The sequence below is a fragment of the Amycolatopsis sp. NBRC 101858 genome (genome assembly GCF_030269325.1).
GTDB lineage: Bacteria > Actinomycetota > Actinomycetes > Mycobacteriales > Pseudonocardiaceae > Amycolatopsis > Amycolatopsis ponsaeliensis.
Genome location: NZ_BSTD01000001.1, coordinates 2,096,013 through 2,207,153, shown reverse-complemented (window position 1 = coordinate 2,207,153; position 111,141 = coordinate 2,096,013). Strand labels below are relative to the sequence as shown.

The window sequence follows — 111,141 nt, the reverse complement described above, 5'->3', positions numbered from 1 at the left end:
TGCGCGCGCTGCGCGTCGGGCACGGCCAGCGTCAGTGACGCGGTCGCCTGCAGCAGGCAGACGGTGCCGAGGCCGCCGGAGATGATGAAGAGCACGATCGACGCGATCGGCCCGGGGTTGAGGAAGCAGAGCACGAGCGGGACGGCGCAGAGCCCCGAGAGCGGGCCGATCAGCTTCGGCCGCAGCCGGGCGGGCACCCAGCGCGTGTAGGCGAACGTCGCGATGACGCTGCCGATCGGGTCGGCCGCGAGCAGCAGGCCGATCGCCGAGGGGCCACCGCCCGACGCCGCCACATACGGCGCGGCGATGCCCTCGTAGACCGGCAGGAGCCCCATCAGCCAGGTGAACAGCACCAGGGTGCGCAGCGGCGAGCTCGCGAACGCCGTCCGGCTGCCACCGCCGAGCGTCGCGAAGAAGGACTTGCGCTGTTCGCCGCTCGCCGCGGCCGGCCGGGCACGGACGCCGAAGCGGATGAACAGGGCGGAGAGCACGAAGGTGGCGGCGTCGATGGCCAGGGCCACGTGCGGGTCGAGGGCGATCAGCAGCGCACCGCCGCCGGCGAACCCGAGCAGCTGCGCGCTCTGCACGGTCATGCTCCGGATGCCCATCCCCACGACGAACCGGTCGCCTTCGAGCACCTGCGGCAGCAGCGCGAGCTGGGACGCCTTGAACGGCGGGTTGACCAGGGACACCCCGCCGACCAGCACGCACATCAGCCAGAACGGCATGCCGGGCAGGGCGACGAACAGGATCAGGGCGGCGCGCATCAGGTCGACGAGCACCATCACGGTGCGACGGGGGAAGCGGTCGGCGAAGCCGGTCAGGAAGACGCCGCCCAGCAGCGAAGGGGCGTAGGTCAGCGCGTAGGTGAGGCCGGTGAGCGTGGCCGAGTTGGTCCCGGTGAACACCAGGATGGACAGCGCGACTCTGGCCAGCTGGTCGCCGGCGATCGACAGCAGTTCACCGAACCACAGCGCGCGGAACTCGGCGATTCCGAACACCTCGCGGAACGTGACGCGATCCCGCGGAGCTGCCATGCGCTTTCTCCCGACCTCTTGTGCAGACCGTGCCCTTCGCATGACCCCTGGTGACGAAAACGGCTATCGGTCATGAGGCAGTCACGGTACGTGAGTTACCTCAGCCAGTGTCCCGTGACTGTTGGTAAATCTCTAGGTTCTTTCGCCGGTATCCAAGGTGTCACGGAGCTTTCCTGAACGGGTCAGACGATAGCCCGCAGTGTCTGGCCGGTCGCCCAGGAGTCACCAATGGATCATTCCGTACCCGATGGCCGAAGGGCCAGAGGCAAAAGTAGCCACCTCGCGTTCGCGAGGTGGCTACTTGAGGAGCGGGGATTCAGCCGTCGACGGCCAGGGCGTCCTCCGCGGGGGCCCGCGTCACGCCGGACGCGCGCTCGGCGTCCCGCTTGGCCACCTCTTCCCGGACGATCGGGATGACGTACCGGCCGAAGTCGATCGTGTCGCCGAGCATGTCGTAGCCCCGCGCCGACAGGATCTCGACACCGAGGTCGTAGTAGTCCAGCAGAGCCTGCGCGACCGTCTCCGGCGTGCCCACCAGCGCGTTCGAGTTGCCCGCGCCGCCCGTCGCGGCCGCCGTCGGGGTCCACAGGGCGCGGTCGAAGCGTTCGCCCTGCGCGGCGACGGACAGCAGCCGCTGGGAGCCCGTGTTCTCCGGCTCGGTGAGCTTGTGCCGGCGGGTCAGGGGCTGGCCACCCTTCGTGCGGTCCTTGATCGCGCCGACCGTCGCGTGGGCCTTCTCCCAGGCCAGCTCCTCGGTCGGCGCGATGATCGGCCGGAACGCGACCTGGATCCGCGGCACATCCGTGCGGCGGGCCGCCAGGGCCGCCGCCTTCACGGACTCGATCTGCTCCGCCGTCTGGGCCAGCGGCTCGCCCCAGAGGCAGTAGATGTCCGCTTCGGCGCCGCCGGCGGCGTACGCGGCGGGCGACGAGCCGCCGAAGGAGACGCCCGGCCGCGGCTTCTGCACGGGCTTGACGTCACTGACGTAGTCCTTGAAGCGGTAGTACTCGCCGTCGAAGTCGAACGGCTCATCCGACGTCCAGGCCTGCTTGATGATCTGGATCGCTTCGCGCGTGCGCCCGTAGCGCTCGTCCTTCGTGAGGTAGTCGCCTTCGCGCTGCTGCTCGTGGTCGTTGCCGCCGGTGATGAAGTGCACGGTCAGGCGGCCGTCGGAGATCTGGTCGAGCGTCGCGAACGTCTTCGCCGCGAAAGTCGGGTACGAGACGTTCGGGCGGTGCGCGAGCAGGATCTGCAGCTTCTCGAGCTTCGTGGCGACGTACGCGGCCACCTGCGCGGGGTCGGGCGAACCGGAACCGTAGGCGAACAGCACCCGGTCCCAGCCGAAGTCCTCGTGCGCGCGGGCCAGGCGCAGCGTGTACTCCTTGTCGAACACCCCGCCCGAGCGGGCGTGCGTCTCCGACCCGTCGTGCGTGCCTCCGATGCCCAGGAACTCCACCGGCATTCCGTCCACCTTCTCTCGTGTCGGTACTCCCAGGGCTACGCCTGGCATGAGGAAGGCGGCAACGAAGTCCGCAGGGTGGAACTCAGGCCCGGTACCGCTCGATCACCTCGATCGACGCGCGGACCTGCTCGAAGGTGGGCGGGGCCGCCCGGTTGAACACGACGGTCAGGGACCGGCGCGGGACGACCACGAACTCGACGTCGACCCCGGCCGCCTCCGACGCGGCCTCGACGACGTCCCGCCAGTGCTTCGGGTCGATCCCGCCGGGGTCGGCCCACTCGTGCGCGAAGATCGCCCAGTTGCCTCTGAGCAGGGTGCCGACCACGTCCTGCGCGGTGTGAACGCGGTGCGGCGCACTGATCTCGTCAGTCACTTCTTCGCGGTTGCGGTGCTGGCAAGGCCCGGGCGCCTGGGTGGACAAGGGACAAATCCGCTCCTCTCGCCGGCGTGCCCCGGGGATTCGGCGCCACGCACCGCAGTGTTTGGTTTTATTCCCCGAATTCCGGAGTATGGGAAGGACGCCCTGGTCGGGAGCCCCGGCGTAGCTTCGGCTGCATGGCCGAGCGCGCGCCGTTCACCCTCGCCGTCGTGGGCGCCGGACCCCGGGGGGTCGGCGTCCTCGAGCGGCTCGGCGCGAACTCCGGGCTGCTGCGCGGCCGCCGGCTCGAGGTGCACCTGATCGACCCGTTCCCGCCGGGGCCCGGCCGGGTGTGGCGCTACGACCAGTCGCCGCTGCTGCGGATGAACTCCATGCCCGAGGACGTCACGATGTTCACCGACGACTCGGTGAAGATGGCGGGCCCGGTGCGGCCGGGGCCGACGCTGCTGGAGTGGGCCCGAAAAGTCCGTGACGGCTCGCTCGACGCCGAGGTGCCCGCCGACGTCGTCGCCGAGCTGACCGCGCTCGACAGCTTCGACTTCCCGACCCGGCGGCTGCAGAGCGCCTACCTGACCTGGGTCTACCGCAAGATCCTCGGCGACCTTCCCGAGTGCATCGACGTCGTCGAGCACGCCGCTCGGGCCGTCGGGGCCGACGGTCACACCGTCAGCCTGTCCGACGGCACGACCGTCGCGGCGGACGCCGTCGTGTTCACCGTCGGGCACCTCGACGCGGAACCGGACGACCGGGAGCGCGAGCTCGTCACGTTCGCCGCGCGCCACGGGCTCGCCTACTACCCGGCCGGCTACACCGCCGACGTCGACTACTCCGGCATCGCGCCGGGCGAAACCGTGCTGGTGCGCGGGTTCGGGCTGGCGTTCGTCGACCTGATGCTGCTGCTGACCGAGGGGCGCGGCGGCCGGTTCGAAGAGCTGCCGTGCGGCGGCCTGCGCTACCACCCGAGCGGCGCCGAGCCGGTGCTGCACGTCGGCTCGCGGCGCGGGGTGCCCTACCACGCGAAGATCGGCTACCGGCTGCGCGGGAAACCGTTGCGGCTGCCCAGGTTCTTCGACGCCTACGCCATGGACGGCCTGCCGGGAGAAGCGCTCGACTTCCGCGCGGACGTCTGGCCGCTGATCGCGAAGGAGCTGGCCTGGGGCTACTACAGCGAGCTGTTCACCGGGCACCCGGACCGCGTGCGCCTGGACTTCGTCGTGTTCGCCGACGCCTTCGCCGACCTGCCCTGGGATTCGCCGGAGATGCGGGACCTCGTCGAGCGGGCGGTGCCCGCCGAAGCCGACCGCCTCGACCTCGACCGGCTCGACCGCCCGATGGCCGGCCGCGAGTTCGGCTCGGCGGAGGAGTTCGGCAAGGAGCTGCGGGAGTACATCGAAGCCGACCTCGCGCGCCGGGCGGACCAGGAGTTCAGCGCCGACCTGGGTGCGTTCATGGCGCTGCTCTCGGTGTACGGCCAGCTGCCGCTGCTCGTCCAAAAAGGACGGTTGGACGCGTCGTCGCAGGTGTCCGACATGGACGGCTGGTTCCACGGGTTCTTCTCGTACTACGCCAGCGGGCCGCCGCCGCGCCGGCTGGAGGAGCTGCTGGCCCTGCACCAGGCCGGCGTGGTTTCGTTCGCCGGCGCGGACATGCAGGTGACGGCGGACCGCGGCGAGTTCGCCGCGATCAGCGCCAGCTACCCGGGAACGGTGTCGGCGCGGACCCTGGTCGAAGCGCGGCTGCCGGGCCCGAGCGTCACCCGGGCGGCGGACGGCCTGCTCCGGCAGCTGCGCGACACGGGCGAGCTGGCCGAGGAGACGGTGGCGGACCCGGTGACCGGCGCATTGCTGCCGTCGGGCCGGATCCACACGCGCGTGTCGGACTCCCGTCTGCTCGACGGCACCGGCCGTCCGCACCCGCACCGCTTCGCCGTGGGCCCGCACACGAGCGCCCGCTCGGCGGCGGCGTTCACCCGGCCCCGCACGAACGCGTCGAGCTTCCGCCAGAACGACGCGGTGGCGCGGGAGATCCTGGCGCTGGTCAGCCCGCCCAGCTGACGACTTCCGCCAGTACCTGCGCCGGCGGGGCCATTTCCGCGATCTCGGCTGCGATGCCCCGGGCGATCTCGCCGGGTTTCGGATCGGCGAGCAGCTCGCGGGCCGCCGCCTCGATCGCCGGAATCCGGATCGCGTCGCCGACCAGGGACTTCGCCGCGCCCAGCGTCGAAAGCGTTTCCGCGTTGGCGAACTGGTCGGCGCCCTGCGGGAGGACCAGCTGCGGCAGCCCGGCCGCGAGCGACGCGAGCACCGTGCCCGTGCCGCCGTGGTGCACCACCAGGCCCGCGTGCTTCAGCACCTCCGCCTGGGGGACGAACCCCGCTGCCCGGACCCGGTCCGGCAGCGGACCGAGCAGCGCGGGATCGCCGGGGCCGAGCGCCACCAGCACGTCCGCGTCCAGGCGGGACAACGCGCGGATCGCGCCGCGCAGGACGTCCGTCGCGCCGAAGACCACCGTGCCCAGCGTCAGGTACACGAAGCCGTCTTCGGGCAGCGGTGGCAGCGGGACGTCGGGGTCGTACAGCGTTGGGCGCATCCGGAACACCGTCGGCACCGACGCGGTGCCCGGGTCGCGGAGGCTGTCCGGCCAGACGTCGACGCAGGCGTCGCCGAACAGCGCGTCCGAGGGGAGCGTGCCCCACAGCGGCCGCAGCCGTTCGGCGGCGACGGCCAGGAGCTCCGGCGGCATCGACCGCCCGATCACGACCGACACGGCGGGGATCCCCGCGCGGCGCGCCGCCACTCCGGCGCCGACGTCGCTCATCTCGTAGATGACCAGGTCCGGGCGTAGTTCGGGGAGCAACGGCGTCAGGTCGTCGAGCAACGACCGCGGCAGCAGCTCGGCGAACATCGTGATGCCGACGTCCAGGAAGCCGGCGTCCTCGCCGTGCCGCTTCTTGGCTTCGGCCTCCGCCTCGCCGATGCCGATCCCGGCGCGGTGGACCTCGAAGCCGAGGTCACGCACCTTGGGCACGAAGGCCTCGCCGGTGCCGAACACGACTTCGTGCCCGGCTTCGGCAGCCGCGTTCGCCAGCGGCAGCAAGGGAAACAGGTGACCGTACGCGGGGCGGCACGTGAAGAGGATCCGCACCGACCCGAGCGTACTCGTCAGCCGACCTCTTGCACCGAACGTCCGGGGATCGCGTCGAGAAGCTCCTTCGTGTACTCCGCCCGGGGTGCTTCCAGCACCTGCGCGGCCGGCCCCAGCTCCACCAACGCGCCTTCGCGCATCACGCCGACCTGGTCCGCCAGCTGCCGGACCACGGCCAGGTCGTGCGAGATGAACAGGTACGACAGCCCCAGCTCCGACTGCAGCTCCGCCAGCAGCCGCAGGATCTGAGCCTGCACCGAGACGTCCAGTGCCGACACCGGCTCGTCGCACACCACCAGGTCCGGCCGCAGCGCCAGCGCCCGCGCGATCGCCACCCGCTGGCGTTGCCCGCCCGACAGCTCCGCAGGCTTCCGGCGCGCCACCGACGAAGGCAGCGCCACCTGCTCCAGCAGCTCCGGGACCCGGGTGCGCGGCAGACCGAACGCCCGCAACGGCTCCGCGACGACGTCCTCGATCGAGAACTTCGGGTTCAGCGACGCGTACGGGTTCTGGTAGACGATCTGCATCCGCCGCCGCAGTCGTCGTAGCTCGGCGCCGGCCAACGCGGTGATGTCCTGGCCGTCGAACTCCACCGAACCCGCCGACGGCGTCTCCAGCCGGAGCACCATGCGGGCGGTCGTCGACTTGCCCGAGCCCGACTCGCCCACCAGGGCCAGCGTCTGGCCGCGCGGGATGGCGAACGAGATCCCGTCGACCGCGCGGATGCCGCCATCGAACGTCTTCGCGAGGTCTCGGACGGAAACCAGCGGCTCGGCGGCCGGCGCGGGCGGGCGCACGGTGCTCGTCATGCTCGGCGCCGCCGCCAGCAGCTGCTGGGTGTAGGGGTGCGTCGGCGCGCTGACGACCGAGGAACCCTCCTCGACCACCGAGCCCTGCGAGAGCACCACGATCCGCGCCGCGCGGTCGGCCGCGACGCCGAGGTCGTGCGTGATCAGCAGGATCGCCGTGCCCGACTCCCGCGCCAGCGACGTCAGGTGGTCGAGGATCCGGCGCTGCACGGTGACGTCCAGCGCCGACGTCGGCTCGTCCGCGATGATCAGCTTCGGCCGCCCGGCCAGCGCCGACGCGATCAGCACGCGCTGCCGGAGGCCGCCCGACAGCTGGTGCGGGTACTGCCTCGCGCGCAGCGCCGGGTCGGGGACACCCGCGCGTTCGAGCAGTTCGATCGCCTGCACGGACGCGGATCGCCGGTCCGCGAGCCCGTGGATCTTCAGCACCTCCGCGACCTGGTCGCCGATCCGGTGCACGGGGTTGAGCGACACCGCCGGGTCCTGCGGCACCAGCGCGATCTCGCGGCCGCGCACCCCGCGCCACTTCTTGTCCGACAGGGAAAGCAGGTCCCGGCCGTCGAAGGTGATCGAGCCGCCGTCGACGCGGCCGCCGCGGGGCAGCAGGCCGATCGCCGCGTGCGCCGTGGTCGACTTGCCCGAGCCCGACTCGCCCACGACGGCGACCACCTCGCCCGCGTCGACGTGCAGCCCGACGTCACGGACCGCCGGGACCTTCCGGTACGACACGGCCAGGTCCGAAATCCGCAGCAGGGTCATCGGTCTCCTCCGTCCAGCGCGCGGGACAGCCGGTTCGCGGCGAGGACCACCGCCGCGACCGTCAGCCCCGGGAACGTCGTCATCCACCAGGCCGTGGCGAGGAAGCTGCGCCCGCCCGCGACGAGCGAGCCCCACTCCGGCGTCGGCGGCGTCGCGCCGAAGCCGAGGAAGCTCAGCGCGGACACCTCGAGCACGGCCGTGCCGAGGGTGAGCGTCGCCAGCGCGAGCACCGGGCCCGCCGCGTTCGGCAGGACGTGCCGCAGCAGCACGCCGGACCAGCGCACGCCGGAGGCTCGCGCGGCTTCGACGAACACGCCGTTTCGCACGCGAAGCACCTCCGCGCGCATCACCCGCGCGAAGGACGCGAGGTTCGCGATGCCGACGGCGATCGCGACGTTCGTCGTGCCGAAGCCCAGCGCGGTGACCAGGGCCAGCGACAGCAGGATCGGCGGGATGGCCAGGAAGACGTCGACGATCCGCATGATCACGGTGTCCGCCCAGCCGCCGCGGAACCCGGCGAGCAGGCCCAGCGCCGACCCGGCGATCAAAGCCACGAGCACGGCGATCGCGGTCGCTCGCAGTGAGAGGGACGCGCCGTGGATCACGCGGGCGTAGACGTCACGGCCGGTCTCGTCGGTGCCGAACAGGTGGTGCAGCGAAGGGCCTTGGAGCCGTTCGACGGGGACGCCGGTGATCGGGTCGTACCCGGTCAGCAGGCCCGGCACGAAGGCCGCGAGCAGCACGAACGCCAGCACGGCGACGGCGATCACGAGCCCGGGGCGGCGCACCGCCGTGCGGGCCGGGGTGGCGAGGTCAACCACGGGCCACCTCCGCGGGGGTACGCGCGATCCGCGGATCGAGCAGCGGGTAGAGGAGGTCGACGATCAGGTTGAGCACCACGAACACCAGCGCGGCCAGCACGATCACCGCCTGCACCACCGGCACGTCCTGCGCGGTGACGGCGGCCGCGGTGATCCGGCCGACGCCGTCGCGCGAGAACACCGTCTCGGTGATCACCGAACCCGCGACGAGGTTGCCCGCCACCACCCCGGCGACGGTCAGCGTCGGCACGGCGGCGTTGCGCAGGAGGTGTCCGAAGTGGACTCGCCAGCGGCTCGCCCCCTTGGCCGCCGCGATCTCCGCATACGGCTCTTCCTGCTGCGTGGCGAGGCTCTTGGCCAGCACCTGCCCGATGATCGCGCCGGTCGGCAGCGCGAGGGTGATCGCGGGCAGGACGATCGTCTCGAAGCCCTGCGTGCCCAGCGCCGGCAGCAGCCGCAGCCGGAACGAGAAGAACTGGATCAGCAGCAGCCCCACCCAGAACGGCGGCAGCGAGATCGCCAGCGACGGCAACGACAACAGCGCCTGCCGCAGCCAGCGGAACCGCGTGAACGTGCCGAGGAACGCCGAGCCGCCGCCGAACAGCACCGCGAACACCAGCGCCAGCCCGGTCACCGCGAGCGTCGGCGGCAACGCTGTGACGACCATGTGCGTCGCGTCGTCGCCGGTCGCGACGCTGCGGCCGAAGTCGCCGTGCAGCGCCGAGACCAGCCGTTTCCCGTACTGGACCGGCAGGGGTGAGTCGAGCCCGTACTCCGCGCGGGCAGCGGCGAGCTGCTCGGGCGTCGCCGACGAACCCGCCTCCCCGCTGGCGAGCTTCGCCGAAACGGCGTCGCCCGGCAGCAGGTAGAGGATCAGGAACGACAGCGTGAACGCCGCCCACAGCACGAACACCGCCTGCCCGACGCGGCGGAGCAGGTACCGCCTCACGAGAGCCACGCGTCGAACAGCTGCAGCCGCGACGACGCCTCGAAGTCGACGGCGTGCGCCTGCGAGCTGAGCGCGACGACCTGGGTCAGCTCGAACACCGGGACCGCGTAGGCGTGGTCGACGATCAGCTTCTGCACCTCGTCGGCCGACGGCTTGCGCTTGGCGTTGTCCACAGTGGACGACTGGGCGTCGAGCGCGACGTCGAGCGGGTTGCCCGGCGCGAGCTTGCTGCGGTTGCCTGCCTTGGTGGAGAACTGGCCGCGCAGGATGTCCGGGTCGGCGCGGGTGACGTTGTACCAGAGGAAGTCGTAGTTCCCGGACAGCTGGATCTGCGTGGTCTCGGCCGTCGTGTGCTGCTCGATCCGCAGGTCGAAGCCGATCTTGCGGAGCTGTTGCTGGACCAGCTCCAGCACACTGCGGTTCTGGTTGAACACCGGCGAGAACACGACGGAGGCGCTCAGCTTCTGCCCGTTCTTGACGCGGATCCCGTCGGGACCGGGCACCCAGCCGTCGCCGTCGAGCAGCGCGGCCGCGCCCTTCCGGTCGTAGGCGAGCTGCTGCGAGAGGTCGTCGTAGAGCGGGGTCGCCGAGCCGAGGATGCTGGTGGCGGGCTTGTAGCTGGCCGTCAGCACGGTGTTCACGACCTCGGTGCGGTCGACGCCCTTGAGCACCGCCTGGCGCACCTTCTCGTCGGTGAGCACGCCGCGCGTGGTGTTGGCGTGCAGGTTGAACACGACGCCGGGGTTCGGGCGGATGTTCTCGCTGAAGCCGTTGCCCTTGAACTGCGGCTCGTCGACCGGCTGGATGTCGGTGGCCGCGTCGAGCTGGCCGGACGCGAGGCTGCCGGTGCGGACGCCGGGCTCCGGCACGATCTTGTAGTCGATCTTGTCGAGGTAGGCCTCGCCCTGGTGCTTGAACAGCGACGAGCCCCAGCCGTAGCCCTTGCGCTTGGCCAGGACGATCTCCTGGTTCTGCTTCAGGCTTTCGAAGACGAACGGCCCGGAGCCGATCAGGCCGGTGCCCTGGCAGCGTTGTTCCGGCGTCTTCTGGAACGCCGCCGGCGCGAGGACGCCGAGCGACATCGTCGAGCTGGCCTGCAGGAACTGGGCGCTGGGCGAGGAGAACTCGATCCGCACGGTCCGCGGGTCGACCACCGTCGACGTCTTGTACGCGGCGAGGTAGCCGTAGCCGAGCTGGGCCTTCGTGCCGAGGGCCTTGATGCCGTCGAAGCTCGTCTTCACCGCGGCGGCGTCGACCGGGCTGCCGTCGGAGAACGTCGCGCCGGCGCGCAGGTGGAAGGTGAACGCCGTCGAATCGGCGCTGACCTCCCACTTCTCGGCCAGCCACGGCTTGATCTCGCCGGTCTTCGGGTCCTGGTCGGTCAGCGAGTCGACCAGCTGGCGCGCGACGTTGATGGACGCGTTCGTCGCGGTCTGCTGCGGGTCGATGCAGTCGGGCGCGGACGAGATGCCCAGGCGCAACGTGCCGCCGGCCTTCGGCGGGCCCGCGTCGGCGGCCTGTTCGGTGCCGGCGGCGGAGCAGGAAGTCAGCAGGATGGGCAGGGCGAGCAGGGCCGCGGCGTTGCGGGCGCGGAAGAGTGGGGACACCGGACGGCCTCCAGCGGGGAGCGGTTGCGTCTTCGATGAGCGACGCTAACCACGCGCTGAAGGCCGTCCCACAGAGCGAACGGCGGTCCCATTCCCTGACACCGCAACGAATGCCCCTTGACTAACCGCCCGCGATCAGCAGCGGCCGAGCATGTCCGTCAAAGCCGACTTCTCCGCGGTGTTGATCGTCAGCTTGAACTTGTACTTCACCGCGACCCACATCTTCGCGTAGGTGCACCAGTAGCTCGTGAGCGGCGGCTTCCACTGGTCGGGCGACTTGTCGCCCTTCTCCTGGTTGACGTTGTCCGTCACGGCGATCAGCTGCGGGTCGGTGAGGTCGTTCGCGTACGCCTGGCGCTGCGCGGTCGTCCACCCGGACGCACCGGTGCGCCACGCGTCGGCCAGCGGCACGACGTGGTCGATGTCCACATCGGACGTCGCGGTCCAGGTCTCGCCGTCGTACGGGCTGAACCAGCTGCCGGACGTCGCCGCGCAGTCCGACCCGGTGACGACGTTCGTGCCGTCGCGCTTGAGCACCAGCTCGCGGGTGTTGCAGCTGTTGCCCTGGTCGATCCAGTGCGGGAACTTGTCGCGGCTGTAGCCGGTCTGCGAACCGTCGGCCTTGACGGTCAGCGCGGCCAGCTCGGTCTTCGCCGTCGAAGCCGATGGGATGCCCGGCGGCGTGGCGTCGGCGACGCTGACGAGCGTGGCGGAGAGCACGGCGGTGGCCGCGAGAACGGTCAAGGAATGACGAACAGCACGCCTGGTTGGCATCTTGCTGCCTCCGTGTCAGGTGTGGGGACAGCTAACCCTGATACACGGGAGTGGCAAGTGCAACACGTATAGGTGACATGTTGCTGCCCGTTGGTGAACGCTGCGTTGCCGTGCGTGCACTCGCGGATGAAAACCGCAGGTCAGGACGGGCTGCGCACCAGCCGGAGATCCTGGGTGTGCCGGTACCAGGTCCACTTGTTCACCGCGCGGTCGTGGACGACGTCGTCGCTGACGGGCCGCGTCGGGATGCAGCCGATCTGGAACGCGCGCGAGTAGAGCGTCGTCGGCCGCTTGAAGATCGTCCCCTTCACGACCCGGACGGCCAGGCCCGGCCCGCCCGGGTCCGGCGTCACCTCGATCGACGACGCCGGTCCGCGCAGCGCCACCTGCTCGTCGGCGTAGGCCACGCCGCGGACGAGCCGCAGCGCCCCGCGCCCGACGAGCACGCCGCCGACGTCGTCGCGGATCAGCGGCACCGGGTCGACCTCCCCGCGCAGGGCGAGCGCGAGGGCCTGCAGCGGCGTCTTCGGCAGGTTCCAGAGCTCGGCGACGGCGGAGTCCGGCGACGAAGGCACGAACCCGACCGACACGCCGGAGATCGCGTCCTTGCGGAGCAGCCGCACGACCACGGCCGCCAGGTCCGCGTCGGTGCCCGACACGACCAGGTGATCGTGTTCGCCCAGCAAGGGGTCGATTTCCGCCTTGCCGGGACGGCTGGGCACGCGGATCGACTCGACGTCGTCGACCTCTTCGAAGCCCGCCGCCTCGTCGCCACAGGCCACCACTAGTCCGCGCACCCGCAGGACCTCCGTTACAGTCATGCACCGGCATTTCGTCAGCGCCACCGGTGTCCGTCCGGGACACTAAACCTCACGTCCTCGAACACCTTGGAGTGTCACATGCCGGCCATCGTGCTCATCGGTGCCCAATGGGGAGACGAAGGCAAGGGCAAGGCCACCGATCTCATGGGTGACCGCGTCCAGTGGGTCGTCCGCTACCAGGGTGGCAACAACGCCGGTCACACGGTCGTCCTGCCGAACGGCGAGAACTTCGCCCTGCACCTCATCCCGTCCGGCATCCTCACCCCCGGCGTGACGAACGTCATCGGCAACGGCGTGGTCGTCGATCCGGGTGTGCTGCTGGAAGAGCTTTCCGGCCTCGAAGCGCGGGACGTCGACACGTCCAAGCTGCTGATCTCCGCCGACGCCCACTTGATCATGCCGTACCACGTGGCCATCGACAAAGTCACCGAGCGCTACCTCGGCAGCCGCAAGATCGGCACCACCGGCCGTGGCATCGGCCCGTGCTACCAGGACAAGATCGCCCGCGTCGGCGTCCGCGTGCAGGACCTGCTCGACGAGAAGATCTTCCGGCAGAAGGTCGAAGCCGCACTGGAGTTCAAGAACCAGGTGCTGGTGAAGGTCTACAACCGCAAGGCCCTCGACGCGAACGAGGTCGCCGACGAGGTGCTGGCCGCGGGCGAGAAGTTCGCGCACCGCATCGCCGACACGCGGCTGCAGCTCAACCAGGCCCTCGAGCGCGGCGAGATCGTGCTGCTCGAAGGCTCACAGGGCACCCTGCTCGACGTCGACCACGGCACGTACCCGTTCGTGACGTCGTCGAACCCGACGTCCGGCGGTGCCAGCGCGGGTTCGGGCATCGGCCCGGGCCGGATCACCACGGTGCTCGGCATCCTCAAGGCGTACACCACCCGCGTCGGCTCGGGCCCGTTCCCGACCGAGCTGCACGACGAGTCCGGCGAGTACCTGCGCAAGCAGGGTGGCGAGTTCGGCGTCACGACCGGCCGCTCGCGCCGCACCGGCTGGTTCGACGCGGTGATCGCGCGCTACGCGGTCCGCGTCAACGGCATCACCGACTACTTCCTCACCAAGCTGGACGTGCTGTCCGGGCTGGAGAAGGTGCCGGTGTGCGTGGGTTACGAGGTCGACGGCTTCCGCACGCAGGACATGCCGATGACGCAGACCGACGTGCACCACGCGATCCCGATCTACGAAGAGCACCCGGGCTGGTTCGAGGACATCTCGGCGTGCCGCACGTTCGAGGAGCTCCCGGCGAACGCGCGCGCGTACGTCGAGCGCCTGGAAGAGCTGTCGGGCGCCCGGATTTCGGCGATCGGCGTGGGCCCGGGCCGCGAGCAGACGATCGTGCGGCACGAGTTCGTCTAAGTCAGCTTGGTGCTGACCGGCGTCTCGTTGCGGAAGAGGTCGAGCACCGGGCAGTGCTCGTCGACCTCACGCTTGAGGTCTTCGTAGCGCTCCCGGCTCGCCGGCCCTTCGAGTTCGACGGACACGCGAACGTCCCCGAATCCGGGGCGGGTGTTGAAGGAGAAGCCGAAGAAGCCGTGCAGGTCGAGATCGCCGTCGACGGTGACCTTGACGGAGTCGAGCGGGATGCCGCGCTTCGCCGCCCAGAACTGGTAGGTGATGACCTGGCAGGACCCCAGGGCGGCGAGCGCGAACTCGACGGGGTTGGCGGCCTGGTCGGTCCCGCCGAGCGCGGGCGGCTCGTCGACGGTGAACTCGTGGTCCCGGACTTTGACGTGCACCTCGGTCTTGGTCCCGGGCTTGAGGGTGTGGGCCACGCTGAAGGAGACGGCGGCGTTGTGCGGGTCCGCGTCGACGGCCTTGCGGGTGCCTTCGATGACGTCGGTCAGCGACATGGGTGCTCCTCGGTGATCGGTATTTCGCCACAGGGTGGGCGAATCCGAAAGCGCTCGCTCGGGTTCTCAAGTCCTGGGAGCACCGGTGTCCGGCATGCGGAAGCGCTTGCGCGGGCGGGCGGCGCGGGGATCACGACCGCCGGGTCTCGCCCCTGCAGGCGGAAAGCTCGGCGACGGCTTCGGCCAGCCCGTGGTAGCCGTGGGTTTCCGCCAGGTGCCGGGCCGAACCGAGGTAGTGGTCGCCTTGCGCCGTCGATCCGGCGGCGTGGTGGATCCGGCCGATCGTGATCAGTGCTTCGCATTCGTCGAACCGCGTGCCGGTCCGGCGGGCGAGCCGGAGCGCGTGGTGGCCGCTGACGAGCGCGCGCTGGTGGTGGCCGGCGGCCAGGAGGCTCACCGCGAGTGCGGCGTGCCCCGCGATTTCGGCTCCGGGCACGCCGGTGCCGCGCGCGAACTCGAGCGCTGTTCCGGCGAGGCGGACGGCTCGCGCGGGATCGCCGGTACCCGCGTGGACGGTGCCGAGCACCGCGAGCGCGTACGCCTCGGTGCACCGGTCGCCGGATTTTCGCGCGTTCGTCGCAGCCTCTTCCGCGACAGGCAGCGCGGCGCCGTAGTCGCCTCCTCGCGCGTGAACGCGGGCGAGCAGGACGAGATCGTGCGGACTGTGCGATTCGGCGGCCCGCTCGGCGTGGGCCGTCGCCGCCTCGGCCAGCCGGCCGCGGTATTCGTGGAGGACGCCGAGACTCTGCCGGCGGAGCGCGCTACCCAGCGGATCGAGTGCGGCCGCCTCCGCGAAGAGGGCGTCGGCCCGGTCGAGATCACCGGCGTCCAGGTGGACGGTGGCCAGGTTGCCCAGCACGCCGGTCACACCGCGCCGGACCTGCGCCGTGCGGTAGAGCGCCAGCGCGGCTCGGAAGTGCGTGATGGCGGACGGGAACTCGTAGCGGAGCGCGTGAGTGGCCGCGAGGTTGTTGTGCGCGGCCGCCCGCACGTCCGGCAGGCCGAGGGCTTCGGCGGAGTCCAGGCCGATCCGGGCGAGCTCCGGCGCTTCCGCGAGCCAGGTGGTCATGCAGTGCCCGCGCAGGGCGTCGACGAGCTGCCAGGTCAGCCGGTGGTGCTTGCCCGCGTGGGCGTGGCGGATCGCGGCGACGAGGGTGGGGACTTCGTCGTTCAGCCAAGCCAGGGCGCTTTCCTCGCTGTCGAACGCGCTCCGCTGCGGCTCGGTCTCCGGCATGCGCAGGACGAACGGGTAAAGGATGTCGGCGGCCGCGGCGGTGCGGGCGAGGTAGTGGTCGAGCAGCGCGTGCGTCGCCGTGTCGCGTTCGTCCTCGAGGCAATCGGAGTGCGCGCGTTCGCCGGCGTAGCGGCGAAGCAGGTCGTGCAGCCGGTAACGCCCCGGCGCGTGCTCCTGGACGAGGTGCGCCAACGCCAGCCGCTCGAGCTGACGGGCCGCCGTCGAAGCCGGGGCGCCGGTCAGGGCGGCGACCGCCGGCACGGTCGTGTCCGGGCCGGGCACCAGGCCCAGCAACCGGAAGGTGCGGCGGGTCGCGGGGTCGAGCGCTTCGTAGGAGAGGTCGTAGGCGACGCGCAGCGCGCTGGTGTCGCCGTCGGTCGTCAAGCTGTCCAGCACCCCGTGGTCGCGCAGGTCGCTGAGGTGGTCGGCGACCCGGCGGCCGGTCCGGTGCCGGATCTGGGCGCCGGTGATGCGCAGCGCGAGGGGCAGCCGCGCGCACGTTTCGGCCAGCTCGGCGGTGGCGGCCGGTTCCCGGGCCGCGCGCTCGGGACCGATCGCGGCCCCGAGCACGGCCACCGCGTCGGCCGTGCCGAGGACGTCCAGCGCGAGGCGGTGCGCGCCATCGAGGGCGACCAGGCCGTCGAGCCGGTTGCGGCTGGTCACCACGACCATGCACCGCGGCGCGGCGGGCAGCAACGGGCGGACGTGCTCGGCATCGAGGGCGTCGTCGAGAACGCAGAGCACGGCCTTGGCCGCCAGCACGGACCGGAACAACGCGGCGGCTTCGTCGAGGTCGTCCGGGATCTCCCGCGCCGGGACGCCGAGAGCCCGCAGGAACCGCCCGAGAACCAGGCTGGGCCTCGCGGAGCGGTGGAGATCGGCGTAGAGCTGCCCGTCGGGGAACCGGTCGCGGACGCGGTGCGCCCACTGCACCGCCAGATCCGACTTGCCCACCCCCGCGGTGCCGACGACGACCGCGAGGCGTGAACCGTCGCCCGCGGGCAAGAGGTGGTCGAGAGCCTGCAGTTCGGCGTGACGTCCGTGAAACCCGGCCGCGGCCCGGGGAAGCTGCGCGGGACTCACGGACGAGGTGACGGGACCGGCCTGCCGCAGCACGGCCAGCTGGGCCGCACGCAGGTCGGCGCCCGGTTCGGCGCCCAGCTCGGTGGCCAGCCGGCTGCGGATCGTGTCGTAGGCGCCGAGCGCCGCCGCCTGTTGCCCCGCGCCGGCGAGCGCGAGCATCAGCAGGGCCCACAGCCGTTCGCGCAGCGGGTGGTCGACGACCAGCCGGTGCAGCTCGCCGGCCACCTCCGAGCACGCACCGAGGTCGAGGCGCGCGCGGCAGTGGTGTTCGACGACGCCGAGCCGGGCCTCGGTCAGCCGATGGGCCTCGCCGTCGAAGGCCGCGGTCGCGGGCAGGTTGGCCAGCGGCCGTCCCCGCCACAACGCCAAGGCTTTCCCCAGTATCTCCGCGGCGACCTTGCCGTCTCCGGCGAGCAGCGCCCGCCGGCCGGCCGCGGCGAGGCGTTCGAACCGCTCGAGATCGAGCTCGTCCGGCCGGACTTCGATCAGGTAGCCACCGGCCCGGGCGTGGATCCGCCGCGCGCCGGCGTCCAGCTCGGCCAGCTGCCGGCGCAGCTGGGCGACGTGGGTGCGCAGGTTCGCCATCGCCGAGGGCGGCGCCGCCTCACCCCAGATCACCTCCACCAGCCGGGCCGGCGGGACCACCACGCCGGGAGTCAGCAGCAGCGCGGCGAGGAGGGCCCGTTGCCGCTGCGAGGACAGCCGCAGGTGCCCGGTTCCCGACCGGACCTCGACCGGGCCGAGGAGCAGGAACTCCACGGCATCCCTCCCGGTGGTCGCGGTGTGCCCGGTCGATGTTCCCCGGATGTGCCGATCCTGTACAGCCACCTTGGCACGGTGGGCGCACTGGGGGTCCGAGCCGGCGCGCATGGAGGGGCGAGGGGGTCCACCGTGCGCGTCGGTTCGGGAGTTCCCAGGTCCTGGGAAGCCGGAAACCGGTGGCGCCGCTCGCTAGCTTGGGATCATGACCATCGGAGTCACGCTTCCGTCCGGCGACACCGAGTCCGCGCCGAACCTCGTCGACGAACTCATCGCCCAGACCCGCCAAGCCGCCGAGGCCGGTCTGAAGTCCGTCTGGTTCTCGCAGCTCCCGCTCAGCCAGGACGCCATCGCCGTCGCCGCGCTCGCCGGGCGGGAAGTGCCCGGGATCGAGGTCGGGACCTCCGTCGTGCCGACCTACCCACGGCACCCGCTGCTCGTCGCCAGTGCCGCGCAGACCGCGCAAGCCGCCACCGGCGGGCGCTTCACCCTCGGCATCGGGCTCGGCTCGAAGGGCTTCCTCGGTCCCGTCTACGGCGTCGAGTACCCGCCGCCGATCCGGCACCTGCGTGAGTACCTGACCGTCCTGAAACAGGTCTTCGCCGGGGAGGCCGTCGACTTCGAGGGTGAGACCATCACCGCGAAAACACCCGGACCGTCCACTGTGGGCGGAGACGTGCCGGTCATCGTCGCCGCGATGGGGCCGCAAGCCCTGCGCGTCACCGGGGAGCTCGCCGACGGCACCCTGCCCTTCCTCGCCGGGCCGCGAGCGCTTTCCGAGCTCATCGTGCCCGCCATCCCGGCCGGCAAGCGCGTCATTGCCGCCGTCCCGGCCATCGTCACCGACGAGCCGGACGCGGTGCGGGAAAAGGCCGTCGAGCAGATGTCCTTCTACGGTCAGATCCCGTCCTACCGGCGGATCCTCGACGTCGAAGGCGTCGAGCACGCCGCCGACCTCGCGATCATCGGCGACGAGAAGACCGTCCTGGCCGGGCTCCAGCGCTACTACGACGCCGGGGCGACCGACGTCCTCGTCTCGCAGACCGGCCTCCGATCCAGTGCCGAACGCCGGCGGACCTGGGAGGTCATCAGCTCAATCGGTTCGTGAGCGCCGCCGTCACCGACATCTCCTCGAGGTCCAGCTCGCGCAGCACCTTCTGCAGGATGTCGTCGTCGAGGCGCCCGGCGCGGTTCTCTTCGATCATCGCCTTGCGCTGGATGACCAGCAGCTCCTTCCGGGCCTTCGCGAACTGGGCCTGCGGGGTGCCGTGGCGGTCCTCACCCGACAGCTTGATCGTGGCTTCGGCGAACCGGTAGCGCGTCTCCACCAGCCGTTCGAGCCGCTCCTTGAGCCGTTGGACCTTTTCGGGCGGCAGGTCGAGGGACGCGAGCCGGTCGCGGCTGATCACGCGCAGCCGTTCGTACGCGGCCCGCTTCGCGACCTCACGGGCGGCCAGCTCTTCGGCCTCGTCGCGAGAAGCCTCCGAAGGGTCCTGCACCTTCAGCACCCGGATCAGCGGCGGCAACGTCAGGCCCTGGATCAGCACCGTGCCGATCGCCACCGCGAACGCGAACAACTGGATCTCCTCGCGTCCCGGGGTATCGGCGGGGACACCGGCCGCCGCGGCCAGCGTGACGACGCCGCGCATGCCGGTCCACGAGAGCACCGCCAGCGACCGCCACGACGGGGTCGCGCGCCCGCGGCCGAACAGCCGCAACGTCCGCGGCAGGAACGCGAAGACGAACACCGCCGGGATCCGCACCAGCATCGTCACCAGCAGCACGACCACCGCGACCAGCGTCAGCGTCCCGTTGTCGCGGGCCGCGTGCTGGGCGCCGTCGAGCACGAACGGCAGCTGCAGCCCCATCAGCGCGAACACCAGCGCCTCCAGCAGCACGTCGATGGACGCCCACACCGATCTGTCCTGCATCCGCGTCGCGGGGGACGCGTTGAGCGAGTGGTTCCCCAGGTACAGCCCGGCCGCGACGACGGCGAGCACCCCCGACCCGCTGAACTCCGCGCCGAACGGGTGCAGGTGCTCGGCGGTGACGTACGCGCCGAACGGCACGATGATCCCGAACGCCGACTCGAGCAGCGGGTCGTCGAGCAGGCGCCGGAGCAGCACGACCACCGCGCCGATCGCCAGGCCGACCGCGATGCCCAGCACGGTCGCCACCCCGAACACCGCGAACCCGTGCCCGGCCGAGCCCGCCGTGCCCGCGACCGCGGCGAGCGCGACCTTGTAGAGCGTCAGCGCGGCGGCGTCGTTGACCAGGCTTTCCCCGGTCAGCACGGTCATCAGCCGGCGCGGCAGCCCGAGCTTGCGCCCGATCGCCACCGCCGTCACCGCGTCCGGCGGCGCCACCACCGCGCCGAGGACCAGCGCCGACGCGAACGGTATGTCCGGCAGCAGCAGGTGCACGACGAAGGCGACGACCACCGCGGTCACCGCGACCAGCACGACGCCGAGCGCGACGATCGGCCGCAGGCTGTTCTTGAAGTGCGTCACCGAGCTCTCGAGCGACGTCGAGTAGAGCAGCGGCGGCAGTACGACCGTGAGGATCAGCTCCGGTTCCAGCTCCAGCCGCGGCACGCCGGGGATCAGCGCGACCCCGAGCGCGACGACCACCACCAGCAACGGCGCCGACAGGTTGTAGCGGCGGGCGAAAGCGGTCAGCGCGAGCGAACCGGCGAGCACGCCCATCAGCGTCAGGATCTCCACGGGCGTGATCTTTCCCCAGGTCGCGGCCCTGTGCTCGGCTTCCGGTGAGTGGAAGTGAGCTGGATTACGACAATCCTCCCATGCATACTTGTGCGCAATCCGCACACCTGTGCGGACAACGTGCACCGACGCACATCCGGAGGTTCTCCCATGTCCCCTGGCGCCCGTTCCTGGGTCGTGCCCCTGGCCTGGACCGCCGTTCTGCTCGACGGGTTCGACCTGGTCGTGCTCGGCTCCGTGCTGCCCGTGCTGCTGCGTGACCACGTCTGGGGCCTGACGCCCGCCGTGGCGTCGGTCGTCTCGACCGTGGGACTGGCCGGGATGATGCTGGGCGGGCTGGCGATCGGCACCATCACCGACGTCATCGGCCGCCGGAAGTCCCTGATCATCTCGGTGACGCTGTTCTCGCTCTGCACGCTGTTGTGCGCGTTCGCGCCTTCGACGTTCGTCTTCGGCCTGCTGCGGTTCGTCGCCGGGCTCGGCCTCGGCGGCTGCCTGCCGACGGCCATCACGCTGGTCACGGAGTACGCGCGCCACGGCAAGGCAGGCAGCGCGACCACGACCGTCATGACCGGCTACCACGTCGGGGCGGTGCTGACGGCGCTGCTGGGCATCGTGCTGATCGCGCCCCTGGGCTGGCGCGCGATGTTCGTCGCGGGGGCGCTCCCGGCCGTCGTGCTGATCCCGCTGATGCTGAAGTTCCTGCCGGAGTCCGAGACGTTCCAGCAGGTCCGCGCGACCGAGCGGTCGGCAGGGCACGCGGTGGCCGGCCTGTTCCGCGGCGGCCTGCTGCGCGCGACGATCGCGTTCTGGGTCACGTCGTTCATGGGCCTGCTGCTGGTGTACGGGCTCAACACGTGGCTGCCGGAGATCATGCGCCAGGCCGGCTACCCGCTCGGCGCGGCGCTGAGCCTGCTGCTGACGCTGAACGTCGGCGGCATCGTCGGCCTGCTGATCGCGGGCCGGGTCGCCGACCGCGTCGGCATCCGCCCGTCGGCGATCGTCTGGTTCATCGCCGGCGCGGTGTTCCTGGCGCTGCTGAGCGTGAAGCTGCCGGCGGTCGGGCTGTACGCGGCGGTGTTCCTGACCGGCTGCTTCGTCTTCAGCGCGCAGGTGCTGGTGTACGCCTACATCGGCCGCATCTACCCGGGCGCGATCCGCGCAACGGGCCTCGGCTGGTCAGCGGGCATCGGCCGGATAGGCGCAATCTCCGGCCCCCTCCTCGGCGGCGCGCTGCTGACGGCGGGAATCGCGTACCCGTGGGGCTTCTACGCGTTCGCGGCGGTCGGTGCCCTGGGCGCGACGGCGGTCACGGTGGTGCGTCCAGGCCGCGAGTCGCCGGCCGAGGCTCCCGCCCCGGCCGCGGAATCCCGCCCCGCGACCACCTGAATGCCATGAGGGGCACCTTCATGGACTCAAAGCCGTGAAGGTGCCCCTCATGGTCGGTCAGCCGAGTTCCTTCAGTTCCTTTTCGACCGCCGCGAGTTCGGCCTCGGAGCCCTGGACCTTGGGGCCCTTGAACCACTTGTGCGCCGAGAGCACCCACCACAGCCCCGCGCCGCCGAGGACCACCAGGAATGCGATCGGCGTGTAGTTGAAAGAGTCCACCGTCACCGGGGATGCCTGCGGGAGCATGAACAGCACGAAGATCAGGACGACCCACGTCGTCGCGATGATGCCGACCGGCTTGCCCCAGCGGCCGAGGTGCCACGGTCCGCGCTCGAAGCTGTCGCCCAGGCGGACGCGCAGGAACACCGGGATCACGTACGCCACGTACAGGCCGACGACGGCGATGGACGTGACCGCGCTGTACGCCGTGTAGCTCCACAGGTACGGCAGCGCCAGGACCAGCGCGCCGCCCGCGCCGAGCCAGACGGCGTTGGTCGGCGTCTGCGTGCGCTTGTTGATTTTGTGCCAGAACTTCGACCCCGGGATCGCGCCGTCACGGGCGAACGCGTAGATCATCCGCGAGTTCGCCGTCACCGAGGCCATGCCGCAGAACAGCTGTGCGCCGATGCAGATCAGCAGCAGGAACTTGCCGGTGACCGCGCCCGTCGCGTCGATGAAGATCTGCGCGGGCGGGACGCCGGTGCTGGAACCGACCGCGCCGTCGTAGTCCTGGATCGCGAACGTCAGGCCGATCAGCAGGATCCAGCCCGCGACGAGCGAGACGACGATCGACATGACGATGCCGCGCGGGCCCGCCGTCGCCGCGCTCTTGGTCTCCTCCGTCATGTGTGCCGACGCGTCGTAGCCGGTCAGCGTGTACTGCGCGACCAGCAACCCGATCGCGAAGACGTAGAACGCCGAACCCCAGCCCGTCTGGTTCACGAAGCTGCCGAAGACGAACGACGCGTCCTGGTGCTTGGCCGGCACGAAGATCAGCACGCCGACGATCACCAGCACGCCGATGAGGTGCCACCACACGCTGACGTTGTTGAGGATGGCCACGATCCGGACGCCGAAGGTGTTCAGCAGGCCGTGCACCACGAGGATGATCGCGAGCAGCAGGATCGTGTGCCCCGGCGTCGCCGAGAAGCCCCACTGCAGGTCGAGGAACGCGTTGAGGAACAGCGCCGCGCCGAAGTCGATGCCCGCGGTGACGGCGATCTGCCCGATGAGGTTGAACCAGCCGGTGAACCACGACCACGCGGGGCCGTTCTTCCGCGCCAGCCGCGCCGCCCAGTAGTACAGCCCGCCCGCGGTCGGGTAGCTGGAGCAGACCTCGGCCATGCCGAGGCCGACCAGGATGACGAACACCCCGACCAGTGGCCAGCCCCAGATCATCGCGGCCGGCCCGCCCGTCTTCATGCCGAAGCCGTAGAGCGTCAGGCAGCCGGACAGGATGGAGATGATGGTGAACGAGACGGCGAAGTTCGAGAACCCCGACATCGTCCGCTTGAGCTCCTGCGCGTACCCCAGCTGGTGGAGGCGCGCGCTGTCTTCGTCGGCGTGGTCGGGAGTGGTCTGCTGGTCGGAAACGTCCATCGGGCACCTCTTGAAAGGTATGCGGCCAGACCATTGAATTCGCCGAAGGTAGCCCCGGTCCCGGAGGGTGTCAAGCCTTCGTCAAGAACTCGTCCAGCCGCCGCAGCAGGGGCCCGCCACCTCGGTGGTCGTTCGAGATCAGCGTCGCGGTGACGCCCGATGACGGCTCGTGCGTGCTCCGGAACGCGACGCCGAAGTCGCCGCCTTCGAGCCGCGCCAGACCGGGCCCGGGCAGCCAGAGCCCGAGGCCGTAGCGGTCCCCGCGCCGCATCCGGTCGACCCACCTCCGCGGCACGATCCGGCCGTCGAACAGAGCGGCCCAGAACTTCCGGAAGTCCGGTGCGGTGCTGTAGATCCCGCCGTCGCCGTGGCCCACCACCGGCAGGCTGAACACGTTGGTGCGGCCGTCTTCGAGGTAGCCGGTGGCCGTCCGGGCGGGCAGCGCGTCCGAACGGAGGAACGTCGTGCCGGTCATCCCGGCGGGCTCGGTGACCCGCGTCCGCACGAGGTCGGCGAAAGGTGTGCCCGCGACCCGTTCGGCGATCAAGCCGAGGACGACGAAGGCGCCGTTGTTGTAGTGGAAGCGTTCGCCCGGCGGGAACCGCTGCGCAAAGCCGTCGAGCGCGGCCAGGTAGTCCGCCGAGGTGACGAGCCACGGCGGGTGCTCGGGCGGGGCGTCGTCGTCGCAGTAGTCGCCGATGCCGGACGTGTGCGTGAGCAGGTGTTCGACGGTCACCCGGTCGTCGATCAGCGGCAGGTCGCCGCCGAGGACGTCACGCGCTCTCGTCGACAGTTCGAAGCGCCCTTCGGCGATGAGCCCGATGACGACCAGCGCCGTGAACCCCTTGGTACCGCTGGCGATCGCGAACCGCGTGTCGACGGTGTTTTCGATGCCGTGGGCGACGTGGGCGTACCCGTGGGCTTCGGCGAGCAGCGTCTCGTCGCCGCGGCTGACCAGCACGACACCGGAGAAGGGCGCTTCCATGGACTCAGCGTCCACGGAAGCGCCCTCCACGGCAAAGCGTTTACCGGCCCAGGAACGCGTGCAGCGACTCGAGCGCGGTGTCCGGCTGGTCGGCGAAGAAGCCGTCGACGCCGGCCTGGAGGAACGCGGCCTCCTCGGTGAAGACGTCGCCGTAGGCGTCCGGCTCGGCCGACGAGCGCAGGTTCGCCGGCAGGAACGGGTTCTCGTTCCGGAACGTGTACGGCTGCACCTTCAGGCCCGCTTTGTGCGCGTCCGCGACGATCGCGGTCGGCTTGGTCAGGTTCCCGGTGGCGTCCAGCGGGATGATCTGCGCCTTGTCCGGCCCGAGGTACTTCGCGTACTTCGCGACGTCCCTCAGCCCCTGCGGCGTGACGATGTCCTTGTACGTCCGCGGGTCTCCGCTCGCGACGAAGTCCGCCGGAGCACCCGAAGCCGACGTCAGCTGCAGCAGCGGCGTCCGGACCTGCCTGTGCAGCGCGATCAGGTTCGCCACCTCGAACGACTGGATGATCGCCGGCGCGTCCGGCCGGTCGAGGCCGTTGCGCTTCAGGATCGGCACGAGCTTCGGCTCGACCGGGTTGCCGATCGACTGGAAGAACGTCGAGTGCTTGACCTCGGGGTAGGTGCCGAGCGTCCGGTGCAGCTCCTTGCCGAGCCGCTTGGTCAGGTCGAGCACCTCCTGGAAGGAAGCGATCCGGTAGCGGCCGTTGTACAGCGTGTTGTGCGGCCGGTTCGCCGGGATCCGCTCGACCGCGCGCAGCGTCTTCAGCTCCGCCAGCGTGAAGTCCTGGGTGAACCAGCCGGTCGTCGAGACGCCGTCGATCACCAGGGTCTTCTTGCGGTTCGCGAACTCCGGGTGCTTCGCGACGTCGGTGGTGCCGCTGATCTCCGGCTCGTGCCGGGCGACGAGCTGGCCGTCCTTGGTCGGCACGAGGTCGACGTCGACGTAGCTGACGCCCATCCGGTAGGCGAGCTCGTACGAGGCGAGGGTGTGCTCCGGCCGGTACCCGGGCGCACCGCGGTGTCCGATGATCACGGGGTCATCGTGGCCCCGTCCGTGCGCGGCCGCATCGGCGGACCCCTCGCTTTCGAACGACACTGCGGACGCGCTCGCCGACCCGACGGCCAGTCCGGTGACGCTCAGCAACGCCAGTCCGGCGAGTGCCAGCACGCCGACACGTTTGCGCTTCATCTCGTGACCTCTTTTCACACAGGGTTGACCCTGACTACTCGCGCAACCCTCACCGCCGCAAGCGTCCGACGGACGTATCCGGGCGGGCACGGCGGTGAACGGAGCGTGGACTCCTCCACCCGAGGGACGGCGAAATGTCCGGCGTGAACCCGCCGGATACGCTGTGCGGCGTGCGCGTACTGGTAATCGGCTCCGGCGCCCGTGAGCATGCACTCGTCCTCGCGGCGTCCGGCGACCCCGCGGTCACCGCCCTGGCCTGCGCGCCCGGCAACGCCGGGACGGCCGCGATGGCCGAGCAGCTCGGCGTCGAGGCGGCGGACCCGGAAGCGGTCGCGTCGCTCGCGAAGAGCTGGCAGGCCGACCTCGTGGTGGTGGGGCCGGAGGTCCCGCTCGTCGCCGGGGTCGCCGACGCCGTCCGCAAGGCGGGCATCGCCTGCTTCGGCCCGTCGGCCGCGGCGGCCCGCATCGAAGGCTCGAAGGCGTTCGCGAAGGACGTCATGGCCGCGGCGAACGTGCCGACCGCGCGCAGCGAGGTGGTCGACAACCCGGCCCGCCTCGACGCCGCGCTCGCCCGCTTCGGCCCGACCTGGGTGGTCAAGGACGACGGCCTCGCCGCCGGCAAGGGCGTCGTCGTCACGACCGACTACGACGTCGCCCGCAAGCACGCCATCATGCTCCTCGACGGCGGCCATCCGGTCCTCCTGGAGTCCTTTTTGGACGGTCCGGAGGCGTCGCTGTTCTGCTTCGTCGACGGCCACACGGTCGTGCCGCTGCTGCCCGCGCAGGACTTCAAGCGCGTCGGCGACGACGACGCCGGCCCGAACACCGGCGGCATGGGCGCCTACGCGCCGCTGCCCTGGGCGCCCGACAACCTGGTCGAGGACCTGGTCGAGAGGGTTGTTCAACCGGTCGCCGACGAGCTGGTCGCCCGGGACGCGTCGTTCTCCGGCCTGCTGTACGCCGGGCTCGCGCTGACGTCCGACGGCCCGCAGGTCATCGAGTTCAACTGCCGCTTCGGCGACCCCGAGACGCAGGTCGTCCTGGCCCTGCTGCGCACCCCGATCGCCGGGCTGATGCACGCCACCGCCACCGGCAAGCTCGCCGAGCACCCGCCGCTGGAGTGGGCCGGCGGCGCCGCGGTGACCGTGGTGATCGCCGCCGACGGCTACCCGGGCAAGCCGCGCACCGGCGACGTCATCGGCGGTGCCGAGCTGGAAGGCGTGCTGCACGCGGGCACCCGCCGTCGCGACGACGGCGCCGTGGTCTCCTCCGGTGGCCGCGTGCTGTCGGTGGTCGGCACGGGCAAGACGCTCAAGTCGGCCCGCAAGCACGCGTACGAGACCGTCGAGAAGGTCCACCTCGCGGGCTCGCACCACCGCACGGACATCGCGCTCAAGGCGGCGAACGGCGAGGTCGGCGCCCCGACGGTCAAGCAGCGGGCCTGAGTTCGGCGGACCCGGGAACCGGCGGGCGGCGGACTTCGTCCAAACTCAGCCTGCTGTCACACCCGGGTTGGTAGCCTCGACGGGAGTCGGCCGGTCACTGTCCGTATGACGTCAGGGGAGAGCATGTCAGGACCCTCGTACGACCTCAGCTCGGCCGTCCCCGTGGCGCCGGCGGCCGCGGACGTCCTGGTCCACCCCGACAAGCTCCTGGACGTCGCCCGGATCGTCGAAGAGCAGGCCAACTCCCTCGAAGACCAGCTGCTGACCAAGCTCGGGCAGCTGCGGATCGACTCGCCGTCGGCCGACGTCATCAGCACGCAGTCGATCGACGCCTGGAACACCCTGATCGCCGACGGCGACCGCTCCTACGCGGGGCAGGTCCGCGAGTACGTCGCCGGCCTGAAGCGCCTGGTTTCGCAGCTGCGCGACGCCGCGAAGGACTACAAAGTCAGCGAAGAGGAAAAGGCGGCGGTGTTCGGTGACCGCGCCAAGCACGGTGCGTAACCGCGCGCTGGTCGTCACCGGAGGCGTGCTCGCGACGGCGGCGCTCGCCGGCTGCTCGGCGGGCACCGAAGGCACGCCCTACCCGGTCGAGACGGCCGCGACCGCGGCGTCGCAGAGCGCCAAGGCGGCCCAGCTGCCGCAGCGGCCGGCCGAGCTGACCCTGCAGGGCGTCAACCTGTGCGAGGTGTTCCCGCAGGTGCAGCTCGACGCCATGAAGATCACCAGCGCTCCCCGCGAAGCTCCGCCGGAGGACGGGCCGACGTGCGTGTTCGACGCCGACGGCGCCGAGCCGGTGCACGCCTACCACGTGCGCGCCGTCTCGGCGGACCTCGGCGAGTGGATCACCGGGGCCCGCAAGAAGAACAGCATGACCACCGAGCCGAAGACCATCGGCGGTTACCCGGCGCTGACGAACTACCGCGCGGCCGGCGACCCGGCCGACTGCGAGGCGCTCGTCGGCGTCGCGCGCGGCCAGACGCTGGCCGTCCAGACCTTCGCCATCACCCGCGGCAAGTTCACGCAGCCGCAGCTGTGCGACCTGTCGGTGCAAGCCGCCGACGTCGCGTTGCAGACCTTGAAAGCACGCAACTAGGGAGGGCGCGTGGAATTCTCCGAGCTCGCGGCCGGCATTCAGAACCACCGGTTCGACGGCTGGACCAACACCGCGATCGCCGACCAGATCACGCGGATGGTCAACGGTGACGGCACCGGCAGCATCGGCACGGCCGTCGACGCGCTGAAGGCCGTCGCGACCGCCCTCGCCCACACCGACCAGACGCTGCGCGCCCAGCTGCTCAAGCTCGGCGTCGAGTGGCAGAGCCAGGCCGGCGGTGCGGCCAGCCAGGTGCTCACCGAGCAGGCCGGGTTCTCCCAGGACGCGACGACGAAGGTCGCGCACGCCGCGGAAATGGTGTTCGAGCAGGGCGAGTCGTTCAACCGGACCAAGTACAAGCTGCCGGACGCCGAGACCGTCCGGAAGGGCGCGGGCGGCTACACGCTGAGCGACGGCCTGCTGCTCAGCCTGATCGGCTTCGAGACCGACCACGCCCGGCAGGTCGAGGCCGCGAACGACGCCAAGGCGCAGGCGACGCAGGCCCTGAACGAGTACGCGCAGGACAGCGGCGGCAACCTGCTCTCGACGCAGTCGCTGTCCGACCCCGAGTCGCTGAAGCTGGCCGCCCCGGGGGTGACGCCGGGCGTGCTGGACGTCGCGGGTGCCGCCGTCGCGGTGACGCCGGACGGCGGCGTGAAGCCGGCTTCGGACAAGGTCCGGTCGGTGCACGTCGACCCGCCGGTGGTGCAGCCCGTGTCGCACACGGTGCACGCCGACCCGCCGACCCCGGTCTACGGCGTCGCGGCGCAGCAGCAGCAGCCATCCCGGCCCGCCGCGCAGCCGCCGCGCCAGACCGGCGCGGGCTCCACGCCCGCGCAGCACACGACGCCTTCGTCGTCGACGACTCCGGCGGGTGTGAAGCCGCCGACGGCGACGCCCGGCCCCGGCTGGGTCAACGCGCCGGGCCGCGGCACGGCGTCCGGCGACGCTTCCCACTTCTCGCCGGGCCTGGCCGTCGGCGGTGGTGGCGAGCAGTTCGTGCCGCCGGGTGCGCCCGGCTCACTGCCACCCGGCTCGTCTCCGGCGACCGCGCCGATCAAGTCGCTCGGCGGCGGTGGCTCGTCCGGTGCCGGCGCGACCGGCGTCGAAGGTTCGCTCGGCAGTGGCAACCGCGGCCCCGACGGCCTGCTGGCGAAGGGCCGGACGGTCGGCGCGATGCCGCAGGCCCCGCTCCCGCCCGGGCAGTTCACGGCCGAACGCGGGTTCGTGGCGAAGCCCGGCGCGACCCCGGGCGACATCGGTGCGGGCGCGGCGGCGATCGGCGCGGGCGCGGCCGGTGGCGCGCTGAGCGGCGACAAGGAGCGCTTGCGGCGGGAGAAGGGCGAGGCGAAGGGCCCGGTCCGGCCGCTGCCGGTCGGCGAGCTGCCCGAGGAGGAGGCCGTCGCGCTGCGGAAGTCGGAGCAGATCAGCCCGAAGCAGCAGGCCGGCGAGTCGAAGTTCCTGTCCGAGGCGGCCCCGCAGGAGGACGACGCCGAGCACGTCCGCCGCTTCGGCGTCGACGACCAGGACCTGTTCGCCGACCAGCGGATGGTTTCCCCCGACGTGATCGGCGACCACGGCGGGGACGGGCGCTGACCGTGTCGCTGGTGCTGTCCGCGCGGGAGTTCGACGTGCTCTGGGAGTCGTTGGGCCTGCCGCGCAAGCACGTCGCGCTCGACGTGCCGAGTGAAGGAACGACCCGCACCGAGCGGCAGGAAGTGGTGGAGGCGGCCTGGGCGTCGCTGAGCGAGCGGCGCCTGGCCCGCAACGGCCGGGTGTCGGGCGAGGTGGCGGACCAGCTGCACCTGCTCGCCCGCCCCCAGTTCGGCATCGACGTGTGGGTGTGGGCCGAGCGCGAGATCCGCGGCCGCGCGGTGAGCGTCCGCAGCCAGGCGGTCCTGGCGGTGGTGGACCACGGCGAGGTCTGGCTGATCCCGGCGACGGAGGACGGCCTCCCGGAGGCGGCGGTCTCGGTGGCGGGCGACCTCGGACCGGGTATCGGCCAGACGGTGAGCATCCCGTATTCGGTGCTGCGCGAAGCCGACGCGTCGGCTCGCGGCGAGGCGAAGGCACTGGTCACGGCGTTGGAAGACCGGGGCGTCGAGCTGTTCCAAGCCCAGGAGCTGTCGGGGATGCTGCTGGGCCAGGAGGCCCGGGGCCAGTACGGCGCGGAGCGGGTGGGCCGCGACGGAGTGGTCCACCGGGCGGGCCGGGTGGTGGCTTTCTTCGACACGGACGCGGGGCGCTACCTGTTCCAGGTGGCCTCGGACCGCGACGGTCGCGAGTGGGCGACGATCACCCCGGCGGACAACGCCCTGCTGGCGACGCGGATCCGCGAACTGATGGCGGAGGCCTGATCCCCGCCGGGGGGAAGTTGGCGTGGATCCGTACCCGTGACCGCGCGGAAGTCATAAAGTAAGCGCGGGAACCGTCCTGGTCATGACGACGTCTGATCGGGCGGACGCAAGTTTGCGAAGGGGATGACGAACCGTGCCTGTCTACGACACCGACTCGATGGCCATCGCGGCCGGCCAGGTGGAGAAGCTGAAGGACGAGTTCGAAAAGTCCAAGCAGAAGGTCACCGGCATGGACCACGAGCACGAAAGCCCCTTCGGCGGGATGGACGACAAGGGCGACGCGCACAGCGCGGTCGGCAAGTTCAAGGACGGCGTGCACAGCCAGTTCGACGCCGCGGGCAAGCACATGGAGGCGCTGGGGTTCGCCATGCGCAAGGCCGCCGGCTTGATCGTCGAGACCGACCAGGTCGGGGCGAGCGACCTCAAGCTGCACGTCGACAAGTGAACTGAGCAGGGGGCACCAGAGTGGGCTTGAACGGGGTCGGCGCCGGAACGCCGGACAATTGGGACGCCTTCATGAAGAAGGTCGATCAGGTCGAAAAGGTCAATCTGCAGAAAATCACGGACGCGGCGACGCAGTTTCGTGAGGCGGGCAAGAACGCCGGTGACCACAATGCGTCGCTGAAGTCCTCGACGGACGCGCTCAACGGCGGGGTGTGGGCCGGTCCGGCGGCGGACCAGTTCTTCACCTACGTCCGCCAGGTGCGCGACGCCGGCACCAAGGTGCAGACGCACCTCGAGGACGTCGCGAAGGACCTCGACACCCTGCAGACCAACCTCGCGGAGATCAAGCGCAAGGTCTCGGACAAGCAGAACTCCGCCGAGACCGAGGTCAACACCCGCAACACCAAGGCGGCGACCGACATCAAGGTCGCGTTGGACTCCGCGAAGAAGGCGATGGACGAGGGCAAGCCCGGTCCGAGCCCGTCCGCCGCGGAGATCCTCGAGCAGGCGAAGAAGGACATCCACACCATCACCGCCGGCTACGACGGCGACGTGACCGGGCTGCAGACCCAGGCCGACACCGCGATCAAGGCCTCGCAGACGCTGATGTCGCAGCAGATCGAGGGCGGCTACGACCAGGTCCCCCTGCCGAGCAGCACCCCCGCGGCGCCGAAGAGCACCGGCGGCATCCACAGCAACGGCTCCTCCCACCACGGCGGTGGCGGAGGAGGCGGTGGCGGTGGTGGTGGAGGCGGCGGCCTCGGCCCCAGCGGCGGCCCCCCGTCCTCGCCGCCCCCGGGCAACGTCCAGCAGTGGATCCAGGAAGCCATCAAGGCCCTCCAGGCCGCCGGCGTGCCCGTCACGGACGCCGACATCCCCAACATCTGGGCGATCATCCAGCACGAGTCGGGCGGGAATCCCAACGCCATCAACAACTGGGACTCCAACGCCGCTGCCGGGCACCCGTCCAAGGGGCTCATGCAGTGCATCGACTCGACGTTCAACGCCCACAAGCTGCCCGGGCACGACAACATCTACAACCCGGTCGACAACATCATCGCGGGCGTCCGGTACTCCTACGACCGCTACGGCGGCCTCGGCAACGTGCCGGGCATCAAGGCCATGGCCCACGGTGGTGCCTACCAGGGTTACTAGAACTAGCCTGGCCGCATGGCCGACCTCGAGGCGGGTCCCGCGCTGCGGGCCGGTGTGCCGCCCTTCCACGTCATGGACGTCCTCTCCGCGGCCGGGGCCCGGCAGCGCAGCCACGGCGATCTCGTGTCGCTCGCCGCCGGGCAGCCGTCCGCTCCCGCGCCCCAGCCCGTTCTCGAAGCCGCGGAAAAGGCCCTCCGGGCCGGCCCGCTCGGCTACACCGAACAGCTCGGCATCCCCGAGCTGCGGGACGCCGTCGCCGGGCACTACCAGCGCAAGTACCGGCTCGACGTCAGCGCGCAGGACGTCGTCCTGACCACCGGGTCGTCCGGGGGCTTCCTGCTCGCCTTCCTCAGCGCCTTCGACCCCGGTGCCAAGGTCGCGATGGCGCGGCCGGGCTACCCCGCCTACCGCAACCTGCTGTCGGTCCTCGGCTGCGAGGTCGTCGAGTTCGCCACCACCGCCGAGACGAACTTCCAGCCCACCGTCGCCCTGCTCGACGAGCTCGGCCCGATCGACGGCCTGATCGTCGCCAGCCCCAGCAACCCGACCGGGACCGTCCTGCCGCCCGGGGAGCTCGCCGCCATCACCGGCTGGTGCTCGTCGCACGGCGTGCAGCTGATCAGCGACGAGATCTACCACGGCATCTCCTACGGCGCCGAGCTCGACTGCGCGTGGCAGTTCGGCCGCGAGCCGCTCGTGCTCGGCAGCTTCTCGAAGTACTTCGCGATGACCGGCTGGCGGCTCGGCTGGATGCTGGTGCCGCAGCGCCTCCACCGCGCGGTCGACGTCCTGACCGGCAACTTCACCATCTGCCCGCCCGCGGTCTCGCAGTACGCGGCGCTGGCCGCTTTCACGCCCGAGGCGTACGCGGAGGCGGACGCGCACGTCGAGCACTACCGCGCCAACCGCGACCGGCTCTTCACCGGCCTCAAGGGCATCGGCCTCGACCGGCTCGCGCCCGCCGACGGCGCCTTCTACGCGTACGCCGACGTCAGCGCGTACACCGAGGACAGCCTGAGCTGGTGCCAGCGGCTGCTGGCCGACACGGGCCTCGCCATCACCCCCGGCGTCGACTTCGACCCGGTCGACGGCGGCAAGTACGTGCGGTTCTCCTTCGCCGGCAGCGCGGACGACATCGACGAAGGCGTCCGACGGCTGGGGGCCTGGCTCGGCCAGGGGGAACCCTGATTCATCCCTGAACGTTGGCTCTACGAGGGGAGTTTCCCCGGCGGAGGTGTCAGAGTGGAGACATCGGGCCGGAGGGGCCACGGGAGCAATCGGAGGAAGCCATGTTCTGGAAGATCGTCGGCGGCCTGATCGTCGCCTGGGTGGCGTTCATGGTGCTGGGCGCCGTGATCGGCTTCGTGTTCAAGGCCGTCCTGTGGATCGCCATCATCGGTGGCATCGCCTTCCTCGGCGCCGCCGGCTACCGCGCGATCAGCGGCGGCAAGAAGGACCCGAGGCGCATCAACCGCTACTGAGCAAACCCGAAGACCGCGTCACGTCGCCGAGTTCCACCGGCGCCGGGCGCGGTTTTCTGTTGTTCACGAGGATGCCTCTTTGATCGATTCCCGGTCCGGAGAACATGACATTTCGACGTCATAGCGACGTGCAGATGCACGTGTTCTTGCACGTGCATGACAAGCTCGGTACGCTGAGTAGTGAGTTCGAAGACGGTCCCCGATGATCTTTGACAACAGGAGATTCCCACGATCGAGGGGTCCGGAACATCGGTTCCGAACCCCTCGGTCGACGTGAAAACAGGCGTTTACCGCGCCTGTTCCCGGCGAAGACGTCGGTCTCGCGACCTCCGCCGGCCACCGGCGCGCAAGTGTCGGCATGGTCGGTCACTCCTCATAAGATGATCACCTGCCGAGTCTGCGTGTCGGTCTTGATCAGCAGCTCGGCTCCTTCCTCTTTGGTGGCCCGGTAAAGCACTTCGCCGTAACCGATCAACCGGCGAACGGCTTCGGTGAGCGTGACGCCTTCGCGGTCGATGACCCGCTGGAGGGCGTCGACCGTTTCGGGGTTGACCGCGACGTTGATCCGTTTCGGCGCGGTCCCCTTCGTGTGGGCCACTTCCGAACGTTCTCGAGGCGGGGCGGCGGGCTCGATGGTCGTGTCCGGGGGTGTGGTCCTGGCGGCCATGCTCTCTCCTTTGGCAGGTCGTCGCCCCCCGTCCGGCAAACGACCGGTGCGTGGCTTCGGTCGCCCGCCAAGTGTGAAGGGCGTGTCGCGTGCGTGGCAAGTGTGTGGTTAGTCGGTGCGGTGACGCTACCTGTTACGTGCGTGATCGCTGACTGGTTCAGTGCTTCCGAGCGGCATCGGCCGGACAGCCAAAACCGCACGTCACAGGGCATGTCCAGCCAACTTACTAGTGGGTTTCACGTGGTGACCACGTACATCCACTCAACCACTTTTCACTCGAAAGGGCCACAACTTGCGGTGACGTGTTCACATAAGCACACGCTTACGGGTGTGCGCTGACGTGCGTATGTGAGAAATCTGCGCAATGAAGACATGTTTGGAACACGTGCAACGTGTCTGCAAACCACGTATTCGACACGAGTCCGGTAAAGTTCCCGGAGTGGTGAGCTTGCTCACTCCCCCTGACTTGCTCCCGAAAGATCGAGTTCCGACCCCGTCGCGCGAGACAAGGAGTCTGCACATGCCCGCCCCCGACCGTCCCCCGACCGCGATGAAGCTGACCAATCCGCCGGCGGCTGCCTACCCCGACCCCGGCGAGTACTTCGAACCCACCGCTCGCGGCGTCGAAGGAGCCGAAGAGATCTCCACCGAGCCGTTGTACGCCGAGTACGAGGTATGACCGGCGAATCCGCCGCGACGGCGGAAAGCGGGCCCGGAAGACCCGGCGACCAGGCGAAGGGCGACGAGTGGATCGACCCCAAGGAACCGCCGGAACCCGGTGAGGCGCAGTGGGAGGACCTCGAGCACCCGTCGCCCGGCGAGACCGAGCCGACGCACCGGCGCCCCGGTCAGGCGCCGTTGCTGCGGGAGCGGCTCACCTTCCGCGAGACCCAGGAGGCCGCGGAACGGCAGCACCGGGCGGAGATGCAGTCCAGTCAGGCGGAACACGCCGCACAGCTGCAGCTCCAGCAGACCCGGCACGCGGCGGGCATGCAGCAGAAAGTGCTGCTCGGCGTGGGGTTCATCCTGCTGGCCGTCTTCGGGACCATCTTCGCCGCGGTGTGGAACCACGCGGTGGCGCCGGACTTCGCCTTGGAGATGAGCAGGATGATCATCCCGGCGCTGCTCGGTTCGGCGAGCACCATCGTCGGCGCGCTCTTCATCGTCGGCGGCCGGAGGCAGCGGTGAGCCGCGTGGCTCAGTCCAGCCAGGCCTGAGCCGCGTCGGCGCCGTTCCACACCTCGGCCTTGAGGCCGACCGCCCGTGCACCCTCCACATTGGACGGACGGTCGTCGAAGAACAGGCAGTCGGCAGGCTCGGCGCCGAGCTCGTCGAGCAGGAGGCGGAAGATCTTCGCGTCCGGCTTGACGCACCGGACGTCGCCCGAGAAGAGCGTCACGCGGAAGTGGCGAGCCCACTCCTGCGCGCGAACCCACTCGCCGAACACCACCGGAGCGTTCGACAGCAGCGCCAGTGCCGCGCCGGCCTCGGAAAGCGTCTCGAACAGCGCCTGCGAGGACGGTTCGAGGTGGCTCCAGCCTTCGACGTCGATCTGCGTCAGCTCGTCCGACAGCTCTTCGCCGACGGACACGCCCAGCGCCTTGCCGACCGTCTGCCAGTACTCGAGCGGAGTGCTCCCGGCGTCGTAGGGAATCCGGTAGTCCCAGTACGCCTTCTCGAACTCCGGCAGCGGCGCGCCCATCGCCGCGGCCATCGCCGGGCGAGCCGCGCTCGGCTTGCTCAGCACGTCGCCGTAGTCGAACACGATCCAGTTCACGGTGTCCCCAGTGCTCATCGGGCGCCGGTCTTGATCCGGCGCAAGGCTTCTTCGATTTCGGCCGCGCTCAGGTCCCGGTGCGTGACGAACCGGACCTTGCCCGCCATCGGCACCGCCCGGATCCCGAGCGAGTCCAGCCAGGCCAGCGCGGTCGGGATGTCGGGCACCTCGGCGAGCACGATGTTGGTGTCCGGCACGTTCGTCGCCCAGCCGTGCTCGGTCAGGCCTTCGGCCAGGCGCCGGGCGTTCTCGTGCGACTCCGCCAGCTCGGGGACGCGGTCCAGCGCGACCAGGCAGGCCGCGGCCAGGACGCCGCCCTGCCGGACGCCGCCGCCGAGCATCTGCCGCATCCGGCGTGCCCGCTCGACGAACGCGACGCTGCCCGCGACGACCGAGCCGACCGGCGCGCCGAGGCCCTTGCTGAAGCAGGCCGACACGCTGTCGACGCCGACGGTCAGCGCGGCGGGCGGCACCTCCAGCGCGACCGCGGCCTGCCAGAGCCGGGCGCCGTCGAGGTGCACGGTCAGGCCGGCTTCCTTCGCGACGGACAGCAGCTGGGCGTGCTCGTCCGGCGGGGTCACCGCGCCGCCGGCGGCGTTGTGCGTGTTCTCGAGGCAGAGGAGCGATGTCCGTAATGTGAAGTACGGCCCGGGTTGTCCGATCGCGGCCGCGAGGGCGTCAGGCGAAGGACGGCCCGGGCCGCCGTCGTGCTCCAGGATGTCCGGCATCCCGCCGGCCAGCCACGCCGCCGAGCCGAGCTCGTTGGACAGCACGTGGGCGCCGCGCGTGGCCAGGAACCGGTCGCCGCGCTGCAGGTGGAGGCTCAGCGCGACGAGGTTCGCCATGGTCCCGCTCGGCACCCACAGGGCGGCCGGCATGCCCAGGACGTGCGCGGCGCGTTCCTCCAGCGCCTGCACCGTCGGGTCGCGCTCGAGGACGTTGTCGCCGACCTCCGCGGACGCCATCGCCGCGCGCATCGTGTCATCCGGACGGGTGACGGTGTCGGAACGGAAGTCCAGCGGCGGCAGCGTGAAGGTCACGGAGTGATCACATCACACCCACCGGACGGGGATCAATGAACCCCGGAGTGGTCGAACCCACTCGGTCCATGCAACCGTGGACGCCCCTGATTCCGTCCTACCCACCGACGACAACAGAGCGGAGCACGACTGCGCGTGGACCAGCGCGACGAGGAGGAGTTCGCGGAGTACTTCGCCGCCAGGCGGGACGCCGTGCGCCGGACCGCGTACATGCTCTGCGGCGACTGGCACCGGGCGGACGACCTCGCGCAGACGGCGTTCGTCGCGCTGCACCGGAGGTGGAAGAAGATCAGGGATCGCGCGGCGACCGACGCGTACGTCCGCACGACGCTCGTCCGGGCGTCGATCGACGAATCGCGGCGTCCGTGGCGGCGTGAATGGCAGACCGAGACGCTGCCCGAGCCGGCCGACGACTCGCCGGGCCTCGACGACCTCGTCGCGACCAGGGAAGACCTGCTCGCGGCGCTGAAGGAAGTGCCGCCCAAACAGCGGGCGGTGCTGGTCATGCGGTTCTTCGAAGGGCTCGACGTGACCAGTGCGGCGGCGGCGCTGGGCTGCAGCGAAGGCAACGTGAAGAGCCAGACCGCACGCGGGCTGGCGAACCTCAAGCAGGTGCTCGAACGGGAGGTGGAGACCAATGGATGAGCAGGAGCTGCGCTCGTTGTTCTCCGCCGCGCCCGGCGAAGCGCCATCGCCGACGTTCTCGCAGGACGACGTCGTCCGCGAATCCCGCCGCCAGACCGTGCGGCGCCGCAACCGGATCACCGCCGGGGTGAGCGCCGCGGCGCTGGTGGTCGTCGGGTTCGGTGCGTACGGAGTGCTGTCCGGGGGTACCCCCGAGGCACTGACGTCCGCGGACAACGGCGCCGTGGCGTCGCAATCCGGGCCGGGATCGGGGCAACCCGGTCTGAGCCCGGCACGTCCTGAAGTCGGTGGGGAGTCACCGAACTTCTCGTCCGAACCACCTCGGCAGGGAGGTGACCAGGGCGGGAAGACCGGCCAGCTGGCCGAAGGCGCCTCCGGGTGCGAACAGGTGGACGGGGAGCTCGCCATTGCCCTCGCTGGCGAGCTCCCCGGCCACGTCGCCGGTACCCCGGCTGTCCCGGGCGGCGCCTGTTCGACGGGCTCGCGCTCCGCCGGGTTCCCGGTTCCGGGCGGCGAGGTGTCCGCGGCGGTGTACCCGAAGGGCATTCCCGTGGTCTTCAAGTCCCAGCCGGCCGGCACCGTCACGGCCCAGGTGGCCACGGCGTCCGGTGGATCGTTGGTGCTGGTCAGCGTGCCTTCGTCCGGGGCGACGGCACCGTACGCGGGCCAGGTGCAGGCGTTCGCGCACGATCTCGCGCCCCGCTTCTGAGCCCGGGTCCGCCCGGTTGGCAGAATGACCGGTCATGACCGCAGCGACCACCCCGAAAGGGGAACGACGGCGCGCCGCGCTCGTCGAGGCCGCCGCGAAACTGCTCGTCGAGGGCGGGTTCGACGCCGTCCGGCACCGGGCCGTCGCCGAGCGGGCCGGGCTGCCGCTCGCCTCGACGACGTACTACTTCGACTCGCTGGAAGACCTGGTCACGGCGGCCGTCGAGCACCACGGGCATGCGGAGCTGGAGACGGGCCGCCGCCGGCTGGAGGAGCTGGCGACCCGCAACCGCGGCGTGCAGGCGACCGTCGACCTGGTGCTGGAGATGCTGCTGGGGCCGGAGACGGACGACGCGGAGGCGGACGCGGAAGCCGTGCTGCTGCGGTACGAGCGGCTGGTCGCGACCGGCCGCCGTCCGTACCTTCGGCCGCTGATGCGGACGCTGTCGGCCCAGCTCAACGAGCTGCTGACGGAGATCTTCGCCCGCTCGGGCACTCCGGTGAGCGAAGCCGACCTGGAACGGCTGGTGGCGCTGGTCGACGGCGCCGTCGTCAACGCCCTGATCGCGATCGACCCGGCCCCGCGCGCGGCCGCGTCCCGGATGCTGCAGAACGCACTCGACGGCACCTGAGTCGTTACTGTCGTGCAGGTGGATCTGAACCTGCTGACCGCCTTGGACGCGCTGCTGGAGGAGAACTCCGTGCAGGCGGCCGCCGACCGGCTGCACCTCACGCCACCCGCGATGAGCCGCACGCTCGCGCGGATCCGGGCGACGACCGGGGACGACATCCTGGTGCGCACCGGCCGCACGATGACCCCGACCCCTCGCGCGCTGGCGATGCGCGACGAGGTGCGGACCCTGGTGTCCCGAGCGAACAGGGTGCTGGCCCCGGCCCGCACGGTGGACCCGGCGACGCTGCGGCGCACGTTCACCATCCAGGGCCACGACGCGCTGCTCGCGGCGCTGTTCCCGGCGTTGCTGCGCACGGCGTCGGCGGAGGCGCCCGGGATCGGCTTGCGGTTGCTGGCGGAGGCCCCGGTGGACACGCCCGACCTGGCCCGCGGGCACGTCGACCTGGAGGTCGGGGCGACGGTGCCGGGCTCGCCGGAGATCAGCCACGACGTGGTCGGCGAGGACCGGTTGGCCCTGGTGAGCCGTGCGGGCCGGGCGCTGGACCTGGAGGAGTTCGCGGCGGCCGAGCACGTGATCGTGTCCCGGCGCGGCCGGTTGCGCGACGCGGTGGACAAGGCGCTGGCCGAGCTGGGGATGCGCCGCCGGGTGGTGGCGGCGCTCCCGACGGCGGCGCTGGCGCTGCAGGCGATCGCCCACAGCGACGTGGTGGGGGTGATGCCGGTCCGGGCCACGGCCCAGGCACGCGCGGACACGGAGTTGGCGGCGACGGAACTGCCCCTGGACCTGCCGGGCGCGTCGGTGGTGTTGAGCTGGCACAGCCGGTACGACACGGACCCGGCACACGAATGGCTGCGCGGGCACTGCCGCACGGCGCTGGCCGAGGTGCTGGCGGGCCCGGCGCCCGGGGAGCTCGCTTAGCGGCGGCGGAATCCCGCCGCCGGCCGCGCCCGCTGCCAGCGGCGGGATTCCGCCGCCGGTCGGGCCCGCTGCCCGCTGCCTGCTGCTGGCTGTTCCCGCCGCTGGCCGGGCCCGCTGCCCGCTGCCTGCTGCTGGCTGCTGGCTGTTCCCGCCGCTGGCCGGGCCCGCTGCCCGCTGCTCCCGCCGCCGGTCGGGCCCGCTGCCAGCTGCTGGCCGCTCCCGCCGCCGGCTGCGCCCGCTGCCTGCTGCTGGCTGTTCCCGCCGCTGGCTGTTCCCGCCGCTGGCCGCTCCCGCCGCTGGCTGCTCCTGCCGGCCGCTTTTGCCGCCGGCCGCCCCCGGCGAGCGGGGGCGGCCTCGAGCGGGTCGGGGATCCCGACCGGGCGGCCCCGGGGTCGGCGGGCCCCGGTCCGTTACTTGGGCAGCGTCACCAGCACCTCTCCGCGCGGCCCGTCCTCCGCCGCGTCCAGCATCGCCGCCGCCACCGTCGCGTGGCTGACCATCGCCGGGAACAGCCGGGGCGGCACGTCGCCGATGGGCACCGAACGCCGCGTCGGGCTGACCGGGCCGGCCTTCATCGGGCCCACCTGGATCACCGTGCCGCCCATGCCGAGGATCGCCGCGTCCGCGCCGACCTTGTCCGGCAGCTCGGCCTTCATGAGCCGGTTCACCAGCGTCTGCGTCAGCCACCCGGCCGCCCCCGCCGACGGGCCCGTCCCGAACGCCCCTACCGACACCGCGCGCGCCGGCGCCGCGGCCACCACCGCGCGTGCTCCCGCGGTCAGCACGCCGGGCGGGTCACCCTTCCTGAGACCCAGTGCGTCGAGCACGATTTCGCTGCCCCGCAACGCTTCCGCGATCCCGGCGGCATCGTTCACGTCGGCCGCGACCGGGGTCAACCGGTCGGTGGGGGACAGCGCGGGGTTCCGGCTGATGGCCACCACCTCGTGCCCGCGCGCCAGCGCCTGCTGCACCAGCTCACTGCCCACCGCGCCCGAAGCGCCGAGCACCGCCACCCGGCTCATCGCAGCACCTCCAGCGCCGCGGCGTGCAGACCCGGGGCGGCGACCAGGACGTCCGGGGAGTTGACGTCCCACGAACCCCCCGCGAGGTCGGAGACGACCGCGCCCGCTTCGCCGGCCAGGAGGGTACCGAGTGCCGTGCCCGGCAGGTCGGGTTCGTACTGCCAGAACACGTCGTACTGCCCGGAAGCCACGCCCAGCAACGGGAACGTCGTCGGGATCGTGTTGCGCACCAGCAACGCCCGCGACGCCATCGCCGCGAACGCGCCCGCGAACCGTTCGTAGACAACGGAGTCGTTGCCGCCCTGGCTCGCCGTCACCGCCGCGGCCGCGAGGTCGGTCTTGGCCGAGACCCGCAGCGGCTGTCCATTGAGGAACGCGCCCTGCCCGCGTTCCGCCGTGTACGTCAGGTCTCCGATCGGCTGGCGGAAGACGGCGAGCTCGGGCAGGCCGTCCGAGATCAGCGTGATGATCACGCCCCACTCCGGCAGGCCGTGCACGTGGTTGACCGCGCCCTCGGTGCCGTCGACCACCCACCACCGCCCGGCCGGCACCTCCCGGCCGCTCTCGTCTTCGTCCCACCAGCCCACGCCGTCGACGCCGTCGAGCGCCTCGCGGACGATCTTCGTCGAAGTCGCTTCGAGGCCGGTGCCGAGCTCGTACATCGCCGTCCGGTCCGCCGGCCGGCTCGCCGGGTCGAACGACTCCAGCAGAGCCGAGCCGGCCTTTTCCGCCGCCTGAACCATCGCTGCCAACAGGTTGTCGTTTGTCATGCACCCATTACGACACGGTTTGAGGCCTGACTCCAGTGCAATCTACTTAATCGACGAGTTACCGCTGTGCACTTGTCAGGACTTGCGCTGCGCCTTGGCCAGGTCGTCGCGGGACTTGGTGACCAACGCCAGCATCGCCTGCTCCGCCGCCACGGGGTCGCCGGCCACGATCGCGTCGAACACCTTCCGGTGGCTCGGCACCGGGTCCTCCGCCGCCGATGCCCCGTGCACGAGCTTGTCGCGCTCGGCCAGCCCGATCGCGATGACGCGTTCCATCCGCATCAGGAAGTTGTTGTGGGTGGCGGTCATCAGCCGCCGGTGGAACGCGAGGTCGGCCTGGACGCTCGCCTCCGCGTCGCCCGCCGCGGCCATGTCGGCCAGCGCCTCCCGCAGCGAATCGAGGTCTTCCTCCGACGCGCGTTCGGCCGCGATCCGCGCCGCCGCGGGCTCGACGACCGTGCGGACCTCGGTGAGCTCGTCGAGCAGGCCCGGATCGTCGGCGGCCGCGGTCTGCCAGCGCATGACGTCGGTGTCGAGCATGTTCCACTTCTCGCGCGGCTGGACGAACGTGCCGCGCTTCTGCCGGGCGTCGATCATCCCCTTCGCCGCCAGCACTTTCAGCGCCTCGCGCAGCGCGGTCAGGCTGATGTCGAGCTCTTCGCGCAGCGCCGGCAGGTCCAGGACGGTGCCCTCGCCCCACTCGTCGGAGAGGATCCGGCTGGCCAGTGCCTCCACGGTCTGGCCGTGCAACCCGCGTGGCCGGTGTTCGGTCAATGGAGGGGCCCTCTCAGCTGGCAGGTCGTGATCGGAGTCATCCTACGCCGCCCGCTAAGTCGTCATAAATTATGAATACATCTTGACACCGGCGTCGCCCGGTTGCACTCTTTGGCAGCAGTCACGCCCGCGAGGGCGCCCAAGACAAAGGGGTCACGACATGACGAGTGCAGGCCTGTCCCGCCGTCGTTTCCTGCGCAACGCGAGCCTGGCCGGCCTCGGCGCGATCGGGTCGTCCGGCTTCCTCGCCGCCTGCGCCACCTCCGCGAACTCCGGCCCGGTCAAGCAGGCCGCCGGCGCGGTCACCGTCCAATCGAACCTGTCCTCGCCCGAGGCGAAGAAGGCCATCGAAGCGCTGGCCCAGGCGTTCGGCGCGAAGGGCGGCGCGACGGCGACGGTCAACACCGTCGCGTCGGAGACCTTCCGCACCCAGCTGCCCAGCTACCTCACCGCGGCCACGCCGCCGGACACGTACACGTGGTACCCGGGTTCGCTGCTGTCCGGCTACGCGCGCAAGGGCCTGCTGCTCGACGTCGGCGACGTCTGGCAGACCATGGGCGACTACAGCGCCGCGTTCCGCGCGCTCTCCGGCGACGGCGCCGGGCACCAGGTCTTCGTCCCGACGTCCTACTACTGGTGGGGCTTCTTCTACCGGAAGTCCAACTTTGCGAAGTGGGGCGTGCAGCCGCCGACGAACTGGAGCGAGTTCCTCGCGCTGTGCGAAACCTTGAAGGGCAAGGGGATCGCGCCGATCGGGCTCGGCGCGGGCGGCAACACGCCGTGGACCGCGTCCGCGTGGTTCGACTACCTGAACATCCGGATCAACGGCGCGCCGTTCCACCGCGAGCTGCTCGCGGGCAAGCAGCGCTTCGACGACCCGCGCGTCAAGAAGATCTTCGACCCGTGGCGCCAGGCCCTGCCGTACTTCGACCCGAACGGCACCGCGATCGCGTTCCAGGACGCGACGACCGTGCTGCTCCAGGGCCGCACCGGCATGGTCCTCACCGGCACGTTCTTCGCCGACGCCGCTCCGAAGGACGCGCTCGACGACCTCGACTTCTTCCAGTTCCCGATCCTCGACCCGGCCGTCCCGGTGGCCGAGGAAGGCCCGACCGACGGCTTCTTCGCCAGTGCGCGCACCCCGCACGTCGCCGAGGTCAAGGAGTGGTTCAAGTACGTCGCGACGGCCGAGGCGCAGGAGCTCTACATCAAGAACTCCTCCGGCACGGTCCTGCCGACGAACCCGAAGGCCAAGGACAACGGCACGCCGCTGGTCCAAAAGGGACGGAAGCTGCTCACCGACGCCAAGGAGATCACGCAGTTCTTCAACCGCGACTCCTCCGACGCGCTGCAGCCGACCGCCGACGCCGCGCTGATCCGGTTCATCCAGAAGCCGAACGAGCTCGACTCGATCCTGAGCGACTGGCAGACGGCCGCGCAGAAGGTCTGGCAGTCCTGAGATGGCGGTGCTGACCGCGAAACGGCCCGACACGGCGTTCCTGGCCGCGAAACGCCGTCGTCGCCGGATTTCGCCCGTGCTGCTGGCGTTCGTCCTGGTGCCCCTCGTCGTCGAGGGGTTCTGGGTGTTCTGGCCGGCGCTGCAGGGATTCTACCTGGCGCTGACGAACTGGGACGGCGTCTCGGCGCCCACGTTCGTCGGCCTGGGGAACTTCGCCGAGATGTTCTCCGACGACATCTTCAAGACGGCGGCGCTGGACACGGTGATCTGGCTCGTGCTCTTCGGCGGCCTCTCGGCCGTCGGGGGGCTCGCGCTGGCCACGCTGCTGCAGAAGGAACGGCGCGGTGTCGGGTTCTACCGGGCCGCGTTGTTCACACCGGTAGTGTTTTCGCTGGTCGCGACGTCGCTGATCTGGCAGGTGATCTACCAGCCGGACGGCGTCGTGAACCGGCTGCTCGGCGCGATCGGGCTCGTCAGCTGGCAGCACGCGTGGCTCGCGGACCCGAAGACCGCGCTGTACGCGGTGCTCATCCCGGCGTTGTGGCGGCAGCTCGGCTACGTCATGGTGCTGTACCTGGCCGGGCTCAAGGGCATCGACCCGGCGCTGTACGAAGCGGCCAAACTGGACGGTGCGACCGCGTGGCAGCAGTTCCGCAACGTGACGTGGCCGCAGCTGCGCAGCGTCAACTCCGTGGTCCTGTCGGTGATCATCATCGACTCGCTGCGGTCGTTCGACGTCATCTGGTCGATGACGAAGGGCGGGCCGTACCACTCGTCCGAGGTGCTGAGCACGTACATGTACGCGACGGCGTTCCAGTCGCTGCGGCTCGGCTACGCGTCCGCGCTGGCCGTGGTGATCTTCGTGCTGGCGTTCGGCGTGATCGTGACCTACCTCGTGCGCGCGTTCCGGGAGGACTCGTGAGGAGGACGCGCACGTTCGGGTTCCACCTGCTCGCGGGCGGGCTCTCGGTGCTGTGGCTGCTGCCGATCGCGCTGGTGCTGACGACGAGCGTCCGGACGTTCTCCGACATCGCGTCGAACGGCCTGGGCGCGCTGCCGGCGTCGTTCTCGCTCGACGGGTTCGGCCAGGCGTGGGGCGAGGGCGGCGGCGGGCACGCGATGCTCAACAGCCTGATCGTCACGATCCCGACCGTGCTGCTGGCCCTGCTGCTGAGTTCGGCGGCGGCGTTCGCGCTGAGCCGCTACCAGATACCGTTCCGCCGCACGATCATCCTGGTCATGCTGGCGGGAAACCTGCTGCCGCCGCAGATCCTGCTCGTGCCGGTCGCGAAGCTGGCCGAACTGCTGGGCATCTACGACACACTGACGGCGCTGATCGTCGTGCAGGTCGGGTTCGGGCTCGGGTTCTACACGTTCGTGCTGCAGGGGTTCATGCGGTCGATCCCGGACGAGATCCAGCAGGCGGCGCTGATCGACGGCGCCGGCGTCGCGCAGATCTTCTGGCGGATCATCCTGCCGATGACCCGCCCGGCGCTGGCCGCGCTCGGCGCGCTGGCGTTCACCTGGACGTTCAACGACCTGCTGTGGTCGATCACCGTGCTGCGCACCGGCACGGTGATGCCGGTGACGCCGGCGCTGCTCGGCCTGCAGGGGCAGTACGTGTCCAACTGGAACGTGATCGCGGCGGGCTCGGTCATCGCGGCCGTGCCGACGGTCGCGGTGTTCCTGCGGTTCCAGAAGCACTTCATTTCGGGGCTGGCGATCGGGGCGATCAAATGACGTGGACCGTGGCCATGAAGTCCACTTCGTACACGGTGGCGCTGGATCCGTCTTCCCGGTGGGCCGAACTCGTCGCGTGGGGGCCGTCCGGGATCGAGGACGGGCCGTCGGTGTTCACGAACGCGGGCTCGGTGCACTTCATCACCGATGCCGACGCGGCACCGGTGGAGTACGCCCCGCTGGGCCTGCGCCCGTTCTCCGGCGCGGACGTCTCGGTGCGCGGCGGTTCCTGGTGGCGCTTCGACTCCGCGTCCCACGACGGCGACCTGCGGTTGACCTTCGTGGATGAACTGGTCGGGCTGCGCGCGGTGCTGTGCTACCGGCCGGTGCCCGAGACCGACGTCCTGACCCGGTGGGTCGAGTTCACGAACACCGGTGCCGAGCCGCTGGAGTTCGACCGGCTCGGCTCGGCCGGGGTGTGCGTGCCCACCGTGTCCGGTGCCCAGCTGACGTACCTGACCGGGCAGTGGTCGCAGGAGTTCACCCGGCAGTCCGTTCCGCTGCCCGCCGGCGGGTTCCGGATGGAGAGCCGGTTCGGCGTCCCGGGGCACGCTCACGTCCCGTGGCTGGCGGTCCAGGACTCCTCGGGCGGCGCTGCTTTCGGCGTTTCCCTGGAATGGCCGGGTTCGTGGGAGATCTCCGCCGATGTGGAGCCTTCCGGGCTGACCCGCGTCCGGGCCGGGCGGCTGCCCTCGCCGGGACCGGTGCGGCTCGAGCCCGGAGCTTCGCTGGCGACTCCGGCTGTCGCGCTGGCGTCCAGTGTGGACGGACTGGCCGGGCTGGCGTCGGTGTGGCACGACTACGACCGGGTGCTGGCGGGCGCGCGGTGGCGACGCCCTCGCCCGGTGCTCTACAACTCCTGGGAGGCAACGGGTTTCGACGTCCGGAGCGAGCATCAGCTGGAGCTGGCGAAGCGCGCGGCCGACCTCGGCGTCGAGCTGTTCGTGGTGGACGACGGCTGGTTCACCGGCCGTGACGACGACACCGGCGGCCTCGGTGACTGGACGCCGGCGGAGGAGTCGTTCGGCGCGTTCGTCGATGCGGTGCGTGAGCTGGGGCTTGAGTTCGGCCTGTGGGTCGAGCCGGAGGCGGTCAGCCCGAAGTCGCAGCTCTACGCGTCGCACCCGGACTGGGTGTACCGCATCGACGGGCGCCCGCTCACGTTGATCCGCAACCAGCTCCTGCTGGACCTGGGGCTGCCCGAGGTCGTCGCGTTCGTCAAGTCCACTCTGGACTCACTGCTGACGGCGTACCCGATCTCGTACCTGAAGTGGGACATGAACCGGCCGCCGACGGAACGCGGCCGGCCGGGCGCACCGCTCGCGGACCTCGACGCCGAGCACGTGGCGGGCTACCTGTCGGTGCTGGACCACCTGCGTTCGGCGCACCCCCACGTGACGATCGAGGCGTGCGCGGGCGGCGGCGGCCGGACCGACCTGGCCACGGTGGCCCGCACGGACGTGGTGTGGCCGAGCGACAACACCGGGCCGCTGGACCGCCTGGCGATCCAGGACGGGTTCCTGCTGATGCACGCGCCGCACCTGATGAGCTCGTGGGTGACGGACTCCCCGGGCGTGTTCGACCCGCGGCCCCGGTCGCTGCGGTTCCGGTTCGTGACGGCGATGGCCGGGGTGCTGGGTATCGGCGCGAACCTGTCGCAGTGGACCGACGCCCAGCACGCCGAAGCGGCCTCGCTGGTGGCGCTGTACAAGCGGATCCGCTCGGTCATCCACCACGGAACGGCCCGGGTACTGGCCGGCCCATCCGCTCCCACGGCGGCAACGCAGTACACGTCCGAGGACGGCGACACGGTGGTCGTGCTGGCGTGGAGCACCGGCCCCCTGACGGGCGCCCCGCTGGTGCCGGGCCGCTCGTCACGGGTGCGGCTGCACGTGGATGCGTCCTATGTGGACGAGACGGGAGCCCGCTACTCGGGCGCGCACCTGAGGTACGCGGGCCTCCCGTTCGATTGGACGGCCGACCACGACGCCGACGTCGTGATCCTCCGCCGGTCAGGGCAGTGAGACCGGCAGCACGAAGGTCGGTGAGCCCGTCGGGTAGCTGCGCAGTTCCGCGTCGCCGGAGGCGGTCAGGGTGAACGCCGTGACCGCGTCCGCCGACTGGGCCGCCACGTAACACGTCCCGTCCACCAGGGCGAAGTGGCGCGGGTTCGCGCCGCACGGCTGGTCGGCCACCGCGGCCGCGTCGTCGAGGGCGAACTCCGTCACGCAGTCCGGGCCGCGGTTGGACACGTACATCCGTGAGCCGGCCAGCTCCAGGTGGGCCACCAGGTTGGGCGTCACCGAAGACAGCGTCGACGGTGTCACGGCCACCACCTCGAACGCGCCCGGGGACGGCTCGCGGACCGTCACCACCGTCCCGGCCAGTTCGCCGACCACGTACGCCAGGTCCGTGCCCGGCCGCCGGACCAGCTGGCGCGGGCCCGTGCCCGGCGGCAGCTCGGACACCGCGAGCAGTTCCAGGGAACCGCCGGAAGACAGCGTGTAGCTGCGGATCTCGTCCGTGCCCAGGTCGACCGCGCTCACGATGCCGTCGCCGGGAACGGCCATGTGGACGTGCGCGGCCTCTTGGCGATCCGCGTCAGGACCGCTGCCGGTGTGCTGGACCAAGGCCGTCCGGGAGCCCAGCCCGCCGTCGGCAGTCAGGGAGAACACCGCCAGGCTGCCGCCCGTGTAGTTGGCGCACAGCAGGAACCGGCCGTCCGGGGTCACCGCCAGGTGGCACGGGTGCGCGCCGCCCGTCTCGGCCGTGCCCAGCACGGACAACGCGCCGGCGTCCGAAAGCGCCAAGGCCGTCACGCCGCCGGCCGCGGTCTCGTTCGCCGCGTACAGCACCGGCAACGACGGGTGCTTCGCCAGCCACGACGGCGACTCCATCGGCAGCGAGGCGACTTCCGTCAGATCGCCGGTGGCGGACCGCGAGAACGTCGTGATCCCGGTGCCGTTCCCCGCGTCGCCGGTGTAGCACCCGACGAAGACCAGCTCAGCCATGCGCGCTCCTCAACAGCGTTTCGACCCGGGCGGAGATCTCCGCGACGGTGCCGCGGGTCAGCGCCGAGCCGACCCCGCACGCCACCGCGCCCGCCGCCAGCCAGCCTGGCACGTCCGCCGGTCCGATGCCGCCGGTGGGCACCAGCGGCGCCTGCGGGAGTGCCGCCCGGACGTCCTGCACCCAGGACGGGCTCAGCGCCGAGGCGGGGAAAACCTTGACGGCGTCGGCACCTTCTTCCAGCGCCCGCACGATTTCGGTCACCGAGCCGGCGCCGGGGAACGCCGCCGCGCCGTACCGGTGAGCGGTACGGATCACCGCCGCGTCCACCGACGGCGAGACCAGGAACCGCGCGCCCGCGCGGATCGCCAGTACCGCGGACGCCTCGTCGAGCACCGTGCCGGCGCCGATCGTCGCGTCCGGGTAAGCCGCGGACAGCCCCGAGATCGCGTCCAGCGCGCCCGGGTTCGTCAGCGGCAGCTCGATCGAGCGCAGCCCCGCTTCCAGGGCCGCGCGCGCCGCCGAAACCGCCGATTCCGCGTCGTGCGTGCGCACGATCCCGACGACGCCCTGACGCACCGCGTTCGCCGTGATCTCCCAGCGATAGGTCATCGGTCCACCTCCGTGCCGAGCAGTGCTTTCGTGAGTTCGCCCCGGTCGGGCAGGCCTTCCAGGTCGGTCCGCGTGCCGACGACCAGCGCCGCGCAGGCCGCGCCCGCCCGCAGCGCGTCCTCCGGCGACGCGCCCCGCAGCCACGCCGACAGGTACCCCGAGGTCAGCGCATCCCCGGCGCCGACCGGGTCGACGACCCGCGTGACCAGGCTCGGCTGCGACCACGAGCCGTCGGCCGTCACCGCTCGCGCGACCTTGTCCCGCTGCTTGACGACCACCGTCTGCGCCCGGCCCGCGAGCAGCGCGTCCGGCGTCTGCCCGAGCAGGTCGAGCTCGTCTTCTCCGGCGAAGACGAGGTCCGCCCTGGTCAGCAGCGGGCCGACGGTCTCGCGCCAGACGTCCGGTTTGGCGAGCTTCAGCCGGACGTTCGGGTCGAAGGACACCCAAGCGCCCGAAGCGCGGGCCAGCGCGAAGAGCGCTTCGACGGCTTCGCACGCGTCAGGCGACAGCATCGCCGTGATTCCGGAGACGTGTACGAGCCGAGCACCGTCGAGACCTGCGTCGCGCACGTACGCAGCTGACAAGCGCGAAGCTGCGGAGCCGCTTCGGTGGTACTCGACCGTCTCGGTGTCCCGGATCAGGAAGCCGGTGTACGCGTCCGGATCGGCTTCGACCTGCGAGACGTCGACGTCGTCCGCGCGCAGGGTGGCGAGCACGTGCGCGCCGGACGGGTCGTCGCCGACTCGGCTCAGCCAGCGGACGCGGTGGCCGAGCCGGGCCAGCCCGACGGAGACGTTGGTCTCCGCGCCGGCGACGGACGACGTGAAGGTGCGGGCGCGCCGCAGGGCGACGCCGGGCTCGGCGAGCAGCAGCCGCATCGCCTCGCCGAGAGTGACGACTTCGGTGTTCATCGCCGACAGCATAGCGCGTGAAATCTTAATTTAGGATTTATTCTTGACGGAGACCGAGACGCCCCGGCATGCTGCTCCACGGCTTCGCTCGACGCTGTTTCATCGGAGAAGGGTGTCCGGCAACATGCTCTTGAAGAGATCCTTAGCGGTCGTAGCAGCGGCAGCCGCCGCGCTCACCGCCATCGCGATCCCCGCACAGGCAACACCGGCCGTGGACCAAGGTGCTCCCGACTACTACGACAGCGGGGTCGCGAAGACCCCGTACATGGGCTGGAACACCTACTACGGCCTCGGCGCGCCCAGTGAGGCGTCGGTGAAGTCCGTCGCGGACTTCCTCGTCTCCAGCGGCCTGCGTGACGCCGGCTATCGCTACGTCTGGATCGACGGCGGCTGGACCGCCCCCGACCCGCGCGACGCCCAGGGCAACCTCCTCGCGGACAGCGCGAAGTTCCCCAGTGGACTGTCCACTTTGGTCAAGTACCTGCACGACCGCCACCTGCTGGCCGGCATCTACACCGACGCGGGCGCCTCCGACGGCAAGAACTGCGCGGCCGGCTCCGGCGGCCACTACGAGCAGGACACCAAGCGCTTCGCGAACTGGAAGTTCGACGCCGTGAAGGTCGACTTCCTCTGCGGCATCGCCCAGAACCTCAAGCCCGCGGACGCGTTCACGCAGTTCAGCAAGGCCCTCGCCAAGGCGGGCCGGCCGATGGTGCTCAACGTCTGCAACCCGGTCACCGACGAGTGGGGCACCCCGCACGGGCCCGACCAGGTCGCCGGCATCGCCTACAGCTACGGCCCGCTGGTCGCCGACTCCTGGCGCACCAGCACGGACATCGCGTTCGGCACGCCGTACGAGGGCATCTGGACCGACGTCCTGCGCAACATGGACGCCAACGCCGCGCACCCCGAGGCGAACGGGCCGGGCCACTACAACGACCCCGACTACCTGATCCCGATGCGCAAGACCGAGCAGGGCACTTACGAGCTGAACGAGGAGGAGTCGACCACCCAGTTCGTCATGTGGGCGGAGATGGCCTCCCCGCTGATCCTCGGCTCGGACCCGCGCACGCTGCCCGCGTCGATGATCAGCACGCTGAAGAACCCGGAGATCGTCGGCGTCAACCAGGACCGCCTCGGCATCCAGGGCGTCCGGATCGCGACGACCGGCAGCACCGACACCTACAGCAAGGTCCTCTCCCGCGACGGCGACCGCGCGGTTGTCCTGCTCAACCGCGGCGAGGCACCGACGCAGATGACGCTGAACTTCGCCGACGCCGGTCTCAAGGGGCGAGTGTCCATTCGCGACCTCCGCGCTCGCGCCGACCGAGGCAGCGCGAGCGGCTCGTACACGGTCACGGTCCCCGCGCACGGCACGGCGTTCCTGCGCCTGCACGGCACCGACCTCGTCCCGGGTGACGACCTCGGCGGCGACGCGTCGGCGAGCCCGGCGATCGTCCGCACCGGCGGCAAGACCGTGACGTTCTTCCGCGACCGCGACGGCTCCCTGCAGGTCAAGGGCCTCGACGGGCCGGGCCGGGTCGGTGGCAAGTTCCTCGGCCAGCCGGCCGCGGTGGCGACGTCCACCGGCATCGACGTCTACGTCCGCGGCCTCGACAACGCCCTCTACCAGCGCAGCTACTCGAAGCGCTGGGGCGACTGGAAGCGGCTCGGCGGAACGCTGACCGACTCGCCGTCCGTGACCACCGACGGGACGGTCTTCGTCCGCGGCGCCGACGGCCAGGTCTGGCAGCGGACCAGTGCCGGTCAGTGGTCCGGTCTCGGGGCGCCCGGCGGCAAGCCGATCTACGGCCGGCCCGGCGCGGCGACGGCCACGAGCGGCACGGTCGTCGCCGTCCGGACCGCCGACGACAGCGTCTGGGCCCGCACGAAGACGGGCGGCACCTGGTCGGACTGGACGTCGGTCGGTGGCACGGTCAGCAGCAGCCCGACGCTCGTCGCGGTCGGGGCGAAGGTCGCGCTCACCGCGTCCGCGAGCGACTACTCGCTGTGGGCCAACGACTGGTCCGGCTCCTGGGCAGGCTGGTTCAAACGGCCGGAGTACCCGAGCGGGAGCATCGTGGGAACCCTCGGCGCCGCGTCCGACGGCGCGTCGCTGTGGTTCGCCGCCCGCGGGCCGGACGACCATGTCCACGTAGCCAAGTTCTAGGAAGTGGAGTCGGCGATGTCTGCGCGCACGGCGGTGGTGACCGGAGCGGCGTCCGGGATCGGGGCGGCGACGGCCCGGAAGCTGCTCGACGACGGCTATCGCGTGCTGGGCGTGGACATCGCCGAACTCCCCGACGGGGTCGTTCCCATCCGGGGTTCGGTCAGCGACGAGGCGACCTGGGCGGACATCGGTGCGGTGGACGCCCTGGTCAGCAACGCCTACGTACCCAGCACCGGGGCGCTGCACGAGATCGGCCGCGGCGAGTGGGAACGCCAGCTCGACGTCAACCTGACCGGCACGTACCTAGCCCTGAAGGCCTGCCTGCCGTCGCTGCGGGCCCGGGGCGGCGCGGTCGTGCTGGTCTCGTCGGTGCACGCGCACTTCGGCCTGCCGGGCCACCCCGCGTACGCCGCGAGCAAGGGCGCGCTGGTCGCGCTGGCCCGGCAGCTCGCCGTCGAATACGCCCCTGACGTGCGGGTCAACTCCGTGCTGCCGGGGCCGGTGCTCACCCAGGCCTGGGACCGCATCTCGCCGGAGAACCGCGAACGCAGCGCCCGGGCGACCCCGGCGGGCCGGCTCGGTGACCCGGCGGAGGTGGCGAACGTGATCGCTTTCCTGCTCTCGGACGCGGCGTCGTTCGTCACCGGGGCCGAGCTGACCGTCGACGGCGGCTGGTCCGCCGCCAAGGATTCCGCGTAGATGGGGGACACGGGTGAAGATCACCGGGGTTGAAACGTTTCTGGTCGCGCCGCGCTGGCTGTTCCTCAAGGTCAGCACGGACGAGGGCATCAGCGGCTGGGGCGAGCCCGTGGTCGAGGGCCGCGCGGAGACCGTGCGCGCGGCCGTCCACGAAATGTCCGAGCTGCTGATCGGCCAGGACCCGCTGCGCATCGAGGACCACTGGCAGGTGCTGCGCCGCGGCGGGTTCTACCGCGGCGGCCCGGTGCTCTCCAGCGCGCTGGCCGGCTTCGACCACGCGCTCTGGGACATCGCCGGCAAGGTCCGCAACGCGCCGGTGCACGAGCTGCTCGGCGGCCCGGTCCGTGACCGCGTCCGGGTCTACAGCTGGGTCGGCGGCGATCGGCCGTCCGGTATCCGCGAGGCCGTGTCCGCGCAGGTCGAGGCCGGGTTCACGGCGGTGAAGATGAACGTCGCCGGCCCGCTGACCGCGATCGCGTCGCCCGCGGAGGCCGACGCCGCGGTGGCGCGCGCCTGGGAAGCGCGGGAGGTGCTCGGCCCGCACCGCGACCTCGCGATCGACTTCCACGGCCGCGTCTCGCCCGCGATGGCGCGGCGGCTGGTCAAGCTGCTCGAGGACGTCCAGCCGATGTTCGTCGAGGAACCGGTGCTGCCGGAGACCCAGGGCGACGCGCTGCGCTCGATCGTCGAGGCGTCCACGGTGCCGGTCGCGGTCGGCGAGCGGCTGTACTCGCGCTGGGAGTTCAAGCCGGTGCTCGACGCGGGTGTCGCTGTGGTGCAGCCCGACCCGTCGCACGCGGGCGGCATCTCCGAGCTGCGGCGGATCGGCGCGCTCGCCGAGATCTACGGCGCGTCGCTGGCGCCGCACTGCCCGCTCGGGCCGATCTCCCTGGCCGCGTCGCTGCAGGTCGCGTTCGCGACGCCGAACTTCCTGATCCAGGAACAGAGCGTCGGCATGCACTACCACGAGGGCCGCGAGCACGCGTACCTCACGGATCCGTCGATCTTCGCCTTCCAGGACGGTTACGCGGCCCGCCCGCTCGGGCCCGGCCTCGGCATCGAGGTCGACGAAGCGGCCGTCCGCCGCGCCGACGAGGCCGGGCACACCTGGCGTTCACCGGTGTGGCGCCACGACGACGGCGGTCTCGCCGAATGGTGACCTGGCTCGACCGCGGCGACCTGCGGCTCGGCCTGGTGCCCGAACTCGGCGGCCGGCTGCTGTCGGTGCGCCACCGCGGCGTCGAGTTGTTGTGGCGCAACACCGATCTGCTCGACGACTACCTGCGCGGCGAGTACGCACCGAACTCCGGGCAGATGGGCGACTGGGTCAACTACGGCGGCGACAAGACGTGGCCCGCGCCGCAGGGCTGGGAGGGTCCGGACCAGTGGCCCGGCCCGCCCGGCCCGGTCCTCGACTCCGGGCCGTACTCCGTGGCCACCGACGGGGACACGGTCACCATGACCAGCGCGCCGGACCCGCGCACCGGCCTGCGCTTCACGCGGGCGATAACCCTGCTCGACGACGGCTACCGGCTGGACCTGCGCGCGGAGAACGTCAGTTCGCGACCGGTGCGCTGGGCTCTGTGGAACGTCACGCAGCTCCCCGGCGGCGGCCCGGTCACCGCCGGGCTCCGGCGGCCCGAAGTGGTCGCGCTGGTGGCCGGGACCGGCACGCCGGAGTACACAGTGGACGGTGACCGGCTGGTCGTGCCGGCCCAGGACGTCGTCGGCAAGCTGGGCGTGCCGGGCACGGCGGGCTGGGTGACGTACGGCGCGCTGACGCTGTCGTTCGAGGTCGACCCGGCGGGCGAGTACCCGGACGAGGGCTCGCCGCTGGAGATCTGGCTGGAGCACCCGCTGCCCGCGCCGCTCGCGGAGCTGGGTGACCTCGACCCGCCGGCGCGGATCGTCGAGCTGGAAGTGCTCGGCCCGCTGACCACCTTGGCGCCCGGCGAAGTGACCGGCTTGTCGATTCGTGCCGAAGTCCGGGAAGATGACGTGTGACCTTCACCGCCCGAAGCCTGATCGCCGCGGTGTTCGCGCTGGCGATCACCGCCGCCGTCCCCGTCGCCGCCCACGCGCAGGAGGCGCCGGAGTGCCCGGCGAACCTCGACTGCCGGTTCGTGCCCGCCGCCTACGACTGGTCGAGCACCGACCACGGCAACCCGAACAACTACGGCAACTACGACCCGGCGAACCGGCCCGGGGACGGCCAGCAGATCCGGTACATCGTCATCCACGACACCGAAAGCCTGCCCGGCAGCGGCGTGAGCCCGTACGACCAGGCCATCGCCACGTTCCAGAAGCCGGCGAGCGGTTCGAGCGCGCACTACGTGATCCGTTCGTCCGACGGCCAGGTCACGCAGATGGTGCCGACCGAGGACGTCGCCTGGCACGCCGGCAACTGGACGATGAACGAGCACTCGATCGGCATCGAGCACGAGGGCATCGCGACGCAGGGCGGCACCTGGTACACCGAGCAGATGTACCGCGCCTCCGCGGACCTCGTGAAGTTCCTGGCGGCGAAGTACCACATCCCGCTCGACCGCGAGCACATCCTCGGCCACGAGGACGTCTCCCGCGAGCGCACCAGCAACTTCGCGGCCGCGCACTGGGACCCGGGCCCCTACTGGGACTGGGCCCACTACATGGACCTGCTCGGCGCGCCGATCAAGGCGACCGGCGGCCCGGCGAGCCAGGCCGTGACGATCAAGCCGGACTACGCGACCAACCAGCCCGAGCTCACCGACTGCACCAAGAGCCCCTGCACGCCGCTGCCGGCCCACGGCGCGAACTTCGTCTACCTGCACACCGCGCCGGACGCGGCGTCCCCGCTGATCACCGACTCCGTCGTGCACCCGGACGGTTCGGCGGGCACGACCGCGATCGACGACTGGAGCGACAAGGCCGTCGCCGGCCGCACCTACGCGCTCGCCGGGCAGCAGGGCGACTGGACGGCGATCTGGTACGGCGGGAAGCAGGCGTGGTTCGAGAACCCGGGCCACCGGGCGACCGTTCCGGCACGCGCCCAGCGGGTGACGGCGGCCACTTCGGTGCCGTTGTACGGGCGCGCGTTCCCCGAACAGTCCGAGTACCCGGCCGAGATCCCGTTCGACCCGATCTGGACGGTCGGCGCCATCCCGTGGACGCTGCCGGCCGGCCAGAGCTACGTCGTCACCGGCGAGTTCCGGGCGGAGAACTACTACGCGCGCTTCGACCCGGCGGACGTGCCGGCCAACCACACGCTGGTCACCGGCGGGACGAAGTACCTCCAGCTCTCCTACAACCACCGGGTGGTCTACGTGAAGGCGTCCGACGTGCAACCCTGCTGACCTGCGCAGGTATCGTGAGGGCGTGACGGACAAGCCCCGCATTCCGAACGTGCTCGCCGCCCGCTACGCCTCGGCGGAGCTGGTCTCGCTCTGGTCGCCGGAGCAGAAGGTCGTCCTGGAGCGGCAGCTCTGGCTCGCCGTCCTCAAGGCGCAGAAGGACCTCGGCGTCGAGGTGCCCGACGGCGTCGTCGAGGACTACGAGCGCGTGCTCGAAGACGTGCGGCTGGAATCGATCGCCGAGCGGGAGCGGGTCACCCGGCACGACGTCAAGGCGCGCATCGAGGAGTTCAGCGACCTCGCCGGCCAGGAGCACATCCACAAGGGCATGACCTCGCGCGACCTCACCGAGAACGTCGAGCAGCTGCAGCTGCTCCGCTCGCTGGAGCTCGTGCGCACCCGCGTCGCCGCCGTGCTGGCGCGGCTGGCCGCCCTCGCCGTCGAGCACGCCGACACCGTCATGGCCGGCCGCTCGCACAACGTCGCCGCGCAGGCCACCACCCTCGGCAAGCGGTTCGCCACCGCGGCCGACGAGCTGCTCGTCGCCTTCGAACGGCTCGACAACCTCATCGAGCGCTACCCGCTGCGCGGCATCAAGGGCCCGGTCGGCACCGCGCAGGACATGCTCGATCTGCTCGGCGACGAGTCCACTTTGGACCAGCTCGAAGACCGCGTCATGCAGCACCTCGGCTTTAACCAGAGATTCGTCAGCGTCGGCCAGGTGTACCCGCGCTCGCTCGACTTCGACGTGCTGTCCACTGTGGTCCAGCTCGCGGCGGCGCCGTCCAGCCTGGCCAAGACGGTCCGGCTGATGGCCGGGCACGAGCTGGTCACCGAGGGCTTCAAGCCCGGCCAGGTCGGCTCGTCCGCCATGCCGCACAAGATGAACACCCGCTCGTGCGAGCGCGTGAACGGCCTCGCGGTCGTGCTGCGCGGCTACCTCTCCATGATCGGCGAGCTGGCCGGCGACCAGTGGAACGAGGGCGACGTTTCCGACTCGGTCGTCCGCCGCGTCGCGCTGCCGGACGCCTTCTTCGCGCTCGACGGCCTGCTGGAGACCTTCCTCACGGTCCTTTCCGAGTTCGGCGCCTTCCCGGCGGTGATCGAGCGTGAGCTTGATCGCTACCTGCCGTTCCTCACCACCACGAAGGTGCTCATGGCCTCGGTCCGCGCGGGCGTCGGACGTGAGACGGCCCACGAGGCGATCAAGGAGCACTCCGTCGCCGTCGCGCTGGAGATGCGGGAAGGCCGCGCCGAAAACGACCTCCTCGACCGCTTCGCCGCCGACGAGCGCATCCCCCTCGACCGCGGTGAGCTGGACAAGCTGCTGGCCGACCGCATCTCGTTCACCGGTACGGCCGGCCGCCAGGTCGCGCAGGTGGCCGAGCGCGTGGCGCAGGTGCTCGAGCGGTTCCCCGCGGCCGCGGGCTATGCGCCGCAACCGATCCTGTGAGCTGACGCACCCGTCCACGGAGTGGAACGAATCCACACGAACGGGCGAAATCCCTAATCTCGATCGCTGACCACGGAGCGCTGCGAAGCGCTATTCCTCACCATGGAAGAAGCGATGAGATCCACGCTGTCCAGAATCGCCGCCGCCCTCACCGCGGGCGCGCTGACGTTGACCCTCGCCGCCTGCGGTGGTTCCGACGCGGGGTCGACCACCCTGCGCGTCGGGACCCTGAGCGACGCCCCGCCGTCGATCTACCTGGAGAACGGCCGGTTCACCGGTTACGACAACGAGTTGCTGCGCGACATCGCCCAGCGTGAGGGCTTCGAGGTCGAGTTCGTCGGCACCGAGTTCTCGAGCCTGCTGGCCGGCGTCGCGACCGGCAAGTTCGACATCGGCAGCTCGACGATCTCCAGCACCGAGGCGCGCAAGAAGACGGTCTCCTTCTCCAACGGCTACAACACCGGCTTCACCACGATCGTGACCGCGAAGGGCGCGAACCTCAAGGACCCGGCGGCGTTCGCGGGCAAGCGGCTCGGCGTCGTCCAGGGTTCGGTGCAGGACGAGTTCGCGGGCAAGACCGCCGGTGCCCAGGTCGTCCGCTTCCCGGACTACAACGCGGGTTTCGCGCAGCTGAAGAACGGCGCGCTCGACGGCTGGGTCGTGCCGCAGGACATCGGCCAGAAGTACCTGGACCAGAACCCCACGGTCCCGCTGGAGCTCGGCTACACGGTCGAGGACAAGGACACGCCGTCGGCCTTCGCCGTCGCCAAGAACAACCCCGACCTGCTGAAGAAGCTCAACGACGGGCTCGCCAAGGCGATCGCGGACGGTTCGGTCGCCCGCATCTACGGCCAGTTCTACAAGACGACGCCCCTGTCGAAGGAACTCCAGCAGGGCGGCCCGGGCCTGCCCGTCAAGAACGTGGGTGCGTGACATGAAGAAGCTGATCGTCACCGTGCTGGCCGCCGCCCTGACGCTCACCGCGTGCGGTGGTTCGGACAACGCCTCCTCGACGCTGCGCGTGGGCACGTTGAGCGACGCGCCGCCGAACATCTTCCTGAAGGACGGCAACTACACCGGCTTCGACAACGAGCTCCTCAAGGCTGTCGCGGCCAAACAGAACCTCAAGCTGGAGTTCGCCGCGACGGACTTCTCCGCGCTGCTGGGGCAGGTCGCGTCGGGCCGCTACGACATCGCCAGCTCGGCGATCGCGCAGACCGACGAGCGCAAGAAGACGGTCGACTTCTCGTCGGCGTACGACTTCGAGACCATGAGCATCCAGGCCAAGCAGGGCACGCCGGTCACCGACGAGCAGGGCCTGGCCGGCAAGCGTGTCGCCGTCATCCAGGCGACCGTCGGCGACCACTGGCTGACCGGCACGGTGCCCACCGCGCAGGCCGTGCGGTTCCCGGACTACGCCGCCGCGCTGACCGCGTTGAAGAGCGGCGCGGTCGACGCGTACATCCTCGACCAGAGCATCGCCGAGAAGAACGTCACCGACAACCCGGACGCCAAGCTCGTCGTCGTGAAGAGCTTCGTCACCGACGTGCCGCACGGCTTCGCGGTGAAGAAGGGCAACACCGAGCTGCTCGGGAAGATCAACGACGGGCTCAAGCAGGTGATCTCCGACGGGACCTGGCTTAAGCTGCACCAGCAGTTCCTGCCGACCGCTCCGGTGCCGGCCGGGTTCCAGGGTTAGGAGAAGCATGAAGAAGACACTGGTCACGGCGCTCACCGCGACCTTGCTGGCCGCGCTCACGGCGTGCGGCGGCTCGGACAGCGGCGGCGACAAGACCTTGCGGGTCGGCACGCTGAGCGACTCGAAGCCGAACGCCTACCAGGAGAACGGCAACTACACCGGGTTCGACAACGAGCTGCTGAAGGCCATCGCGGCCAAGGAAGGCCTGAAGCTCGAGTTCGCCGCGACGGAGTTCTCGGCCCTGCTCGGCCAGGTCGCCAACGGCACGTTCGACATCGGCAGCTCGGCGATCTCCCAGACCGACGCCCGCAAGAAGACGGTCGACTTCTCGGCGCCGTACAACTACCAGTCCCTCGGCATCGAGGCCAAGGAGACCGCCGGCATCACCGACGAGAACTCCCTGGCGGGCAAGCGGATCGGCGTCGTCCAGGGCACGGTCTCGGACACGTGGCTCGGCACGAACGCGCCGACCGCGCAGGCCGTCCGCTTCCCCAACGACGCGGCCGCCCTCAACGCCCTCAAGACCGGCGCGATCGACGGTGCGGTGTTCGACCAGGCCACGGCCGAGGACTACGCGAAGAACAACGCCGACGCGAAGCTCAAGGTGACCAAGGCGATCACCACGACCATCCCGCACGGGTTCGCGTTCAAGAAGGGCAACACCGACCTGATCGCCAAGGTCAACGACGGCCTCAAGAAGGTCATCGCGGACGGCACCTGGGTCAAGGTGCACGACCAGTTCGAGCCGACCGCGCCCGTGCCCGCCGAGTTCAAAGCGGGGCAGTAGTCCACAATGGACGATTTCGTCAACACGTTCCTGGACTGGGACTACATCTCCCAGGTCCTGCCGGACCTGCTGAAGACCGGCTTGCTGAACACGCTCATCCTGTCGGTGTCCTCGGCGCTGATCGGCACCGTGCTCGGCATGCTGCTGGCGGTGATGGGCCTGTCCACCAAGTGGTGGCTGCGCTTGCCCGCGCGGGTCTACACCGACATCTTCCGCGGGCTGCCGGCCATCCTGACGATCCTCCTGATCGGCCAGGGGCTCGGCACACTCGCGCGGGACGTCGTCGGCACGAACCCGTACCCGATGGGCATCCTGGCGCTGTCCCTGATCGCGGCGGCCTACATCGGCGAGATCTTCCGGTCCGGCATCCAGAGCGTCGACAAAGGACAGATGGAGGCCAGCCGCGCGCTCGGCATGAGCTACACGAAGTCGATGCTGCTGGTGATCATCCCGCAGGGCGTCCGGCGCGTGCTGCCGGCGCTGGTGAACCAGTTCATCGCGCTGGTCAAGGACTCCAGCCTCGTCTACGTGCTCGGCCTGCTTTCCGGGCAGCGCGAGCTGTTCCGGATCGGCCAGGACCTCGCGGCCAACACCGGCAACCTGTCGCCGCTGGTCGCCGCCGGGGTGTTCTTCCTGGTGATCACGGTGCCGCTGACGCACCTGGTGAACTACATCGACAAGAAGCTCCGGACGGGCCGCAAGGTGCGCACCGACGAGCCGGACGACGGTGACCCGGTGGAGATCGGTCCCGGAGGGAGGGTGAGCACGTGGTGACGACGGCGGTGCGCTCGTCCAGCGTGGAGCTGCGCGACATCCACGTCAGCTTCGGCACGCTCGAAGTCCTGCGCGGGGTCGACCTCAAGGTCGAGAGCGGTAAGACGACCTGCGTGATCGGGCCGTCCGGCTCCGGCAAGTCGACGCTCCTGCGGTGCGTGAATCGCCTGCAGGAGCCCGACTCCGGCGACCTCCTGCTCGACGGCGAGTCCGTGATCCGGTCGGACCCGGACGCGCTGCGCCAGCGCGTCGGCATGGTGTTCCAGCACTTCAACCTCTTCGGTCACCGGACGGTGCTGGACAACATCGTGCTGCCGCTGCGCAGCGTGAAGAAGCTGAGCAAGGAGGAAGCGGCGGCGATCGCCCGCGCCCGGCTGGCGGACGTCGGTCTCGCCGACAAGGCGCCGTACCGGCCGAGCGCACTCTCGGGTGGCCAGCAGCAGCGCGTCGCCATCGCCCGGGCCCTGGCGATGGACCCCGAGGTGATGCTCTTCGACGAGGCCACCAGCGCCCTCGACCCCGAACTGGTCAAGGGGGTGCTGAACCTCATGGCGGGCCTGGCTTCGCGGGGGCTGACCCTGATCGTCGTGACGCACGAGATGGGCTTCGCGCGCAGCGTCGCCGACGAGGTCGCGTTCATGGACGCGGGCAAGATCGTGGAGCAGGGGCCGCCGGCGCAGATCTTCGACGAGCCGCAGAGCCCCCGCCTGCAGCGATTCCTGTCTCAGGTGCTGTAAATCGGAGCGCGTCGTCGCCGTGCCCGCAGGTAGCCTGCGGGCATGGCGAGGATCGCGCGGCTGACGTACTACCCGGTGAAGGGCTGTGCCGGCACTTCGGTGCCGGCCGCCGAGGTCGGGCCGGCCGGACTGGCGCACGACCGGGTCTTCCAGGTCGTGGCGCCGGACGGCGACTTCCGCAGCCAGCGCCGTTACCCGGCGCTGGCCGCGGTCCGCCCGAAGGTCGACGGCGGCAAGCTCGAGCTCGCCGCACCGGGCATCGAAGACCTCGTCGTCGACATCCGGCACGACGGCCCGCGGCACCCGGGCTCGACGTTCTCCTGGCACGGCACCGGCGTCCACCAAGGCGAGGAAGCCGCGCAGTGGTTCTCGGAGCTGCTCGGCCTGCCGTCCGTCCTGATCGGCGTCGCCCCGGACCACGAGCGCGTCACCGGCGGCGAGACGCCCGGCACCGCCGCGTTCGCCGACGGGCACGCGCTGCTCGTCGCGTCCGAGTCCTCATTGGACGGTTTGAACGAGCGGATCGCTTCCCGCGGCGGCGAACCCGTGCCGATGGACCGCTTCCGCCCCAACATCGTCATCTCCGGCTGGATCGAGCCCCACACCGAGGACGAAGTCCGGGCGATGACCCTGGGCACCGCGAAGTTCGGCTACGCCAAGCAATGCGTGCGCTGCACGGTGCCGATGGTCGACCAGGAGACCGGCGAGAAGGCCGGCCCCGAGCCGATCCGCACGCTCGCGAGCTACCGCCGCCACCCGGACGGTGGCGTGACCTTCGGGATGAAGGCCGCTGTCCTGCGGCCCGGTCAGGTGACGGTTGGCGACGAGGTGATCGTGCACTCCTGGGCGGGCCCCAACCCCAGCACGGCCGCGGCCGAACCGCCGTTGACGGCGACGGCGAGCCGTCCCGCGGAGTCGGTGTAGAGCACGCTCGCGCCGGCAGGCACGTCGGCGAAGGTGCGCCCGATCTCGGTGACCACCGCGACCCGCTCGCTGTGCACGGAAACCGCGCCGGTCAACCCCGACAGCTCCAGGTCCGCCGGGGTCGCGGCGAGCTGGACGTTGCCGAAGTGGTCGACCGTCAGCACTTCCGACACCAGCTTCCCGGGGAACGCCGCCACGAACGGCTCCGGCAGCTCGACCAGGTCGGACACCGGGTCACCGAAGTCGGCCGGCGCGACACCCAGCGCCAGGTGCGCCGCCGCGGGCGCGAAGACGTCCCGGCCGTGGAACGTCGCCGACGTCACCGGCAGCCGCAGCGAAGGCTCGGCCAGCTCGTACGCGGCCCGGACCCCGCCGAGCGCGTGCGCGGCGGGCAGCAGGAGGCCGTTGTCCGGCCCGACCAGCAGCCCGTTCTCCACGACGACGACCACGCCGAGCCGGGCCGTGCCGACACCCGGGTCGACGACGGCGACGTGCACCGCCTCCGGCAGGAACGGCACCGTCTGGGCCAGCGCCATGGCCCCGTGCCGGACGTCCTGGGGCGGCACCTCGTGTGTGACGTCGAGCACCCGCACAGCGGGCGCCAGCCGCGCGATCACGCCGTGGCAGGCCGCCACGAAGCCGTCGCGCAGGCCGTAGTCGGTGGTCACCGAGATCCAGTCGTACGCCATGCCAGCATCATCCATGGTGGCGGAGGGTGCGCGTTAGGGTTCAGCGCGTGACACCCCTCCCCACCCCCGAGCGACTCGTCTCCGGCAAGGTCCGTGACCTGTATGCCATGGGCAGCGACCTGCTCATCGTCGCTTCCGACCGCATTTCCGCCTTCGAGCGCGTGTTCCCCACCGACGTCCCGGACAAGGGCCGGGTCCTCACCGCGATGAGCGTGTTCTGGTTCCGCGAGCTGGCCGACGTCCTCCCGAACCACCTGGTGGCCTGCGACGGCCCCGGCATCCCGGACGCCTTCCGTGGCCGGGCGCTGCTGGTCGAGCGCCTCGACATGCTGCCGGTGGAGGCGGTCGTCCGCGGCCACCTCACCGGCCGCGGGTACGCGGACTACCGCCGCTCCGGCGCGGTGTGCGGCATCGCGCTGCCCCCGGGCCTGGCCGAGTCGGCGCGGCTCCCGGAGCCGATCTTCACGCCGTCCACCAAGGCGCGCCCCGGCGAACCCGACGAGAACATCGACTTCGACACCTTCGCATCGATCCTCGGCCGCGCGCGTGCCGAAGAGGTCCGGGAGGCGTCGCTCGAGCTGTACCGCCGGGGCGCGACGCGCGCCGCCGAGCAGGGCCTGCTGCTGGCCGACACGAAGTTCGAGTTCGGCATCGGCAAGAACGGCGACCTGGTGCTCGCGGACGAGCTGCTGACCCCGGATTCCGCGCGCTACTGGCTCCCCGACGGCCACCGCCCCGGCCGCCCGCGGCCCTCGTTCGACAAGCAGCACGTCCGCGACTGGCTGGTCGGCCCGGCGTCCGGCTGGGACTGCGTGTCCGCGCTGCCGCCGTTGCCGCCTGAGGTGGTGACCGCCACGCGCGACCGGTACCTCGAAGCATGTCGCCTCATCACCGGCCGTTCCCTGGCAGACTGGCCGCGTGATCCTGCTGATCTGCGGCAGCCTGCGAGCAGGCTCCGGCAATGCGGCGGTGCTGGGGACCGTGGCGACGCTCACCGCGAGCAAGACGTACACCGGCCTCGGCGACCTGCCGCACTTCAACCCGGATGACGACCGCGAGCCGCTGCACCCGGAGGTCGCGGCGCTGCGGGCCGCGATCAAGGACGCGGACGCGATCCTGATCTGCACGCCGGAGTACGCGGGCGGCCTGCCGGGCTCGTTCAAGAACCTCCTGGACTGGACGGTCGGCGGCGGCGAGATCTACGGAAAGCCGGTGTCCTGGATCAACGCGTCTTCGGTGGCGGCGCCGACGGGCGGCCGCGACGCGCACGACTCGCTGCGCAAGGTCCTGACCTACGCGGGCGCAAAGATCGTCGACGAGGCGTGCGCGCGGATCCCGGTCTCCCGCGCGGACGTCGCCGACGGCCAGGTCGCCGACCCCGACCTGCGTGGCCGGATCGCGGTGGCGGTGCAGCGGCTGCGCGAAGGCGTCTGACCCTTCCGGCAACGGACGCTCGCCCGTCCTGCGCAGTTCACGGCGACGTCAGACGCGTGCGTCCCAATGGTGGCGTGGACGCTCGCTTGCTGGTTTCGCTGTCGGGAATCACCCCGCGCACGCTGCACCGGTGCGCCGACCTCGCGGCCGAGCTCGACCGCCGCCGCGTGCCGCTCTCGGTGCTGTACGCCGCCCGCACCGGCGATGGCCCGGTGACGGAGTGGGTGCGCACGCGCGCCCGAGCCGGCGATTCCGTGCTGCTGCACGGGTACGACCACACCGTCACGCCCACGCACCGCACGGTGTACCTGGGCAAGAAGGCGGAGTTCGCGACGCTGCCGGCGCATGAAGCGCGACTCCGGCTGATCGCCGCGAAGGCCGCCTTGGACACCGCGGGCCTGACGGTCGACGGCTTCGCGCCACCGCGCTGGATCGCCTCCCCGGGCACGCTGCAGGCCTTGGCGGAACACGGGTTCCGCCTGTGCGCCGACCTCGGCGCGGTCCGCGACCTCGTCACGGGCGAGGTGCGCCGGGCACGCGTGAGTGAGTTCACGAGCCAGTCGCACCGCACGGAAACGGTGCGCTGCTTCGCACTGGTGCTGGCGGCGGCGCGCGCGGCCCGCCGGGGCGGGCTGGTCCGGCTGGGGGTGGACGCCACGGACCTCACCCGCCCCGGCCTCCGCCAAGCCCTGCTCGACGCCGTCGACGTCGCCCTGGAGAACCGCGCGTTCGGCGCCACGTACGGCTCGCTCCGGACGGTCGCGGCCTGAGCGATGATCAGCCGCACCGCGCGGCGGGTGTCGTGGGTGCGGTCACGAGGTCACCGGGTGATCGCGATGGGCACGACGGGCCGCCCACGGTCGCTTCATTCTGGAGTTGTCAATGATCGCCCCTGACGGGGATCGGGCTCGCTACCGCCATCAGTGCGCCGGGTTCGGGTCGAGGAGCACTTCGAGCCGTCCGAAGGCCATGTCGACCGCCGGGGCGAGCGCGGGTGCGTCGGCCCCGGCGAGCCGGCTGCCCGCCTGGTAGCAGGCCACCGCGACCTGCGCCGCCAGCACCGCGACCTCCCGTGGTGTGCCGCGTTCCAGCAGGATCGCCTCGCCCAGCTCGGCGAACCGTTGCAGCTTCCGTGCGCTGCGGTCCTTGAGCTCCGGGTTCTCCTCGAGCAAACGCTGGTGCATTTCGTAGTGCGTGGCGTCCGCGGTGGCCTCCGCGCACACCTCCAGCACCAGGGCGCGGACCTGGTCCAGCGCCGCCGGCAGGGTGCGGGGTGCCTCGCCCGCCAATGCCCGCTGCCGCTCCGCCAAGTGGTCCAGCAGCTGCTGTTCGTCCGAAAACACCACCTCCTGCTTGTCTCCGAAGTACCGGAAAAACGTCGTACGCCCCACTTCCGCGCGCTCGGCGATGTCCGTGACGGTGACATCGGTGAAGCCGCGCTCCGCGAACAGTTCGAAGGCTGCCTCGACGATCTGTTCACGAGCTTGTTTCTGCTTGCGCTCCCGCAGCGAGGGGCGTTGTTCCATGAGCCAACAGTAGCGGAACCGGTATCAAGTCCGCTACGGTACCGAGTACCAGTTCGAATCGAGTACCTGATCGGGTGAAGGGGCGAGACCATGACCGAACCGACGAAGACACTGCTCATGACCGGGGCGAGCCGCGGGCTCGGCCGGGCCGCGGCGGAACGACTGCTGCGGGACCGGCCGGACCAGCTGCTGCTCGTCGTCGTGCGAGGGGAGGAGGCCGGGCGCCGGGTCGCGCGGGAGCTGGCCGCGCGCACGGGGAACGCGAACGTCCGGGCGGTGTCGTGCGACCTCGGCTCCCTGGCGGAGGTGCGCGTGGCGGCGGATGCCGTGCGGAAGCTGCTCGACGAGCGGGAGATTCCGCCGCTGACCGGGTTCCTGGCCAACGCGGGCGTCCAGATGGCCTCGGTCACGAAGACCACGGCGGACGGGTTCGAAGCCACGTTCGGGATCAACGTCCTGGCGAACTACCTGCTGATCCGCCTGCTCGCCGACCGGTTCGAGCCGGGCGCGCGCGTGGTGGTCACCGGCAGCGAGTCGCACTTCGGCGACTTCCGGCACAACCTGGGTCTCGTCCCGGCACCGCACTGGACAGGCCCGCGGAGTCTCGCCGAGCCGGGCAGCGGTCCCGATGCCGAAACCGTGACTGCGGGGCGCCGGGCTTATTCGACCAGCAAGCTCGGCGTGCAGTACCTGGTGCACGAGCTGGCGCGGCGGTTTCCCAAGATCGACTTCTACGCCTTCACCCCCGGACTGGTCCCCGGTACGGGCCTCGCCAGGGACGCGAGCGCGATCCAGCGCTTCGGCTTCCGGTTCCTGCTTCCGTTGCTGTGGGCGACACCCATCGCGTCGAGCCCGCAGACCGCGGGCGTCCGGCTGGCCGCGGCCATGACGGCCCCTCGGCCGGCCGAGTCCGGGGCCTACCTGGACCGCGGCCGGGTCGTGCCGTCGTCAGCGGAGTCCTACAACGAGGCGCGGGAGGAGGAGCTGTGGCGTGGCGCGGCGGAGCTGTGCGGCGTGCCGGTCGGCTGACCAGCACGCCGCGCGGTCTAGAACTTCGCGGGCTCGGCCCGGTCCAGCACCTTGACCTCGGTCCCCTCCGGCGCGAGGTTGCCGAACAGGCCGTAGTGCAGAGCCGGGTTGGCCAGCACAGCCTCGTGGATCGGCACGGCCACCCGCGGCGCGACGGCTCGCAGGTAGTCGACGGCCTCGCCGGCCTTGAGCCACGGCGCGCCCGTCGGCAGGCCCAGCACGTCGATCTTCTGCTCGGGCACGAAGAACGAGTCGCCCGGGTGGAAGAACGCGCCGTCGTCGAAGACGTAGCCGATGTTCGGGATCACCGGGATGTCCGCGTGGATGACGGCGTGCTCGCCGCCGACCGCCTTGATCGAGGTGTCCCCGACCGCGAACGCGTCACCCACATTGGCGATGTCGAACGGGAAGCCCAGCTTTTCGACCTCGGGAGCCGAACCGGGGTCGACGATGAGCTTCGCGTCCGGGTTGGCTTCGAGGATCTTCGGCAGCCGCTCGACGTCCAGGTGGTCGAAGTGCTGGTGCGTGACCAGCACGGCGGACAGCTCCCGCTCACCCTCGAACCCGGTGGAGAACGCGCCGGGGTCGATCAGGATCCGCTCGGAGCCGGTCTCCAGCAACAGGCAGGCGTGTCCGAAATGGACGATACGCATCGATGTTCTCCTTCGCAGGTGGTCGATTCCAGCCTAGTCCCGGTTCGTCAGCCGGTGCCGGATGTCGTCGAGGTCGCCGCGGCCGACCCCGGCGTCGAGGAGGTACCGCTCGGCGTCGAATCCCTCGAGGGTGTCCCGGATGGCGCCCGCGGTCGTCGTGCCCCGCTCCGCGAGGAGAGCCTCGATGACCTGTCCTTGGTCTTGCGCGCCCATCGCGGCGAACAGCGGTTTCACGGCCTCGGCGGACAGGTCGTAGTCCGCGGCGATCGCGCCGGGTTCGACGCCGGCGAGCGCCAGCAGCAGGAGCGCGACCAGCCCGGTCCGGTCCCGCCCGGAGCCGCAGTGGAACAGGACACCGCCGGGGGCGGACCGCGCGATCGCCTCGATGACGGCGGCGCAGCGTTCGGCCTTCCGTTCGAGGAAGACCCGGTAGTAGAGCGGGGTGCCGTTCAGCCGCTCACCGTTGACGTACCGCCAGAACTCGACGTCGTCGATGTCGTCGAGGGGAACCTCCAAGCGGTCGATGCCGGACGGCGTGGTCGTGTCGGCCGCGACGGCGAACTGCGCCGAACCCGCCAGTGCCGTCGGGCTGTCCGCCGTCAGCCGGATCTCGTCGGCGTTGCGCAGGTCGATGACGGTCCGGACACCGGACTCCCGTGCCTGGGCCCAGCCGGCGTCGGTCACGAACCGGAGGTCCGCGGCTCGGAAGAAGGCACCGTGGCGAGTCGGGCGACCCGTTCCGGTCGGCAGGCCACCGAGATCTCTGGTGTTGTAAAAGCCTTCCCAGTTCACTGCTCTGCTCATGCTTCACAGTCTGCCGGTGAGCAGCGCGTCGCCCAGCTCGGTCCGCCGGTACAGCACCCGGTGGCCGCGACGCTCCGACGTCAGCAAACCCGCGCCGCGCAACGCCGTGAGGTGCGCGGAAACCGTCGCCGGCGCCAAGTCGTGGCGCCGGGCCAGCTCGGTCGTCGCCGCGGGGCGGTCGATGGTCGTGAGCAGCAGCGCCCGCGTCCGGCCGAGCACCTCGACCAGCGGCTCCGGCGGTGCCGCGGAAGACGTCCAAAGCGAGGCGACGCCGCGAGCCGGGTAGAGCAGTGAGATCTGCCAGGGCGGCACCGTCACGACGCCGACGTTCGGCCACGCGAACACCGCCGGGATCAGCAGCAGCCCGCGTGAATCGATCTCCAGGCGCTCGCGGGCCCGGAGGTCGACCAGCACCGACGTGTCCGACAGCCGCACGCGCGGGTGCAGGCCGGCCAGCATCGACGCGAGCCCGCCGGAACCCAGCTGCCGCGTCCGGTGCGCAATGTCCGCCGCCAGCAGCTCGCGCAGGCGGGGCCACTCCGGTGCGAGCAGCGCGTCCCACACCGTCTCCAGCTGGTCGGCCAGCACGTCGCGCGCTGCCGCCGGATCGTCCGGCAGCAGCGAAAGGTCGGCGTCGACCATCCCCAGCTCCAGCGCGACCTGGTGCGGCGGCGTCGCGCGGACCGCCCGCAGCTGCGCCTCCGCCGTTGTCTCCGGGCCGTCTGGCGGCGGGCTCAGGAACTCCGTGACGTAGTGCCGCGCGCTCAAGACCGCCGCCAGTTCGGGCACGTCGGGAGCGTCGGCGAGCCACGGCAGGTGCGCCGGGTGCCGCCGGACGCCGAGCAGCGTCTGGACGGCACCCAGCACTTCCTCCAGCGGCGAGATGGCGAACCGGACGCGTTGCGCACCGGCCGCCGTCAGCACGAGCTCGATCATCGGTGATTCGTCCTCACCCGAATCAGTGTGCCCTGGGTGCGGCACGGACGAGCGTGTGAGCATGTCGTTGTTCACCCATCGCGCCTACTGGCGCTGGTCGGCGGGCGTCCAGTTCGCGCGGCTCCCGGCGACCATGGCGCCGCTCGCGTTCACTCTGCTGACCACCGCGACGACCGGTTCGTACCGGCTCGGCGGCGTGCTGATGTCGGTCTACGTCGCCGCCGAAATGGTCTGCGCGGTGCCGGTCGGGCGGCTGCTCGACCGCGTCGGCCCGGCCCGTGGCCTGCCGGTGCTGCTGCTCCTGACCGCGGCGGGGTTCGCGACGCTCGCGTTCGCCGCCGCGGCGGGTGCACCCGGTGCTGTCTTGCTCGCGGTCGTCCTGCTGCCCGGCATCACGGGCGGGGCGTTGTCCGGTGGGTTCCGGACGCTGCTCGCGGACACGGTCGACGACGGGCTGCTTCCCCGGGCGATTTCGGTCGACGCGATGGTCCTCGACGGCGTGCTCGTCGGTGGCCCGGCATTGGTCGCGCTGCTCGACATGGCCGGTTCGCTCGTGCCACTGGCCGCGATGGCCGCCGCCTGCGTGGCCGCGGCTCTGCTCGTACCGCGTCGCGCGGGTGAGCGCGAACGGGTGGAATCCGGGCCCGACGTCCCGCCCGTGGGGCTCGCCGCCTGCCTGCCGTGGCTGTGCTGCGCCTTCACCATCGGGCTGCTGACGTCGACGATCGAGGTCGCGCCGTTGCCGCTGGTCCAGCGCCTCGGCGCGCCCGAGACGGCCGCGCCGGTGGTGATCGCCGTACTGACCGGGGCGAGCATCGCGGGCAGCGCGCTCTATGTGTGGCGGGGCAAGATCGGCGATCCGCGGCTGTTCCTCGGCGGGTTCGTCGTCGGCGGGCTCGTGCTCTCCGCCGACTTGGGCTGGGCGGGCTTGCTCGCGTCCGTGGCCCTGGTCGGCGTGTGCGGTGGTCCGCTGGTGGCCACGACCTCGGTCAACCTGCAGCGTGTGCTGCCGAAGAACCGCAGTTCAGCGGGGTTCTCGTTGAGCTTCACGGTCCAGGCGGCCGGCTTCGGGCTGGGTTCGCTGGCCGTCGGCGTGCTGCCGTTGTGGCTCCCACCGTTGTTCGGTGTCTTTGCCGCGGCGATCGCGGGTGCAATGCTGGTGGCGAAGCCCGCGAGAGCTATTGGCACGATGTCAGTAACGTCGTAGCCTGGGCTGACCCGCTACCTCCAGGGAGACGCCGATGACTGCCGTCCAGCCGAAGCCGACGTCGGTCGGCGAAACCTTCGACTCGCTCAGCCCGGCGACCGACGAGGTGGTCGGAACTTATCCGATCCACACGGCGGAGGACGTGAAGGCAGCCGTGGCGCGAGCGCGCGTCGCTGCCGAGTGGTGGGCGGACCTGGGCTTCGCCGGGCGCGCGGAACGGCTGAAGAGCTGGAAGGGCGTGCTGACGCGCCGGCTCCCGCAGCTGTGCCAGGTGGTCCGCGACGAGACCGGCAAGCCGATCGCCGACGCGCAGCTCGAGAGCGTCCTGGCCATCGAACACATCGCGTGGGCGGGCAAGCACGCGAAGAAGATCCTCGGCAAGCAGAAGCGCTCGGCCGGGCTGCTGATGTCGAACCAGGCGGCGACCGTCGAGTACCAGCCGCTGGGCGTGGTCGGCGTGATCGGCCCGTGGAACTACCCGGTGTTCACGCCGCTCGGCTCCATCGCGTACGCGCTCGCGGCGGGCAACGCCGTGGTGTTCAAGCCGAGTGAGTACACGCCGGGCGTCGGGAAGTGGCTGGTCGACGCGTTCGCCGAGATCGTGCCGGAGCAGCCGGTGCTTCAGCTGATCACGGGCTTCGGCGAGACGGGCGCAGCGCTGGTCGGCGCGGGTGTCGACAAGATCGCGTTCACCGGCTCGACGGCGACCGGCAAGCGCATCATGGCCGCGGCGGCGGAGACGCTCACGCCGGTGGTCATCGAGGCGGGCGGCAAGGACCCGGTGCTGGTCGACGCGGACGCGGACCTCGACGCGGCGGCCGACGCGACGGTCTGGGGCGCGTTCTCCAACTCCGGCCAGACCTGCATCGGCGTCGAGCGCGTGTACGTCCACGAGAAGGTGCACGACGAGTTCGTCGCGAAGGTCGTCGAGAAGTCGAAGGACGTGCGGGCGGGCTCGGACGAGGCCGCGCAGTACGGCCCGGTGACGATGCCCTCGCAGCTGGGCGTGATCAAGCGCCACATCCAGGACGCGCTGGCCCGCGGCGGCAAGGCGGTCCTCGGCGGCGAGGACGCGGTCGGCGACCGGTACGCGCAGCCGACGGTGCTGGTCGACGTCCCGGAGGACTCCGAAGCGGTCACCGAGGAGACGTTCGGCCCGACGGTGACGATCGCGAAGGTCCGCGACATGGACGAAGCGGTCGAGAAGGCGAACAGCACGAAGTACGGGCTGGGGTCGACGGTCTTCTCGAAGTCCCGCGGCGTGGAGCTGGCCGAGAAGCTGCGCACGGGCATGACGGCGATCAACGCACCGCTGTCGTTCGCGGGCATCGCGTCGCTGCCGTTCGGCGGCGTGGGCGACTCGGGCTTCGGCCGCATCCACGGGCCGGAGGGGCTGCGCGAGTTCGCCCGCACGAAGGCGATCGCCCGTCAGCGCTTCACGGCGCCGTTGACGCTTACGTCGTTCACCCGCAAGGAATCGACGGACGCTCTGGTCGCCAAGCTGGTGACCATCCTCCACGGCAAGCGCTGAGCCGCTCCGGGGCTGTGGATAAGCCACTTCCACCGCCCCGGAACTGTCGGTAGCCCCCGGTAAACTGGATACCGGGGGCCGCGGCCCAAGCCCGTCAACGCCCCCGGATCAGATCGGCCGCCTTCTCCGCCACCATGATCGTCGGCGCGTTGGTGTTCCCGCGCGGTACCACCGGCATCACCGAAGCATCGACCACCCGCAGCCCCTCGACCCCGCGCACCCGCAGCTGAGGATCGACCACCGCCTGCTCGCCGGAACCCATCGAGCACGTTCCGACCGGGTGGTACAGCGTCTGCGTGTTCTCCCGGATGTGCTCGGCCAGCTCAGCGTCGGTCAGGTCGTGCCGCGTCGGCAGGAACGGCTTGTCCAGGAACCGCTTCAGCGGGCCGGCGCGACCGATCTCGATCAGCGCGCGCAGCCCGGCGACCATCTTGTCCATGTCCGACGACTCCGCGTAGTACGCCGGGTCGATTTCCGGCTTCCACGAAGGGTTCGCCGACTTCAGCCGCAGCCGGCCGCGGCTCGCGACGTCCACCAGCGTCGCTGCCGACGTGAAGCCCGGGACCGTCGGCTCACGCATCCCGTTGTCGTAGAACAACGTCGGCGCGACGTGGATCTGCATGTCCGGCGCCGGAAGCCCGTCGGTGGTCGGGAAGAACGCGCCCGCCTCGCCGATGTTCGACGTCAGCGGCCCGCGCTTGGTCAGCTGGTAGCGGACGAGCCCGCGTGGTGTGGCCGCGTCGACCAGGTCGGTCGTGCCGCGCGTGGACCAGATGATCCCGCACGCCGGGTGGTCGTGCAGGTTCTCGCCGACGCCGGGCAGCGCCGCGACGACGTCGATGCCGTGCTCGCGCAGGTGCTCAGCCGGGCCGACGCCGGAGACCATCAGCAGCTGCGGCGAGTTGACCGCCCCGCCGCTCAAGATGACCTCGGTCGACGCGCGCGCCGTCGTCTCGACGCCGTTGTCCAAATAGGACACGCCGACCGCGCGCGTGCCCTCGAAGACGATCCGGGTGGCCGGCGAAGTCGTCTTCACCGTGAGGTTCGGCCGGTCGAGCGCCGGGCGCAGGTACGCGTCGGCGGTGGACCAGCGGCGGCCCTTCTTGCAGGTGACCTGGTAGACGCCGGCGCCTTCCTGGCTCTCGCCGTTGAAGTCGTCGGTGCGCTTGAGGCCCCACGTGACGGCCGAGTCGACCCACGCGCTCGACAGCTCGTGGGTGAACCGGCGGTCCTCGACGTTCAGCGGGCCGTCGGTGCCGTGCAGCGGCCCGTCGAGGCGCTGGTTGCCCTCGGCGCGCTTGAAGTACGGGAGGACGTCGTCCCAGCCCCAGCCCTCGGCGCCGTGGGAATCGCGCCAGCCGTCGTAGTCGGCGCGGTTGCCGCGGATGTAGATCATCGCGTTGATCGACGAGCAGCCGCCGAGCATCTTGCCGCGCGGCCAGTACGCGGGCTTGCCGGTGTGCTTCTGCTCGACGGTCTCGTAGTTCCAGTCCCACCGGGTCTTGAACAGGTTCGGGAACGCGGCGGGGATGTGGATTTCGTCCGCGGTGTCCTCCGCGCCCGCTTCGAGCAGCAAGACCTGGGCCGACGGATCTTCGGTGAGCCGGTTCGCCAGCACGCACCCGGCGCTCCCGGCGCCGACGATCACGTAGTCGTAGGAGTCCACGGTGCCTCCACAGCTGTTGGCGCGATGTCAACGACTCATCATGGCGCAGGTCGGCGCCCACGGCCAGTCTAGGTGCCCGCCGCCTGCCGAACTGGGTGAACTATGCTCGCGGGGTACCCACGACCTGCGTGAATAAGGAGCAGCCTGCCGTGGCCCGAGTCGTCGTCGACGTCATGCCCAAGCCCGAAATCCTCGACCCGCAGGGACAGGCCGCGCTCGGCGCCGCCGGCCGTCTCGGCTTCACTGGGATCAAGGAGATCCGCCAGGGCAAGCACTTCGAGATCGAGGTCGACGACACCGTCGACGACGCGACGCTCGAGAAGATCGCCGAGGGCTTCCTCGCGAACCCGGTCATCGAGCAGTGGACGATCACGCGGGTGGACGCGTGAGCGCGCGCATCGGCGTCATCACGTTCCCGGGCACGCTCGACGACGGCGACGCGGCCCGCGCGGTCCGCTACGCCGACGCGGAAGCCGTGCCCCTGTGGCACGCGGACGAAAACCTCCACGACGTCGACGCGGTCGTCGTCCCGGGTGGCTTTTCGTACGGCGACTACCTGCGCGCGGGCGTGATCGCCCGGTTCGCGCCGGTGATGAACTCGGTGATCGACGCGGCGCGCGCGGGCATGCCGGTGCTCGGCATCTGCAACGGGTTCCAGATCCTGTGCGAGGCGGGGCTGCTGCCCGGCGCGATGATCCGCAACCAGGGCCTGCACTTCATCTGCCGCGACCAGTGGCTGCGGGTGGAGAACACCGACACCGCGTGGACGTCGCGGTACGAGCCCGGCGCCGAGATCCTCATCCCGATGAAGAACATCGACGGGTGCTACATGGCCGAGCAGTCCACTTTGGACTCACTCGAGGCCGAGGGGCGCGTGGTGTTCCGGTACGTCGGCGGGAACCCGAACGGGTCGCGCAACGACATCGCGGGGATCCGGTCGGAGAACGGGCGGGTTGTGGGCTTGATGCCGCACCCGGAGCACGCGATCGACGCTTTGACCGGGCCGTCGGACGACGGTTTGGTCATGTTCTACAGCGCGGTGGACGCGCTGATCAAGGCTTGAGTTTCCGCGGCCGGGAGGCTTGCGGGCTTCCCGGCCGCGCAGCTTTCGAGCCGACGCTCCAGGTACGCGAGCCGACCGCCTGGGTACGCGTGTCGACTGCTCAATCACGCGTGTCGGCGTCCTGAACACGGGGTTTGCGTCCCGCCGAAGTGCCTGGAATCCGCGGAGCCGACCGGCGCGGAACGCGAGGTTGCTGCGCGGGGGCGGCCCTCGGCCCCCGGTATCCAGTTTATCGGCGCCCACCGACAGTTCCGGGCCGGTGGACGCGGGTTGTCCACAGGTCCGGGCTCAGCTCTTGCTCTGGTCGTTCGAAAGCCACTTCTCCGGCCGGACCCGCACCAGCACCGACCGCTCCCCGAGTGCCGAGTCGACGTACGCCTTCGCCTGGTCCGCCGGCCAATAGCGGCCCGCGATCCGCAACGCCTGCTCGCGCGTCGGTGGCTCGTCGTTCGCCACCACCGGGCCCTCCACCGTCACGTACTTGTACGGCGGGTTCTCGTCCTGGGCCACCAAGCTCAACCGGCCGGCCGCGCGGATGGACCTGTCCTTCACCGTGTCGCGTTCCATCCAGATCAGCAGCTCGCCGCCCGGTGCGTAGTCGTACCAAACCGGGACCGCCAGCGGTGCCCGTCCGGCTCGCTCCACCGCCAGGATCCCGACGTGCGTTCCGCTCAAGAACGATTCGCGTTCGGCCGCCGTCATCGCGAAAGACATGTCACTCCCCAGGTAGAAGATCCCTCCACCCAGGAGCAACACTTCCCGAACTCCGGACATTCCGGACTACGAAGCCGCCGCCACCAGTCGTGCGTACGAGCCGCCGGCCGCGAGCAACGCCGAGTGCGGGCCCAGCTCCGTGATCCGGCCGCCCTCGACCACCGCGACCCGGTCGGCCGCCGCGGCCGTGTGCAGGCGGTGGGCGATCGCGATCACCGTGCGCCCTTCCAGCACGCTGTTCAGCGACCGCTCCAGGTCCCGCGCCGAACCCGTGTCCAGCAGGGACGTCGCCTCGTCGAGCACCAGCGTGTGCGGGTCGGCCAGCACCACGCGGGCCAGCGCCAGCTGCTGCGCGATCGCCGCCGGTACCGGGTGCTCGCCCGAGCCCAGCTTCGTGTCGAGCCCGGACGGCAGGGTCGCCACCCAGTCCGACGCGCCCGCCGAGGCCAGCGCCGCCAGCAGCTCGTCGTCCGTCCAGTCGCCGCCCGCCCGGCGGGCCGGGAGGGCCAGGTTCTGCCGGAGCGTCCCCGAGAACACGTGGTGCTCCTGGGTCAGCAGCAGGACCTCGCCGCGCAGGACGTCGTCGGCCAGGGACGACACGTCCTGGCCGCCGATCCGGACCGAGCCCGACGACGGCGCCGCGATGCCCGCCAGCAGCCGGCCGAGCGTCGACTTGCCCGCGCCGGACGGCCCGACGATCGCCAGCCGCTCGCCGCGCGGCACCCTCAGGTCGATGCCGTGCAGCACCTCGCGGTCGGCCGTGTAGGCGAACCGGACGCCGTGCACGTCGATGTCACGCCCGCGCGGCACGTCTGCCACCTTCGGTGACTCCTCGACGGACACCGCGTGGATGCCCAGGATCCGGCGCGCCGCGGCCGCCGCGACCTGCAGGTCCTCCAGCCAGAACAGCGCTTCGTTCAGTGGGGCCGACATCGCCTGCACGTACAGCAGCATCGTGGTGATCTCGCCGAGCCCGGCCCAGCCGCGCGTGTACGCGAGCAGCCCGAGCGGCAGCATGACCGCCAGCGGCAGCACGTAGCTGATCTCCAGCGACGGCAGCCACCGCAGCTGCAGGGCCCGCATCCGCCGTTCGCCGAGGATGCTGCGGTCCAGCGCGTCGTACGCCGCGCCGACCCGGTGCTCGGTCAGCCCGAGCGCCTCGACCGTGCGCGCACCCTCCGCCGTCTCGTGGACGCTGGTCGTCAGGTCCGCCCAGCGGTCGAGCATCCACTGCATCAGCGCCGGGATCCGCCGCTGGTACCAGACGTTCACGCACAGCAGCAGCGGCACCGCGACCAGCAGGCTCAGCGACAGCAACGGCGACGTCAGCACCATCGCGACGACCGTGAACACCACGGTCACCGCCGCGATCAGGATCTCCGGCGCCGCGAACCGCGCCGCGTGGTCGATCCGGCCGAGGTCGGTCGTGGCGCGGCTGAGCAGGTCGCCGGTGCCGGCCGCCTCGACCGTGCCGAGCGGCAGCTGCAGCGCCGTCCCGACGAACTCCTCGCGCGTCTCGGCCAGCACCAGCTCGCCGAACACCGCGCCGCGCAGCCGCGCGATCTTCCGCGCCACGGCCTGTAACGCCAGGATCCCGACGAACACCACGGCCAGCACGTCGACGTGACCCGTCGTCGTGCCGGCCGCGACGTCGTCGACCAGCGCGCCGAGCAGCTGCGGCCCGGCCAGCCCGATCAGGGTGGCCACGGCCAGCGAGCCCAGCAGCAGCCCGAACTCGCGTTTGTGCACCGCCGCCGTCTTCAGCGCCCAGCGCCGGACGTCCCGCCGGGACGCCGTGGGGAGCCGCTTCATACCGTCACCACCTTCGCCGTGAAGACCTCGTCTGCCACGTGTGTCCACAAGGGACTCTGGCTGAACACCACCGTCGTCTTGCCGCGGCGCAGGGCCGCGATGCGCTCGGTGATGCGTGCCTCCGTGTGCGCGTCGACCGCCGACGTCGGCTCGTCCAGCACGAGCACGTCGGCGTCGGTCGCCAGCGCGCGGGCCAGGTTCAGCCGCTGCCGCTGGCCGCCGGACACCTCGCGCCCGCGCTCGCCGATCACCTCGTCGACGCCCTCGGGCAGCGCCTCGACGATGTCGTCGGCGTCGGCCGCGTACAGCGCTTCGGTGATGCTCACGCCACTCGGCCGCGCCGGCGCCAGCTGCTCGCGCAGCACGCCCGAGAACCAGATGTCCTGGTTGTGCGCGTAGACGACCCGCCGCCGCAGCTCCGTGAGCGCGACGTGGTCCGCCCGGACGCCGCCGATCAGCACCTCTTCGCCCTCGGCCGGGTCGGCGAACCGCGCCAGCCGGTCGGCCACCGCTTCGCCGTCGGCGCCGAAGTCGACGACCGTCAGCCGCCCGGCCGCGACCCGCACGCCGGACTCGGTGTCGACCAGCTCCAGCGGCCCCGCGGGCAGCCGGACCGGCGTCGCCGGGTCCGCCAGCTTCGGGTGGATCCCCAGCAGCGCCACCACCTTCCGCGACGCCACCAGGCCCGACGTGATCGAGCCGACGGCCTCGGTCGCGGCGGTGACCGGCCAGATGAGGAACGCCGAAACGCCGTAGAACGCCACCAGCTGCCCGACGCCGATCTCCCCGGCCACGGCCAGCCGCGCGCCGAGCCAGGTGATCACCACGGTGACCAGGCCGGGCAGCGCGATCTCCGCCGCGGCCAGCCACGCCTCGGCCTGGCCGACCTCGATCCCGGCGCGGCGCACGCGCTGGCTCGTCTCGCGGAAGCGGGTGAAGAACCGCCGCTCGCCGCCGATGCCGCGCAGGATCCGCAGGCCCGACACGATGTCCGCGCCGAGCGCGTTGACGTCCCCGCGCTTCTCGCGCTGCTTGGCCTTGCGCTTCTGCAGGGGCGCCAGCAGCGGCCCGATGCCCAGCACCGCGACCGGCACGCCGACCAGCGCGACCACGCCGAGCAGCGGCGACGTCGAGATCAGCCAGACGGCGACCACGACGAACGCCAGCAGCGAGCCGAACGCCCGGCCGGTCATCTCGACGGTGTTGCCGATGTGGTTGATGTCGGTCGTGGAGATCGCGACGAGCTCGCCGGTGGTCGTCTTCTCGCGCAGCCCGGCGCCGACGCGGGTGGTGTGCGCCGACACGGCGCGCTGCGTCGAGCCCGCGCCGTGCAGCCAGAGGCCGTAGTTGAGGAAGTGCAGCCAGGTCCCGGTGAGCGTCTGCACCACGCCGAGCAGCGCGGCGGCCAGCGCCCAGCGCCAGACGGCGGCACCGTCGTGCGCGCTGACGGCGCCGATGCCCTGGCCGATCACCAGCGGCACCAGCGCACCCGGCAGCGCCCAGACGACACCGAGCGCGGCGGCGCCCAGCACCGTGCCGAGCCGGGCCCGGAACACGGCGAGCAGGAAGCGGCTCGCACTCGGCCGCGCGGGCAGCCGCAGCGGCGGGAAGGGATACGTGGCGGAAAGCACGACTCCCGACGGTAAGCCGCCGACCAGCGGAAGGCGACCGATTTTCCGGCGCGCGGTGGTCCCGGGCGGGCGGTGGTGTCGGCTGCCTCACACCCGCACGAGCGGTTCGCCGGGGCAACCGATTTTCGGTGGCCCGCCGTCCGGGGTGGCCGGGTGCGCCCCGTATCCTGGCGGCCGTGGCGAACCCTGACACGGACACCGTGACCAGCACCGTTGACACCACCGAGCGCGCCGGGGCGACCCCGGACCACACCCAGCCGTATCGCGAGCTCGGGCTCGCCGACGACGAGTACGCCCGCATCCGGGAAATCCTCGGCCGCCGGCCCACCGACGCCGAGCTGGCCATGTACTCGGTGATGTGGAGCGAGCACTGCTCCTACAAGTCGTCGAAGAAGCACCTGCGCTACTTCGGGGAGACCGCCACCGACGAGATGAAGGCCAAGATGCTGGCCGGCATCGGTGAGAACGCGGGCGTCGTCGACATCGGCGAGGGCTGGGCGGTCACCTTCAAGGTGGAGAGCCACAACCACCCGTCCTATGTGGAGCCGTACCAGGGCGCCGCGACCGGCGTCGGCGGCATCGTCCGCGACATCATGGCGATGGGCGCGCGGCCGCTCGCGGTCTCGGACGCGCTGCGCTTCGGCCCGGCCGACGCCCCCGACACCAAGCGCGTGCTGCCCGGCGTCGTCGCCGGTGTCGGCGGCTACGGCAACTGCCTCGGCCTGCCCAACGTCGGCGGCGAGCTCGTGTTCGACCCGTCCTACGCCGGCAACCCGCTGGTCAACGCGCTGTGCGTCGGCGCGATGCGCGTCGAGGACCTGCACCTGGCCTTCGCGTCCGGCACCGGCAACAAGATCATCCTGTTCGGCGCGCGCACCGGCCTCGACGGCATCGGCGGCGTCTCCGTCCTGGCGAGTGACACCTTTTCGGGTGACGAGTCGTCGGGTGGCCGCAAGAAGCTGCCGAGCGTCCAGGTCGGCGACCCGTTCACCGAGAAGGTGCTCATCGAGTGCTGCCTCGAGCTGTTCGAGCAGAAGCTGGTCGTCGGCATCCAGGACCTCGGCGGCGCCGGGCTCTCCTGCGCGACGTCCGAGCTGGCCGCGGCCGGCGACGGCGGCATGCACATCTACCTCGACCGCGTTCCGTTGCGCGCCACCGGGATGACGCCGGCGGAGGTGCTTTCGAGCGAGTCGCAGGAGCGCATGTGCGCCGTCGTCTCGCCGGAGAACGTCGAGGCGTTCATGGCGGTCTGCCGCAAGTGGGACGTCATCGCCACCGACATCGGTGAGGTCACCGACGGCGAGCACCTGGTGATCACCTGGAACGACGAGGTCGTCGTCGACGTCCCGGCGCACACGGTGGCGCACCAGGGACCGGTGTACGACCGGCCGATCGAGCGTCCGTCCACTCAGGACGCGCTGATCGCCGACACTTCCGACAAGTTGCCACGTCCGTCCACTTCGGACGAACTGCGCGCGGACGTGCTTCGTCTTATTTCTTCGCCCAACCAGGCTTCGAAGGAATGGGTGACGTCGCAGTACGACCGTTACGTGCGCGGTAACTCCGTGCTGTCGCAGCCGTCCGACTCGGGCATGATCCGGATCGACGAGTCGAGTGGCCGCGGCGTGTCGGTGGCGACGGACTGCAACAGCAAGTTCGTCTACCTCGACCCGTACCGCGGCGCGCAGCTCGCGCTGGCGGAGGCGTACCGCAACGTGGCGACGGGCGGCGCGACGCCGGTGGCGGTGTCGGACTGCCTGAACTTCGGCGCCCCGACCGACCCGGGCGTGATGTGGCAGTTCGAGCAGGCGGTGCACGGTCTCGCGGACGGCTGCGTCGAGCTCGGCATCCCGGTGACGGGCGGCAACGTGAGCTTCTTCAACCAGACGGGGTCGACGGCGATCCTGCCGACGCCGGTGATCGGCGTCCTCGGCGTGATCGACGACGTGACCCGCCGCATCCCGACGGGCATCGGCGCGGAGGCGGGCGAAACCCTGCTGCTGCTGGGCGAAACGCACGACGAGCTGGACGGTTCGGCGTGGGCCCGCGAGCTCCACAGCCACCTCGGCGGCGTGCCCCCGCGCGTGGATCTCGCCCGCGAGAAGCTGCTGGGCGAGATCCTGGTGGCGGGCTCCCGCGACGGCATGATCTCGGCGGCGCACGACCTGTCCGACGGCGGCCTGATCCAGACGCTGGTCGAGACGGTCCTCATCGGACAGTGCGGCGCGCGGGTGTTCCTCGACGACGGGCAGGACCCGTTCGTCCAGCTGTTCTCCGAGTCGGCGGGCCGGGTGCTGGTGGCGGTCCCGCGCACGGAGGAGCTGCGCTTCACGGAGATGTGCACGGCGCGCGGGTTGCCGTGGCGGAAGACGGGCGTGGTGGACCCGGATTCGGGAACGCTGGAGCTGCAGGGCATCACGGAGTTCACCCTGGACGAGCTGCGTGAGACCTGGGAGAAGACGCTCCCGGCCCTGTTCGGCTGAGCTGCGGGCGACGGCGGCACGGTCCCGGGACCGTGCCGCCGTCGCTTAGCCGCCGCCGACGTCCGAAGCGATCGCGAGCACCTCCGCCGCTCCCTCCGCGAGCAGCCGGCGGAAGTCGGCGTTCTCCTCGACCACCCACCGCGCACTCGCCAGCCGCAGCACCGCCAACCCGACGTCCGTCGCCAGCCGTGCCGTCTGCGGGTCGCACCCCCGGTCCGCCAGCGCCGACACCAGCGCTGCCGACAGGTTCGTCGCCTTGATCAGCTCGCGTTCCCGCAACGGCGGGTTCGCCGCGACCACCGCCGCCCGCTCGCGGAGGAACTCGCGTGGCCGGAACACCTCTGGTGCGCTCGCGAACGCCGCCAGCAGGGTCGGCAACGCGCCCGTCCCCGCGGGAACCGCGGCGATCTCGGCGGTGAACCGTGAGACCAGCTCGTCGTCGCCGAACAGGACCTCGCGCTTGTCGCTGAACCAGCGGTAGAACGACCTCTCCGTGAGATTCGCGCGCCGGGCGATCTGGGCGACCGTCGTGCGGTCGTAGCCCTGCTCGGTGAACAGGTCCAGCGCCGCCTGCTCGAGCCGGCCGCGTGCGTTGCCTTCCCAGCGAGCCATGCCCGCCAGCTTAGCGACAGCAGATGCTGTCGTCACTCTGGTAGCGTGAGTGACGACAGCATCTGTTGTCATCACTCCCCGAGGAGACTCCATGCGCACCCTCCGGTTCCACGAGTACGGCGCTCCGCTCGACGTCCTGACCCTCGAAGACACCGACTCGCCCACGCCCGGACCAGGCCAGATCCGGGTCGCCGTCCAGGCCTGCGGGCTCAACCCGGCCGACTGGGCCCTCTGTGACGGGCTCTTCGCCGGCGACCTGCCGCGCGGCGTCGGGCTCGAGGTGGCCGGCACGGTCGACGCCCTCGGCGACGGCGTCACCGGCGTCGAGATCGGGGACGATGTCCTCGGCCCGGCGCCCTTCACCGGCCCCACCGCCGGCGCGTCCGGCCAGGCGCTCCTCGACGTCTGGTTCGAGCGACCCCAAGGACTCGACGCGGTACGAGCCGCCGCCCTGCCGATGGCCGTCGAGACGGCTTACCGGGGCGTGGACACCCTCGGCGTGCACGCGGGCGCGACCGTCCTCGTCCACGGCGCGGGCACGACCGTCGGCTACGCCGCGACGCAGATCGCCGTCGGACGCGGGGCCCGCGTCATCGCCACCGCCGGGGAAACCCACGCCGATGCCCTGCGCGCGATCGGTGCCGAGGTCACCGGGTACGGCGACGGCATGGCCGAGCGCGTCCGGGAAATCGCGGGCGGCCCGGTGGACCTCGCCCTCGACGCCGCGCCGGTCAGCGGCGCGCTGCCGCGGCTCATAGCCACGGTCGAGACGCCGAAGCACGTACTGACCCTCAGCGACTTCGCCACGGCACGCGAGCTGGGCGTGCGGTTCAGCGGCCCGGGCGGGGAAGGCGTGGTACGCCCCGAAGTGATCGGCGAGTACGCGCAATCGGCCGCCGAAGGGCGCTTCTCCGTCCCGGTGGCCCGCACGTTCCCGCTCGAAGACTGGCGCGCGGCCGTCGAGCTGAGCCAGTCGGGGCGCGCCCGCGGCAAGCTCGTCCTGGTGCTCTAACCGGCTTCGGCGACGATCCGGGACTCGCCGTCGCGAAGCTCTTCTTGCTTCCACCCAGCCGGGAGCCGAACGTCCTTTTCGGACCGGACGCGCGTGTTGTACAGCGAAACCGAGTCCGGCAGCGACGCGAACCGCAAGTCGGTCTGGCCCTCGAAGCGTGTCCGCCGCAAGTCGATTTCACAGGTCACGGCCACGCCGGTGAACTCGGCGTCCTTCTCGAACTTCGCGTCCTTGAAGGTCGTCCTCCCGGCGAACGTCGTGTCCGTGAACTCGACGCCCTCGGCGAACGTCGTTCCGCTGAACCAGGCGTGACTTTCGAAAACCGCGCCACGGCACCGGAAGTAACCCAGCAGCCGGCCCGGACCGGTGCCCGCGGCGGTGAAGTACACCCGGCCCTTGAAACGGCAGCCGCTGAGGTTCGTGCTGCTGTACAAGGACGCGTACCGCAGCAGAAGACCGCCGACGAGCTTGCCCGAAAGGTCGAAATATTCGAGTGTCGCGCCGGTCAGGTCCAGGTCGTACGCCGGGCCTTCGGCGTCGCGGGCGGGGAGGAGGTCGGCGACCAGCCGCTGGGCCGTGAGCCGGACCGTCAGTTCGCGCTCCGACTCCGGATCGGCGTCGGCGTCTGCGGAGGGCCGCTGGAACGGCCGCCGCAAGTACGAACACAGCACGTCCAGCACGGTCTGGGTGTAGGCCGGCCGGCTGCGCGCCAGCCCCGCCAACGCGTGCATCGCCCCCACGCGCACCTGGTCGGCCGCGTGCCCGAGCAGCTCGACCGCCTTCGCGAACCGCTCGTCGGCCACCCGTTCGCGGTCCAGTTCGGCGCGCTGCGACTCGAGTTCGTGCCGCTGCCGCTCGATGTCCTGGCGGCGTTCCTCGACCCGGCGGCGCCGGTCGTTCAGCCACAGCGCGTACAGCGCCACGATCGCGCCGCCGGCGAGGCCGCCGGTCTTCAGCGCGTCACTGCGGCTGGTGGCGGGGTCGGACAGCAGCCAGCCGCCGACCCCCGCCAGCAGCACCACCGACGCGAGGAACGTCCACGCCAGCGGCGATCGCCACAGCTTCACCGGGTCAGGACACCAGCATCGTGCTGACGCAGAAGCCCTTGTCGTCGAAGTTCGTCGCGCTCAGCGTGCCCTTGACGTTCTTGCCCGCGGACGTCCCGGTGACCTGGCCCTCGACGAGGAACTCGTCGTCCGGCACGTCGCCGAGCGTCAGCTGCAGCGGCGGCTTGAGGAACGTCTTGAGCCACGAGTCGAGCAGGTCCTTGGAGTCCGAGCAGCCCAGCGCGAGCGCGCCGGGGGTGTCGCCCGCGTTCAGCTTGTCGATGAAACCCTGCAGCACGACCTTCGCGTCCGCGCCACCACCCGAGGACGGCGGCTTGCTGGTCGTCGTCGGGGTCTTCTTCGTGGTGGACTTCGGCGTCGAGGGCTTGGCCGACGTGCTCGACGACGGCGGGGCCGCGACGTTGTTGTCGTCCTTCGACAGGAAGAAGCCGGGCGCGACGAAACCGGTGATGCCCACGGCGGCGAGCAGGACGACCACGGCGCCGATGGTGATCCACAGCCCGGTCTTGCCCTGCTTCGGCGGCGCCGGCGGCCCGCCGAAGCCCTGGCCGTAGCCCCCGGACTGGTCCCAGCCCGACATCTGCCCGCCCTGGTTCGGGTCCCAGGCCTGCTGGCCGTACTGCTGCGCGTTCGGGTCCGCCCACGCCTGCTGCTGCTGGGCGTTCGGGTCACCCCACTGCGGCGGCTGGCTCGCCGGGAAGCCACCCGACGGGTAGCCCTGCTGCTGCTGGTTCGGGTCCCAGCCCTGCGGGTACTGCTGCGTCGGGTACGGCTGTTGCTGCTGCTGGTTGGGGTCCCACCCACCCTGCTGCGGGTACGGCTGCTGCTGGAAGCCACCGGAGTGGGGCTGCTGGCCGTACGGGTCGGGCTGGCCGGGCTGGCCCGGCTGAGGCGGGTAAGTCATCTTTCATGCCTTCCGGGCGCTGGGTGTTCGTGCGCTTCCGACGTCCGCAAGGCCCGTGTGGTTCCCCCAGGACGTGGTGAGCAGCATTCTGCAAGCTCGGACGGTACGGCATGAAACCGGCTCCCGGGTCGGACGACGCGAACTCGTCACGAACCGGGAGCCGGGGTGCGGGTCAGCCGGTGGCGAGGGCCTGGAGCCGGTCGTAGGCACCGTTGAAGGTGTCCTGGTCGAGCGGGCTCGAGGTGTACTGCCAAACGGTGTAGAAGCCCCAGTTGTAGGGCAGGGTGCCGACCGACGACGCGTACCGCGCGACCCACAGCGGGGCCGTGCTGGAGAAGTCACCGCTCACGCAGCTGCTCCACCAGCTCGTCGACGTGTAGATCACCGGGTAGCGGCCGGTCAGGGAGTGGTAGGTGTCGTGGAAGTCGAGGATCCACGACGTCATCCCGGCCTTGCTCAGCCCGTAGCAGGTCGCGCCGTACGGGTTGTACTCCATGTCCAGCGCCCCGGGCAGCGTCTTGCCGTCCTTCGACCAGCCGCCGCCGTGGGCGACGAAGTACCGCGCCTGCGCCGCGCCGCTCGCGGTGTTCGGGGTCGCGAAGTGGTAGGCGCCGCGGATGAAGCCCTGGTTGTAGGAGCCGTTGTACTGCTGGGCGAAGTACGGGTTCGTGTAGCTGGTGCTCTCCGTGGCCTTGGTCCAGACGAACCGCTTGCCCTGGTTCCACCAGTTCGCCCAGTCGACGTTGCCCTGGTAGCTCGCGACGTCCATGCCGGCCACGGTGGCCAGCACCTGGCCCGGGATGGCCTGGCCGGGCTGCGGCTGCTGCGCCGCCTTCTGCGTGTCCGGGGTCGACTTGTCACCTTCGACGCGCCGGATCTGCGACCCGAGTTCGTGGTTGTGCTGTGCGATGTCCGCGTTGATCGCGGCCACGGGGTCGACTTCGGGGGAGAAGGTCGTCGCCTGGGCGGTGCTGCCGAGCAGGAGCAGCGTGGCCGGGACGACCAGGGCGGCGATCAGCCGCCCTCTTCGGGAAGTGGACATCGTTGAATCCCTTCACAGATACCCTCGCTGAGGACGGCTTACTGCAGGTAGCCGCCCGTGCACGATTGTGCGGACGAGATGCCCGTTTGTCACTCAGTTCCGTGAAATTGGGTATACGCGTGGGTGATTTTCCCGGGAAGTCGATCTTCAATTGGTGACTGGTTAACACCTATTACTCGACCGGTGGGCCGTTCAGCCCAGCGCGAGGGCCAGCAACCGGTCGGCCGGGCCGTTGAACCAGTTCTGGTCGCCGGGCAGGGAACCGCGGTCGGCGAACTGCCAGATCGTGTGGATGCTCCAGCCGGCGGGCAGCTCGCCGATAAACGTGTTGTAGCGGGCGATCCACAACGGATTCCCGCCGAAACCACCGTTGTTCGCGGTGCAGCGCTTCCACCAGCTCGTCGACGTGTAGATCGTCGGGTAGCGGCCGGTGGCCGCGCGGTAGGTCTCGGAAAAGTCGCTGATCCAGCGGACCATCCCGGCGGCGTCCTTGCCGTAACAGGTTTCGCCGTACGGGTTGTACTCCGCGTCGAGCGCGCCGGGCAGGGTCCGGCCGTCGGCCGACCAGCCGCCGCCGTGGGCGAGGAAGTACCGCGCCTGCGACGCGCCGTCGGAGACGTCCGGCCGGGCGAAGTGGTAGGCGCCGCGGATCAGGCCGGCGGCGTAGGAACCGTTGTACTGCTGGGCGAACTGCGGGTTGACGAACCCGGTGCCCTCGGTCGCCTTGACGTAGACGAACTTCGCGCCCGTCCGCGCGGCGCCGGGCCAGTCGACCGGGCCCTGGTGGCCGCTGACGTCGTGCCCGAGCTGCTGGTCGTCGGTCGCGTACTGCACGCCGGGCGCGGCGTCGATGCCTTCGACCTTCGCGATCTGCGAACCGGCGAAGTGGTCTTCGGCGCCCGCGTAGATGTCGTCGGCCCGCGCCGGAGCCTGGCCGGCGACGAGCAGGACGGCGGCGGCAAAGGGAAGCAGTAGACGACGGTTCACCCTCATGCTCCCCACCGGTCTCGTGAGTCTTGTCCAGCCTCACGATGCACCCGAGTCGCCGATCCGGCGACTCGGGTGGTCACTCGATGGGGTTAAACCCGCAGGTCAGCGCGCTTCGTCGGCCAGCGCCTTGAGGAGATGCTCGGCCGGGACGACGGCCGTGATCAGGTCGTGCGGGTTGATCGCGACGGGGTGCCCGCCGAGCAGGCTGACGATGTCGCGGCCGACCACGGCGCGGGCGTGCGGCCACTCGCGTGGCACCAGTGCCTTGCGGGTGTAGGCCGGCACCATGACCCGGCCGTCGGTGTTGTGGAAGCCGATCACGGTGCGCTGCACCGGCGACATCGCGTAGACGAACAGCGTCGAGTCGAGGACGACCTTCGGCAGGTCCGAAGGCGGCCGGTGCTCGGTGCGGACGAGCTGCAGCAGCTGCTCGAGGTCGTTCGACGGCTCCGGGAAGCCGAGCGCCTTGGGCGAGGGCCGGTAGCGATCGTTGGGGTGGAAGTCGGCGACGACGTCGCCCGCGCCGTTCACCGGGTAGGCCCCGACGACCGCCCACGACGGCACCGGGCCGTTCGGGTCGAAGGCCTCGTCGATGACGTAGAGCCAGCTGTCCGGGTTGGCGCGGGCGTTCGCCCGCATCTCCGCGGTGATCTCGGGTGTGCCGTGCTTGCCGGAGCGCCTGGCCTGCTGGCCGCCGCGCCGCGCGGCCCGGTTGTGCTTGCTGTGCTTGCCGGGGCGATCGGGCCCGCTTCCGGTGGGCTGCTGCGAAACCATCCGATCCGCCTCGTCCCGCTGCGCCATCTCATCCCCACGTTCTCGGGTGTGCCTGAAAACTCTTGGTGCGCCACTCTACTGTTTGCCCATGGCCTCTTCGCGTTCGGTCGACCCCGGACAGTTACGTGCGGCGGTGCTGGCGATTTCCGCGTGGCTGCAAGGCGACGCACCCGATCCGGCGCGACCGGAGCTGGCCGCGGCGGTCCGGCTCAGCCTGCGCGCGCTCGCGGCCGACGCGCCGGGCCGCACGGTCGAGGTCCGCGTGCCGCCGTTCGCGGCGGTGCAGTGCGTGGACGGCCCGCGGCACACGCGCGGCACACCGCCGAACGTGATCGAGACCGACCCGCGCACGTGGCTGGAACTGGCCACCGGCCGGCTGGACTGGACCACGGCGGTGGCGGACGGCCGGGTGTCCGCGTCGGGCACCCGGGCCGACCTTTCCCACTGGCTCCCCATCGTCCGCCTGTGACGGACAGGGTGCCTACGGCTTGCGGCCGACGCCGCCGGAGATGGTCCGCTGCGCGACGTTGAGCTCCTTGAGGCGCGGGCCGTCCGGCCACCAGTCGGCGCACAGCGTCACGCCGGGGTCGACCATTTCGAGGCCGGGGAACAGCCCCTCGATCTCCTTCTGCGTCCGGAACGTGCCGGACCCCATCGGGCTGTGCAGGAAGAAGTCCTCCATGCGGCGCGCGGTCGCGGAGTCCTCGTTCTCCGGGTCGGAGAAGTGGCTGAGCCCGACGAAGGAGCCGGACGGCAGCGCGTCGACGTACTCCCGCATGATCTCGGCCGGCCGGTCGGGGTCGCCCTTGAAGTGGTGCAGGGTGCCCATCTGCAGCAGCACGAGCGGCTGCGTGAAGTCGATGTGCTCGCGGACGACCTCGTTCTGGAGGATCCGCTGCGGCTCGAAGATGTCCTCCGCGACGAAGTGCGTGTGCTCGTTCTCTTCCAGCAGCGCGCGGCCGTGGGCGAGGACGACGGGGTCGTTGTCGACGTAGACGACCCGGGTCTCCGGGTTGATCCGCTGGACGACCTGGTGGGTGTTCTCGGCGGTCGGGAGGCCGGAGCCGAGGTCGAGGAACTGCGTGATGCCGGTCTGGCTGGCGAGGAACCGGCAGGCCCGGATGAGGAAACCGCGGTTTTCGAACGCGAGGTCCTGCGCCTCCGGCGCGGCCTGCTGCACCTTGTGCAGGACCTCCCGGTCGATCTCGTAGTTGTCCTTCCCGAGCAGGAAGGCGTCGTACACGCGCGCGATGCTCGCTCGGGTCGGGTCGACCCCCACGGGAACTCGTTCGGTCCGGGTCGCGGCGTCGGGCATCTTGAACCTCGCAAGTTCTGTGTCGAAAGTCTCGTACTCTACGTAGAGTAGGCCGACGCGCGCATGGGGTAAACCGGGTCACCTCTTTGCGCAGGACGGGTTAACGTGTACTTTCGGTAGTCGGGCTAGAACCCCCTGGTGACGTGAGCGCGGAAGGTCCGGTAATGAACGCGGTGAACGCGTCCGCAGGAGAACAGAACATCGGCCCCACTGCGCGCCGCATGATCCTGGGCTCGCAGCTGAGGCGGCTCCGTGAAGAGGCCGGCATCACCCGCCAGCAGGCCGGGTACAACATCCGCGGGTCCGAGTCGAAGATCAGCCGCCTGGAACTGGGCCGGGTCGGCTTCAAGGAACGCGACGTCACCGACCTGCTGACGATGTACGGCGTCGAGGACTCGACCGAGCGCCAGACGTTCCTCGACATGGTCAAGCAGTCGAACGAGCCGGGCTGGTGGCGGCGCTTCGGCGACACGATGCCGAACTGGTTCACCGACCTCGTCGGCCTCGAAGAAGCCGCCGCGCGAATCCAGATCTGGGAGCCGCTGTACGTCTCGGGGCTGCTGCAGATCGAGGGGTACGCGCGAGCGATCTTCAGCCACGGCCGCCCGGAGATGGCCGACGAGCGCGTCGACCAGCTGGTCGCGCTGCGCATGCGGCGGCAGAAGATGTTCAGCAGGCCGGACGCGCCCCGGGTGTGGATGGTGCTCGACGAGTCCGTCCTGCACCGGCCGATCGGCGGGATGAAGGTGCTCAAGCAGCAGATCGAATACCTGCTGGAGATGAGCGCGCTGCCGCACGTGTCGGTGCAGATACTCCCGTTCTCCCGCAGTGGGCTGTCCGCCGAGCACGCGTTCTCGCTGCTGCGGTTCGGCGAACCGGAACTGCCGAACATCGCCTACGTCGAGTACCTGACCGGCGCGCACTACATCGAGAAGCGCGAAGAAATCGAGAAGTACAGCCGCTCGCTCGACATGCTGGCCGTCGACGCCGAGACGCCGGAGCGGAGCCGCGCCCTGCTGGCGAAGCGGCGCGCGGAGATCTGAGAACGTCCCTGGTGAACCGGCTCGCCGGCGCCGACGTGTGTCCGGTGAGTGGTCACCGTCGGTTTCCGCGGTCCGTCAGTGGCTCTCGACGATGCCCCGATGAGCGGTAACTACTCGTAGTTGTTAACCCATTAGGGGCCCTAAGGATCACCCGTTAGGTTAACCGTGACCTGGTGATCTCTTACCGTCCGAGAACTTTGCAAGAAATTCTGCACGTGCATTTACCGTTGCAGGCACACGTGCTAGCCTCCGATACGCGGGCAAATGCACATGCAGATGCGCTGCCCGGAAGCTTTTCCGCATCGAGAGGTGGGACCATGGCTGAGCGATTCGAGAACGGCATCCCGGCCGATCGGCTGTCCGGGGCCGCATGGCGCAAGGCAAGCTACAGCGGTTCGGTCGGCAACTGCGTCGAGGTCGCACCGCTGGCCACCGGCGAGATCGCGATGCGCAACTCGCGTTTCCCGACCGGCCCGGCGCTCGTCTACACGCGCGCGGAGATGGCGGCCTTCCTGGCCGGCGCCAAGGACGGCGAGTTCGACGATGTCCTCGGCTGAGGCCGTCGCCCCCGTCTTCGACATCGAAACCGGACTGCAGGAACTGGTGGCTCGCGGCTACCAGTTCGTCCACCCCGCCGACGAGCGCGGTGAAGTGCTCGCCGTCGTCGGCGTGCGAGTGCACGACGACGTGGTGGACGTGGTCCGGCTCAACGCCGAAGACGACGTCGAGGCGACCCGGATGCCCGGCACCGAAGAGAACATCTTCGAACCGGAGCGCTGGTTGTGGCGCCGCCGCGGTGAAGGCGCCCAGGTGCTCACGGAGATCCTCGCGCTGCCGGATGCTTGCTAGGCAGGAAGACTTCAGGCCCTGTCCGAAGTGGTCAGTACCACGTCGGGCGGGGCCTGACTCATGTCCGCACCGTCTACACTGAAACCGGCCTGACCACGTCTTCCCAGGAGCTCCTCGGTGGTTTCCGACCCGCAAGTCGTGTCCGACCAGCCCGAACCGGAACCCCGTGAGGAGTGTGGCGTCTTCGGCGTCTGGGCTCCCGGGGAAGAAGTCGCGAAGCTGACCTACTACGGCCTCTACGCCCTGCAGCACCGGGGCCAGGAGGCCGCCGGCATCTCCGTCTCCGATGGCTCGCAGATCGTGGTCTTCAAGGACCTCGGCCTGGTCAGCCAGGTGTTCGACGAGCAGATCCTGCAGTCGCTGCAGGGGCACATCGCCGTCGGGCACTGCCGGTACTCGACCACCGGCGCCACGATCTGGGAGAACGCCCAGCCGATCTTCCGCACCACGGAGACCGGCAGCGGCCTTTCCTTCGCGCACAACGGCAACCTCGTCAACACGGCGGAGCTGCGCGAGCGCACCATCGCCGCCGGGCTCAAGCCGCACGCGGGCCTGACCGGCTCGTCGAGCGACTCGGACCTGGTCTGCGGCCTGCTCGCGGCGAACGCCGCCGACAAGGGCATCGAAGCCGCCGCGATGGAGCTGCTGCCCACGCTCAAGGGCGCCTTCTGCCTGGTCTTCGCCGACGAGAACACGCTCTACGCGGCGCGTGACCCGCACGGCGTGCACCCGCTCGTGCTCGGCCGGCTCGAGCGCGGCTGGGTCGTCTCGAGCGAGACGGCGGGCCTCGACATCGTCGGCGCGTCCTTCGTCCGCGAGGTCGAGCCCGGCGAGCTCATCGCCATCGACGCCGAAGGCCTGCGCTCCTCCCGGTTCGCGAGCCCGGACCCCAAGGGCTGCGTCTTCGAGTACGTCTACCTCGCCCGCCCCGACACCACGATCGCCGGCCGCGGCGTGCACGCCACCCGCGTCGAGATCGGCCGCCGCCTGGCGCACGAGCAGCCGGTCGAGGCCGACCTGGTGATGCCGGTGCCGGAGTCCGGCACGCCGGCCGCCATCGGCTACGCCCAGGGCTCCGGCATCCCGTACGGCACCGGCCTGGTGAAGAACGCCTACGTCGGGCGCACGTTCATCCAGCCGTCGCAGACCATCCGCCAGCTGGGCATCCGGCTCAAGCTGAACCCGCTGCGCGACGTCATCCGCGGCAAGCGCCTGGTCGTGGTGGACGACTCCATCGTCCGCGGCAACACCCAGCGCGCCCTCGTCCGGATGCTGCGGGAGGCCGGCGCGCTCGAGGTGCACGTCCGGATCGCGTCGCCGCCCGTGCGCTGGCCGTGCTTCTACGGCATCGACTTCGCGTCGCGGGCCGAGCTCGTCGCGAACGGCGTCGACCTCGACGGCATCCGGCGCTCGATCGGGGCCGACTCGCTGGGCTACATTTCCCTGGACGGCCTGGTCGCGGCCACGGAGCAGCCGAAGTCGCGGCTGTGCACGGCGTGCTTCTCCGGCGAGTACCCGATCCCGCTGCCGGAGGACGCGCTGATCGGGAAGCACCTGCTCGAAAGCCTCGACTCGGTCAATGGCGCGGCAACCCCGGTCAGCTCCGCCGGGTACGGTGCCGAAGACGCCGTCCGGCGTCCCTAAGCAGTTCCTTCCAGTAGGGAGTCCTTCCACCGTGAGCGAGTCCACGAGCGCCACGTACGCAGCCGCCGGCGTCAGCATCGACGCCGGCGACCAGGCCGTCGAGCTGCTCAAACCGCACGCCGAGCGGGCCACGCGCCCCGAGGTGATGGGTGGCGTCGGCGGTTTCGCCGGGCTCTTCTCCCTGAAGCTCGACAAGTGGAAGGAGCCGGTGCTCGCGTCCTCGACCGACGGCGTCGGCACCAAGATCGCGGTCGCGCAGGCGCTGGACAAGCACGACACGGTCGGCATCGACCTGGTCGCCATGGTCGTCGACGACCTCGTCGTGACCGGCGCCGAGCCGCTGTTCCTGCAGGACTACATCGCCGTCGGCAAGGTGCACCCGGAGAAGATCGCCGCGCTGGTCGGCGGCATCGCCGAAGGCTGCGTCCAGGCCGGCTGCGCGCTGCTGGGCGGCGAGACCGCCGAGCACCCCGGCCTGATGGGCGAGCACGACTACGACATGTCGGCCACCGGCGTCGGCGTCGTCGAGGCGTCCCAGCTGCTTTCGCCGGAGAAGGTCCGCCCGGGCGACGTCGTGCTCGCGCTCGGCTCGTCGGGCCTGCACTCGAACGGCTATTCCCTGGCCCGGCACGTGCTGCTGGACATCGCGCGGATGCCGCTCGGCGGGCACGTCGAGGAGTTCGGCCGCACCCTCGGCGAGGAGCTGCTGGAGCCGACGCGGATCTACGCCAAGGACTGCCTCGCGCTCGCGGCCGAGACCGAGGTCCGGACGTTCGCGCACATCACCGGCGGTGGCCTGGAGGCGAACCTGGCGCGCGTCATGCCGCGTGGCCTGGTCGCCCGGCTCGAGCGCGGTACCTGGTCGCCGGCGCCGGTGTTCGCGCTGATCGGCCAGCGCGGCAAGGTCGAGCTGGCCGAGCTGGAGAAGACGTTCAACATGGGTGTCGGCATGGTCGCGATCGTCGGCGCCGAGGACGTCGACCGGGCGCTGGCCATGCTGACCGCGCGGCACCTGCCGGCGTGGGTGCTGGGCGACGTCCAGCCCGCCGAAGACGTCGACGGCCCGCGCGCCGTGCTTTCGGGCGACCACCCGCGGTTCTGAAACGCGGTTGATCGCGGCTGTCACACTGGTGTCATGGCAGCCGGAGACGTGGTGATCGGCTCCCGGTTCACGATCCCGGGAGCCGAGCTGAACGAACGCTTTTCGCGGTCGTCCGGCCCGGGCGGCCAGGGCGTCAACACCACGGATTCGCGGGTCGAGCTGTCCTTCGACGTCGCCGGTTCGCCGTCGATCCCGGACCACCTGCGGGACCGGGTGCTGGCCGGGCTCGGCGCCCGGCTGGTCGACGGCGTCCTGACGATCGCGGCGAGCGAACACCGCTCCCAGCTGCAGAACCGTGAAGCCGCGCGCGGACGCCTGGCGAACCTGCTGCTCGACGCGTCGGCCCCGCCGCCGGCCAAGCGGCGCCCCACGAAGCCGTCTCGCGGTTCGAAGGAGCGCCGCCTGGCGTCGAAGAAGCGCCGGAGCGACGTGAAGCGTGGCCGCTCCGGCCGCTTGAACGATTAGCTCATCGAGAGGTGCACGCACTCCCCGGCCGGCCGGTAGCCGACGCGGGCGTAGACGTTGCCGATCCCCAGGTCACCCGGGGTGAGGAACGCGGTGTGCGCGCCGGCCTCGTGGACTTCGCGAGTGAGGTGCGCGGTGAGCGCTGCGGCGATCCCGCGCCCCCGGTACGCCTCGAGCACGGCGATTCCGGCGACCTCGGTGGTGCCGTCGACGATGTCGAGCGCGACCCCGCCGCCGACGACCACGCCGTCGGCTTCCGCGAGGACGTGCCGTCCGGTGGTCTTCAGCCGGTCGACCTCGGCGTCGCCGATCTCCGGTGCCTCGCCGAACGCGATGTTCTGCGCGGCTCGCATGCGCCGGAAGTCTTCGTCGGACTCCGGTGCGCGCAGCCGGATTCCCACCGGAGCCGTCCGGTCGACCCGGTCGGCTGGCGTGCAGGTCATCAGCGGCACCCGCCGCTCGAGCCCGTACCCCGCGCCGACCAGGAGTTTCTCCAGGTCGGGGGCGGCGTCGGTGAAGTACTCCAGCCGCGGGAGCAGGCCCCGCCGCCGGTACGCCGCGGTCAGCGCGTCGATCTCGGCCGCCGACGGCCGCGCGCCGTCGTCCGGGATCGCGTAGTTGAGCATCGGATGCTGAGTGTCCGGTGAGTAGGTGGCCAGGAACGGCCCGATCCGCTCGGTCTCGCGGCCGCGAGGCGCCGTCGTGCGGACATACGTCTGGATGGCAGACATTGCTGGTGGAAGCCCTTTCGAGAGCACGTCAAGGAACCGCAGCTCAGTGCGGGTGGTTCGCTGGGCGTCGGGCCTAGCGGAGGCCGACGCCGGGGGCGGCGCCAGGCATAGGCGGTCATTCCTTGACTCGAAAGGGACTCTTACCCACCATTTTCGCATGGTGGGCAACCGGTTTACTGCCGGTCGGGGTGCGCGATGGCCGCGTACCGCGTGTCCCAGACCGAGCGCGGGACCCGCATCCGGAGCGTCGGGGCCTCGCAGACCGTCCGGCGTTGCGCCGGGATGACCACCGGCACCGGTGGTGGCGGGTCGAGGGCCCGCCAGCCGCGGCGGCTCAGTGCCGCGCCGAGCGTCGCGCCGGCCGTGTTCAGCAGGACGTCGTCGGTCGAGGTCACCCGGCCGGTGTGGATCAGATATTGCGTACCTTCCACCAGCACGGATGCGACCAGCGCGGCCAGCGCGATCCGCAGCAGGGTGCGCAGGCGGCGCATCCTCAAGGGCAGCAACGCGCCGAGCGGGCACAGCAGCAGGACGTTGCCGATCACCTGCCAGAGTGATCCGTCGTCGCCGAAGGCCGCGGTGATGTCGGCGCCGGGAACGAGGTCGAGCGTGCTCTCGCCGGACGTGCCGACGGGCATCGTGACCAGGCACAACACCAGGAATGCGACGAGGAACGCGGCGCTGTCGACGCCGGCTGTCGCGGTCGCGTACCGGGCGGGAAGTCTTCGGCGGCGACGCGCGGCGAGCAGTGGCCAGCCGAGCAGCGCGTACGGCAGTGCGATGGCCGAAACCGGAATCATCCCCCAGAAGGCGCGCAGCAGGGCTTCCATGCGCCTCCCTTCTCGAACCCCTCAAGAAACTTCGATGCGCGTTGGCCCTCCCAAGATCACCTTCGCATCACGAGATCTACTCGGCAGTCCGAGCGGACCGCACTATTCGGTGATCTTTCCGGTGGCGCGACGAAGGTTCCCGTGGTTCGGTCGGGAGGCGCACCGTCCACAGTGGAGCCTGTGGACAACCCTGTGGATGAATTCGGGGAGTTTGTGAGGAAGCCTTACTTCACAACGTAAACCCGCGATGCGAGCCTGTGTACTACTCGGCCAGCCGCCGGGCCTGCTCGAGGAGGTTCTGCAGGTGCAGACCACGGCGGACGTCGCAGGGGTGCGTCGTGGTGCCGCTGGCGATCATCGCCGCGAAGTCGTCCAGCAGCGCGGTGTAGGACTCCTGCGCCGAGCCCGGTTTGCGCCCGAGTGTCCGATAACCGTGCTGCCCCCAGACGGCGACCTCGACGACGGTCGGCTGCACCGGCAGCCGCAGCGACAGCGTCGCGGTGCTGACCACGCCGTTCTCGTGCGCCAGCATCAGGTGCCACAGGTCGCCCGGGCTCTGCCGGGCCGCCACGACCTCGGTGATCGGGCCGAGCGCGGCGTCCAGCATGTCGAGCGCGTGCGGGCCGATGTCGAACAGCGCGCCGCCGTCGTCCTGCCGCCACTCCGACGCCGCGTACTGGCCGCCGAGCAGGGCGCCGGACAGCCAGCGCGCGCCGCCCCCGGCCCAGCCGCCCGCCTGCGCGAGGCCGGCGAGCCACTCCTGGGTCTGCGCCGAATACCGCAAGGTCAGCACGACGAGCGCGGCGACGTCAGCGGCCGCGACAGCGTCGGCCAGCCGTCGCGCCCCGGCGAGGTCGGCGGCGATCGGCTTCTCGAGGATCAGGTGCTTCCCGGCTTCGGCCGCGCGCACGCCCAGTTCGGCCTGGATCGATGGCGGAACCGCCAGCGCGACCGCGTCGACCTGCTCGAACAGCTCCTCGACGCTGCTCGCAGTGGCCGCGCAGTGCGTGTCCGCAAGCGTTTGCGCGGCCTCGGGCCGCCGGGCCCAGACCGCGGTCAGCGCCGTGCCGGGGTGATCCGCCAGGCCGGGCGCGTGGATGGTCGTCGCCCAGGGGCCGGCGCCGATCAGGCCGACACGCAGCTGTCCGTCCGCGATGAGCTGTCCCACGGCCCGCAGTCTAGGTGTGTCGCTCGTCGCGCCGGAACCGCGTCCGCCGCTGGTTATGGTTCTTGCATGATCGCCGCGCGCTTCGCCCGTTTCTCCGCTGTCTGTGCCTTGCTGCTGGGCGCCTGCCTCGCCGGGGCCGCGCCCGCGTCGGCGACGGGGAGCGCGGGCTCCTGCGCCGAGGGCGGCGGGGTCACGGTGGTCGTCGACTTCGGCGACCTGGGCCCGCAGCCCCTGATCCGCTGCGCCTCCGGCGCGCCCGCGAACGGCATCGCGGCCCTGCAGGAGGCCGGCGTCGACGTCGCCGGTTCGCAGAAGTACGGCCTGGCCGTGGCCTGCCGGATCGACGGCAAGCCGGGTCCGGACGTCGAATCGTGCGCGGGGATGCCGTCGGCGACGGCGTACTGGAGCTACTGGCACGCCTCGGCGGGCGGCCAGTGGGAGTCGAGCCAGGAGGGTGCGCAGACGGCCAAGCCGATCGCGAACGGGTTCGAGGGCTGGGCGTTCGCGCGGCCCAAGTCGGCGAACGACCTGCCGACGCCGCCGAAGGTGGCTCCGGTGCGTCAGACCGCTTCGCCGGCTCCCGCTCCGGCGAGTGAAGGCAGTTCGTTCCCGTGGGGCCTGGTCATCGGCGCCGTCGTGATCGTGGTGGTCGCCGGCGCCGGGATCGTCGTCGCCCGTCGCCGGCGTGCGCAGTAGGGCGCTGCACCCCGGCGCCTGGTGGGTCTGGGCGCTCGCGCTGGCCGTCGCGGCGAGCCGGACGACGAACCCGCTGCTGCTCGGCCTGGTCATCGCCGTCGCGGGGTTCGTCGTCGCGAACTGCCGGAGTGACGCGCCGTGGGCGCTGGCGTTCCGGCTGTACGCGTACGTCGGCGCGCTGATCGTCGCGTCCCGCGTGCTGTTCCGGATCCTGGTCGGCGGCGAGGACGGCGGCCACGTGCTCCTCGCGCTGCCGCGGATCCCGCTGACCGCCGGGTTGTCGCTGCTCGGGCCGACGTCGGCCGAAGCGCTGCTCGGCGGGTTCTACGACGGCCTGCGCCTGGCGACGATGGTCGTCTGCGTCGGTGCGGCGAACGCCCTGGCGAACCCGAAACGCCTGCTCAAGGCGGTTCCCGGGGCATTGTACGAGGTGGGTACGGCGGTCACGGTCGCGCTGACGGTGGCGCCGCAGCTTGTCGAGAGCGTGCAGCGCGTGCGGCGGGCCCGGCGGCTGCGGGCGGGGCGGACTCGCGGGCTGCGGGCGGTGAAGGGCATCGTGGTGCCGGTGCTGGAGGACGCGATGGACCGGTCGCTGCGGCTCGCGGCCGCGATGGACTCCCGGGGCTACGGGCGCCGGGCGTACCTGAGCCCCGGGGTGCGGGTGCTGATCGCTTCCTGCGTCCTGTTCGGGCTGGTCGGCGTGTGCGTCGGCGTCTACGGGGTGCTCGACGGGACGTCGTCGTGGCTCGGTGTGCCGCTGCTGGCCGTGGGACTGGCGGTGGCCGTCGTGGGGTTCGTCGTCGGCGGACGGCGCGTGCGGCGGACGGCGTACCGGCCAGACCCGTGGCGGTGGCCGGAGACGGTGGTCGTGCTCGCCGGGATCGTGTCGTGCGTTTCGCTCTTCGTTTCCGCTCAGGTCGATCCGGCGAACCTGTACCCGTCGTTGAGCCCGTTGCGGTGGCCGGAGGTTTCCTTGGTCCACGTGGTGTCCCTGCTCGTCGCGGTGGTGCCCGCGTTCGTGGCGCCCGCTTCGAGGGAGGTGACGCGGTGATCGAGTTCTCGCGGGTCACGGTGACCTACCCGGACGCGGCGCGGCCGGTGCTTTCGGACGTCTCGCTGCTGGTCGAGGAGGGTGAGCTGTGCCTGGTCGCGGGGCCCACCGGGGCCGGCAAGTCGACTTTTCTCGGGGCGATCAACGGGCTCGTCCCGCACTTCACGGGCGGTCGCCTGGCCGGCCGGGTGCTGGTGGGCGGGCTGGACACCGCGGCTCATCCGCCGCGCGAGCTGGCTTCGGTCGTCGGGGTCGTCGGGCAGGACCCGCTGTCGGGGTTCGTGACCGACACCGTCGAGGAGGAGCTGGCGTACGCGATGGAGCAGCTCGCGGTGGCGCCGGACGTCATGCGCAAGCGCGTCGAGGAAACCCTTGACCTGCTGGGGATCGCGGAGCTGCGCAACCGTCCACTTCGGACTCTGTCGGGCGGGCAGCAGCAGCGCGTGGCGATCGGTTCGGTGCTGACGACGCACCCTTCGGTCGTGGTGCTCGACGAACCGACGTCGGCGCTGGACCCGACGGCGGCCGAGGACGTGCTGGCGGCGATCACCCGGCTGGTGCACGACCTCGGGACGACGGTGGTCGTCGCGGAGCACCGAATGGAGCGGGTGGCGCAGTACGCGGACCGGGTGCTGTACGTGCCGGGAGACGGTTCGGTGCGGTCCGGACCGCCGTCGGAGATCTTGGCGACGTCGTCGATCGCGCCGCCGATCGCCGAGCTCGGGCGGCTGGCGGGGTGGTCGCCGCTGCCGTTGTCGGTGCGGGACGCTCGCCGGGTCGCGGGGCCGCTGCGGACCCGGCTCTCACTCGTCGATCGAAAATTGTCGGTGGTGGGTTCTACTCTCTCGGTGACCGGTCGAGCACTGGACGTGAGAGAGGTGGTGGTCCGATACGGCGATGTCCTGGCGGTGCGCGGGGTGGACCTGCGCGTCGGGCAGGGGGAAGTGGTCGCGCTGATGGGACGCAACGGCTCCGGCAAGTCGTCGCTTCTCTGGGCGGTGCAGGGCAGCGGGCCGAGGTTGGCGGGGAAGGTCGACGTCGGCGGCGAGGATCCTGCGTCGCTCAAGCCACGAGTGGCCCGTCAGCGCGTCGGGCTGGTCCCGCAGACCCCGGCCGACCTGCTGTACCTCGATTCGGTGGACGCCGAGTGCGCACAGGCCGACACCGAATCGGAGGTCCAGGCAGGCACGGCCCGGGCCTTGCTGGACCGGCTCGCCCCCGGGATCGCCGGTGAAGCGCACCCCGGCGATCTCTCGGAAGGCCAGCGGCTGGCGCTGGTGCTGGCGATCCAGCTGGCATCGGCCCCACCGGTCGTGCTGCTCGACGAGCCCACCCGCGGCCTGGACTACCACGCGAAGAGGCGTTTCGCGGAGACCCTGCGAGAGCTGGCCTCGCAGGGCCACGCGGTGCTGCTGGCCACCCATGACGTCGAGTTCGTGGCCACGGTGGCCCACCGCGTGGTGGTCATGGCCGAGGGTGAGGTGGTCGCGGACGGCCCGACGAAGGAGGTGATCGTCGCGTCGCCGGCGTTCGCCCCGCAGGTGGCCAAGGTCCTGGCACCGGAGCAATGGCTGACGGTGGACGAGGTCGCGGAAGCGCTGGCATGAGGAGCGAGGCGGAGGGAGGGGGCGGGCGGGGGGCCGGGAGGCGCGAGCTGCGGCTCACCCCGGCGGCGGTGTGCGACCTGGCCGGCGTGGAGCTGTCTTGCGCGCCGGCCCGGCCTTGGGCTGCCGCGTGCGCGGCGCGCTCTCGGAGGTGCTGGCATGACTGACTTCCTCAACCCGCCACCCCGCGCGGTCCGCGTCGCCCTCCGGCCCGCGCTGGTCCTCGGCATCGCGAGCGTCCTCGGCCTCGCCATGTTCTGCTGGCCCCTGCTCGCGCACCCCGCGCCGAGCGAAGCCGCGCACACCGCCGATGCCCCGTTCGTGTTCATGGCGACCCTGCCGGTGCTGATCCTCGTCGTCCTCGCCGAACTCTCGCGTGGGGGCATCGATGCCAAAGCGCTCGCCCTGCTCGGTGTGCTCTCGGCGGTCAACGCCGGGCTGCGGCCGCTCGGGGCCGGGACCGGGGGTATCGAGCTGGTCTTCTTCCTGCTCGTGCTCGCCGGGCGGGTGTTCGGGCCCGGCTTCGGGTTCGTGCTCGGTTCGACTTCGCTCTTCACCAGCGCTCTGCTCACCGCCGGCGTCGGGCCGTGGCTGCCGTTTCAGATGCTTGCGTCCTCGCTCATCGGGCTCGGTGCCGGGCTGCTGCCGCGGAAACCGCGTGGTAAGGCGGAAATCGCCATGCTCGTGGCATACGGCGTCTTCGCGGCCTACTTCTTCGGGCTCCTCATGAGCCTGTGGTCGTGGCCGTTCCTCGCCGGGACGAGCGTCGGCGCCACCGCGGGGCTCGGGTTCGTCCCCGGTGCGCCGCTGCCGGACAACCTTCACCGGTTCGCCGTCTTCACCGTCCTGACGTCGACCCTCGGCTGGGACACCGGCCGCGCGATCACCAACGCCGTCGCGATCGTGCTGCTGGGGCCCGCCGTCCTGGCGGTGCTGCGGCGTGCCGCCAGGCGGGCGGCCTTCGATGCGCCCGTGAGCTTCGATCAGACCAGCGTGTCGTAGATGTCCACCAGCTCGGAGAAGCGGGCGGCGTCCGGGACGTGGCTCGTGTCGAGGTCGAACACGCGGAACCGGTTGCCAGGCGTGGCCGCGTCGGCCTCGCGGATCATGCGGTCCTGCAGCTCCAGCGGGACGATCCGGTCACGCAGGTGCCGGACGTACACCCGCGGCACCCGACCCCACCGGGCGTGGTCGCCGCGGGCGGGGGTCGCGCCCTTGCCGAGGAGGTCGTCCGGGGCCATCGAGTTGAGGAACGAGTAGAACTCGGCGTCCGTGCCTTCCGCCAAGAAGGCCTCCTTCGCCGCCTTGAGCAGGTTCGGGTCGGCCGTGCGCCAGTTGAACCGGACCGCGCCGATCACCGACGGGTCCGCGGCGACGAAGCCCAGCAGGTCGCCGACCCGGGACGCCGCCGCCTCCGGGGTGGCCATGTACTCGTCCGGGGTGGCCAGGTCGACGCAGCAGAACGCCGTGTCGTAGACGAGGAGGTCGATCAGGTCCGGTACCGCGTCCGCGACCAGGCTGACCATCGCGCCGCCGATGCTGGCGCCGACCAGCACCACCGGGCCGTGCGCCGCCGCGCGGCGGACCACCTCGACCGTCGCCGCCACCTGGTCGGCGACCGTGACGCCCGCCAGTGCCGACGGTTCCGTCGCGAACGCCGCGAGGTCCTGGGGGGCCTGGTAGGAGTGCCGGTACTGCTGGCCGGGCTGGTCGACGCCGACACCGCGGTGCCCGCGCAGGACCAGCTCGTTCGGCGCGGCCGAGACGCCGTTGGCGCCGGCGGCGAAGACGAACGTGGCCACGCGATGAGAGGAAGGCATTCCGCACACTAAAACGCCCGGCCGGCGAAGGTGCCGGCCGGGCGTGACGAAGATCGATCAGCCGTAGGAGTAGAAGCCCCGGCCGGTCTTCTTGCCCAGCAGGCCCGCGTCCACCATGCGCAGCAGCAGCGGCGGCGACGAGTACAGCGGCTCCTTGAACTCCGCGTACATCGAGTCCGCGATGGCCTTGATCGTGTCCAGCCCGATCAGGTCGGACAGGCGCAGCGGGCCCATCGGGTGGGCGGTGCCCAGCTCCATGCCGCGGTCGATGTCCTCCGCCGACGCGAAGCCCGACTCGATCATGCGGATGGCCGAGAGCAGGTACGGCACCAGCAGCGAGTTCACGATGAACCCGGCGCGGTCCTGCGACCGGATGACGGTCTTGCCCAGCGCCGTCGTCGCGTGGTCCTCCGCGCGGCGGGCGGTCTCCTCGCTGGTGAGCAGCGAGGGCACCAGCTCGACCAGCGGCAGCACCGGCACCGGGTTGAAGAAGTGGATGCCGACCACCTGCTGCGGCCGGCTCGTCGCCATGCCCAGCTTCATGATCGGGATCGACGACGTGTTGGACGCGAACAGCGCGTCCTCCGCCTCGACGATCTTGTCGAGCTGGCGGAAGACGTCGACCTTCGCCTGCTCCTGCTCGAGGATCGCCTCGATGACCAGTTCGCGGTCGGCGAACTCGGCGATGTCCGTCGTGAAGCGGAGCCGGCTCAGCGCCGCCTCGGCGTCTTCGGGAGAGAGCTTGCCGTTCTTGACGCCGCGTTGCAGCGACTTCTCGATCCGGGCCCGGCCGGCGTCGAGCGCCGGCTGGTTCACCTCGGTGACCACGACGTCCACTCCGGACCGCGCGTGCACCTCGGCGATGCCGGACCCCATGAGGCCCGCCCCGACGACTCCAACCCGACTTACCACCGGCTCACTCCGTTCATCGGCTTCGCAGCCCCGCGTGCCCTTGTCGACAACACCGTGGGCAGCACACAGCGCGCGAGGGCGGTCGCTGGATTGTGTCCAGCTATGCCCTCGCGCGGTTACGCGTGCTCAACGACGGTACTCGTCGTACCCGTCGTCGTACGGGTCTTGATCATCGCTATCGGAATCGGTCTCCTCGTAGTGACCACTAGAGGAACCACTCGACAGCTCGCGCTGCAAAGCATCGAAGTCGGTCTCGTGCGAGCTGTACTTGAGCTCGCGCGCCACCTTCGTCTGCTTGGCCTTAGCCCGGCCGCGCCCCATGGCTCGACCCCCTCGCACAGGGGCGGGGCGGCCGGGGGAATCGGCGGCCCCGCATCGTCTCGACAATTCTTTCCTGCTCACACCGTACCGTGTCCGGGGGGTTCGATGCGACGTGGCACGGTGTGCCGGTGGTGACAGTGTCCGCCGGACGCCGGTTACCGGCCGGTCGGTGACGATCGACGCAGGTAGGCGTGCCACGATCTACTCGTGCTCCGTCCCTTCGTGGCCTACTTGCGGGTGTACGAACCCCTGCTCGCCCTGGGCGACCCACCGGACGAACGGCTGCGTGCGGCCGTCGCGGCGGCCAAGCTGCAGCGCACCGACGCGGGGGCGCGCGAGCAGGCCATGTGGCTCAAGTCACAGGTCGCCGCGCCGAGGCGGCTGCTGCCCGCCGAACTCGCCGACGGGCGTCCCGCGCCGAGCCTGCTGACCGACGTCCTGGTGCTCGCGGCCGAGGACGTGCCGGAGGGCAAGGCCGGGCAGGGGCCGTTCGTGAGCCCGCTGGAGCTGCGGGCTCGCTCGGCCGCCGCGCTGGTCACCTTCCTGGGCGACGCGCACCCGTCGCTGAAGAACGTCGTCCTCGACGAGGGCGGCTTCACCCAGGAGACGATCCGCGCGCGGACGAAGTCGGCGATGGCGGACCTGAGCACGTCGGCGGCGCACACGCTGTCGACGACCTGGACCGTCCCGCTGCCGTGGTTCGTGCTGATCGAGCCGGACGAGCGGCGGCTGGTGCTCGGCAGCGGCCGCGACGACCCGAAGCGCGAGGTGTCCTGGCGCACCACCCTCGCCGACGCGCAGCACCGGGCGCGCGAGGCGGGCGAGCTGCTGGAGCAGACGTTCGGCGACTCCGGGCCGGGGCGCGTGCTGTACGAGACGCGGCGGTGGCTGGACAACTTCCACGCGGACTCGGTGGTCGAGCTCGACTACGGCGGGCTGGTGCAGCTGTTCGCGGACCCGATCCTCGAGGCCGACAACACGGCCGACGAGGTGCACGACATCCTGGACGCGCTGCGCTCGGGCAACGTCGAGGAGCTGGCGGAGCTGTTCTCGGACCTGCGTGAGTTCTGGGGCGACCTGGCGTCCCGCGAACGCTCGAACTGACGCCGCCGACCGGCGCGCGCGTCGTTGCTCAGCCGCGGAGTTCGGGGACCCGGACCTCGCCGACCGGGCGTCCGCCGCCCAGGACCGAGCCGTGGGCCAGACCGGCCAGCTCCGACACGTCCGCGCCCAGGTACCGCAACGCCTCGACCGCCAGCGGGGCGCACGCGCGCTTGTTGCCGTCGTCGATCTTCATGGCCACCGCGAACCCGTCCGGGAGGGCGAACGCCTGGACGCCCTCCGCGCCGCCCTTCGACAGCAGACCGTCCACGGCGGACATCAGCTCCGTGTCCTCGCGGCCCGTTCCCGCCACCAGCCACGGGTGCGCGCGCATGGCCGAGCTGACCGCCTGCGACGGGCCGGAGGAAGCCAGCGCCACCCGGCCGAACGCGCGGGCCAGGCCGGTCAGCGAAAACGCGAACAGGGGCGCGCCGCAGCCGTCGACTCCCGTGTGGGCGATCGGTTCGCCCGTCAGTTCCTCGACGGAAGAGGCGATCGCCTGCTGCAGCGGGTGGTCCGGGGCCTCGTAACCGGCGGTCGGCCAGCCGGCGCGGACGCAGGTCGTCAGCATCGCCGTGTGCTTGCCCGAACAGTTCATCATCACGCGCCGCGGCTCGGCGGCGTCGCGCATGCTCGGCACGTGCAGCGGGAAGTCCGGTGGGCACGCGAGGTCGTCTTCGCGCAGGCCGGCCGCGTCGAGCAGCTCGAGGACCCGCTTCACGTGCCCCGGCTCGCCGGAGTGCGACGCGCACGCCAGCGCGAGGTCTTCGCCCGTGAAGTCCAGGCCGGACCGGAGCATCCCGACGGCCTGCAGCGGCTTGTTCGACGAGCGCGGGAAGACCGGTGACACCACGTCGCCGAGGGCCAGGCGCGCGTCGCCTTCGGGGCCGGTGATCACCAGCGCGCCGCGGTGGACGCTTTCGACGAACCCGGAACGGACTACTTCGGCGAGGACGGGGTTCGTCACTCGCCGTGCCCGCCTTCGCTCTCCAGCAGCTCGTCCACAGTGGCCGAACCCTGCTGGTAGCGCTTCGCGATCTCCGCGTTGAACGTGTCCATCACGCCCTGGACCTCGCGCCGGAAGGACGACACCGACAGCTCTTCGCTGGCGTAGGTGTCCAAAGCGGAGGCGAGCTTCTCGTCCGTCAGGGTTTCGACGTCGGTGAGATCGGTGTCGCCGATCAGGGCCTCGGCGTGCCGGCGGTGCTCGCCGGCCCGCGACGGCTCCAGCTGCTGGTGGCGCCCGGAACCCGCGGCCGGGCCGAGCGCGTTGTCCGCGAGGATCGTGGCCAGCTGGTCGACGATGCTCGACTCGCCGCCGGAGCTGCGCCGCGCCTGCTCCGCGCGCACGATGTCGATCCGGGCGTGCAGGAGACGGCGCAGGTAGGACAGGTCCGTCTCTTCCTGCGCGGCTTCGTCGCGCCGCTCGCGCAGCACCTTCAGCGGCAGTTCACCCAGGCCGCTGAGGTACCCCGGGCCGAGCACGCGGTCGATTCGCCGCCTGCCGCCGGGCCGCACTTCGATCACAGCGCAGTTTATCCCGGTTGAGCGTGATCTCGCTGTCAGGGGCTTTTGTTCAGCCACGAAGTTGCGCCGCCGCCGCGCGGCCCGGCGCGGGCTGCTCCGACGGGACGGAGTCGGGGTCGATCGCCGCCTGGACGAGGTTGTCCTCCGAGCCGGCCAGCAGCTCCGCGCCGACCGGGGTCGACCGCTTGACCAGCGCCAACGCGATCGGCCCGAGTTCGTGGTGCTGGATCACGGTGCCGACGCGACCGACCGTCCGGCCGTCGAGCAGCACCGGGTCGCCGGGCTCCGGCCGGATTTCCGGTGAGCCGTCCAGGTGCAGCAGGAGCAGGTTGCGCGGCGGACGGCCCACATTGTGGACTTTCGACACCGTCTCCTGGCCGCGGTAGCAGCCCTTCGCGACGTGCGCGGCCGAGCCGACCCAGTTCACCTCGTGCGGGATCGTGCGCTCGTCGGTGTCCACACCCAGCCGCGGCCGCAGCGACTCGACGCGCAGCGCGTCGAACACCCAGCTGCCGGCCGCGCGGGCACCGGCGTCGGTGAGCCGCTTCCACCAGTCGAGGAGCGCGTCGCGCGGCACCGCCAGGTCGACGCTCGACCGGCCGGGCCACGGCATCCGCCGCGCGAAGCCACCGCCCGGCAGCGCCGCGACCGCGTACGGTTCCGGGCCGACTTCGGCGCCGGCCGCGCTCAGCACGCGCTCGGCGTCCGGGCCGAGCACGGTGAGCAGCGCGAATTCTTCGGTCGCGTCGCGGATGTCCACCTTGGACCAGAACTTCATGGCTTCGAGGTACTCGCGCAGCGTCTGGGGGCCGCCCTTGGGCAGCGCGCTGGTGACGCTCGTGCCCGGGTCGGTGTCGAGGTACACGGTGCCGTCGAGGTGCGCGAGGACCATGTGCGTCTCGACGCGGCCCTGGCTGTCGAGCACCAGCGCCTCGGTGCCGGTGCCCTCGGCCAGCTCGGTCACGTGCTGCGAGATCACCAGGTGCAGCCACGAAAGCCGCTCTTCCCCGGTGACGGCGATGAACTCCCGGTGCGAGCGGTCGATCACGACCACGCCGCGCGACGCCGTGCGCTGCTCCGCGAACGGGTCGCCCCAGTGCCAGGGGACGCCGCCTTCCGGGTGGTCGTCAGGCGGCGGAATGGATCCGGGCACGTCCAGCAGCGGCGAGCGGTACGGCATACCGCCCAGCCTAGGTGAGTACCGTGTCGGCATGCGCGTGCTCGTCTTCCTGGACGGAACCCCGGCCGACCCCGACACCGCCCAGATCAAGGTCGACGACCTCGGTCTGCTGCGCGGCGACGGCGTGTTCGAGACGATCCTGGTCGTCGACGGCCGGCCCCGCGAACTGCGTCCGCACCTCGAGCGGCTGGCCCGTTCGGCGGCGATGCTGGACCTCCCCGAGCCCGACCTCGGCGCGTGGGAGCGCGTCGTTTCGCTGGTGCTCGAAAGGTGGTCGGACAGCTCCGAAATGGTGCTGAAACTGGTGTACACCAGGGGTTCCGACGGCGACCCCGGCGCCGTGCCGACCGGCTTCGCGCTCGGTGCCGAGGTCTCGCCGTCGGTCCTGCGGGCCCGCGCCGAGGGCGTCGCCGTGGTCACCCTCGACCGCGGTTTCCCGCCGGACCTCGCCGAGCGCGCGCCCTGGCTGCTGCTCGGCGCGAAGCCGTTGTCGTACGCGATGAACATGGCCGCGGTGCGCGAAGCCGGCCGCCGCGGTGCCGAAGATGTGATTTTCACCGCCGCCGACGGTTCGGTGCTCGAGGGGCCGACGTCGACCGTGGTGCTGGCGAAGGGCCGGACGCTCTACACACCGCCGTCGAGCATCGGCATCCTGCCGGGCACGACGCAGGCCGCGCTGTTCCGCGGCGCGGAGAAGGCGGGCTGGGTGGTCAAGGTCGAGCCGCTGGCCGTCCGCGACCTCGTCGAGGGCGACGGCGTCTTCATGGCTTCGAGCGTGCGCAAGCTGACCCGGGTGCACACGCTGGACGGCGAGCGGCTGCCCGACTCCTCCGCGGTCTACGCCGAGCTCGTGGCGGCTTACGAGGCCGAGTACGCCTGACCCAGGCTGATCCGGACGACGGCCGGGGCGACCTCTTCGGCGCGGTAGGCGGCGATCTTGTGGTGGCCGTCGATGATCAGCTCGCGGTCGCCGTCGGCCAGCAGGACCGCGACCGGGCGGTGGCCGCTGCGGATGGCGGTCCGGTAGTAGCCGACGCGGGCTTCGTCGGACGGCGGCCAGACGTCGGTGGGGGTGAGCAGCTGGTCTTCGGGCAGCCGTTCCGGGCCGCTCACGCGGTAGTCGCCGTCGACGAGCAGGTCGAGGACCGGGCCGAGCGTGGTGGCGAGCGGGCGGCGCAGCTGGCCGGTGGCCAGCGCGATCCGCAATGACTGGGGCAGCTCCGCCCGCGCCCGCGTGTTCACGTCGAGGAAACCCGTGCCACCGCTGATCGTCACCTTCTCCACGCCTATGAGGACGGGCGACGGCGCGACATGGTTCCAGGCCTCACGCGGACGGGTGCACGGCGTGACCTGGGTCTCACTCGCGTGGCGGTACAGGACTTTCAGGACATCCGGAACCGCACCCGGGTGCCCGGCCGGGCCTGCGCGAGCGCGCTCAGCGCACCCGCCCGCACGACGGCCGCGACGGGGTAGCCGCCGGTCGTCGGGTGGTCGGCGAGGAACACCACCGGCAGCCCGCTCGGCGGCACCTGGATCGCGCCCGTGACCACGCCTTCGCTGGGCAGCTCGCCGTCGACGGCCCGGCGCAGCGGCGTCCCGTCGAGGCGCAGGCCGACGCGGTTCGACTCGGCGGTCACCGTCCACCACGCCGACAGCCCGCCGGCCGGGTCGTCGAGCCAGTCGTCGCGAGGGCCGAGCGTCACCGGCACCACGAGCTCGCCCGGTGCCGCGACGGGCACGATGACGTCCGCGCCCACCGGGATCCCGGGCTCGCCGAGCGGGAGCACGTCTCCGCTCTTCAGCGGCTCGGGCCCGATGCCGGACAGGACGTCGCGGGAGCGGCTGCCCAGTACCGGTTCGACGGCGATCCCGCCGGAAAACGCCAGGTAGCAGCGCAAGCCGGCCGCGGGCGTGCCGACCGACACCGTCTGGCCGGCCCGGACCGGGACCGGCGTGTGGGAGCCGAAGGACCGGCCGTCGACCCGGACGTCGACCGCCGGGCCGGTCACCGCCACCGTCGTGGACGCCGAGAGCCGCACCGAGAGCCCGCCGAGGAGCGCTTCGATGCCCGCGGCCCCGGACGGGTTGCCCACCAGGCGGTTCGCGAGCCGCAGCGACGGGACGTCCAGCGCGCCCGAAGGCGCCACGCCGAGGTGGGCGTAGCCGGGCCGGCCCAGGTCCTCGACCAGCGCGTACCGCCCGGGGTCGAGGACTTCCAGGGACCTCACCGGACGCGCCGGAAGCGCACGCGGTCACCCGGCGCGAACAGCGCGGGCGGATCGGCGTGCGGGTCGAACAGCGTCGCCGTCGTGTGGCCGAGCAGCCGCCAGCCACCCGGCGACTCGCGCGGGTAGACGCCGGTGAACTCGCCCGCCAGCCCCACCGACCCGGCCGGGACGCGGGTGCGCGGGGACTCCAGCCGCGGCTGCCGCAACTCCGGCGGAAGTCCGGTCAGGTAGCCGAACCCGGGCGCGAACCCGGTGAACGCGACCGTGTAGACGGCTTCGGTGTGCAGCGAGACGACGGCGTCCTCGGACACCCCGGCGTCCGCGGCGACCAGGGCGAGGTCTTCGCCGTCGTAGCGGACGTCGAGCGTGGCTTCGCGTGGCTCACCGGCGGGCGGGTGCGTCAGGTCGGCGCCGTCGAGCAGGGTCCGCACGGCCGCGACCCCGCCGATCACGAGCAGGCTCCGGGCGCCCGGGACGAGGTCGACGACGCCTTCGGGGCGGGCGGCGGACACGGTCGCGTGGGCCGCCCGCATCTGCTCGAGCGAGTCGCAGTCGAGCAGGGCGGCGTCCTCGCCGCACCGCCGCCAGCGCACAGCGTCAGCCGACGACGCGGCGCAGCAGGGCCGAGGTGTGCGGTTGCATCTCCTGGCCCATCATCGCGCGTTCCTCGACGTAGCCGAGGGAGCCTTCGATCAGGCCGTACAGCCGCTGGGCCGCGGTGACGTCCTTCGCCGTGGACGTGCGGATCACCGCGTCGGTGCCGAGCTCCCAGGACGTCTGGTTGCGCGGCTTGCCGTAGTACAGCTCGACGATGCCCGTGTTGTGCGTGAGCAGCAGCTCGAGCGTGTCGTCCGCCTGCGGCCGCCAGAACCCGGACTCGCGGGCGGCGGGGCGGATCACGTTGCCGTCGTCGTCCAGCAGCCAGGCGCGCGACTCGTGGACGAGGAACGGCCGGCCGTCGTGGGAGATCGTCAGCTGCTGCGCGAACTTGCGCGGGCCTTCGATGGTCGGGTAGTCGACCTCGCCCTCACCGCGCCACACGCCGACGAGCGGCAGCAGCGCGAGGCAGGCGTCGTTGAGGTCCGGCCCCTCGCGCAGGTTCGCGGTGTCGTTGGGGATGGGCAGGTCGTCCCACAGCGGAAGGTTGCGCGTCCGGGTGCTCCCCGCGCGCATCTCCGCTGCTGCGATGGCGTCGTCGCCGCTGGCGGTCATGGGTCAGCGCTGGTCCGCGTAAAGCCGGTAGACGACGTACACGGCGAACCACGTGATGGCGACGCCCGCCAGCACCAGCAAGGTCGTAAACAGAGCTTCCACGCCCAGCAGGATAGTCCGCCGCCGCTGATCGGGCCCGGC

Annotated in this window: 112 protein-coding genes (1 of these 112 cut by a window edge); 58 read left to right on the top strand and 54 right to left on the bottom strand. The window is 71.1% G+C overall.

The genetic code is table 11. The annotated features are described in order from the left end of the window. The 3 genes from QSK39_RS10735 to QSK39_RS10725 form a co-directional block, all read right to left on the bottom strand. Positions 1-1,037, bottom strand: partial view of an MFS transporter gene (locus QSK39_RS10735; protein ID WP_285477460.1) — the 5' portion only. The gene continues 223 nt to the left of window position 1, outside the view; only the first 1,037 of its 1,260 coding nucleotides appear in the window; it begins with the start codon at positions 1,035-1,037; its stop codon lies beyond the left edge, outside the window. Between the two features lie 316 nt (positions 1,038-1,353). Next, a complete protein-coding gene (locus tag QSK39_RS10730; RefSeq protein ID WP_285477459.1) occupies positions 1,354-2,499 on the bottom strand; it encodes an LLM class flavin-dependent oxidoreductase in 1,146 nt (381 codons plus the stop codon). A gap of 82 nt (positions 2,500-2,581) precedes the next feature. Then, complete coding sequence (locus tag QSK39_RS10725; protein ID WP_285477458.1) at positions 2,582-2,872, bottom strand: hypothetical protein; 291 nt, start codon at positions 2,870-2,872, stop codon at positions 2,582-2,584. Positions 2,873-3,054: 182 nt separating this feature from the next. Here QSK39_RS10725 and QSK39_RS10720 point away from each other — a divergent pair, with 182 nt between their 5' ends. Beyond that, complete coding sequence (locus QSK39_RS10720) at positions 3,055-4,932, top strand: FAD/NAD(P)-binding protein (RefSeq protein ID WP_285477457.1); 1,878 nt, start codon at positions 3,055-3,057, stop codon at positions 4,930-4,932. Here QSK39_RS10720 and QSK39_RS10715 read toward each other — a convergent pair. From QSK39_RS10715 to QSK39_RS10685, 7 genes are all read right to left on the bottom strand, one after another. Next, positions 4,916-6,022, bottom strand: a complete 1,107-nt coding sequence (locus QSK39_RS10715; RefSeq protein ID WP_285477456.1) for a glycosyltransferase — start codon at positions 6,020-6,022, stop codon at positions 4,916-4,918. The two genes, QSK39_RS10720 and QSK39_RS10715, sit on opposite strands and share 17 nt — an antisense overlap. A 17-nt stretch (positions 6,023-6,039) precedes the next feature. Next, complete coding sequence (locus QSK39_RS10710; RefSeq protein WP_285477455.1) at positions 6,040-7,590, bottom strand: dipeptide ABC transporter ATP-binding protein; 1,551 nt, start codon at positions 7,588-7,590, stop codon at positions 6,040-6,042. Further along, positions 7,587-8,411 carry an ABC transporter permease gene (locus QSK39_RS10705; RefSeq protein ID WP_285477454.1) on the bottom strand — a complete coding sequence of 275 codons (825 nt, stop codon included), beginning with the start codon at positions 8,409-8,411 and terminating at the stop codon, positions 7,587-7,589. Before QSK39_RS10705 ends, QSK39_RS10710 begins: the two co-directional genes overlap by 4 nt. Beyond that, entirely contained in the window at positions 8,404-9,360 is a 957-nt protein-coding gene (locus QSK39_RS10700) for an ABC transporter permease (protein WP_285477987.1), read from the bottom strand. Before QSK39_RS10700 ends, QSK39_RS10705 begins: the two co-directional genes overlap by 8 nt. Beyond that, positions 9,357-10,967: an ABC transporter substrate-binding protein gene (locus QSK39_RS10695; RefSeq protein ID WP_285477453.1), complete on the bottom strand. Its 1,611-nt coding sequence runs from the start codon at positions 10,965-10,967 to the stop codon at positions 9,357-9,359. Before QSK39_RS10695 ends, QSK39_RS10700 begins: the two co-directional genes overlap by 4 nt. A 135-nt stretch (positions 10,968-11,102) precedes the next feature. Continuing rightward, positions 11,103-11,741 carry an HNH endonuclease family protein gene (locus QSK39_RS10690; protein ID WP_285477452.1) on the bottom strand — a complete coding sequence of 213 codons (639 nt, stop codon included), beginning with the start codon at positions 11,739-11,741 and terminating at the stop codon, positions 11,103-11,105. 140 nt (positions 11,742-11,881) lie between these two features. After that, a complete protein-coding gene (locus tag QSK39_RS10685) occupies positions 11,882-12,562 on the bottom strand; it encodes a hypothetical protein (protein WP_502873254.1) in 681 nt (226 codons plus the stop codon). A gap of 78 nt (positions 12,563-12,640) precedes the next feature. Here QSK39_RS10685 and QSK39_RS10680 point away from each other — a divergent pair, with 78 nt between their 5' ends. Further along, positions 12,641-13,927 (top strand): adenylosuccinate synthase, encoded by a 1,287-nt coding sequence (locus QSK39_RS10680; RefSeq protein ID WP_285477451.1) that lies wholly within the window; start codon positions 12,641-12,643, stop codon positions 13,925-13,927. Here QSK39_RS10680 and QSK39_RS10675 read toward each other — a convergent pair. After that, complete coding sequence (locus tag QSK39_RS10675) at positions 13,924-14,421, bottom strand: OsmC family protein (protein ID WP_284749148.1); 498 nt, start codon at positions 14,419-14,421, stop codon at positions 13,924-13,926. The two genes, QSK39_RS10680 and QSK39_RS10675, sit on opposite strands and share 4 nt — an antisense overlap. Positions 14,422-14,551: 130 nt before the next feature. Continuing rightward, positions 14,552-17,497, bottom strand: a complete 2,946-nt coding sequence (locus tag QSK39_RS10670) for an AfsR/SARP family transcriptional regulator (protein ID WP_285477450.1) — start codon at positions 17,495-17,497, stop codon at positions 14,552-14,554. A gap of 205 nt (positions 17,498-17,702) precedes the next feature. Between QSK39_RS10670 and QSK39_RS10665 the strand changes: the two genes are divergently transcribed. Beyond that, the gene (locus QSK39_RS10665; protein ID WP_285477449.1) at positions 17,703-18,605 is read left to right on the top strand and encodes a TIGR03564 family F420-dependent LLM class oxidoreductase; all 903 of its coding nucleotides are present in this window, start codon (positions 17,703-17,705) and stop codon (positions 18,603-18,605) included. Here the strand turns inward: QSK39_RS10665 and QSK39_RS10660 are convergent. Continuing rightward, a complete protein-coding gene (locus tag QSK39_RS10660) occupies positions 18,586-20,220 on the bottom strand; it encodes a Na+/H+ antiporter (protein WP_285477448.1) in 1,635 nt (544 codons plus the stop codon). The genes QSK39_RS10665 and QSK39_RS10660 overlap by 20 nt on opposite strands. Positions 20,221-20,370: 150 nt before the next feature. Here QSK39_RS10660 and QSK39_RS10655 point away from each other — a divergent pair, with 150 nt between their 5' ends. Continuing rightward, positions 20,371-21,609, top strand: a complete 1,239-nt coding sequence (locus tag QSK39_RS10655) for an MFS transporter (protein WP_285477447.1) — start codon at positions 20,371-20,373, stop codon at positions 21,607-21,609. A gap of 57 nt (positions 21,610-21,666) precedes the next feature. Here the strand turns inward: QSK39_RS10655 and QSK39_RS10650 are convergent, their stop codons facing one another. The 3 genes from QSK39_RS10650 to QSK39_RS10640 form a co-directional block, all read right to left on the bottom strand. Then, complete coding sequence (locus tag QSK39_RS10650; RefSeq protein ID WP_285477446.1) at positions 21,667-23,208, bottom strand: amino acid permease; 1,542 nt, start codon at positions 23,206-23,208, stop codon at positions 21,667-21,669. Between the two features lie 70 nt (positions 23,209-23,278). Then, the gene (locus QSK39_RS10645) at positions 23,279-24,193 is read right to left on the bottom strand and encodes a serine hydrolase domain-containing protein (RefSeq protein WP_285477445.1); all 915 of its coding nucleotides are present in this window, start codon (positions 24,191-24,193) and stop codon (positions 23,279-23,281) included. Between the two features lie 40 nt (positions 24,194-24,233). Further along, the gene (locus tag QSK39_RS10640; RefSeq protein ID WP_285477444.1) at positions 24,234-25,385 is read right to left on the bottom strand and encodes a glycerophosphodiester phosphodiesterase; all 1,152 of its coding nucleotides are present in this window, start codon (positions 25,383-25,385) and stop codon (positions 24,234-24,236) included. 170 nt (positions 25,386-25,555) lie between these two features. On the opposite strand from QSK39_RS10640, the gene purD reads away from it, so the two are divergent. The 9 genes from purD (at position 25,556) to QSK39_RS10595 (ending at position 33,363) form a co-directional block, all read left to right on the top strand. Continuing rightward, entirely contained in the window at positions 25,556-26,830 is a 1,275-nt protein-coding gene (purD, locus tag QSK39_RS10635) for a phosphoribosylamine--glycine ligase (RefSeq protein WP_285477443.1), read from the top strand. Between the two features lie 123 nt (positions 26,831-26,953). Further along, entirely contained in the window at positions 26,954-27,334 is a 381-nt protein-coding gene (locus QSK39_RS10630; RefSeq protein WP_285477442.1) for a hypothetical protein, read from the top strand. Positions 27,335-27,359: 25 nt separating this feature from the next. After that, the gene (locus QSK39_RS10625; protein WP_285477985.1) at positions 27,360-27,926 is read left to right on the top strand and encodes a DUF3558 domain-containing protein; all 567 of its coding nucleotides are present in this window, start codon (positions 27,360-27,362) and stop codon (positions 27,924-27,926) included. 9 nt (positions 27,927-27,935) lie between these two features. Beyond that, positions 27,936-29,522: a hypothetical protein gene (locus QSK39_RS10620; RefSeq protein WP_285477441.1), complete on the top strand. Its 1,587-nt coding sequence runs from the start codon at positions 27,936-27,938 to the stop codon at positions 29,520-29,522. A gap of 2 nt (positions 29,523-29,524) precedes the next feature. Then, a complete protein-coding gene (locus QSK39_RS10615) occupies positions 29,525-30,283 on the top strand; it encodes an ESX secretion-associated protein EspG (RefSeq protein WP_285477440.1) in 759 nt (252 codons plus the stop codon). 133 nt (positions 30,284-30,416) lie between these two features. Then, complete coding sequence (locus QSK39_RS10610) at positions 30,417-30,728, top strand: hypothetical protein (protein WP_285477439.1); 312 nt, start codon at positions 30,417-30,419, stop codon at positions 30,726-30,728. 71 nt (positions 30,729-30,799) lie between these two features. After that, entirely contained in the window at positions 30,800-31,882 is a 1,083-nt protein-coding gene (locus QSK39_RS10605; protein WP_285477438.1) for a transglycosylase SLT domain-containing protein, read from the top strand. A 15-nt stretch (positions 31,883-31,897) separates the two neighbouring features. Further along, the gene (locus QSK39_RS10600) at positions 31,898-33,070 is read left to right on the top strand and encodes a pyridoxal phosphate-dependent aminotransferase (protein WP_285477437.1); all 1,173 of its coding nucleotides are present in this window, start codon (positions 31,898-31,900) and stop codon (positions 33,068-33,070) included. Positions 33,071-33,171: 101 nt separating this feature from the next. Continuing rightward, the gene (locus QSK39_RS10595) at positions 33,172-33,363 is read left to right on the top strand and encodes a hypothetical protein (protein ID WP_155548045.1); all 192 of its coding nucleotides are present in this window, start codon (positions 33,172-33,174) and stop codon (positions 33,361-33,363) included. A 373-nt stretch (positions 33,364-33,736) separates the two neighbouring features. Here QSK39_RS10595 and QSK39_RS10590 read toward each other — a convergent pair whose 3' ends face one another. Further along, complete coding sequence (locus QSK39_RS10590) at positions 33,737-34,030, bottom strand: hypothetical protein (protein WP_285477436.1); 294 nt, start codon at positions 34,028-34,030, stop codon at positions 33,737-33,739. A gap of 520 nt (positions 34,031-34,550) precedes the next feature. Between QSK39_RS10590 and QSK39_RS10585 the strand changes: the two genes are divergently transcribed. Then, positions 34,551-34,709 (top strand): hypothetical protein, encoded by a 159-nt coding sequence (locus QSK39_RS10585; protein WP_285477435.1) that lies wholly within the window; start codon positions 34,551-34,553, stop codon positions 34,707-34,709. After that, positions 34,706-35,218: a hypothetical protein gene (locus QSK39_RS10580; protein WP_285477434.1), complete on the top strand. Its 513-nt coding sequence runs from the start codon at positions 34,706-34,708 to the stop codon at positions 35,216-35,218. The genes QSK39_RS10585 and QSK39_RS10580 overlap by 4 nt, the downstream gene beginning before the upstream one ends. 10 nt (positions 35,219-35,228) lie before the next feature. On the opposite strand, the gene QSK39_RS10575 is transcribed toward QSK39_RS10580, so the two are convergent. Together QSK39_RS10575 and QSK39_RS10570 are read right to left on the bottom strand one after the other, a co-directional pair. Next, positions 35,229-35,807 carry an HAD family hydrolase gene (locus tag QSK39_RS10575; protein WP_285477984.1) on the bottom strand — a complete coding sequence of 193 codons (579 nt, stop codon included), beginning with the start codon at positions 35,805-35,807 and terminating at the stop codon, positions 35,229-35,231. A 14-nt stretch (positions 35,808-35,821) separates the two neighbouring features. Then, on the bottom strand, positions 35,822-36,847 hold the full coding sequence (locus QSK39_RS10570; protein ID WP_285477433.1) for a threonine aldolase family protein: 1,026 nt from the start codon (positions 36,845-36,847) through the stop codon (positions 35,822-35,824). 135 nt (positions 36,848-36,982) lie between these two features. Between QSK39_RS10570 and QSK39_RS10565 the strand changes: the two genes are divergently transcribed. Genes QSK39_RS10565 through QSK39_RS10550 form a run of 4 tightly spaced genes read left to right on the top strand, consistent with a single transcriptional unit; the run spans position 36,983 to position 39,753 of the window. Next, complete coding sequence (locus tag QSK39_RS10565; protein ID WP_285477432.1) at positions 36,983-37,492, top strand: SigE family RNA polymerase sigma factor; 510 nt, start codon at positions 36,983-36,985, stop codon at positions 37,490-37,492. Further along, entirely contained in the window at positions 37,485-38,201 is a 717-nt protein-coding gene (locus tag QSK39_RS10560; RefSeq protein WP_285477431.1) for a hypothetical protein, read from the top strand. The genes QSK39_RS10565 and QSK39_RS10560 overlap by 8 nt, the downstream gene beginning before the upstream one ends. A gap of 34 nt (positions 38,202-38,235) precedes the next feature. Further along, positions 38,236-38,832, top strand: a complete 597-nt coding sequence (locus QSK39_RS10555; RefSeq protein ID WP_285477430.1) for a TetR/AcrR family transcriptional regulator — start codon at positions 38,236-38,238, stop codon at positions 38,830-38,832. Positions 38,833-38,850: 18 nt separating this feature from the next. Beyond that, the gene (locus QSK39_RS10550; protein ID WP_285477429.1) at positions 38,851-39,753 is read left to right on the top strand and encodes a LysR family transcriptional regulator; all 903 of its coding nucleotides are present in this window, start codon (positions 38,851-38,853) and stop codon (positions 39,751-39,753) included. 410 nt (positions 39,754-40,163) lie between these two features. Here the strand turns inward: QSK39_RS10550 and QSK39_RS10545 are convergent, their stop codons facing one another. From QSK39_RS10545 to QSK39_RS10535, 3 genes are all read right to left on the bottom strand, one after another. After that, entirely contained in the window at positions 40,164-40,775 is a 612-nt protein-coding gene (locus QSK39_RS10545) for an NAD(P)-dependent oxidoreductase (RefSeq protein ID WP_285477428.1), read from the bottom strand. Further along, a complete protein-coding gene (locus QSK39_RS10540; RefSeq protein ID WP_285477427.1) occupies positions 40,772-41,545 on the bottom strand; it encodes an inositol monophosphatase family protein in 774 nt (257 codons plus the stop codon). Before QSK39_RS10540 ends, QSK39_RS10545 begins: the two co-directional genes overlap by 4 nt. A 75-nt stretch (positions 41,546-41,620) precedes the next feature. After that, a complete protein-coding gene (locus tag QSK39_RS10535; RefSeq protein ID WP_285477426.1) occupies positions 41,621-42,319 on the bottom strand; it encodes a FadR/GntR family transcriptional regulator in 699 nt (232 codons plus the stop codon). Positions 42,320-42,479: 160 nt separating this feature from the next. Between QSK39_RS10535 and QSK39_RS10530 the strand changes: the two genes are divergently transcribed. Genes QSK39_RS10530 through QSK39_RS10515 form a run of 4 tightly spaced genes read left to right on the top strand, consistent with a single transcriptional unit; the run spans position 42,480 to position 47,542 of the window. Next, positions 42,480-43,778: an ABC transporter substrate-binding protein gene (locus QSK39_RS10530; RefSeq protein ID WP_285477425.1), complete on the top strand. Its 1,299-nt coding sequence runs from the start codon at positions 42,480-42,482 to the stop codon at positions 43,776-43,778. A gap of 1 nt (position 43,779) precedes the next feature. Beyond that, the gene (locus tag QSK39_RS10525) at positions 43,780-44,700 is read left to right on the top strand and encodes a carbohydrate ABC transporter permease (protein ID WP_285477424.1); all 921 of its coding nucleotides are present in this window, start codon (positions 43,780-43,782) and stop codon (positions 44,698-44,700) included. Beyond that, complete coding sequence (locus QSK39_RS10520) at positions 44,697-45,518, top strand: carbohydrate ABC transporter permease (RefSeq protein WP_285477423.1); 822 nt, start codon at positions 44,697-44,699, stop codon at positions 45,516-45,518. Before QSK39_RS10525 ends, QSK39_RS10520 begins: the two co-directional genes overlap by 4 nt. Continuing rightward, entirely contained in the window at positions 45,515-47,542 is a 2,028-nt protein-coding gene (locus tag QSK39_RS10515) for an alpha-galactosidase (protein WP_285477422.1), read from the top strand. Before QSK39_RS10520 ends, QSK39_RS10515 begins: the two co-directional genes overlap by 4 nt. Here the strand turns inward: QSK39_RS10515 and QSK39_RS10510 are convergent. Genes QSK39_RS10510 through QSK39_RS10500 form a run of 3 tightly spaced genes read right to left on the bottom strand, consistent with a single transcriptional unit; the run spans position 47,531 to position 50,050 of the window. Then, complete coding sequence (locus tag QSK39_RS10510; RefSeq protein WP_285477421.1) at positions 47,531-48,529, bottom strand: lactonase family protein; 999 nt, start codon at positions 48,527-48,529, stop codon at positions 47,531-47,533. The two genes, QSK39_RS10515 and QSK39_RS10510, sit on opposite strands and share 12 nt — an antisense overlap. After that, positions 48,522-49,139, bottom strand: a complete 618-nt coding sequence (locus QSK39_RS10505; RefSeq protein WP_285477420.1) for a bifunctional 4-hydroxy-2-oxoglutarate aldolase/2-dehydro-3-deoxy-phosphogluconate aldolase — start codon at positions 49,137-49,139, stop codon at positions 48,522-48,524. The genes QSK39_RS10510 and QSK39_RS10505 overlap by 8 nt, the downstream gene beginning before the upstream one ends. Continuing rightward, a complete protein-coding gene (locus QSK39_RS10500; protein WP_285477419.1) occupies positions 49,136-50,050 on the bottom strand; it encodes a sugar kinase in 915 nt (304 codons plus the stop codon). Before QSK39_RS10500 ends, QSK39_RS10505 begins: the two co-directional genes overlap by 4 nt. Positions 50,051-50,261: 211 nt before the next feature. Here QSK39_RS10500 and QSK39_RS10495 point away from each other — a divergent pair, with 211 nt between their 5' ends. The 12 genes from QSK39_RS10495 (at position 50,262) to QSK39_RS10440 (ending at position 62,622) form a co-directional block, all read left to right on the top strand. Continuing rightward, complete coding sequence (locus QSK39_RS10495; RefSeq protein WP_285477418.1) at positions 50,262-52,220, top strand: DUF8189 domain-containing protein; 1,959 nt, start codon at positions 50,262-50,264, stop codon at positions 52,218-52,220. 15 nt (positions 52,221-52,235) lie between these two features. Further along, positions 52,236-52,919, top strand: a complete 684-nt coding sequence (locus tag QSK39_RS10490) for an SDR family NAD(P)-dependent oxidoreductase (protein WP_285477417.1) — start codon at positions 52,236-52,238, stop codon at positions 52,917-52,919. Between the two features lie 13 nt (positions 52,920-52,932). Continuing rightward, complete coding sequence (gene dgoD / locus QSK39_RS10485; protein ID WP_285477416.1) at positions 52,933-54,078, top strand: galactonate dehydratase; 1,146 nt, start codon at positions 52,933-52,935, stop codon at positions 54,076-54,078. After that, positions 54,072-54,923: a DUF4380 domain-containing protein gene (locus tag QSK39_RS10480; protein WP_285477415.1), complete on the top strand. Its 852-nt coding sequence runs from the start codon at positions 54,072-54,074 to the stop codon at positions 54,921-54,923. The genes dgoD and QSK39_RS10480 overlap by 7 nt, the downstream gene beginning before the upstream one ends. Further along, positions 54,920-56,251 carry an N-acetylmuramoyl-L-alanine amidase gene (locus QSK39_RS10475; protein ID WP_285477414.1) on the top strand — a complete coding sequence of 444 codons (1,332 nt, stop codon included), beginning with the start codon at positions 54,920-54,922 and terminating at the stop codon, positions 56,249-56,251. The genes QSK39_RS10480 and QSK39_RS10475 overlap by 4 nt, the downstream gene beginning before the upstream one ends. Before the next feature lie 22 nt (positions 56,252-56,273). Next, positions 56,274-57,701 (top strand): adenylosuccinate lyase, encoded by a 1,428-nt coding sequence (purB, locus tag QSK39_RS10470; protein ID WP_285477413.1) that lies wholly within the window; start codon positions 56,274-56,276, stop codon positions 57,699-57,701. A gap of 114 nt (positions 57,702-57,815) precedes the next feature. Beyond that, complete coding sequence (locus QSK39_RS10465; RefSeq protein WP_285477412.1) at positions 57,816-58,634, top strand: substrate-binding periplasmic protein; 819 nt, start codon at positions 57,816-57,818, stop codon at positions 58,632-58,634. Between the two features lies 1 nt (position 58,635). Further along, the gene (locus tag QSK39_RS10460; RefSeq protein WP_285477411.1) at positions 58,636-59,400 is read left to right on the top strand and encodes an ABC transporter substrate-binding protein; all 765 of its coding nucleotides are present in this window, start codon (positions 58,636-58,638) and stop codon (positions 59,398-59,400) included. Between the two features lie 7 nt (positions 59,401-59,407). Then, positions 59,408-60,187, top strand: a complete 780-nt coding sequence (locus QSK39_RS10455) for an ABC transporter substrate-binding protein (protein ID WP_285477410.1) — start codon at positions 59,408-59,410, stop codon at positions 60,185-60,187. Between the two features lie 6 nt (positions 60,188-60,193). Further along, positions 60,194-60,961 carry an amino acid ABC transporter permease gene (locus tag QSK39_RS10450; protein WP_285477409.1) on the top strand — a complete coding sequence of 256 codons (768 nt, stop codon included), beginning with the start codon at positions 60,194-60,196 and terminating at the stop codon, positions 60,959-60,961. Beyond that, complete coding sequence (locus QSK39_RS10445) at positions 60,958-61,698, top strand: amino acid ABC transporter ATP-binding protein (protein ID WP_285477983.1); 741 nt, start codon at positions 60,958-60,960, stop codon at positions 61,696-61,698. The genes QSK39_RS10450 and QSK39_RS10445 overlap by 4 nt, the downstream gene beginning before the upstream one ends. Positions 61,699-61,740: 42 nt before the next feature. Continuing rightward, positions 61,741-62,622 (top strand): MOSC domain-containing protein, encoded by an 882-nt coding sequence (locus QSK39_RS10440; protein WP_285477408.1) that lies wholly within the window; start codon positions 61,741-61,743, stop codon positions 62,620-62,622. Here the strand turns inward: QSK39_RS10440 and QSK39_RS10435 are convergent. Beyond that, entirely contained in the window at positions 62,505-63,311 is an 807-nt protein-coding gene (locus tag QSK39_RS10435; protein ID WP_285477407.1) for an SAM hydrolase/SAM-dependent halogenase family protein, read from the bottom strand. The genes QSK39_RS10440 and QSK39_RS10435 overlap by 118 nt on opposite strands. Positions 63,312-63,358: 47 nt before the next feature. Here QSK39_RS10435 and QSK39_RS10430 point away from each other — a divergent pair, with 47 nt between their 5' ends. The 3 genes from QSK39_RS10430 (at position 63,359) to QSK39_RS10420 (ending at position 65,515) form a co-directional block, all read left to right on the top strand. Further along, entirely contained in the window at positions 63,359-64,360 is a 1,002-nt protein-coding gene (locus QSK39_RS10430) for a phosphoribosylaminoimidazolesuccinocarboxamide synthase (RefSeq protein ID WP_285477406.1), read from the top strand. Further along, the gene (locus QSK39_RS10425) at positions 64,281-64,745 is read left to right on the top strand and encodes an NADPH-dependent FMN reductase (protein WP_285477405.1); all 465 of its coding nucleotides are present in this window, start codon (positions 64,281-64,283) and stop codon (positions 64,743-64,745) included. The genes QSK39_RS10430 and QSK39_RS10425 overlap by 80 nt, the downstream gene beginning before the upstream one ends. A 74-nt stretch (positions 64,746-64,819) precedes the next feature. Further along, on the top strand, positions 64,820-65,515 hold the full coding sequence (locus QSK39_RS10420) for a DUF2334 domain-containing protein (RefSeq protein ID WP_285477404.1): 696 nt from the start codon (positions 64,820-64,822) through the stop codon (positions 65,513-65,515). A gap of 150 nt (positions 65,516-65,665) precedes the next feature. Here QSK39_RS10420 and QSK39_RS10415 read toward each other — a convergent pair whose 3' ends face one another. Further along, the gene (locus QSK39_RS10415; RefSeq protein WP_285477403.1) at positions 65,666-66,271 is read right to left on the bottom strand and encodes a TetR/AcrR family transcriptional regulator; all 606 of its coding nucleotides are present in this window, start codon (positions 66,269-66,271) and stop codon (positions 65,666-65,668) included. Positions 66,272-66,361: 90 nt separating this feature from the next. Between QSK39_RS10415 and QSK39_RS10410 the strand changes: the two genes are divergently transcribed. Further along, positions 66,362-67,300, top strand: a complete 939-nt coding sequence (locus QSK39_RS10410; RefSeq protein WP_285477402.1) for an SDR family NAD(P)-dependent oxidoreductase — start codon at positions 66,362-66,364, stop codon at positions 67,298-67,300. 17 nt (positions 67,301-67,317) lie between these two features. Here QSK39_RS10410 and QSK39_RS10405 read toward each other — a convergent pair whose 3' ends face one another. The 3 genes from QSK39_RS10405 to QSK39_RS10395 are packed head-to-tail and all read right to left on the bottom strand — an operon-like array spanning position 67,318 to position 69,693. Continuing rightward, positions 67,318-67,953, bottom strand: coding sequence for an MBL fold metallo-hydrolase (locus QSK39_RS10405; protein WP_285477401.1), 636 nt, complete (start codon positions 67,951-67,953; stop codon positions 67,318-67,320). 33 nt (positions 67,954-67,986) lie between these two features. Then, positions 67,987-68,757 (bottom strand): tyrosine-protein phosphatase, encoded by a 771-nt coding sequence (locus QSK39_RS10400; RefSeq protein ID WP_285477400.1) that lies wholly within the window; start codon positions 68,755-68,757, stop codon positions 67,987-67,989. 3 nt (positions 68,758-68,760) lie between these two features. Further along, positions 68,761-69,693, bottom strand: coding sequence for an ArsR/SmtB family transcription factor (locus tag QSK39_RS10395; RefSeq protein ID WP_285477399.1), 933 nt, complete (start codon positions 69,691-69,693; stop codon positions 68,761-68,763). A gap of 61 nt (positions 69,694-69,754) precedes the next feature. On the opposite strand from QSK39_RS10395, the gene QSK39_RS10390 reads away from it, so the two are divergent. Continuing rightward, entirely contained in the window at positions 69,755-70,900 is a 1,146-nt protein-coding gene (locus QSK39_RS10390) for an MFS transporter (protein ID WP_285477398.1), read from the top strand. A 34-nt stretch (positions 70,901-70,934) separates the two neighbouring features. Beyond that, positions 70,935-72,431 (top strand): aldehyde dehydrogenase family protein, encoded by a 1,497-nt coding sequence (locus QSK39_RS10385; protein ID WP_285477397.1) that lies wholly within the window; start codon positions 70,935-70,937, stop codon positions 72,429-72,431. A 94-nt stretch (positions 72,432-72,525) separates the two neighbouring features. On the opposite strand, the gene QSK39_RS10380 is transcribed toward QSK39_RS10385, so the two are convergent. Further along, a complete protein-coding gene (locus tag QSK39_RS10380) occupies positions 72,526-74,097 on the bottom strand; it encodes a GMC family oxidoreductase (RefSeq protein ID WP_285477396.1) in 1,572 nt (523 codons plus the stop codon). A gap of 149 nt (positions 74,098-74,246) precedes the next feature. On the opposite strand from QSK39_RS10380, the gene purS reads away from it, so the two are divergent. Continuing rightward, the gene (gene purS / locus QSK39_RS10375) at positions 74,247-74,486 is read left to right on the top strand and encodes a phosphoribosylformylglycinamidine synthase subunit PurS (RefSeq protein WP_086675945.1); all 240 of its coding nucleotides are present in this window, start codon (positions 74,247-74,249) and stop codon (positions 74,484-74,486) included. Next, a complete protein-coding gene (gene purQ, locus QSK39_RS10370) occupies positions 74,483-75,160 on the top strand; it encodes a phosphoribosylformylglycinamidine synthase subunit PurQ (RefSeq protein WP_285477395.1) in 678 nt (225 codons plus the stop codon). The genes purS and purQ overlap by 4 nt, the downstream gene beginning before the upstream one ends. A gap of 288 nt (positions 75,161-75,448) precedes the next feature. Here purQ and QSK39_RS10365 read toward each other — a convergent pair whose 3' ends face one another. The 3 genes from QSK39_RS10365 to QSK39_RS10355 all read right to left on the bottom strand — a co-directional run bounded on the left by QSK39_RS10365 (position 75,449) and on the right by QSK39_RS10355 (position 79,317). After that, complete coding sequence (locus QSK39_RS10365) at positions 75,449-75,874, bottom strand: pyridoxamine 5'-phosphate oxidase family protein (protein ID WP_285477394.1); 426 nt, start codon at positions 75,872-75,874, stop codon at positions 75,449-75,451. Between the two features lie 66 nt (positions 75,875-75,940). Further along, entirely contained in the window at positions 75,941-77,686 is a 1,746-nt protein-coding gene (locus QSK39_RS10360; RefSeq protein WP_285477393.1) for an ABC transporter ATP-binding protein, read from the bottom strand. Beyond that, complete coding sequence (locus QSK39_RS10355) at positions 77,683-79,317, bottom strand: ABC transporter ATP-binding protein (protein WP_285477392.1); 1,635 nt, start codon at positions 79,315-79,317, stop codon at positions 77,683-77,685. Before QSK39_RS10355 ends, QSK39_RS10360 begins: the two co-directional genes overlap by 4 nt. A 176-nt stretch (positions 79,318-79,493) precedes the next feature. Here QSK39_RS10355 and purL point away from each other — a divergent pair, with 176 nt between their 5' ends. Then, the gene (gene purL / locus QSK39_RS10350) at positions 79,494-81,800 is read left to right on the top strand and encodes a phosphoribosylformylglycinamidine synthase subunit PurL (protein WP_502873253.1); all 2,307 of its coding nucleotides are present in this window, start codon (positions 79,494-79,496) and stop codon (positions 81,798-81,800) included. 45 nt (positions 81,801-81,845) lie between these two features. Here purL and QSK39_RS10345 read toward each other — a convergent pair whose 3' ends face one another. Continuing rightward, entirely contained in the window at positions 81,846-82,412 is a 567-nt protein-coding gene (locus QSK39_RS10345) for a TetR/AcrR family transcriptional regulator (protein ID WP_285477391.1), read from the bottom strand. 91 nt (positions 82,413-82,503) lie between these two features. Between QSK39_RS10345 and QSK39_RS10340 the strand changes: the two genes are divergently transcribed. Beyond that, a complete protein-coding gene (locus tag QSK39_RS10340) occupies positions 82,504-83,424 on the top strand; it encodes an NADP-dependent oxidoreductase (RefSeq protein ID WP_285477390.1) in 921 nt (306 codons plus the stop codon). Here the strand turns inward: QSK39_RS10340 and QSK39_RS10335 are convergent. The 5 genes from QSK39_RS10335 to QSK39_RS10315 all read right to left on the bottom strand — a co-directional run bounded on the left by QSK39_RS10335 (position 83,421) and on the right by QSK39_RS10315 (position 88,228). After that, positions 83,421-84,491 (bottom strand): pentapeptide repeat-containing protein, encoded by a 1,071-nt coding sequence (locus QSK39_RS10335; RefSeq protein ID WP_285477389.1) that lies wholly within the window; start codon positions 84,489-84,491, stop codon positions 83,421-83,423. The genes QSK39_RS10340 and QSK39_RS10335 overlap by 4 nt on opposite strands. A gap of 4 nt (positions 84,492-84,495) precedes the next feature. Continuing rightward, positions 84,496-85,395, bottom strand: a complete 900-nt coding sequence (locus tag QSK39_RS10330) for a hypothetical protein (protein ID WP_285477388.1) — start codon at positions 85,393-85,395, stop codon at positions 84,496-84,498. Between the two features lie 172 nt (positions 85,396-85,567). Beyond that, the gene (locus QSK39_RS10325; protein WP_285477387.1) at positions 85,568-86,437 is read right to left on the bottom strand and encodes a lysozyme; all 870 of its coding nucleotides are present in this window, start codon (positions 86,435-86,437) and stop codon (positions 85,568-85,570) included. A gap of 192 nt (positions 86,438-86,629) precedes the next feature. Then, on the bottom strand, positions 86,630-87,430 hold the full coding sequence (locus QSK39_RS10320) for a lysozyme (RefSeq protein WP_285477386.1): 801 nt from the start codon (positions 87,428-87,430) through the stop codon (positions 86,630-86,632). A gap of 99 nt (positions 87,431-87,529) precedes the next feature. Further along, entirely contained in the window at positions 87,530-88,228 is a 699-nt protein-coding gene (locus QSK39_RS10315; protein WP_285477385.1) for a type VII secretion system-associated protein, read from the bottom strand. Positions 88,229-88,289: 61 nt separating this feature from the next. Between QSK39_RS10315 and QSK39_RS10310 the strand changes: the two genes are divergently transcribed. Beyond that, positions 88,290-88,670, top strand: coding sequence for a sterol carrier family protein (locus tag QSK39_RS10310; protein ID WP_284747288.1), 381 nt, complete (start codon positions 88,290-88,292; stop codon positions 88,668-88,670). Between the two features lie 12 nt (positions 88,671-88,682). Here the strand turns inward: QSK39_RS10310 and QSK39_RS10305 are convergent, their stop codons facing one another. Next, positions 88,683-89,480 carry an SAM-dependent methyltransferase gene (locus QSK39_RS10305; protein ID WP_285477384.1) on the bottom strand — a complete coding sequence of 266 codons (798 nt, stop codon included), beginning with the start codon at positions 89,478-89,480 and terminating at the stop codon, positions 88,683-88,685. 200 nt (positions 89,481-89,680) lie between these two features. Here QSK39_RS10305 and QSK39_RS10300 point away from each other — a divergent pair, with 200 nt between their 5' ends. From QSK39_RS10300 to arfB, 6 genes are all read left to right on the top strand, one after another. Further along, entirely contained in the window at positions 89,681-90,559 is an 879-nt protein-coding gene (locus QSK39_RS10300; RefSeq protein WP_285477383.1) for a Sco1979 family transcriptional regulator, read from the top strand. Positions 90,560-90,876: 317 nt separating this feature from the next. Next, complete coding sequence (locus tag QSK39_RS10295) at positions 90,877-91,116, top strand: DUF397 domain-containing protein (RefSeq protein ID WP_285477382.1); 240 nt, start codon at positions 90,877-90,879, stop codon at positions 91,114-91,116. Next, positions 91,103-91,408 (top strand): hypothetical protein, encoded by a 306-nt coding sequence (locus QSK39_RS10290; protein ID WP_284747291.1) that lies wholly within the window; start codon positions 91,103-91,105, stop codon positions 91,406-91,408. Before QSK39_RS10295 ends, QSK39_RS10290 begins: the two co-directional genes overlap by 14 nt. Positions 91,409-91,525: 117 nt before the next feature. Then, complete coding sequence (gene purF, locus QSK39_RS10285; RefSeq protein WP_285477381.1) at positions 91,526-93,052, top strand: amidophosphoribosyltransferase; 1,527 nt, start codon at positions 91,526-91,528, stop codon at positions 93,050-93,052. 31 nt (positions 93,053-93,083) lie between these two features. Then, a complete protein-coding gene (gene purM / locus QSK39_RS10280; protein ID WP_285477380.1) occupies positions 93,084-94,154 on the top strand; it encodes a phosphoribosylformylglycinamidine cyclo-ligase in 1,071 nt (356 codons plus the stop codon). Between the two features lie 33 nt (positions 94,155-94,187). After that, entirely contained in the window at positions 94,188-94,619 is a 432-nt protein-coding gene (gene arfB, locus QSK39_RS10275; RefSeq protein ID WP_285477379.1) for an alternative ribosome rescue aminoacyl-tRNA hydrolase ArfB, read from the top strand. Here the strand turns inward: arfB and QSK39_RS10270 are convergent. The 3 genes from QSK39_RS10270 to QSK39_RS10260 form a co-directional block, all read right to left on the bottom strand. Beyond that, complete coding sequence (locus tag QSK39_RS10270; RefSeq protein WP_285477378.1) at positions 94,616-95,350, bottom strand: GNAT family N-acetyltransferase; 735 nt, start codon at positions 95,348-95,350, stop codon at positions 94,616-94,618. The genes arfB and QSK39_RS10270 overlap by 4 nt on opposite strands. Before the next feature lie 173 nt (positions 95,351-95,523). Continuing rightward, complete coding sequence (locus QSK39_RS10265) at positions 95,524-96,180, bottom strand: VanZ family protein (RefSeq protein ID WP_285477377.1); 657 nt, start codon at positions 96,178-96,180, stop codon at positions 95,524-95,526. Positions 96,181-96,442: 262 nt separating this feature from the next. After that, a complete protein-coding gene (locus tag QSK39_RS10260; protein ID WP_285477376.1) occupies positions 96,443-97,348 on the bottom strand; it encodes a Gfo/Idh/MocA family protein in 906 nt (301 codons plus the stop codon). A gap of 66 nt (positions 97,349-97,414) precedes the next feature. Between QSK39_RS10260 and QSK39_RS10255 the strand changes: the two genes are divergently transcribed. The 4 genes from QSK39_RS10255 to QSK39_RS10240 all read left to right on the top strand — a co-directional run bounded on the left by QSK39_RS10255 (position 97,415) and on the right by QSK39_RS10240 (position 101,701). Continuing rightward, on the top strand, positions 97,415-98,044 hold the full coding sequence (locus tag QSK39_RS10255) for a hypothetical protein (protein WP_285477375.1): 630 nt from the start codon (positions 97,415-97,417) through the stop codon (positions 98,042-98,044). Further along, the gene (locus QSK39_RS10250; RefSeq protein ID WP_285477374.1) at positions 98,034-99,095 is read left to right on the top strand and encodes a CbiQ family ECF transporter T component; all 1,062 of its coding nucleotides are present in this window, start codon (positions 98,034-98,036) and stop codon (positions 99,093-99,095) included. The genes QSK39_RS10255 and QSK39_RS10250 overlap by 11 nt, the downstream gene beginning before the upstream one ends. After that, entirely contained in the window at positions 99,092-100,702 is a 1,611-nt protein-coding gene (locus QSK39_RS10245; protein ID WP_285477373.1) for an ABC transporter ATP-binding protein, read from the top strand. The genes QSK39_RS10250 and QSK39_RS10245 overlap by 4 nt, the downstream gene beginning before the upstream one ends. A gap of 156 nt (positions 100,703-100,858) precedes the next feature. Continuing rightward, positions 100,859-101,701, top strand: coding sequence for an ECF transporter S component (locus QSK39_RS10240; RefSeq protein ID WP_285477372.1), 843 nt, complete (start codon positions 100,859-100,861; stop codon positions 101,699-101,701). Here QSK39_RS10240 and QSK39_RS10235 read toward each other — a convergent pair. The 3 genes from QSK39_RS10235 to QSK39_RS10225 all read right to left on the bottom strand — a co-directional run bounded on the left by QSK39_RS10235 (position 101,683) and on the right by QSK39_RS10225 (position 103,752). Next, positions 101,683-102,501 (bottom strand): alpha/beta fold hydrolase, encoded by an 819-nt coding sequence (locus tag QSK39_RS10235; protein WP_285477371.1) that lies wholly within the window; start codon positions 102,499-102,501, stop codon positions 101,683-101,685. The genes QSK39_RS10240 and QSK39_RS10235 overlap by 19 nt on opposite strands. A 75-nt stretch (positions 102,502-102,576) precedes the next feature. After that, positions 102,577-103,431, bottom strand: a complete 855-nt coding sequence (locus tag QSK39_RS10230; RefSeq protein ID WP_285477370.1) for a 3-hydroxybutyryl-CoA dehydrogenase — start codon at positions 103,429-103,431, stop codon at positions 102,577-102,579. A 126-nt stretch (positions 103,432-103,557) separates the two neighbouring features. Next, positions 103,558-103,752 (bottom strand): DUF3073 domain-containing protein, encoded by a 195-nt coding sequence (locus tag QSK39_RS10225; RefSeq protein ID WP_285477369.1) that lies wholly within the window; start codon positions 103,750-103,752, stop codon positions 103,558-103,560. Between the two features lie 207 nt (positions 103,753-103,959). On the opposite strand from QSK39_RS10225, the gene QSK39_RS10220 reads away from it, so the two are divergent. Then, entirely contained in the window at positions 103,960-104,856 is an 897-nt protein-coding gene (locus QSK39_RS10220) for a DUF8083 family protein (RefSeq protein ID WP_285477368.1), read from the top strand. 28 nt (positions 104,857-104,884) lie between these two features. Here QSK39_RS10220 and QSK39_RS10215 read toward each other — a convergent pair whose 3' ends face one another. The 3 genes from QSK39_RS10215 to ygfZ are packed head-to-tail and all read right to left on the bottom strand — an operon-like array spanning position 104,885 to position 107,560. Further along, on the bottom strand, positions 104,885-105,820 hold the full coding sequence (locus QSK39_RS10215) for an asparaginase (protein ID WP_285477367.1): 936 nt from the start codon (positions 105,818-105,820) through the stop codon (positions 104,885-104,887). Further along, a complete protein-coding gene (locus QSK39_RS10210; protein ID WP_285477366.1) occupies positions 105,817-106,380 on the bottom strand; it encodes an RsiG family protein in 564 nt (187 codons plus the stop codon). The genes QSK39_RS10215 and QSK39_RS10210 overlap by 4 nt, the downstream gene beginning before the upstream one ends. A gap of 49 nt (positions 106,381-106,429) precedes the next feature. Continuing rightward, complete coding sequence (ygfZ, locus tag QSK39_RS10205) at positions 106,430-107,560, bottom strand: CAF17-like 4Fe-4S cluster assembly/insertion protein YgfZ (protein ID WP_285477365.1); 1,131 nt, start codon at positions 107,558-107,560, stop codon at positions 106,430-106,432. A 31-nt stretch (positions 107,561-107,591) separates the two neighbouring features. Here ygfZ and QSK39_RS10200 point away from each other — a divergent pair, with 31 nt between their 5' ends. Then, a complete protein-coding gene (locus QSK39_RS10200) occupies positions 107,592-108,440 on the top strand; it encodes an aminodeoxychorismate lyase (RefSeq protein WP_285477364.1) in 849 nt (282 codons plus the stop codon). Here QSK39_RS10200 and QSK39_RS10195 read toward each other — a convergent pair. From QSK39_RS10195 to QSK39_RS10180, 4 genes are all read right to left on the bottom strand, one after another. Beyond that, complete coding sequence (locus QSK39_RS10195; protein WP_285477363.1) at positions 108,419-108,844, bottom strand: hypothetical protein; 426 nt, start codon at positions 108,842-108,844, stop codon at positions 108,419-108,421. The genes QSK39_RS10200 and QSK39_RS10195 overlap by 22 nt on opposite strands. Before the next feature lie 98 nt (positions 108,845-108,942). Beyond that, positions 108,943-109,788 carry a 5-oxoprolinase subunit C family protein gene (locus QSK39_RS10190; RefSeq protein WP_285477362.1) on the bottom strand — a complete coding sequence of 282 codons (846 nt, stop codon included), beginning with the start codon at positions 109,786-109,788 and terminating at the stop codon, positions 108,943-108,945. Continuing rightward, positions 109,785-110,381 carry a 5-oxoprolinase subunit B family protein gene (locus tag QSK39_RS10185; protein WP_285477361.1) on the bottom strand — a complete coding sequence of 199 codons (597 nt, stop codon included), beginning with the start codon at positions 110,379-110,381 and terminating at the stop codon, positions 109,785-109,787. Before QSK39_RS10185 ends, QSK39_RS10190 begins: the two co-directional genes overlap by 4 nt. Before the next feature lie 4 nt (positions 110,382-110,385). Continuing rightward, on the bottom strand, positions 110,386-111,000 hold the full coding sequence (locus QSK39_RS10180) for a heme-binding beta-barrel domain-containing protein (protein ID WP_285477360.1): 615 nt from the start codon (positions 110,998-111,000) through the stop codon (positions 110,386-110,388). Between the last annotated feature and the right edge of the window lie 141 nt (positions 111,001-111,141).

Excerpts from the sequence above, each read along its gene's own strand:
- QSK39_RS10730 (WP_285477459.1), bottom strand. The coding sequence starts at position 2,499 with ATGCCGGTGGAGTTCCTGGGCATCGGAGGCACGCACGACGGGTCGGAG.
- QSK39_RS10720 (WP_285477457.1), top strand. The coding sequence starts at position 3,055 with ATGGCCGAGCGCGCGCCGTTCACCCTCGCCGTCGTGGGCGCCGGACCC.
- QSK39_RS10710 (WP_285477455.1), bottom strand. The coding sequence starts at position 7,590 with ATGACCCTGCTGCGGATTTCGGACCTGGCCGTGTCGTACCGGAAGGTC.
- QSK39_RS10690 (WP_285477452.1), bottom strand. The coding sequence starts at position 11,741 with ATGCCAACCAGGCGTGCTGTTCGTCATTCCTTGACCGTTCTCGCGGCC.
- QSK39_RS10685 (WP_502873254.1), bottom strand. The coding sequence starts at position 12,562 with ATGACTGTAACGGAGGTCCTGCGGGTGCGCGGACTAGTGGTGGCCTGT.
- QSK39_RS10680 (WP_285477451.1), top strand. The coding sequence starts at position 12,641 with ATGCCGGCCATCGTGCTCATCGGTGCCCAATGGGGAGACGAAGGCAAG.
- QSK39_RS10675 (WP_284749148.1), bottom strand. The coding sequence starts at position 14,421 with ATGTCGCTGACCGACGTCATCGAAGGCACCCGCAAGGCCGTCGACGCG.
- QSK39_RS10665 (WP_285477449.1), top strand. The coding sequence starts at position 17,703 with ATGACCATCGGAGTCACGCTTCCGTCCGGCGACACCGAGTCCGCGCCG.
- QSK39_RS10655 (WP_285477447.1), top strand. The coding sequence starts at position 20,371 with ATGTCCCCTGGCGCCCGTTCCTGGGTCGTGCCCCTGGCCTGGACCGCC.
- QSK39_RS10650 (WP_285477446.1), bottom strand. The coding sequence starts at position 23,208 with ATGGACGTTTCCGACCAGCAGACCACTCCCGACCACGCCGACGAAGAC.
- QSK39_RS10645 (WP_285477445.1), bottom strand. The coding sequence starts at position 24,193 with ATGGAAGCGCCCTTCTCCGGTGTCGTGCTGGTCAGCCGCGGCGACGAG.
- QSK39_RS10640 (WP_285477444.1), bottom strand. The coding sequence starts at position 25,385 with ATGAAGCGCAAACGTGTCGGCGTGCTGGCACTCGCCGGACTGGCGTTG.
- QSK39_RS10630 (WP_285477442.1), top strand. The coding sequence starts at position 26,954 with ATGTCAGGACCCTCGTACGACCTCAGCTCGGCCGTCCCCGTGGCGCCG.
- QSK39_RS10605 (WP_285477438.1), top strand. The coding sequence starts at position 30,800 with ATGAAGAAGGTCGATCAGGTCGAAAAGGTCAATCTGCAGAAAATCACG.
- QSK39_RS10600 (WP_285477437.1), top strand. The coding sequence starts at position 31,898 with ATGGCCGACCTCGAGGCGGGTCCCGCGCTGCGGGCCGGTGTGCCGCCC.
- QSK39_RS10595 (WP_155548045.1), top strand. The coding sequence starts at position 33,172 with ATGTTCTGGAAGATCGTCGGCGGCCTGATCGTCGCCTGGGTGGCGTTC.
- QSK39_RS10590 (WP_285477436.1), bottom strand. The coding sequence starts at position 34,030 with ATGGCCGCCAGGACCACACCCCCGGACACGACCATCGAGCCCGCCGCC.
- QSK39_RS10585 (WP_285477435.1), top strand. The coding sequence starts at position 34,551 with ATGCCCGCCCCCGACCGTCCCCCGACCGCGATGAAGCTGACCAATCCG.
- QSK39_RS10580 (WP_285477434.1), top strand. The coding sequence starts at position 34,706 with ATGACCGGCGAATCCGCCGCGACGGCGGAAAGCGGGCCCGGAAGACCC.
- QSK39_RS10560 (WP_285477431.1), top strand. The coding sequence starts at position 37,485 with ATGGATGAGCAGGAGCTGCGCTCGTTGTTCTCCGCCGCGCCCGGCGAA.
- QSK39_RS10555 (WP_285477430.1), top strand. The coding sequence starts at position 38,236 with ATGACCGCAGCGACCACCCCGAAAGGGGAACGACGGCGCGCCGCGCTC.
- QSK39_RS10545 (WP_285477428.1), bottom strand. The coding sequence starts at position 40,775 with ATGAGCCGGGTGGCGGTGCTCGGCGCTTCGGGCGCGGTGGGCAGTGAG.
- QSK39_RS10540 (WP_285477427.1), bottom strand. The coding sequence starts at position 41,545 with ATGACAAACGACAACCTGTTGGCAGCGATGGTTCAGGCGGCGGAAAAG.
- QSK39_RS10530 (WP_285477425.1), top strand. The coding sequence starts at position 42,480 with ATGACGAGTGCAGGCCTGTCCCGCCGTCGTTTCCTGCGCAACGCGAGC.
- QSK39_RS10525 (WP_285477424.1), top strand. The coding sequence starts at position 43,780 with ATGGCGGTGCTGACCGCGAAACGGCCCGACACGGCGTTCCTGGCCGCG.
- QSK39_RS10515 (WP_285477422.1), top strand. The coding sequence starts at position 45,515 with ATGACGTGGACCGTGGCCATGAAGTCCACTTCGTACACGGTGGCGCTG.
- QSK39_RS10510 (WP_285477421.1), bottom strand. The coding sequence starts at position 48,529 with ATGGCTGAGCTGGTCTTCGTCGGGTGCTACACCGGCGACGCGGGGAAC.
- QSK39_RS10505 (WP_285477420.1), bottom strand. The coding sequence starts at position 49,139 with ATGACCTATCGCTGGGAGATCACGGCGAACGCGGTGCGTCAGGGCGTC.
- QSK39_RS10500 (WP_285477419.1), bottom strand. The coding sequence starts at position 50,050 with ATGAACACCGAAGTCGTCACTCTCGGCGAGGCGATGCGGCTGCTGCTC.
- QSK39_RS10490 (WP_285477417.1), top strand. The coding sequence starts at position 52,236 with ATGTCTGCGCGCACGGCGGTGGTGACCGGAGCGGCGTCCGGGATCGGG.
- QSK39_RS10480 (WP_285477415.1), top strand. The coding sequence starts at position 54,072 with ATGGTGACCTGGCTCGACCGCGGCGACCTGCGGCTCGGCCTGGTGCCC.
- QSK39_RS10465 (WP_285477412.1), top strand. The coding sequence starts at position 57,816 with ATGAGATCCACGCTGTCCAGAATCGCCGCCGCCCTCACCGCGGGCGCG.
- QSK39_RS10460 (WP_285477411.1), top strand. The coding sequence starts at position 58,636 with ATGAAGAAGCTGATCGTCACCGTGCTGGCCGCCGCCCTGACGCTCACC.
- QSK39_RS10455 (WP_285477410.1), top strand. The coding sequence starts at position 59,408 with ATGAAGAAGACACTGGTCACGGCGCTCACCGCGACCTTGCTGGCCGCG.
- QSK39_RS10450 (WP_285477409.1), top strand. The coding sequence starts at position 60,194 with ATGGACGATTTCGTCAACACGTTCCTGGACTGGGACTACATCTCCCAG.
- QSK39_RS10440 (WP_285477408.1), top strand. The coding sequence starts at position 61,741 with ATGGCGAGGATCGCGCGGCTGACGTACTACCCGGTGAAGGGCTGTGCC.
- QSK39_RS10435 (WP_285477407.1), bottom strand. The coding sequence starts at position 63,311 with ATGGCGTACGACTGGATCTCGGTGACCACCGACTACGGCCTGCGCGAC.
- QSK39_RS10415 (WP_285477403.1), bottom strand. The coding sequence starts at position 66,271 with ATGGAACAACGCCCCTCGCTGCGGGAGCGCAAGCAGAAACAAGCTCGT.
- QSK39_RS10410 (WP_285477402.1), top strand. The coding sequence starts at position 66,362 with ATGACCGAACCGACGAAGACACTGCTCATGACCGGGGCGAGCCGCGGG.
- QSK39_RS10405 (WP_285477401.1), bottom strand. The coding sequence starts at position 67,953 with ATGCGTATCGTCCATTTCGGACACGCCTGCCTGTTGCTGGAGACCGGC.
- QSK39_RS10400 (WP_285477400.1), bottom strand. The coding sequence starts at position 68,757 with ATGAGCAGAGCAGTGAACTGGGAAGGCTTTTACAACACCAGAGATCTC.
- QSK39_RS10395 (WP_285477399.1), bottom strand. The coding sequence starts at position 69,693 with ATGATCGAGCTCGTGCTGACGGCGGCCGGTGCGCAACGCGTCCGGTTC.
- QSK39_RS10390 (WP_285477398.1), top strand. The coding sequence starts at position 69,755 with ATGTCGTTGTTCACCCATCGCGCCTACTGGCGCTGGTCGGCGGGCGTC.
- QSK39_RS10385 (WP_285477397.1), top strand. The coding sequence starts at position 70,935 with ATGACTGCCGTCCAGCCGAAGCCGACGTCGGTCGGCGAAACCTTCGAC.
- QSK39_RS10365 (WP_285477394.1), bottom strand. The coding sequence starts at position 75,874 with ATGTCTTTCGCGATGACGGCGGCCGAACGCGAATCGTTCTTGAGCGGA.
- QSK39_RS10360 (WP_285477393.1), bottom strand. The coding sequence starts at position 77,686 with ATGAAGCGGCTCCCCACGGCGTCCCGGCGGGACGTCCGGCGCTGGGCG.
- QSK39_RS10345 (WP_285477391.1), bottom strand. The coding sequence starts at position 82,412 with ATGGCTCGCTGGGAAGGCAACGCACGCGGCCGGCTCGAGCAGGCGGCG.
- QSK39_RS10340 (WP_285477390.1), top strand. The coding sequence starts at position 82,504 with ATGCGCACCCTCCGGTTCCACGAGTACGGCGCTCCGCTCGACGTCCTG.
- QSK39_RS10330 (WP_285477388.1), bottom strand. The coding sequence starts at position 85,395 with ATGACTTACCCGCCTCAGCCGGGCCAGCCCGGCCAGCCCGACCCGTAC.
- QSK39_RS10325 (WP_285477387.1), bottom strand. The coding sequence starts at position 86,437 with ATGTCCACTTCCCGAAGAGGGCGGCTGATCGCCGCCCTGGTCGTCCCG.
- QSK39_RS10320 (WP_285477386.1), bottom strand. The coding sequence starts at position 87,430 with ATGAGGGTGAACCGTCGTCTACTGCTTCCCTTTGCCGCCGCCGTCCTG.
- QSK39_RS10315 (WP_285477385.1), bottom strand. The coding sequence starts at position 88,228 with ATGGCGCAGCGGGACGAGGCGGATCGGATGGTTTCGCAGCAGCCCACC.
- QSK39_RS10310 (WP_284747288.1), top strand. The coding sequence starts at position 88,290 with ATGGCCTCTTCGCGTTCGGTCGACCCCGGACAGTTACGTGCGGCGGTG.
- QSK39_RS10300 (WP_285477383.1), top strand. The coding sequence starts at position 89,681 with ATGAACGCGGTGAACGCGTCCGCAGGAGAACAGAACATCGGCCCCACT.
- QSK39_RS10295 (WP_285477382.1), top strand. The coding sequence starts at position 90,877 with ATGGCTGAGCGATTCGAGAACGGCATCCCGGCCGATCGGCTGTCCGGG.
- QSK39_RS10290 (WP_284747291.1), top strand. The coding sequence starts at position 91,103 with ATGTCCTCGGCTGAGGCCGTCGCCCCCGTCTTCGACATCGAAACCGGA.
- arfB (WP_285477379.1), top strand. The coding sequence starts at position 94,188 with ATGGCAGCCGGAGACGTGGTGATCGGCTCCCGGTTCACGATCCCGGGA.
- QSK39_RS10270 (WP_285477378.1), bottom strand. The coding sequence starts at position 95,350 with ATGTCTGCCATCCAGACGTATGTCCGCACGACGGCGCCTCGCGGCCGC.
- QSK39_RS10265 (WP_285477377.1), bottom strand. The coding sequence starts at position 96,180 with ATGGAAGCCCTGCTGCGCGCCTTCTGGGGGATGATTCCGGTTTCGGCC.
- QSK39_RS10255 (WP_285477375.1), top strand. The coding sequence starts at position 97,415 with ATGATCGCCGCGCGCTTCGCCCGTTTCTCCGCTGTCTGTGCCTTGCTG.
- QSK39_RS10240 (WP_285477372.1), top strand. The coding sequence starts at position 100,859 with ATGACTGACTTCCTCAACCCGCCACCCCGCGCGGTCCGCGTCGCCCTC.
- QSK39_RS10225 (WP_285477369.1), bottom strand. The coding sequence starts at position 103,752 with ATGGGGCGCGGCCGGGCTAAGGCCAAGCAGACGAAGGTGGCGCGCGAG.
- ygfZ (WP_285477365.1), bottom strand. The coding sequence starts at position 107,560 with ATGCCGTACCGCTCGCCGCTGCTGGACGTGCCCGGATCCATTCCGCCG.
- QSK39_RS10200 (WP_285477364.1), top strand. The coding sequence starts at position 107,592 with ATGCGCGTGCTCGTCTTCCTGGACGGAACCCCGGCCGACCCCGACACC.
- QSK39_RS10180 (WP_285477360.1), bottom strand. The coding sequence starts at position 111,000 with ATGACCGCCAGCGGCGACGACGCCATCGCAGCAGCGGAGATGCGCGCG.